Annotated in this window: 102 protein-coding genes and 2 pseudogenes (2 of these 104 running past the window's edge); 56 read left to right on the top strand and 48 right to left on the bottom strand. The window is 61.3% G+C overall.

The window, feature by feature from the left end; all coding sequences use genetic code 11:
• The 4 genes from arsN2 to HX807_RS31720 form a co-directional block, all read left to right on the top strand.
• On the top strand, nucleotides 1-396 hold the 3' portion of the coding sequence (gene arsN2, locus HX807_RS19595; protein ID WP_226298246.1) for an arsenic resistance N-acetyltransferase ArsN2. 57 nt of this gene lie to the left of the window's left edge; only the last 396 of its 453 coding nucleotides appear in the window; the start codon falls outside the window, past its left edge; it ends in the stop codon at nucleotides 394-396.
• A 72-nt stretch (nucleotides 397-468) separates the two neighbouring features.
• Nucleotides 469-837 (top strand): hypothetical protein, encoded by a 369-nt coding sequence (locus HX807_RS19590; protein ID WP_177015388.1) that lies wholly within the window; start codon nucleotides 469-471, stop codon nucleotides 835-837.
• A gap of 61 nt (nucleotides 838-898) precedes the next feature.
• Nucleotides 899-2,068 carry a DUF3800 domain-containing protein gene (locus tag HX807_RS19585; protein ID WP_177015387.1) on the top strand — a complete coding sequence of 390 codons (1,170 nt, stop codon included), beginning with the start codon at nucleotides 899-901 and terminating at the stop codon, nucleotides 2,066-2,068.
• A gap of 75 nt (nucleotides 2,069-2,143) precedes the next feature.
• Nucleotides 2,144-2,500, top strand: a complete 357-nt coding sequence (locus HX807_RS31720; protein ID WP_226298247.1) for a hypothetical protein — start codon at nucleotides 2,144-2,146, stop codon at nucleotides 2,498-2,500.
• Between the two features lie 43 nt (nucleotides 2,501-2,543).
• Here the strand turns inward: HX807_RS31720 and HX807_RS19575 are convergent, their stop codons facing one another.
• Complete coding sequence (locus tag HX807_RS19575; protein ID WP_317451555.1) at nucleotides 2,544-3,785, bottom strand: UvrD-helicase domain-containing protein; 1,242 nt, start codon at nucleotides 3,783-3,785, stop codon at nucleotides 2,544-2,546.
• Nucleotides 3,724-5,385, bottom strand: coding sequence for an ATP-dependent endonuclease (locus HX807_RS19570; protein WP_177050786.1), 1,662 nt, complete (start codon nucleotides 5,383-5,385; stop codon nucleotides 3,724-3,726). The genes HX807_RS19575 and HX807_RS19570 overlap by 62 nt, the downstream gene beginning before the upstream one ends.
• Nucleotides 5,386-5,695: 310 nt before the next feature.
• Here HX807_RS19570 and HX807_RS19565 point away from each other — a divergent pair.
• Nucleotides 5,696-6,295, top strand: a pseudogene (locus HX807_RS19565) (ATP-binding protein); the annotation flags it as partial.
• On the opposite strand, the gene HX807_RS19560 reads toward HX807_RS19565, so the two are convergent.
• Complete coding sequence (locus HX807_RS19560) at nucleotides 6,282-6,866, bottom strand: TetR/AcrR family transcriptional regulator (RefSeq protein WP_177050776.1); 585 nt, start codon at nucleotides 6,864-6,866, stop codon at nucleotides 6,282-6,284. The pseudogene HX807_RS19565 and the gene HX807_RS19560 sit on opposite strands and share 14 nt — an antisense overlap.
• Before the next feature lie 114 nt (nucleotides 6,867-6,980).
• Between HX807_RS19560 and HX807_RS19555 the strand changes: the two genes are divergently transcribed.
• On the top strand, nucleotides 6,981-7,904 hold the full coding sequence (locus HX807_RS19555; RefSeq protein WP_008439408.1) for an ABC transporter six-transmembrane domain-containing protein: 924 nt from the start codon (nucleotides 6,981-6,983) through the stop codon (nucleotides 7,902-7,904).
• A gap of 117 nt (nucleotides 7,905-8,021) precedes the next feature.
• Here HX807_RS19555 and HX807_RS19550 read toward each other — a convergent pair whose 3' ends face one another.
• On the bottom strand, nucleotides 8,022-9,998 hold the full coding sequence (locus tag HX807_RS19550) for a methyl-accepting chemotaxis protein (RefSeq protein WP_177050774.1): 1,977 nt from the start codon (nucleotides 9,996-9,998) through the stop codon (nucleotides 8,022-8,024).
• Between the two features lie 178 nt (nucleotides 9,999-10,176).
• The gene (locus tag HX807_RS19545) at nucleotides 10,177-11,097 is read right to left on the bottom strand and encodes a LysR substrate-binding domain-containing protein (protein ID WP_003208769.1); all 921 of its coding nucleotides are present in this window, start codon (nucleotides 11,095-11,097) and stop codon (nucleotides 10,177-10,179) included.
• A 152-nt stretch (nucleotides 11,098-11,249) separates the two neighbouring features.
• Between HX807_RS19545 and HX807_RS19540 the strand changes: the two genes are divergently transcribed.
• Nucleotides 11,250-12,653: a NorM family multidrug efflux MATE transporter gene (locus tag HX807_RS19540; RefSeq protein ID WP_008439410.1), complete on the top strand. Its 1,404-nt coding sequence runs from the start codon at nucleotides 11,250-11,252 to the stop codon at nucleotides 12,651-12,653.
• Nucleotides 12,654-12,781: 128 nt separating this feature from the next.
• On the opposite strand, the gene HX807_RS19535 is transcribed toward HX807_RS19540, so the two are convergent.
• Entirely contained in the window at nucleotides 12,782-14,452 is a 1,671-nt protein-coding gene (locus HX807_RS19535; protein ID WP_008439412.1) for a bifunctional diguanylate cyclase/phosphodiesterase, read from the bottom strand.
• A gap of 267 nt (nucleotides 14,453-14,719) precedes the next feature.
• Between HX807_RS19535 and rep the strand changes: the two genes are divergently transcribed.
• A complete protein-coding gene (gene rep / locus HX807_RS19530; RefSeq protein ID WP_008439414.1) occupies nucleotides 14,720-16,729 on the top strand; it encodes a DNA helicase Rep in 2,010 nt (669 codons plus the stop codon).
• 57 nt (nucleotides 16,730-16,786) lie between these two features.
• Nucleotides 16,787-17,359: a xanthine phosphoribosyltransferase gene (locus tag HX807_RS19525; RefSeq protein WP_008439415.1), complete on the top strand. Its 573-nt coding sequence runs from the start codon at nucleotides 16,787-16,789 to the stop codon at nucleotides 17,357-17,359.
• A gap of 130 nt (nucleotides 17,360-17,489) precedes the next feature.
• Here HX807_RS19525 and HX807_RS19520 read toward each other — a convergent pair whose 3' ends face one another.
• From HX807_RS19520 to dadA, 6 genes are all read right to left on the bottom strand, one after another.
• Nucleotides 17,490-19,412, bottom strand: coding sequence for an acetyl-CoA hydrolase/transferase C-terminal domain-containing protein (locus HX807_RS19520; RefSeq protein WP_032899902.1), 1,923 nt, complete (start codon nucleotides 19,410-19,412; stop codon nucleotides 17,490-17,492).
• Nucleotides 19,413-19,547: 135 nt separating this feature from the next.
• Nucleotides 19,548-19,964, bottom strand: a complete 417-nt coding sequence (locus HX807_RS19515) for a cytochrome c5 family protein (protein ID WP_003208757.1) — start codon at nucleotides 19,962-19,964, stop codon at nucleotides 19,548-19,550.
• Nucleotides 19,965-20,146: 182 nt separating this feature from the next.
• On the bottom strand, nucleotides 20,147-20,695 hold the full coding sequence (locus tag HX807_RS19510; protein WP_003208755.1) for a cupin domain-containing protein: 549 nt from the start codon (nucleotides 20,693-20,695) through the stop codon (nucleotides 20,147-20,149).
• A gap of 116 nt (nucleotides 20,696-20,811) precedes the next feature.
• Nucleotides 20,812-21,888, bottom strand: a complete 1,077-nt coding sequence (alr, locus tag HX807_RS19505) for an alanine racemase (protein WP_003208753.1) — start codon at nucleotides 21,886-21,888, stop codon at nucleotides 20,812-20,814.
• Between the two features lie 80 nt (nucleotides 21,889-21,968).
• Nucleotides 21,969-22,322, bottom strand: a complete 354-nt coding sequence (locus HX807_RS19500; RefSeq protein ID WP_003208752.1) for a RidA family protein — start codon at nucleotides 22,320-22,322, stop codon at nucleotides 21,969-21,971.
• Nucleotides 22,294-23,595, bottom strand: coding sequence for a D-amino acid dehydrogenase (gene dadA, locus HX807_RS19495; RefSeq protein WP_003208750.1), 1,302 nt, complete (start codon nucleotides 23,593-23,595; stop codon nucleotides 22,294-22,296). The genes HX807_RS19500 and dadA overlap by 29 nt, the downstream gene beginning before the upstream one ends.
• Nucleotides 23,596-23,751: 156 nt before the next feature.
• On the opposite strand from dadA, the gene HX807_RS19490 reads away from it, so the two are divergent.
• Complete coding sequence (locus HX807_RS19490) at nucleotides 23,752-24,240, top strand: Lrp/AsnC ligand binding domain-containing protein (RefSeq protein ID WP_003206849.1); 489 nt, start codon at nucleotides 23,752-23,754, stop codon at nucleotides 24,238-24,240.
• Between the two features lie 129 nt (nucleotides 24,241-24,369).
• Here HX807_RS19490 and HX807_RS19485 read toward each other — a convergent pair whose 3' ends face one another.
• Nucleotides 24,370-24,723 (bottom strand): YkgJ family cysteine cluster protein, encoded by a 354-nt coding sequence (locus HX807_RS19485; RefSeq protein ID WP_003208747.1) that lies wholly within the window; start codon nucleotides 24,721-24,723, stop codon nucleotides 24,370-24,372.
• 115 nt (nucleotides 24,724-24,838) lie between these two features.
• Between HX807_RS19485 and HX807_RS19480 the strand changes: the two genes are divergently transcribed.
• Nucleotides 24,839-26,131, top strand: coding sequence for an FAD-binding oxidoreductase (locus tag HX807_RS19480; RefSeq protein ID WP_177028058.1), 1,293 nt, complete (start codon nucleotides 24,839-24,841; stop codon nucleotides 26,129-26,131).
• A gap of 1 nt (nucleotide 26,132) precedes the next feature.
• On the opposite strand, the gene HX807_RS19475 is transcribed toward HX807_RS19480, so the two are convergent.
• The gene (locus tag HX807_RS19475) at nucleotides 26,133-26,369 is read right to left on the bottom strand and encodes a DUF1127 domain-containing protein (RefSeq protein WP_023659297.1); all 237 of its coding nucleotides are present in this window, start codon (nucleotides 26,367-26,369) and stop codon (nucleotides 26,133-26,135) included.
• Nucleotides 26,370-26,534: 165 nt separating this feature from the next.
• Between HX807_RS19475 and HX807_RS19470 the strand changes: the two genes are divergently transcribed.
• Both HX807_RS19470 and HX807_RS19465 read left to right on the top strand, forming a co-directional pair.
• Complete coding sequence (locus tag HX807_RS19470) at nucleotides 26,535-27,959, top strand: PLP-dependent aminotransferase family protein (protein WP_008439421.1); 1,425 nt, start codon at nucleotides 26,535-26,537, stop codon at nucleotides 27,957-27,959.
• A 62-nt stretch (nucleotides 27,960-28,021) separates the two neighbouring features.
• Nucleotides 28,022-29,584 (top strand): phospholipase D family protein, encoded by a 1,563-nt coding sequence (locus HX807_RS19465; protein ID WP_003208738.1) that lies wholly within the window; start codon nucleotides 28,022-28,024, stop codon nucleotides 29,582-29,584.
• Between the two features lie 124 nt (nucleotides 29,585-29,708).
• Here the strand turns inward: HX807_RS19465 and HX807_RS19460 are convergent, their stop codons facing one another.
• Both HX807_RS19460 and HX807_RS19455 read right to left on the bottom strand, forming a co-directional pair.
• Complete coding sequence (locus tag HX807_RS19460; protein WP_008439423.1) at nucleotides 29,709-30,851, bottom strand: MFS transporter; 1,143 nt, start codon at nucleotides 30,849-30,851, stop codon at nucleotides 29,709-29,711.
• 156 nt (nucleotides 30,852-31,007) lie between these two features.
• Complete coding sequence (locus tag HX807_RS19455) at nucleotides 31,008-32,501, bottom strand: aldehyde dehydrogenase (protein ID WP_003213259.1); 1,494 nt, start codon at nucleotides 32,499-32,501, stop codon at nucleotides 31,008-31,010.
• Nucleotides 32,502-32,731: 230 nt separating this feature from the next.
• On the opposite strand from HX807_RS19455, the gene HX807_RS19450 reads away from it, so the two are divergent.
• A complete protein-coding gene (locus HX807_RS19450) occupies nucleotides 32,732-33,094 on the top strand; it encodes a cupin domain-containing protein (RefSeq protein ID WP_003213261.1) in 363 nt (120 codons plus the stop codon).
• 70 nt (nucleotides 33,095-33,164) lie between these two features.
• Here the strand turns inward: HX807_RS19450 and rpmG are convergent, their stop codons facing one another.
• Together rpmG and rpmB are read right to left on the bottom strand one after the other, a co-directional pair.
• Nucleotides 33,165-33,320 (bottom strand): 50S ribosomal protein L33, encoded by a 156-nt coding sequence (gene rpmG, locus HX807_RS19445; RefSeq protein WP_003176906.1) that lies wholly within the window; start codon nucleotides 33,318-33,320, stop codon nucleotides 33,165-33,167.
• 11 nt (nucleotides 33,321-33,331) lie between these two features.
• A complete protein-coding gene (gene rpmB, locus HX807_RS19440; protein ID WP_003213263.1) occupies nucleotides 33,332-33,565 on the bottom strand; it encodes a 50S ribosomal protein L28 in 234 nt (77 codons plus the stop codon).
• Between the two features lie 458 nt (nucleotides 33,566-34,023).
• Between rpmB and HX807_RS19435 the strand changes: the two genes are divergently transcribed.
• On the top strand, nucleotides 34,024-35,616 hold the full coding sequence (locus HX807_RS19435; RefSeq protein ID WP_008439424.1) for an ABC transporter substrate-binding protein: 1,593 nt from the start codon (nucleotides 34,024-34,026) through the stop codon (nucleotides 35,614-35,616).
• Nucleotides 35,617-35,644: 28 nt separating this feature from the next.
• Here HX807_RS19435 and radC read toward each other — a convergent pair whose 3' ends face one another.
• Entirely contained in the window at nucleotides 35,645-36,319 is a 675-nt protein-coding gene (radC, locus tag HX807_RS19430) for a DNA repair protein RadC (protein ID WP_087693709.1), read from the bottom strand.
• Between the two features lie 130 nt (nucleotides 36,320-36,449).
• Between radC and coaBC the strand changes: the two genes are divergently transcribed.
• The 4 genes and pseudogenes from coaBC (at nucleotide 36,450) to argB (ending at nucleotide 40,718) form a co-directional block, all read left to right on the top strand.
• Nucleotides 36,450-37,658, top strand: coding sequence for a bifunctional phosphopantothenoylcysteine decarboxylase/phosphopantothenate--cysteine ligase CoaBC (gene coaBC / locus HX807_RS19425; protein WP_003213269.1), 1,209 nt, complete (start codon nucleotides 36,450-36,452; stop codon nucleotides 37,656-37,658).
• Between the two features lie 5 nt (nucleotides 37,659-37,663).
• On the top strand, nucleotides 37,664-38,119 hold the full coding sequence (dut, locus tag HX807_RS19420; RefSeq protein WP_003213270.1) for a dUTP diphosphatase: 456 nt from the start codon (nucleotides 37,664-37,666) through the stop codon (nucleotides 38,117-38,119).
• Between the two features lie 252 nt (nucleotides 38,120-38,371).
• Nucleotides 38,372-39,793: pseudogene (locus tag HX807_RS19415) on the top strand (phosphomannomutase/phosphoglucomutase); the annotation flags it as partial.
• A 19-nt stretch (nucleotides 39,794-39,812) separates the two neighbouring features.
• Entirely contained in the window at nucleotides 39,813-40,718 is a 906-nt protein-coding gene (gene argB / locus HX807_RS19410; RefSeq protein WP_003213275.1) for an acetylglutamate kinase, read from the top strand.
• A 168-nt stretch (nucleotides 40,719-40,886) separates the two neighbouring features.
• Here argB and pyrE read toward each other — a convergent pair whose 3' ends face one another.
• Entirely contained in the window at nucleotides 40,887-41,531 is a 645-nt protein-coding gene (pyrE, locus tag HX807_RS19405) for an orotate phosphoribosyltransferase (RefSeq protein WP_003213276.1), read from the bottom strand.
• A gap of 82 nt (nucleotides 41,532-41,613) precedes the next feature.
• Between pyrE and HX807_RS19400 the strand changes: the two genes are divergently transcribed.
• Nucleotides 41,614-42,393 (top strand): exodeoxyribonuclease III, encoded by a 780-nt coding sequence (locus HX807_RS19400; protein WP_003176915.1) that lies wholly within the window; start codon nucleotides 41,614-41,616, stop codon nucleotides 42,391-42,393.
• Between the two features lie 58 nt (nucleotides 42,394-42,451).
• Here the strand turns inward: HX807_RS19400 and HX807_RS19395 are convergent, their stop codons facing one another.
• Nucleotides 42,452-42,820, bottom strand: a complete 369-nt coding sequence (locus HX807_RS19395) for a DUF4870 domain-containing protein (protein WP_003213278.1) — start codon at nucleotides 42,818-42,820, stop codon at nucleotides 42,452-42,454.
• Nucleotides 42,821-42,842: 22 nt separating this feature from the next.
• Nucleotides 42,843-43,565 carry a ribonuclease PH gene (rph, locus tag HX807_RS19390; protein WP_003213280.1) on the bottom strand — a complete coding sequence of 241 codons (723 nt, stop codon included), beginning with the start codon at nucleotides 43,563-43,565 and terminating at the stop codon, nucleotides 42,843-42,845.
• Nucleotides 43,566-43,782: 217 nt separating this feature from the next.
• Between rph and HX807_RS19385 the strand changes: the two genes are divergently transcribed.
• The 6 genes from HX807_RS19385 (at nucleotide 43,783) to HX807_RS19360 (ending at nucleotide 49,087) form a co-directional block, all read left to right on the top strand.
• Entirely contained in the window at nucleotides 43,783-44,646 is an 864-nt protein-coding gene (locus HX807_RS19385; protein WP_177050772.1) for a YicC/YloC family endoribonuclease, read from the top strand.
• 11 nt (nucleotides 44,647-44,657) lie between these two features.
• Complete coding sequence (gene gmk, locus HX807_RS19380; protein WP_003213284.1) at nucleotides 44,658-45,278, top strand: guanylate kinase; 621 nt, start codon at nucleotides 44,658-44,660, stop codon at nucleotides 45,276-45,278.
• A 167-nt stretch (nucleotides 45,279-45,445) separates the two neighbouring features.
• On the top strand, nucleotides 45,446-45,709 hold the full coding sequence (rpoZ, locus tag HX807_RS19375; protein ID WP_003176920.1) for a DNA-directed RNA polymerase subunit omega: 264 nt from the start codon (nucleotides 45,446-45,448) through the stop codon (nucleotides 45,707-45,709).
• A gap of 60 nt (nucleotides 45,710-45,769) precedes the next feature.
• The gene (spoT, locus tag HX807_RS19370) at nucleotides 45,770-47,875 is read left to right on the top strand and encodes a bifunctional GTP diphosphokinase/guanosine-3',5'-bis pyrophosphate 3'-pyrophosphohydrolase (RefSeq protein WP_008439435.1); all 2,106 of its coding nucleotides are present in this window, start codon (nucleotides 45,770-45,772) and stop codon (nucleotides 47,873-47,875) included.
• A gap of 24 nt (nucleotides 47,876-47,899) precedes the next feature.
• Complete coding sequence (locus HX807_RS19365) at nucleotides 47,900-48,280, top strand: RidA family protein (RefSeq protein WP_003213288.1); 381 nt, start codon at nucleotides 47,900-47,902, stop codon at nucleotides 48,278-48,280.
• Between the two features lie 63 nt (nucleotides 48,281-48,343).
• On the top strand, nucleotides 48,344-49,087 hold the full coding sequence (locus tag HX807_RS19360; protein ID WP_003213290.1) for a hypothetical protein: 744 nt from the start codon (nucleotides 48,344-48,346) through the stop codon (nucleotides 49,085-49,087).
• 43 nt (nucleotides 49,088-49,130) lie between these two features.
• On the opposite strand, the gene HX807_RS19355 is transcribed toward HX807_RS19360, so the two are convergent.
• The gene (locus tag HX807_RS19355; RefSeq protein ID WP_087693712.1) at nucleotides 49,131-49,982 is read right to left on the bottom strand and encodes an SDR family oxidoreductase; all 852 of its coding nucleotides are present in this window, start codon (nucleotides 49,980-49,982) and stop codon (nucleotides 49,131-49,133) included.
• A 188-nt stretch (nucleotides 49,983-50,170) separates the two neighbouring features.
• Between HX807_RS19355 and exbB the strand changes: the two genes are divergently transcribed.
• The 9 genes from exbB (at nucleotide 50,171) to HX807_RS19310 (ending at nucleotide 58,797) form a co-directional block, all read left to right on the top strand.
• Nucleotides 50,171-51,145 (top strand): tonB-system energizer ExbB, encoded by a 975-nt coding sequence (gene exbB, locus HX807_RS19350; protein WP_177050770.1) that lies wholly within the window; start codon nucleotides 50,171-50,173, stop codon nucleotides 51,143-51,145.
• Nucleotides 51,146-51,151: 6 nt separating this feature from the next.
• Complete coding sequence (gene exbD / locus HX807_RS19345; RefSeq protein ID WP_003213296.1) at nucleotides 51,152-51,577, top strand: TonB system transport protein ExbD; 426 nt, start codon at nucleotides 51,152-51,154, stop codon at nucleotides 51,575-51,577.
• Nucleotides 51,574-52,323, top strand: coding sequence for an energy transducer TonB (locus HX807_RS19340; RefSeq protein WP_003213297.1), 750 nt, complete (start codon nucleotides 51,574-51,576; stop codon nucleotides 52,321-52,323). Before exbD ends, HX807_RS19340 begins: the two co-directional genes overlap by 4 nt.
• Before the next feature lie 168 nt (nucleotides 52,324-52,491).
• Nucleotides 52,492-52,827: a cupredoxin domain-containing protein gene (locus tag HX807_RS19335; RefSeq protein ID WP_177009054.1), complete on the top strand. Its 336-nt coding sequence runs from the start codon at nucleotides 52,492-52,494 to the stop codon at nucleotides 52,825-52,827.
• A gap of 3 nt (nucleotides 52,828-52,830) precedes the next feature.
• Nucleotides 52,831-53,649: an FTR1 family protein gene (locus HX807_RS19330; protein ID WP_008439439.1), complete on the top strand. Its 819-nt coding sequence runs from the start codon at nucleotides 52,831-52,833 to the stop codon at nucleotides 53,647-53,649.
• Nucleotides 53,650-53,668: 19 nt separating this feature from the next.
• Nucleotides 53,669-54,199, top strand: a complete 531-nt coding sequence (locus tag HX807_RS19325) for an iron transporter (protein WP_177050768.1) — start codon at nucleotides 53,669-53,671, stop codon at nucleotides 54,197-54,199.
• A 114-nt stretch (nucleotides 54,200-54,313) separates the two neighbouring features.
• Entirely contained in the window at nucleotides 54,314-55,234 is a 921-nt protein-coding gene (locus tag HX807_RS19320) for a hydrogen peroxide-inducible genes activator (RefSeq protein WP_003213305.1), read from the top strand.
• Nucleotides 55,235-55,242: 8 nt separating this feature from the next.
• Nucleotides 55,243-57,318 (top strand): ATP-dependent DNA helicase RecG, encoded by a 2,076-nt coding sequence (gene recG, locus HX807_RS19315; RefSeq protein ID WP_003213306.1) that lies wholly within the window; start codon nucleotides 55,243-55,245, stop codon nucleotides 57,316-57,318.
• A gap of 78 nt (nucleotides 57,319-57,396) precedes the next feature.
• On the top strand, nucleotides 57,397-58,797 hold the full coding sequence (locus HX807_RS19310) for an aminoacyl-tRNA deacylase and HDOD domain-containing protein (RefSeq protein WP_177050766.1): 1,401 nt from the start codon (nucleotides 57,397-57,399) through the stop codon (nucleotides 58,795-58,797).
• Between the two features lie 135 nt (nucleotides 58,798-58,932).
• Here the strand turns inward: HX807_RS19310 and HX807_RS19305 are convergent, their stop codons facing one another.
• The 13 genes from HX807_RS19305 to tagH form a co-directional block, all read right to left on the bottom strand.
• Complete coding sequence (locus HX807_RS19305) at nucleotides 58,933-59,313, bottom strand: hypothetical protein (RefSeq protein WP_008439448.1); 381 nt, start codon at nucleotides 59,311-59,313, stop codon at nucleotides 58,933-58,935.
• Between the two features lie 125 nt (nucleotides 59,314-59,438).
• The gene (tagQ, locus tag HX807_RS19300; RefSeq protein WP_177050764.1) at nucleotides 59,439-60,362 is read right to left on the bottom strand and encodes a type VI secretion system-associated lipoprotein TagQ; all 924 of its coding nucleotides are present in this window, start codon (nucleotides 60,360-60,362) and stop codon (nucleotides 59,439-59,441) included.
• An 84-nt stretch (nucleotides 60,363-60,446) separates the two neighbouring features.
• On the bottom strand, nucleotides 60,447-62,159 hold the full coding sequence (locus HX807_RS19295) for an SUMF1/EgtB/PvdO family nonheme iron enzyme (protein ID WP_177050756.1): 1,713 nt from the start codon (nucleotides 62,157-62,159) through the stop codon (nucleotides 60,447-60,449).
• A complete protein-coding gene (locus tag HX807_RS19290; RefSeq protein WP_177050747.1) occupies nucleotides 62,152-63,336 on the bottom strand; it encodes an ABC transporter permease in 1,185 nt (394 codons plus the stop codon). Before HX807_RS19290 ends, HX807_RS19295 begins: the two co-directional genes overlap by 8 nt.
• Entirely contained in the window at nucleotides 63,336-64,040 is a 705-nt protein-coding gene (locus HX807_RS19285) for an ABC transporter ATP-binding protein (protein WP_102604059.1), read from the bottom strand. Before HX807_RS19285 ends, HX807_RS19290 begins: the two co-directional genes overlap by 1 nt.
• Entirely contained in the window at nucleotides 64,040-67,057 is a 3,018-nt protein-coding gene (locus HX807_RS19280) for a serine/threonine-protein kinase (protein ID WP_177050745.1), read from the bottom strand. The genes HX807_RS19285 and HX807_RS19280 overlap by 1 nt, the downstream gene beginning before the upstream one ends.
• Nucleotides 67,054-67,773 (bottom strand): PP2C family serine/threonine-protein phosphatase, encoded by a 720-nt coding sequence (locus HX807_RS19275; RefSeq protein ID WP_003213320.1) that lies wholly within the window; start codon nucleotides 67,771-67,773, stop codon nucleotides 67,054-67,056. Before HX807_RS19275 ends, HX807_RS19280 begins: the two co-directional genes overlap by 4 nt.
• Nucleotides 67,774-68,427, bottom strand: coding sequence for a type VI secretion system-associated protein TagF (gene tagF, locus HX807_RS19270; protein WP_008439457.1), 654 nt, complete (start codon nucleotides 68,425-68,427; stop codon nucleotides 67,774-67,776).
• Complete coding sequence (gene tssM / locus HX807_RS19265; RefSeq protein ID WP_177050739.1) at nucleotides 68,424-71,924, bottom strand: type VI secretion system membrane subunit TssM; 3,501 nt, start codon at nucleotides 71,922-71,924, stop codon at nucleotides 68,424-68,426. The genes tagF and tssM overlap by 4 nt, the downstream gene beginning before the upstream one ends.
• Nucleotides 71,921-73,210 (bottom strand): DotU family type VI secretion system protein, encoded by a 1,290-nt coding sequence (locus tag HX807_RS19260; RefSeq protein WP_102370169.1) that lies wholly within the window; start codon nucleotides 73,208-73,210, stop codon nucleotides 71,921-71,923. The genes tssM and HX807_RS19260 overlap by 4 nt, the downstream gene beginning before the upstream one ends.
• A 6-nt stretch (nucleotides 73,211-73,216) precedes the next feature.
• Nucleotides 73,217-74,551, bottom strand: coding sequence for a type VI secretion system baseplate subunit TssK (gene tssK, locus HX807_RS19255; protein WP_003213330.1), 1,335 nt, complete (start codon nucleotides 74,549-74,551; stop codon nucleotides 73,217-73,219).
• A gap of 14 nt (nucleotides 74,552-74,565) precedes the next feature.
• The gene (gene tssJ, locus HX807_RS19250; RefSeq protein WP_003213332.1) at nucleotides 74,566-75,072 is read right to left on the bottom strand and encodes a type VI secretion system lipoprotein TssJ; all 507 of its coding nucleotides are present in this window, start codon (nucleotides 75,070-75,072) and stop codon (nucleotides 74,566-74,568) included.
• 52 nt (nucleotides 75,073-75,124) lie between these two features.
• The gene (tagH, locus tag HX807_RS19245) at nucleotides 75,125-76,456 is read right to left on the bottom strand and encodes a type VI secretion system-associated FHA domain protein TagH (RefSeq protein WP_177028066.1); all 1,332 of its coding nucleotides are present in this window, start codon (nucleotides 76,454-76,456) and stop codon (nucleotides 75,125-75,127) included.
• Between the two features lie 403 nt (nucleotides 76,457-76,859).
• Between tagH and tssA the strand changes: the two genes are divergently transcribed.
• The 14 genes from tssA to HX807_RS19175 all read left to right on the top strand — a co-directional run bounded on the left by tssA (nucleotide 76,860) and on the right by HX807_RS19175 (nucleotide 95,061).
• Nucleotides 76,860-77,879 (top strand): type VI secretion system protein TssA, encoded by a 1,020-nt coding sequence (gene tssA, locus HX807_RS19240; RefSeq protein ID WP_087693721.1) that lies wholly within the window; start codon nucleotides 76,860-76,862, stop codon nucleotides 77,877-77,879.
• Between the two features lie 54 nt (nucleotides 77,880-77,933).
• The gene (gene tssB, locus HX807_RS19235) at nucleotides 77,934-78,440 is read left to right on the top strand and encodes a type VI secretion system contractile sheath small subunit (RefSeq protein ID WP_003213340.1); all 507 of its coding nucleotides are present in this window, start codon (nucleotides 77,934-77,936) and stop codon (nucleotides 78,438-78,440) included.
• Between the two features lie 2 nt (nucleotides 78,441-78,442).
• On the top strand, nucleotides 78,443-79,939 hold the full coding sequence (gene tssC, locus HX807_RS19230; protein WP_003213343.1) for a type VI secretion system contractile sheath large subunit: 1,497 nt from the start codon (nucleotides 78,443-78,445) through the stop codon (nucleotides 79,937-79,939).
• A 153-nt stretch (nucleotides 79,940-80,092) separates the two neighbouring features.
• Nucleotides 80,093-80,581 carry a type VI secretion system tube protein Hcp gene (locus HX807_RS19225; RefSeq protein ID WP_003213345.1) on the top strand — a complete coding sequence of 163 codons (489 nt, stop codon included), beginning with the start codon at nucleotides 80,093-80,095 and terminating at the stop codon, nucleotides 80,579-80,581.
• A 78-nt stretch (nucleotides 80,582-80,659) separates the two neighbouring features.
• Nucleotides 80,660-81,175, top strand: coding sequence for a type VI secretion system baseplate subunit TssE (gene tssE, locus HX807_RS19220; protein ID WP_003213348.1), 516 nt, complete (start codon nucleotides 80,660-80,662; stop codon nucleotides 81,173-81,175).
• Nucleotides 81,172-83,031 (top strand): type VI secretion system baseplate subunit TssF, encoded by a 1,860-nt coding sequence (gene tssF / locus HX807_RS19215; RefSeq protein ID WP_177050735.1) that lies wholly within the window; start codon nucleotides 81,172-81,174, stop codon nucleotides 83,029-83,031. The genes tssE and tssF overlap by 4 nt, the downstream gene beginning before the upstream one ends.
• Nucleotides 82,995-84,038: a type VI secretion system baseplate subunit TssG gene (gene tssG, locus HX807_RS19210; protein ID WP_177020303.1), complete on the top strand. Its 1,044-nt coding sequence runs from the start codon at nucleotides 82,995-82,997 to the stop codon at nucleotides 84,036-84,038. Before tssF ends, tssG begins: the two co-directional genes overlap by 37 nt.
• Nucleotides 84,031-86,688: a type VI secretion system ATPase TssH gene (tssH, locus tag HX807_RS19205; RefSeq protein WP_177050724.1), complete on the top strand. Its 2,658-nt coding sequence runs from the start codon at nucleotides 84,031-84,033 to the stop codon at nucleotides 86,686-86,688. Before tssG ends, tssH begins: the two co-directional genes overlap by 8 nt.
• A gap of 158 nt (nucleotides 86,689-86,846) precedes the next feature.
• Nucleotides 86,847-88,793, top strand: a complete 1,947-nt coding sequence (locus HX807_RS19200) for a type VI secretion system Vgr family protein (RefSeq protein WP_177050722.1) — start codon at nucleotides 86,847-86,849, stop codon at nucleotides 88,791-88,793.
• 15 nt (nucleotides 88,794-88,808) lie between these two features.
• Nucleotides 88,809-89,243, top strand: a complete 435-nt coding sequence (locus HX807_RS19195; RefSeq protein ID WP_177050720.1) for a DcrB-related protein — start codon at nucleotides 88,809-88,811, stop codon at nucleotides 89,241-89,243.
• 14 nt (nucleotides 89,244-89,257) lie between these two features.
• Nucleotides 89,258-93,616 carry an RHS repeat-associated core domain-containing protein gene (locus HX807_RS19190; RefSeq protein WP_134327539.1) on the top strand — a complete coding sequence of 1,453 codons (4,359 nt, stop codon included), beginning with the start codon at nucleotides 89,258-89,260 and terminating at the stop codon, nucleotides 93,614-93,616.
• A 22-nt stretch (nucleotides 93,617-93,638) separates the two neighbouring features.
• Nucleotides 93,639-94,085 (top strand): hypothetical protein, encoded by a 447-nt coding sequence (locus HX807_RS19185; protein ID WP_134327540.1) that lies wholly within the window; start codon nucleotides 93,639-93,641, stop codon nucleotides 94,083-94,085.
• A 304-nt stretch (nucleotides 94,086-94,389) separates the two neighbouring features.
• Nucleotides 94,390-94,638 carry a hypothetical protein gene (locus tag HX807_RS31970; RefSeq protein ID WP_177050718.1) on the top strand — a complete coding sequence of 83 codons (249 nt, stop codon included), beginning with the start codon at nucleotides 94,390-94,392 and terminating at the stop codon, nucleotides 94,636-94,638.
• 15 nt (nucleotides 94,639-94,653) lie between these two features.
• Nucleotides 94,654-95,061, top strand: coding sequence for a hypothetical protein (locus HX807_RS19175; protein ID WP_003213360.1), 408 nt, complete (start codon nucleotides 94,654-94,656; stop codon nucleotides 95,059-95,061).
• 117 nt (nucleotides 95,062-95,178) lie between these two features.
• Here the strand turns inward: HX807_RS19175 and HX807_RS19170 are convergent, their stop codons facing one another.
• The 3 genes from HX807_RS19170 to HX807_RS19160 form a co-directional block, all read right to left on the bottom strand.
• On the bottom strand, nucleotides 95,179-95,454 hold the full coding sequence (locus HX807_RS19170) for an HU family DNA-binding protein (RefSeq protein ID WP_003213368.1): 276 nt from the start codon (nucleotides 95,452-95,454) through the stop codon (nucleotides 95,179-95,181).
• Between the two features lie 191 nt (nucleotides 95,455-95,645).
• Complete coding sequence (locus tag HX807_RS19165; protein WP_177050716.1) at nucleotides 95,646-96,794, bottom strand: NAD(P)/FAD-dependent oxidoreductase; 1,149 nt, start codon at nucleotides 96,792-96,794, stop codon at nucleotides 95,646-95,648.
• Nucleotides 96,795-96,842: 48 nt separating this feature from the next.
• Nucleotides 96,843-97,010: a rubredoxin gene (locus HX807_RS19160; protein ID WP_003213373.1), complete on the bottom strand. Its 168-nt coding sequence runs from the start codon at nucleotides 97,008-97,010 to the stop codon at nucleotides 96,843-96,845.
• Nucleotides 97,011-97,205: 195 nt separating this feature from the next.
• Here HX807_RS19160 and HX807_RS19155 point away from each other — a divergent pair, with 195 nt between their 5' ends.
• Both HX807_RS19155 and ubiA read left to right on the top strand, forming a co-directional pair.
• On the top strand, nucleotides 97,206-97,769 hold the full coding sequence (locus HX807_RS19155) for a chorismate lyase (RefSeq protein WP_177050714.1): 564 nt from the start codon (nucleotides 97,206-97,208) through the stop codon (nucleotides 97,767-97,769).
• Nucleotides 97,769-98,659, top strand: coding sequence for a 4-hydroxybenzoate octaprenyltransferase (gene ubiA, locus HX807_RS19150; RefSeq protein ID WP_177009045.1), 891 nt, complete (start codon nucleotides 97,769-97,771; stop codon nucleotides 98,657-98,659). Before HX807_RS19155 ends, ubiA begins: the two co-directional genes overlap by 1 nt.
• A gap of 33 nt (nucleotides 98,660-98,692) precedes the next feature.
• Here ubiA and HX807_RS19145 read toward each other — a convergent pair whose 3' ends face one another.
• Nucleotides 98,693-99,073: a hypothetical protein gene (locus HX807_RS19145; RefSeq protein WP_003213380.1), complete on the bottom strand. Its 381-nt coding sequence runs from the start codon at nucleotides 99,071-99,073 to the stop codon at nucleotides 98,693-98,695.
• Nucleotides 99,074-99,225: 152 nt separating this feature from the next.
• Between HX807_RS19145 and phoB the strand changes: the two genes are divergently transcribed.
• From phoB to HX807_RS19130, 3 genes are all read left to right on the top strand, one after another.
• Entirely contained in the window at nucleotides 99,226-99,915 is a 690-nt protein-coding gene (gene phoB / locus HX807_RS19140) for a phosphate regulon transcriptional regulator PhoB (protein ID WP_003195617.1), read from the top strand.
• 43 nt (nucleotides 99,916-99,958) lie between these two features.
• Nucleotides 99,959-101,281: a phosphate regulon sensor histidine kinase PhoR gene (phoR, locus tag HX807_RS19135; RefSeq protein ID WP_003213382.1), complete on the top strand. Its 1,323-nt coding sequence runs from the start codon at nucleotides 99,959-99,961 to the stop codon at nucleotides 101,279-101,281.
• A 124-nt stretch (nucleotides 101,282-101,405) separates the two neighbouring features.
• The gene (locus HX807_RS19130) at nucleotides 101,406-102,746 is read left to right on the top strand and encodes a hemolysin family protein (protein ID WP_003213385.1); all 1,341 of its coding nucleotides are present in this window, start codon (nucleotides 101,406-101,408) and stop codon (nucleotides 102,744-102,746) included.
• Nucleotides 102,747-102,863: 117 nt separating this feature from the next.
• Here the strand turns inward: HX807_RS19130 and HX807_RS19125 are convergent, their stop codons facing one another.
• The 8 genes from HX807_RS19125 to HX807_RS19090 form a co-directional block, all read right to left on the bottom strand.
• A complete protein-coding gene (locus tag HX807_RS19125) occupies nucleotides 102,864-103,514 on the bottom strand; it encodes a M23 family metallopeptidase (protein WP_008439474.1) in 651 nt (216 codons plus the stop codon).
• 119 nt (nucleotides 103,515-103,633) lie between these two features.
• Nucleotides 103,634-104,533, bottom strand: a complete 900-nt coding sequence (locus HX807_RS19120) for a response regulator (protein WP_003213389.1) — start codon at nucleotides 104,531-104,533, stop codon at nucleotides 103,634-103,636.
• Nucleotides 104,534-104,657: 124 nt separating this feature from the next.
• Nucleotides 104,658-105,419, bottom strand: a complete 762-nt coding sequence (gene phoU / locus HX807_RS19115) for a phosphate signaling complex protein PhoU (protein WP_003213392.1) — start codon at nucleotides 105,417-105,419, stop codon at nucleotides 104,658-104,660.
• Nucleotides 105,420-105,491: 72 nt separating this feature from the next.
• Nucleotides 105,492-106,325 carry a phosphate ABC transporter ATP-binding protein PstB gene (gene pstB, locus HX807_RS19110; RefSeq protein ID WP_003213395.1) on the bottom strand — a complete coding sequence of 278 codons (834 nt, stop codon included), beginning with the start codon at nucleotides 106,323-106,325 and terminating at the stop codon, nucleotides 105,492-105,494.
• Between the two features lie 139 nt (nucleotides 106,326-106,464).
• Nucleotides 106,465-108,135 (bottom strand): phosphate ABC transporter permease PstA, encoded by a 1,671-nt coding sequence (pstA, locus tag HX807_RS19105; RefSeq protein WP_008439475.1) that lies wholly within the window; start codon nucleotides 108,133-108,135, stop codon nucleotides 106,465-106,467.
• Nucleotides 108,136-108,150: 15 nt separating this feature from the next.
• Nucleotides 108,151-110,184 (bottom strand): ABC transporter permease subunit, encoded by a 2,034-nt coding sequence (locus HX807_RS19100; protein WP_174717804.1) that lies wholly within the window; start codon nucleotides 110,182-110,184, stop codon nucleotides 108,151-108,153.
• A gap of 430 nt (nucleotides 110,185-110,614) precedes the next feature.
• The gene (locus HX807_RS19095; protein ID WP_003213401.1) at nucleotides 110,615-111,604 is read right to left on the bottom strand and encodes a phosphate ABC transporter substrate-binding protein PstS; all 990 of its coding nucleotides are present in this window, start codon (nucleotides 111,602-111,604) and stop codon (nucleotides 110,615-110,617) included.
• Nucleotides 111,605-111,934: 330 nt separating this feature from the next.
• The gene (locus HX807_RS19090; RefSeq protein ID WP_177050712.1) at nucleotides 111,935-113,224 is read right to left on the bottom strand and encodes an MFS transporter; all 1,290 of its coding nucleotides are present in this window, start codon (nucleotides 113,222-113,224) and stop codon (nucleotides 111,935-111,937) included.
• A gap of 457 nt (nucleotides 113,225-113,681) precedes the next feature.
• On the opposite strand from HX807_RS19090, the gene HX807_RS19085 reads away from it, so the two are divergent.
• Together HX807_RS19085 and HX807_RS19080 are read left to right on the top strand one after the other, a co-directional pair.
• Nucleotides 113,682-114,086 (top strand): acyl-CoA thioesterase, encoded by a 405-nt coding sequence (locus HX807_RS19085; RefSeq protein ID WP_003176975.1) that lies wholly within the window; start codon nucleotides 113,682-113,684, stop codon nucleotides 114,084-114,086.
• Nucleotides 114,087-114,144: 58 nt separating this feature from the next.
• Nucleotides 114,145-114,245 carry the beginning of a D-hexose-6-phosphate mutarotase gene (locus HX807_RS19080; protein WP_177050710.1) on the top strand. Its footprint extends 799 nt past the window's final position, so the window shows 101 of its 900 coding nt (coding positions 1-101); the start codon lies at nucleotides 114,145-114,147; the stop codon falls past the right edge of the window.

The following is a 114,245-nucleotide window of genomic DNA, read 5'->3' as shown; positions in this document are numbered from 1 at the left end:
CTGAAATTTGCTGACCTTCCAGCAGACGATATTGATCTTCCAGGCCGAACCTTTTTTGAGTTCACACAGGATAGTGAGACGGTCGCATGGGGAGGTTTCGAAACGCATGGTACGGACGGGTTGCTGCGTTCCCTGGTCGTAGTCTCGACATACAGATCGAAAGGGGTCGGTGTCACGGTGCTTAAGATCATTGAAGCGAAAGCCGCCGAGCAGGGAATCGCTCGATTTCATTTGCTGACAACAACTGCTTCAGGCTTTTTTGAACAACAGGGCTATGCAGTAAATCAACGAGATTCTGCGCCGCCTCTGATTTCTCAGACGGAGCAGTTCAGGGGGCTTTGCCCTGGATCGGCTTGCTACATGTGCAAGGCCTTATCTGCGAATGCACGAAAGTAGCTGATCACCTTGATGATGGCTTTTAGCCTCGATGCCAGCTAGATTTGGAGCTTTCTACGATCAAGGAAGGATATGAAAAAGCTCATCGCAGTAATGGGGATCTGTGTCGCACTAGGCGGTTGCGCTACGTCCCACTACACCGCAGGACGAGACTTTCCGTCAGCCAGTGTAGCGAGCATCACCAAAGGCAAAACCACCACTTCAGAACTGAAGTCGCTATTTGGCGAGCCCTACGCCAAGAGCGCCGTCAGCGAGACTGACGAGAAGTGGATCTACACCTACACCAACGGCTCAGCCCATGCTCAAAGCTACGTGGTCACTATGAAGGTGACGACTACGGGCACTCAGAAAACGCTCGACGTCTTGATCCGAAATGACGTGGTCATCAACTACACGTTCAGCGAAGGCCCCGCTCCAGGCAGTACCACTGCGACGAACTAAGTTCGCCACCTTGCCATTGGGCGCCCCACCGCGCTCAGTACGTTGTTGATGGAGCAAGCTCATGGACAGAACATATGCCTTCGTGGATGAGTCCGGGAATTCCGACCTAGATACGTCGAAAGCTGGAAGCTCGGACTTCTTCATCGTGTGCTCCATTCTAGTGGCAGAGAAAGACCTGGAGGCTGCTTATGCCCAAGCTGAAGCGCTCCGCAAGCGGCATTTTCAAACAGGCGAGATCAAATCTAGCAATCTGAAGCCCAAGGATTCAGATCGCCGCGCCCGGATCCTAAACGAGCTAGCCGAGCTGCCATTCAAGCTCTATTTCACCGTCGTTGATAAGTCCCGAATTCACAAAGACGGCGGCCTCCGTATCAAGACCTCGTTCATAAAATACGTGAACGGGTTGCTCTATGAACGCTTGTTCCGCGCATACCCTGACCTCCAGATGATCGTTGACGAGCATGGTGGCCAGGAATTTCAGGAGAGCCTCAAAAGCTACGTTGCAGAACGATTCGTGGACGACCTATTTGGCGATAAGGATGCCTTCCAGACGATGGCCAGTAAGGACAACGTTTTGGTTCAGGTTGCAGATTTCTTCGCTGGCTCAGTCGCTCAGATCTACGAAGAGAAAGCTTCGGAAGAAGCTGTTCTTGCCTACAAGAAAATCCTCCGCAGCCTGACTCTTGGAATGCTTGAGTGGCCATCCAAGTACCAGTCTCTTCTGCCGCCGCCGACGGATGAATCTGGGTATGCAGACTACCAGGTACACCAAGAAGCTCTCCGCCAGGCCGACCGCTTTAGCGAGCGCGTTGGTAAGCACCCCGATGAAGATGAGCGACTGCAGCTAAGCATCTTGAGGTTCTTGAGATTCCAGAGCGAATTCGTCACCAAGGATTACGTGCTGACTACGGAGATCATGGCCCATCTAAAAGATAGCGGACTGGGAGAGGTCAACGGCCAGAGAGTCCGCTCCAGTGGCATTGCCAAACTCCGCGATGCGGACGTCATCATCACAAGTGCGGCGAAGGGTTACAAAATCCCCCAGACACGTGCGGACATCAACGACTTCCTAGAGCGGGCATCCGGCATCGTCGTCCCTCTTCTCGACCGCGTTAAAAAAGCGCGCGATGTGTATCGGCTGAGCAGTCGAGGAGAATATGACATCGTCACTGCCAACCTTGCTGAGCTAGCCAAGCTGCTCGCTGCGCTCGAGGCTTTTGCAGATGACTGAACTCAGTCATGGCAACGAACCTCAGCAGGCTGCACTGATCCAGGATGAAATCCTAGAGATCTGAAAGAAGCCAAGGTGCTCGCGCGTAGATTCTATCGCCTGACCGGCAAGCCGCTGGGCGTGACAGGCGAGGTCGCAGAGTACGAAGCTGCTACTAGACTCGGCATGTTACTACATCCTGCAAGGCAGGCAGGTTACGACGCTACAGAGACGCTGGAAGATGGCATCGCGAGAATCCAGATCAAGGGCCGCTGTATCCTGAACCCGCTAAAGATTACGGGCCGTATGGGCGCAATTGATCTCACCACGGCAGACGATCTCTTTGCCGATGCTGAAAGGCAGGGAATGGCCCCGACCAGAACCATGAGGTTCGACTTGATTCTGACCCCTGCTCAATTAAGCCAGTCTAGACACGCCGAAGCTTCGACATGATGACTATGGCCCGCGCATCACTATCTGAGATAAGGCTTTATTATCATATGACTGCTCGGGCTACACCCGGCCACACGGGAAACGGCAGCTCATTCACTTTCTTGTCCTCAACCAAAAATGCCAAGCTGTAGCGAGCACGGGTGATTGCAACGTAGAGCTTGTTCCGGGACTCTCCGGTCTTATCCTTATCAAACGCCTTGCCGTCTCCCGCCAAAAACTTAAGATGGTTTTCCGCAGGGATCACAAGCACACGGTCAAACCCTAGTCCTTTGCAAGAACCGAAATTATAACAAACGAGGTTTGGCGGCAGGTAACCGGCACCCGTTCGGGCGTTCCACCGAAGCACGCTCGGGTGAAATGCGGATATGTAGTCATCAACTTGAGATTGCCTGACAACGAAGCTGCCGAGGTGATCAGACATCTCGGCTGGAACGTCTTTCACTGCAGAGATTGTTTTCTCGTAAACCCCAGGATTGATCGTATCGGATAGATCGCAAATTTCTTGGATACATCGCTGATTGGTGGGCATGGTCTTTTCCACGAAACCCAGCTGACCAACGAAATAATCGATCTTTTCTTGAGACGTCAACGGTGCCTTGTGCCCAAATGTCGTGCTGTAGATCGTCTGCCGGAAATCGCCTACACACCAGATCCCATCAGGCATTATCTTATTGAGCGACTTGATAACCTCATAGTCCCAGCCGACCAGATCCTGCACCTCATCGAAATAAACCTTTTGATAAATACTAGATAGCCGAGTGGCGGGTGCATTTTTGGATCGTTTTCCTACGAGAGCGACCAGTTTAGCGAGGTAGCCTGAATAAGCCATAGTCTTACAAGGAGTCAAATAATGCAGGGGGTTGACCGCCCCTCCAGTGAGTTTTTCGGCTCTCCCTTTGATGTATACAGGCCTCCCCTTTACGAAAACACCTGGGAGGTGATGGGGGTTATTTTCAGTGAAGAAATGGGCAGCAATTCGACTTGGGAAAACCACGCTCTGGTAAGGCCGGATCATGTCTTCCAAGTAGAATGAAAACAGCCCTTTTACGACGAAATCCTCACTGTTTTTCCCGTCGTTGAGTTCAACAAAACGCGCTCGTAATTCTGCTTGATTATTGGTGGTGTAGGTGACGACGAGAACCCGCCCACCAGCCTTAACGATGTCCACGGCATCGCTGATAATCTTATGCGTCTTACCCGAACCTGCCCCCGCTATCCATAGCTCATTCGCCAAAATCGAGCACCTCATCCAAAAATACTGGATATTTGAAATCAAGGTCGCCATCAAACAATCGGATAGCTGAGTCTACCTTGCGTGCTCCCTTTCCATTGCCCTTCACACTTCTGAACCACTCGATCAAAAACTCTCTTCGGTCATCCAAGGAAGCCTCGGCCCCATAAAGTTTATATGTCTGAGCCGATAGAATTTCCTTCGCGAAAGCAGCTAGAGACGCCTGATCAACTGAATTTGCATATATCATCGCCGGTTCTAGTGAGAACTCCAGGTCGTTTTTTGACGAGAAGATTTTTACGTTTGCATAGTCCTTGTACTCCGCCTGAGCAGGCACGACGTTCTGGAAGTAGTCCTTGTCGTTGTCTCTAAGTACGTGAATGCGAGTACCAATCTCCTTTCCAACCTCGATAAAGGTTTTGAAGCCCACACCTCTTACAACAATAATGTCGATCCCATCTTTCTCCGGAAGATGGTGATATTTACGCAGGTAGATTTTTTTCAGCACAAGCTCGTCAGAAGGCCCCTCAACCAAGATGACTTTTCTAGACAGTGCTACCCGCAGCGTGTCGTATCCAGGTAGACGCTTCAGCGTCTTTACAACATCAGGATCTAGAGTATGTAGCCTCTTGTAGCCAGACTGCACAAGGCAGATTTTGTCGATACTTAACTTATTCAGCACGTAGGAGCTGTGCGTAGTGAGGAACAGCTGCTTGGAACGACGCTGAGTTTCAATATAGTGCACAAGTTTGTTCAGGTTGGTATGTGACAGATGATTTTCCGGTTCCTCCATCATCACCAAATCAATGTCATGGGCTTTGTTCTGGATAGCGAGTTTGATCTGCACATTGCTCTGCTCACCCTTTCCAATAAAGTGAAAGGGAACATCATTTACCTCAAGCTGCAGGCCGGTTTGGATGGATCCCACGGGTAAGGTACTGGCAGCTATAGACAGCTTGCTATCAGTTATCAGATGGCCTGCATCAAGATTTGCATTAACCGCCATCACCTCGCCTGAGGTGTTGAATACTTGAAGGTTCTCGCGATAATTGAGCGTCAGCTTAACAAGCTCCTCCTTTTCTAGAGCTGTATTGAGGATATTGGAAATGTACTGATTCTTGCCTAACGTGGGGTGAATTCGAGTCGGGTCGATGTAAAGCGCCTTGAATTTTTTAGCAATTGGCTTTATGGGATTCCATCCAAAATCTAGCCATTCGACCTTGTAAAATTCAACGGGAATGCTTGTGAAAGACGGCTTGGCTTGTCGGCGAAGTTCATAGACTTCGGCAAGTGCAGGATCGAAACAAGCCTGCACCAAAACACCCTGAGCATCGGCTTGGTGGCTGTTATTCGAACCTCGGTACTCTGGCACCCCCTCAATGTAGGCCTCAATGATTAGCTTGGGCAGATGCTGGGCGCTTAGATCGGTATCCAAAAACTGCGTGACTGCTTCTTGGTTAAATAGATCAGGAGAAAACTCGCCACTGAAGGGGCGACCACGGTGACTAAAGTTAAGCACGATCTCAAGCGCTTCGAGAATCGTACTTTTGCCGGCATTGTTGTCGCCAACAAAAATATTCACGTCATCGTTGAATTCGAGATGATCGTCCCGGAATTTTTTGAAATTGATGAGTTTGATCGACTTAACATGCACCCTAAATCCCTCAAGATAACTATCCATAATGGCGCTTCGCCCAAGCAAGCAGACGGTACATCGCGAGGTTGATACTGTCCATATCAAGTATTTGAAGGCAAAAGATGGCGAGACGGGAGCTTAGGGGGATCGAATAAAGGGATATGTCAGAGACAGAGGTGGCACAGATGGATTTGTCCAGGCGCACTCCCTATCGGATAGAGCCTTGTCTTTCTAAAGGTGAAAAAAAGCCAGCCGGCAAAGGCTATGTCCACTCGGTGAGATTTGGCGGGGGATCACCGAACACTTCAAATGAACGACCTGGCGGGAATTAAGCAAAATGCCGGAGTTTGATCGCAAGGTCCTGGAGGTGCTACGTGAGCCGCTGGAGTCCGGGCATATCGTGATTTCCCGCGCTCGCGACCGGGTGCGTTTCCCGGCGCGCTTTCAGTTGGTGGCGGCAATGAACCCCTGCCCTTGCGGCTATGTGGGCGAGCCCAGTGGGCGCTGTCGCTGCACGCCGGAGCAGATTCAGCGCTATCGCAACAAACTCTCGGGGCCGCTGCTGGACCGGATTGACCTGCACGTGACCGTCGCCCGGGAAAGCACCGCGCTGAACCCGGGCATACAGTCCGGTGATGACACCGCCAGCGCCTCCGTCCTCGTCGCCGATGCCCGGGACCGCCAACAACGGCGCCAGGGCTGCGCCAATGCGTTTCTCGACCTGCCGGGGCTACGCCAGCACTGCAAACTGAAAAAGGCTGATGAAGGCTGGCTGGAAAGCGCCTGCGAACGGCTGACGCTGTCGTTGCGGGCGGCCCATCGCCTGCTCAAGGTCGCCCGCACCCTGGCCGACCTGGAACAGGTGGAAGCCATCGCCCGCCATCATCTGGCGGAGGCCTTGCAGTACCGCCCTGCTAGCGCGTCCTAGGCAACGCCAGGAGCAGCCCCGCCACTTCCATCACCTCATCCATCACCGCTTCAGCTGACTCAACGGAGGGTTTGAGCAACAAGTCATCGGCATAGCCCATCGCTACGGCAAAGAGTTGTCGCGCAGAGCGCTTGGGCGACTCACAGCGGAACACTTTGGCCGCCACACCTTGCTCGATGATCTCGGCGAGCATGGCTTGCCATTGGGCGTTGATCACCAGGTAGGCCTGGGCCAATGGCTCGTCATGCATGGCTTCGTCCCAGGCATCCAGCCATAGCGCCCAACCGGCGTCTGCCGTGGAGGGCAGGCAGTCACGCAGGAACCCTTCGAGGGCTTCCAATGGCGGCAGATCCACCAGCGGCGCCCTCACCTCGTCCAGTTGCTCGTTGGCGAACCGCACGAACGCTTCGCGGCGCAGCTCTTTCCAGTCGCTGAAGTAGTGATAGACGTGGCTGCGGGACAGCCCGGCATGCTCCGCCAGGTCGCGGGTGGAAACATCGGCAAACCCTTTGCTGCGAAACAGCTCCAGGGCGGCGGCGATGATCTGGTCTTTACGGTCGATACGCGACATGAGGCTTTTCCTTCAGGCACCGGCAGATCGACGGCGCTTGCTTTTTGAGCGTTCGCTCAAGGATACTTGAGCAGTCGCTCAATAATAGCGTTTATCTCACTCTCGGTGCACCCCATGTCATCCGTAACACCCCAGATCCTGATCGAAGAAAGCAAAAAGATCGGGCAACAATCCGCCAGCCAAACCCTCAAGGCGATCGCCAAGGCCTATCCCGGCAAGTTGTTCTGCACCTTGTCGCTGGTGGCCCTGGAGAACGCATTGCTGCTGGCCTACCCACTGTTTGCGGGGTTCGCGGTGGACTCGATCATCCGCGGCGATGCCGGCAGCGCGCTGTTCTACGCCGCCGTGGTGCTGGCGTTCTGGGTGGTCGGGGCGGCGCGACGGGCGCTGGATACGCGCACCTTCACCCGTATCTACGCGGACCTTGCGGTGCCGGTGATTCTCAACCAGCGCCTGCAAAACCACAGCACCTCACGGGCGGCTGCGCGGGTGGTGTTGGCGCGGGACTTTGTGGATTTCTTCGAAAAACACGTGCCGATCATCGCGACGGCGCTGGTTTCCATCGTCGGTGCGGCAGTGATGCTGTTGGTGATCGAGCCGTGGATCGGCCTGGCGTGCCTGACCGCGCTGGTGCTGTGCACTACCTTGTTGCCACGTTTCGCCCGGCGCAATCAGGAACTGCATGAGCGCTTGAATGACCGCCTGGAAAAGGAAATCGGCCTGGTGGAAAAGGTCGGCGCACAGACCTTGCAGCGCCACTACCAGGTGCTGTCACGCCTGCGCATCTGGCTGTCGGACCGCGAGGCCGCAGCGTTCCTGTTTATCGGCACGCTGGCGGCGCTGTTGTTTGTGGTCGCCATCAGCCAGTTGGCGCTGTCGCCGGCGGTCAAGGCCGGCCATGTGTATGCGGTGATGACTTACCTGTGGACCTTTGTCAGCAGCCTGGATGAAGCGCCAGGGATGGTCGACCAACTGGCGCGACTCAAGGACATTGGCAAGCGTGTGGACCCGGGGCTGGGCGACCGATCCGACGTTTGACGCGTCGGGTCGGCCGTCATCGCGGGCAAGCCCGGCTCCCACAGTGGACCGCGTACTCCAGAACAACACGGTCAACTGTGGGAGCGGGCTTGCCCGCGATGAGGCCCGAACAGTCAATCAACGAAACCGGTCAACCTCATGCCGCAAGCCCGCCGCCAGGGTCTCCAGTTCCTTGGCGGTGATCGCAAGGTTGGACACCACTTCACGCTGCTCGCTGTTGGCCAGGGCGATGCTCTGCAAGTTGCTGCTCAGCAGGGTCGCCGTGCTGCTCTGCTCCTGGGTCGCCGTGGTAATGGCCGCAAACTGCTGGCCCGCCGAGCGGCTTTGCTCGTCGATCCGCGCCAGCGCAGAGGCGACGTCAGCGTTGCGAGCCAGGCCTTCCTGCATCAGCACGTTGCCTTGTTCCATGGTGCTGATGGCGTTGCCGGTTTCCTGCTGGATACTCTGGATCATCCCGGAAATCTCATCCGTGGCCTGACGAGTGCGCGATGCGAGGTTGCGCACTTCATCGGCCACCACCGCAAACCCGCGCCCCTGCTCACCGGCCCGCGCCGCTTCGATGGCTGCGTTGAGCGCCAGCAGGTTGGTCTGTTCGGCAATCGCGGTGATCACCCCGACGATCCCGCCGATTTCCTGGGAGCGCTGGCCCAAAGTGTTGATCACCTTGGCCGTGCTGTTCAGCGCGGTGGCGATGTGTTCCAGGGACGACGACGCTTCTTGCATCGAGGTGCGGCCGATCCTGGTTTGCTGGGCATTGTCCTGGGCCAGGCGTTCGGTGTTGCCCATGTTGTCGGCAATATTCAGCGAGGTGGCGCTGAACTCCTCCACCGCGCCGGCCATGCTGGTGATCTCGCCGGACTGTTGCTCCATGCCTTCATACGCACCGCCGGACAACCCCGACAGTGCCTGGGCGCGGCTGTTCACGTCTTCAGCCGCCTTGCGGATATGCGACACCATGGTCGACAGCGCTTCGCCCATCTGGTTGAAACTGCGGGCTAGTTGGCCGATTTCATCATGGCTGGAAACGTTCAGCCGTGCGCTCAAATCACCGGCCCCCAAGGCTTCTGCCTGACGCACCAGGTCGCCCAACGGCTGCAACTTGCTGCGCAGCAGCCAGACCGCCGCGCCCACCGCCAGCAGCATCGCGAGCAAGCTGCCGATCGCCAGGCGAATCCCCACCGACCAGGTCACCGCGCGAATTTCGGCTTTCGGCATGCTCGCCACCACCGACCACGGGCCGCCTTCAAACGGCACGGCAACGCTGTAGAAATCTTCGTTCTTGTCGCTCCAGAAACGGCCTTTTCCAGGTTTGGCGGCCAGGTCGAGCATCACCGGAATCGACTGATCCAGCGCCTGCACGCCAGCGGGCGGTACCAGCCAGTGCTTCTGTTCGTCCAGCAGCGCCAGGGAACCGGTCTGGCCGATGCGGAAACGCTTGAGGTTGTCGAACTGGGCGTTCTGCGCATCGGTGTAGTCGAAGCCGACAAACAGCACCGCAATCACTTTGCCGCTGGCGTCCCGCACCGGGCTGTACTGGGTCATGTAGGAGCGATCGAACAATACCGCACGGCCAACGTAGCCCTGCCCGCCCAGCAAGCGTTGATAGGCCGGATGCTGGTGATCCAGCGCCGTACCGATGGCGCGGCTGCCATCCTGCTTGGTCAGGGAGGTGCTGACGCGGATAAAGTCCTCGCCGCTGCGTACGAACAAGGTCGCCACGCCGCCGGACATCTGCTTGAACTCATCGACTTCAGCGAAGTTGTTGTTGAGCACTTCCTCGCCCAGGTACAGGCCCGGCGTCTGCACGCCCGCCACCGTCACCGGTTGCTCAGGGCGCGTACTCAAGCCGGCGCTGAAGCGCTTTTCAAACAGCCCGCTCAAACGCTGGGTACTTTCGCGCAAGGTGCTGTGGAAGGTATTGAGCTGGTCGGCCAGCAAGCGGGCCTCGCTGGCCAGGTGCTCCTCGCGGGTGTCGAGGTTGGCGGAATCCAGCGAACGCAACGCGAATACCGTGCTGCCGCTGATGACGACAGCCAGTATCACGGCGAGGGCAAGCCCCAGTTGAGAGGCAATCCGGGCGCGAGGTTGAGACATGAAGGCTCCTGGCCGAGGCCAGGATCATCCTGATCTCATAGCGCTGCTCGGCAAAATTCTAATAGGGGAAACGTTGCAGAACGGTAGTTCCAACAACCCTACTTCGGCGGGCAGGCTCAATACTTGAGCGAATCACAGGGGTATCGCGCAAACGATTGCTGGCCGGTGCGCAATCCACTCAGTCGAGGCGTTCGACCTGGGGCAATTCCATGGCCTGCACTTCGCCCTGGAGAAAGTCACCCAGCCGTCGCAAACGCTCGCCACCCGGCCGGGTCTTCGGCCACACCAGATAGTAATTTTCCCCACTGGCCACAGCGGTGGGCCATGGCAGACTCAGGCGGCCCTGGGCCACGTCTTCGGCCACCATCAGCAAGTCGCCCATGGACACGCCGTACCCTCGGGCAGCGGCGATCATGCCCAACTCCAAGGTGTCGAACACCTGCCCGCCCTTGAGCGAAACCTGGGATGACAGCCCCATGCGCTCCAGCCAGTTGCGCCAGTCACGCCGGTCCGGCGTCGGGTGCAGCAGTTCGGCAGAGGCCAGGCGTGCAACGTCCCAGGGTCCGTCGCTCAACAGGTTCGGCGCGCCCACCGGAATCAGCAACTCCGGAAACAGGTAGCTGGCTTCCCAGTCCGGCGGGAAATGCCCGTTGCTCAACAACACCGCGCAATCGAATGGTTCCTGGTTGAAATCCACCTCATCGACGCTCATCCAGGCGCTGGTCAGTTGCACTTCATTGCCCGGCTGCAGGTGCCGGAAGCGACTGAGGCGCGCCAGCAGCCAGCGCATGGTCAGGGTGGACGGCGCCTTCATGCGCAAGATGTCGTCCTCGGCATTCAAGGTATGGCAGGCGCGCTCCAGGGCCGCAAAGCCTTCACGCACGCCCGGCAGCAACAGGCGCGCTGCCTCGGTGAGTTGCAAGGTGCGGCCGCTGCGCTGGAACAGGCGGCAGGCGAAATGCTCTTCCAGGGTACGAATGTGCCGGCTCACCGCACTTTGGGTGATCGACAACTCTTCCGCCGCCCGGGTGAACGAGTTGTAGCGGGACGCAGCTTCAAACGCGCGCAAGGCGTAAAGAGGAGGAAGACGACGAGACATGGCGAAAACTCCGACGGCGCAATATCGAAACCCTACCAGAATCATTCAGGCATGAGTTTTAATCATGCGAACCATCGGATTTATCCCTTTGTGCAATGCGCTGTGAGCGCCGAGAATCAACCCTTCCACCCTTCCCTGACTTTTTGAGCGTGATGATCATGCAGCATCCGGCACGTACCGAACTCTGGGCCATTCTGCGGCTGTCAGGGCCGCTGATTGCCTCACAGTTGGCCCACATGCTGATGGTGCTGACCGACACCCTGATGATGGCCCGCCTGAGCCCCGAGGCCCTGGCCGGCGGAGGCCTGGGGGCGGCGAGCTATTCGTTCGTGTCGATTTTCTGCATCGGCGTGATCGCTGCCGTGGGCACGCTGGTCGCGATCCGCCAGGGCGCCGGCGACATCGAAGGCGCCACCCGCCTGACCCAGGCCGGGCTATGGCTGGCCTGGTTGATGGCGCTGGTGGCTGGTTTGCTGCTATGGAACCTCAAGCCAGTGCTGCTGATGTTCGGCCAGACCGAAACCAACGTCGCGTCCGCCGGCCAGTTCCTGACCATCCTGCCGTTCGCCCTGCCCGGCTACCTGACGTTCATGGCCCTGCGCGGCTTCACCAGTGCTATCGGCAAGGCCACGCCGGTGATGGTGATCAGCCTGGGCGGCACGGTGATCAACTACCTGCTCAACCACGCGTTGATCGAAGGCATGTTCGGCCTGCCGAAACTCGGGCTGGTGGGCATTGGCCTGGTCACCGCCATCGTTGCCAACTGCATGGCCCTGGCGCTGATCTGGTACATCAAATACAACCGTGCCTACGACGCGTATCCGCTGCGCAAGGGTTTGCTGCGGCCCAACCTGCACTACCTGCGGGAACTGTGGCGCCTGGGCCTGCCGATTGGTGGCACCTATGCGGTGGAAGTCGGGCTCTTTGCGTTCGCCGCGCTGTGCATGGGCACTATGGGCAGCACGCAGCTGGCTGCGCACCAGATCGCCCTGCAGATCGTGTCGGTGGCGTTCATGGTGCCGGCGGGCATGTCGTACGCGATCACCATGCGTATCGGCCAGCATTATGGTGCCGGGCAGTTGCTGGAAGCGCGGCTGGCCGGGCGAGTTGGCATAGGCTTTGGCGCAGTGGTGATGCTGGGCTTTGCAGCGGTGCTGTGGTTGTTCTCGCACCAACTGATCAGCCTGTTCCTCGACCAGCATGACCCGGCGTTTCGCGACGTGATCAACCTCGCCGTCAGCCTGCTGGCGGTGGCCGCATGGTTTGAGCTGTTCGACGGCGTGCAGACCATCGCCATGGGCTGTATTCGCGGACTCAAGGATGCCAAGACCACCTTCCTGGTCGGGCTGGGTTGCTACTGGCTGATCGGCGCACCGGCCGCATGGTTGATGGCGTTCAATCTCGGCTGGGGGCCGACGGGCGTTTGGTGGGGCCTGGCCCTGGGCCTGGCGTGCGCGGCAGTCAGCCTGACCTGGGCGTTTGAACGGAAGATGAAGCGGATGATTCGCCAGGAGCCTGAAACCCACCAAGGATTTCAAGCCGCGCAGCCGGAGTAACGGCTGTACTCGGTCAAATGTGGGAGCGGGCTTGCTCGCGAATGCGGTGGGTCAGCCATGAATTGGTTGGCTGAAATACCGCATTCGCGAGCAAGCCCGCTCCCACATTTTTGATCGGGTTCACAACATCAGATCACGCCGCCCACCAGTTCCTGGCTGTCACCAAACGTCAGGTAGTCCACCAATTCCGCCAACGGCAACGGCTTGCTGATCAGGTAGCCCTGGGCCTGATCGCAGCCGAACAACCGCAGCAACGCCAGTTGCTCGGCGGTTTCCACGCCCTCGGCGACCACTTCCAGGTTCAGGTTATGAGCCAGGTTGATCATGGCGTGCACCAGCTTGCGATTCTCTTCGCGCTCTTCCATGCCGCCGACAAAGCTCTTGTCGATCTTCAGCAAGGCAATCGGCAGGCTGTTGAGGTGCACGAACGACGAAAAGCCGGTGCCAAAGTCATCCAGGGAAAAGCGCACACCCAGGCGGCCCAGCGCATCCATGGTCTGCTTGACCAGGTCGCTGCGGCGCATCACGGCGGTTTCCGTCAGCTCAAATTCCAGCCACTGGGCTTCCACGCCGCGCTCGGCAATCAGCCGGCTGAGGGTGCTGAGCAGTTGGCTGTCCTGAAACTGGCGGAACGACAGGTTGACTGCCATGTGCAACGGCGCAATCCCGCGTTCGCGCAGGTCCTGCATGTCGCGCAGGGCCCGGGAAATCACCCAGTAGCCCAGCGGCACGATCAAGCCGCTCTGCTCGGCCAGCGGCACGAACTCGCTCGGCGGCAACAGGCCGCGCTCACCGTGGCGCCAGCGCACCAGTGCTTCCAGGCCGACGATATGCCCATCGTCGAGGTCCAGGCGGGGCTGGTAATGCAGCTCCAGTTCGTCACGACGCAACGCCCGGCGCAGCTCGCTTTCAAGGTCGGCGAGGCTGCGGGCATTGCGGTTGATGCGTTCGTTGAAGATATGAAAGGTGCAGCCCTGGGTGCTTTTGGCTTGCTGCATGGCGATGTGGGCGTGCCACATCAACGGGTCGGCGCCAGCCTTGGCGCGGGCATGGGCCACGCCGAGGCTGCAACCGATCAGCAGGCTTTCGCCATCGACCCAATAGGGTTCGGCCATGGCTTCGACGATGCGCTCGGCCATCCATTCGGCGCGCTGGGGCGCACGGCGGGTATCGATCAGCAGGGCGAATTCGTCGCTGCCCAGGCGCGCCAGTTGATCGCCGGCCTCCAACTGGCTCTTGAGCCGCGAGACCACTTGCAGGATCAGCCGGTCGCCGGCCTGGTGGCCGAGGGCGTCGTTGGCGTGACGGAAGTTGTCCAGGTCGAGGTGGCCGAGGGCAACGCCACGGCCTTCGTTTTCCGCCAGGCGGGCGGTCAGCAGGGTCTGGAAGCCCTGGCGGTTGGCGATACCGGTCAGCGGGTCCTGTTCGGCCAGGCGTTGCAGGGTGTTTTCCAGTACACCGCGCTCGCGCACATGCCGCAGGCAACGGCGCAATGTATCGACATCCAATGCATTCAGGATCAGCCAGTCGCTGACGCCGAGGGGTGAAACCAGGGGTTCCTCTTCCAACAGCAATACCGTTGGCAAGCTGCAGCGACCGGGGCCGGGCTGAAGGTTGGCCGTGGTCAACAGCACCGCGCTGTGATCGTCGTCGAACAGGTTGCTCACAGACTCCCAGTTTGGCGCGCTGATCAGCACAGCTCCGTCGCCCATCGGCGCCAGGCACTCGCGCAATAACGCTGCCCACGCTGGCTCATCGGCCAGTAGCAGCAAACGCAAGGGTTCGACAGGCGTAGACAAGCTAGCTCCCTAGACTCTGCAAAATTTCGTTGGCGGCGGGCATTATGACGTGCGCCCCGATAATGACCAATGATATGGGTTATCAAATGCGCACTGTGCAGCTCTAGACCGAACAATAGTCCTAAATACCCTGCACATCCTGCGGCAAAGTAACAAAACCGGCAAATTTAGATCGAGTGGTACGTCACACTGTCGTTCAGAGGCAGCAGAATCTTGCCAGCCTGTTAAAATGCCCGCCCTTTTGATCAATGACCTCCTGAATTTCGTATGTCCCGACTCAATCCCCGGCAGCAAGAAGCCGTGAACTACGTCGGCGGCCCTCTATTGGTGCTCGCCGGTGCCGGTTCCGGCAAGACCAGCGTGATCACCCGCAAGATCGCGCACCTGATCCAGAGCTGTGGCATCCGTGCCCAGTACATCGTCGCCATGACCTTTACCAACAAGGCGGCGCGGGAAATGAAAGAGCGCGTCGGCACCCTGCTCAAGGGTGGCGAAGGCCGTGGCCTCACCGTGTGTACCTTCCACAACCTGGGGCTGAACATCATCCGCAAGGAGCACGTGCGGTTGGGCTACAAGCCGGGCTTCTCGATCTTTGACGAGACAGACGTCAAGGCGCTGATGACCGACATCATGCAGAAGGAATACGCGGGCGACGACGGCGTCGACGAGATCAAGAACATGATCGGCTCGTGGAAAAACGACCTGATCCTGCCCGCCGAAGCCCTGGAAGCTGCGCGCAACCCCAAGGAGCAGACTGCCGCCATTGTCTACACCCACTACCAGCGCACGCTCAAGGCGTTCAACGCAGTGGACTTCGACGACCTGATCCTGCTGCCGGTGAAGCTGTTCCAGGAACACGCCGACATCCTCGAAAAGTGGCAGAACAAAGTCCGCTACCTGCTGGTGGACGAATACCAGGACACCAACGCCAGCCAATACCTGCTGGTGAAGCTGCTGATCGGCAAGCGCAACCAGTTCACCGTGGTGGGCGATGACGACCAGTCGATCTACGCCTGGCGCGGCGCCCGCCCGGAAAACCTGATGCTGCTCAAGGACGACTACCCGTCCCTGAAAGTGGTGATGCTGGAGCAGAACTACCGCTCCACCAGCCGCATCCTGCGTTGCGCCAACGTGCTGATCTCCAACAACCCCCACGAGTTTGAAAAGCAACTGTGGAGCGAGATGGGCCACGGCGACGAGATCCGCGTGATCCGCTGCCGCAACGAAGACGCCGAAGCCGAGCGCGTGGCCGTCGAACTGCTCACGCTGCACCTGCGTACCGACCGGCCCTACAGCGATTTCGCGATCCTGTACCGCGGCAACTACCAGGCCAAGCTGATCGAGCTGAAGCTGCAGCACCACCAGATTCCTTATCGCCTGTCGGGCGGCAACAGCTTTTTCGGACGCCAGGAAGTGAAAGACCTGATGGCCTACTTCCGGCTGATCGTGAACCCGGACGACGACAACGCCTTCCTGCGGGTGATCAACGTCCCACGCCGGGAAATCGGTTCGACTACCCTGGAAAAGCTCGGCAACTACGCCACCGAACGCAAGATCTCGATGTACGCCGCCACCGACGAAATCGGCCTGGGCGAGCACCTCGACACTCGTTTCACCGACCGCCTGGCGCGCTTCAAGCGCTTCATGGACAAGGTGCGCGAGCAGTGCGCCGGCGAAGACCCGATCAGCGCCCTGCGCAGCATGGTCATGGACATCGACTACGAGAACTGGCTGCGCACCAACAGCTCCAGCGACAAGGCTGCCGATTACCGCATGGGCAACGTGTGGTTCCTGATCGAGGCGTTGAAAAATACCCTGGAGAAGGACGAAGAAGGCGAGATGACCGTCGAGGACGCCATCGGCAAGCTGGTGCTGCGGGACATGCTTGAACGCCAGCAGGAAGAGGAAGACGGCGCCGAAGGCGTGCAGATGATGACCTTGCATGCGTCCAAGGGCCTGGAATTCCCCTACGTGTTCATCATGGGCATGGAAGAGGAAATCCTCCCGCACCGCTCCAGCATCGAAGCCGACACCATCGAGGAAGAACGGCGCCTGGCCTACGTGGGCATTACCCGCGCGCGTCAGACATTGGCCTTCACCTTTGCCGCCAAGCGCAAGCAGTACGGCGAGATCATCGATTGTGCCCCCAGCCGGTTCCTCGACGAACTGCCGCCGGACGACCTGGCCTGGGAAGGCAACGACGACACACCGACCGAAGTCAAAGCCGTTCGCGGCAACACCGCACTGGCGGATATACGCGCGATGTTAAAGCGCTAGAATCGACTACTTTTTAATCTACTTTCGGCGCGTGTTGCGCCAACAGAGGAAGCTTTCGTGGAAGCACTGCACAAGAAAATTCGCGAAGAAGGCATCGTGCTTTCCGATCAGGTACTCAAGGTCGACGCCTTTCTGAACCACCAGATCGACCCGGCGCTGATGAAACTGATCGGTGACGAGTTTGCTGCGTTGTTCAAGGATTCGGGGATCACCAAGATCGTCACCATCGAAGCCTCGGGCATTGCACCGGCGATCATGACCGGCCTGAACCTCGGCGTGCCGGTGATTTTCGCCCGCAAGCAACAGTCCCTGACCCTGACCGAAAACCTGCTGTCGGCGACGGTGTATTCCTTCACCAAGAAAACCGAAAGCACCGTGGCGATTTCCCCGCGCCACCTGACCAGCAGCGACCGCGTGCTGATCATCGATGACTTCCTGGCCAACGGTAAGGCGTCCCAGGCGCTGATCTCGATCATCAAACAGGCCGGCGCGACCGTTGCAGGTTTGGGGATCGTGATCGAGAAGTCGTTCCAGGGTGGCCGTGCGGAGCTGGATGCCCAGGGTTACCGGGTTGAGTCGCTGGCGCGGGTGCAGTCGTTGGCGGGTGGGGTTGTGACCTTTATCGAGTAATCGGTGCGGGCACGGTTAAACATGTGGGAGCGGGCTTGCTCGCGAAAGCGGTGGATCAGTCGACCTATCCGGTGACTGACACACCGCTTTCGCGAGCAAGCCCGCTCCCACATTTGATCTCCTGTGTTTGTTAGTGCGCGGTAGCTTGTAGGCCCGCTAGCAACAGGCGCTGATACAAGTCCTCCTTCAACCCCTCCGGCTTATCCAGTCGCATCCGTACCAAATGCTCGGGAAACGCTTCCGGCTCCGGTGCATCCAGCGCCGCCTTGCCCAGCTCCAGAATCTCCGTCAGCTTGAATTTGCTCTTGAGCCAGTTCAACGCCCGCAACAAATCCCGCTCTTCATCGGTGAAGTCACTGCCCAGCGGATACTCCGGGAACAGCCGTGGATGCCGCGCCTGAATCCCCTGCAGACGCTCCGGCGTGTTGTCGGCAAACCGCGGATTCAGCTGGAAATCCTTCGGCAACTTCCCGGCCTTCTGCGCCTGTTCGATCAAATCTTCCTGGAACCGTGAGTCGGTGATATTCAGCAGCGCCTCGATCACCCTGGCATCAGTCTGCCCGCGTAAATCCGCGATGCCGTATTCGGTGATGACGATATCTCGCAGGTGCCGGGGAATCGTACAGTGCCCGTATTCCCAGACGATATTGGAACTGACCTCGCCGCCCGATTCGCGCCAGCTGCGCAGGATCAGGATCGAGCGCGCGCCTTCCAGCGCATGGCCCTGGGCGACAAAGTTGTATTGCCCGCCAACACCGCTGAGCACGCGGCCATCTTCCAACTGGTCGGCCACGCCCGCGCCCAACAGGGTCACGGTAAACGCGCTGTTGATGAAGCGCGCATCCAGGCGCTGCAAACGCTTGAGTTCTTCCTGGCCGTACAGCTCGTTGATGTAGCTGATGCGGGTCATGTTGAATTCCAGGCGCTTGCTCTGTGGCAAGTCCCGCAAACGCTCGTAAAAGCTACGAGGCCCGAGGAAGAAGCCGCCATGCACAGAGATGCCGTCGGTCTGTGCCGCTTCGTCCAGGGTGCCGGCGTTGGCCCGCTCCTGGGTCGCGACGTCCGGGTATACCTTGCGCCGCACAATCCCGGCATCGGCCAGCACCAGCAGGCCATTGACGAACATTTCGCTGCAACCGTACAGCCCACGGGCAAACGGCGCGACTCCGCCTTCGTGGCTGATCAGCGGTGCCCATTGGTACACATCCAGGTCGGTGAGCAACAGGCGATACGCCTCGTTATCGGCCTGGCGCGCCAGCAAGGCCGCAGTCAGTGCATCGCCCATGGAGCCGATGCCGATCTGCAAGGTACCGCCGTCGCGCACCAGGGTGCTGGCGTGCAAACCGATAAAGTGATCCTGGAAACCCACCGGCATGTTCGGGGTGGAGAACAGCGTGGTGCTGTCCTTCTCGTCGATCAGGAAGTCGAACTCATCCATGCCCAGCTCGGCGTCGCCGGGCATGTAGGGCAAATCACTGTGAACCTGGCCCACCACCAGGATGGTTTCACCGGCCTCGCGGCGCTTGGCGATCATCGGCAACAGGTCGAGGGTGATGTCGGGGTTGCAGCTCAGGCTCAGGCGATCCGGATGTTCAGCGCTGCTGGCCACCAATTGCGCGACGAGGTTCAGGCCGGCGGCATTGATATCACGGGCAGCGTGGCTGTAGTTGCTGCTGACGTAATTCTGCTGCGCCGAAAGGCTGTGAAGCAAACTGCCGGGCTGCATGAAGAACTGCTGCACGTGAATGTTCGACGGCAGGCTGTCCTTGCGCAGTGCGGCGAGGAAGTCCAGCTCGGGATAGTCACCGAAGACCCGTTCGATAAAGGGCTCGAGAAAGCGCTTCTGCAAACCATCGCCCAAGGTAGGGCGACCCAGGGCCAGGGCTGTGTAGATGGTCAGCGCCCGGTCCGGCAGCTTGGCGATACGCCGGTACAGCGCGTTGACGAACCGGTTGGGTTTGCCCAGGCCCAGGGGCATGCCCATGTGAATATGCGCCGGCAGCCGTGCCAGTACGTCGTCGACTGCTTGCTCGATTGAACACAACTGCACCATCCGACTTCTCCCGAACATTCCATGAATTGGGGTTGGACCGAGCTTGCCGGGTCTTTGCTGCAAAGAACAGCCTCAAAAGGCAAATCGCGGGCACAAAAAAGCCGCTGGTCAGCGGCTCTTTTGGCGAAGATCGGTTTATTTCAGCCCCGACATCTTCTCGATCGCGCCTTTAAGCTCGGCATCCGAGCAATCGGCGCAGGTGCCTTTTGGCGGCATGGCGTTCAAGCCGGTAATGGCCTTGGCCAGCAGGCCATCGAGGCCACCCTGATGGTCCGCGCGGTCTTTCCAGGCGGCGGTGTCACCGATTTTCGGTGCGCCCAACAGGCCGGTACCGTGGCAAGCGTTGCAGTGCTTGGCGATTACGTCATCCGGCGATTTCGCACCGCCGCCGCCGCCCGCAGCCACTGCCACTTCCATCCCCTTGCACTCTTGCCCCTGGACGCACACCTGGCCTACAGGCTCCAGGCGCTTGGCAATTTCATCATTGGTCGCAGCTTGAGCGCTGACAGCCCATAGGGCCAGTACGGTTGCTGGTGCAGCCAGCATTTTCATAATTAGGTTCACGCGTTCACCCTCAATGGTGGCTATTCACGCCTGCGGCCACGGTTTCGCAGGCGGCGAAAGTATAACGGTTAGCCCGCCCCGCCGAAACAACCCTATTAACCAAGGGGAGATTCAGCAAGGCAGAATGCTGCTACGGGCGTCTCTGCGACATAGGCAGGACGCCTCTTTTCTTAAAAGTTCGCGGGTGTGGCTGCGCTGATTAGTCGCGCCGGCACTTCGAACGGATTGCGAAAACGGTGCGGCTTGGTGCTTTCAAAGTAGTAGCTATCGCCGGCTTCGAGCACAAAAGTTTCAAGGCCGACCACCAGCTCCAGGCGACCTTCCACCAGGATCCCGGTTTCCTCGCCCTCGTGGGTGAGCATCTCTTCGCCGGTATCAGCACCTGGCGGGTAGATCTCGTTGAGGAACGCAATCGCCCGGCTCGGATGCGCGCGGCCCACCAGTTTCATGGTGACGGCGCCGTCGGAGATATCGATCAGCTCATTGGCTTTATAGACGATCTGGGTCGGTTTTTCCTGGAGGATCTCCTCGGAAAAGAACTCCACCATCGACATGGGAATGCCGCCCAGCACCTTGCGCAAGGAGCTGATGGAGGGGCTGACACTGTTTTTTTCGATCATCGAAATGGTGCTGTTGGTGACGCCCGCGCGCTTGGCTAGCTCACGCTGGGAAAGACCTTTCAGTTTACGGATGGATTGCAGTCGTTCGCCGACGTCCAATGCAGGAGCCTCCTAGGATTCAGGCGTTGTTGTAATTGAGCGTTATCATGGCGACAGCGTTCAGTATTTACAACACTTTGGCCTAAATCCCGGGATCTGCCATTCGTGGGTGCCGCTCAAGCGCCGGAATAGAGCCGTGGCACTCGGCGCAGGTTGCAGAAGATCTGGTACGGAATGGTGTCGGCGGCGGTGGCAACGTCACTGGCGAGGATGTTTTTGCCCCACAATTCGACGGTGGAACCGAGCCCGGCCTGGGGCACGTCGGTCAGGTCGACACACAGCATGTCCATCGACACACGGCCCAGCAACTGGCTGCGCTGGCCGGCCACCAGCACCGGGGTGCCGGTGGGTGCGTGGCGCGGGTAGCCGTCGGCGTAGCCCATGGCAACTACCCCGATGCGCATCGGTTTCGGGGTAATGAACCTGGCGCCGTAGCCCACAGGTTCGCCGGCCGGCAGTTCACGTACGCAGATGACTTTCGATTCGAGGGTCATCACCGGCTGCAAACGCGCGGCGATGGCCTGGCCTTCGCCAAACGGCGTGGCGCCGTAGAGCATGATGCCCGGGCGTACCCAGTCACTGGAAACGTTCGGCCAGCCCAGCACCGACGGCGAGTTGCGCAGGCTGACCTGGGCCGACAAGCCCTGGCGCGCCGCTTCAAACACCGCTACTTGCTCTTCGCTGCTGGTGCTGTCCAGCTCATCGGCGCGGGCGAAGTGGCTCATCAGCACGATCTTCGCGACTTTGCCGCTGGCCAGCAGGCGCTGGTAAGCGTCGTGATAATCCTTGGGGTGCAAGCCAACGCGGTGCATGCCCGAATCAAGCTTGAGCCAGACGGTCAGCGGCTTGCTGAGTTGCGCCTGTTCAATCGCGTCCAGCTGCCACAGCGAATGCACCACGCACCAGAAATCATGCTCGATGATCAGCGGCAGCTCGTCGGCTTCGAAAAAACCTTCGAGCAACAGCACCGGCCCGCGAATCCCGGCGGCCCGCAGCTCCAGCGCTTCCTCGATGCAGGCCACGGCAAACCCGTCCGCCTCGGCTTCCAGCGCCTGGGCAACACGCACGGCACCGTGGCCGTAGGCATCGGCCTTGATCACGGCGAGGGCCTTGGCCCCACCCGTGACTTCACGGGCCAGTTGGTAGTTATGGCGCAGGGCTTGGAGGTCGATCAGGGCACGGGCAGGACGCATGGCGGCAGGCTTCTAGGCGGCGGTGGGAAGAAAAAACCGGTACCCGCTGACAACGCAGGCACCGGGAGAGGATTTTTTGCTTACGGCAGAGCGGCCACAACCGACAGCTCCACCAGGATTTCCGGTTCGCAGAGTTTCGCTTCAACCGTGGCACGGGCCGGCGCGACGCCTTTTGGCAGCCACTTGTCCCATACCGCGTTCATCCCGGCGAAATCGGCGTCAATGTCTTTCAGGTAGATGGTCACCGACAGCAACTTGGTCTTGTCGGTACCGGCCAGGTCCAGCAAACGCTCGATGTTGACGAGGGTTTCGCGGGTCTGCTGTTCAATCCCGGCACTCATGTCGTCGCCGACCTGCCCTGCCAGATACACGGTACCGCTGTGAACAACGATCTGGCTCATGCGCTCATTGGTGAGCTGGCGCTGGATTGACATGTTTTGCGGACTCCTGGTGGTTGCCATAACGGGAAATATCGAGGCCTTCGGCACTGATCTGCGGGGTTTTCTTCGCCATCAAATCGGCCAGCAAACGACCAGAGCCACAGGCCATGGTCCAACCGAGGGTGCCGTGGCCGGTGTTCAGGAACAGGTTTTTGAACGGGGTAGCACCGACAATCGGCGTGCCGTCTGGCGTGGTCGGCCGCAGGCCGGTCCAGAAACTGGCCTGGCTCAAATCACCGCCCTGAGGATAAAGGTCGTTGACGATCATCTCCAGGGTTTCCCGCCGACGCGGGTTCAGCGACAGGTCAAAACCGGCTATCTCAGCCATGCCACCGACGCGAATACGGTTGTCGAAACGGGTGATCGCGACCTTGTAGGTCTCATCGAGAATGGTCGAGGTCGGGGCCATCGCCGGGTTGGTGATCGGCACGGTCATCGAGTAACCCTTGAGCGGGTACACCGGCGCCTTGATTCCCAGCGGCTTGAGCAATTTCGGCGAGTAGCTGCCGAGGGCCAGCACGTAGCGGTCGGCAGTTTCCAGCTTGCCGTCGATCCACACGCCGTTGATCCGGTCACCGGCGTAGTCCAGGCGCTGGATATCTTGCTCGAAGCGGAATTCGACACCCAGTTGCTTGCACATGTCGGCAAGGCGGGTGGTAAACATCTGACAGTCGCCGGTTTGGTCGTTCGGCAGGCGCAGGGCACCGGCAAGAATATCGGTGACGCTCGCCAGGGCCGGCTCGACGCGGGCAATCCCGGCGCGGTCCAGCAGCTCGTAAGGCACACCGGACTCTTTCAATACCGCGATGTCCTTGGCAGCACCGTCCAGCTGAGCCTGCGTACGGAACAGTTGGGTAGTCCCCAAAGTGCGCCCTTCGTAGGCGATGCCGGTCTCGGCACGCAGCTCGTCGATGCAATCGCGGCTGTATTCGGACAGGCGCACCATACGCTCCTTGTTCACCGCATAACGGCTGGCGGTGCAGTTGCGCAGCATCTGCGCCATCCACAGGTACTGGTCGATATCGGCGGTGGCCTTGATCGCCAGGGGCGCGTGGCGCTCCAGCAGCCACTTGATGGCCTTGAGCGGCACACCCGGCGCAGCCCATGGCGAGGCGTAGCCTGGCGAGATCTGCCCGGCGTTGGCGAAACTGGTCTCCATGGCCACAGCCGGCTGACGGTCGACCACGACCACTTCAAAACCAGCTCGTGCCAAATAGTAGGCACTGGCCACGCCAATGACACCGCTACCCAAGACCAGAACGCGCATTTTTATTCCCTCATCACGGCTTGACCGCTGACGTTTGTTGTTCAGCACAAAGATGTGGGCAGTATAAAAAGCAATCACCAGTGCATTTCACTATATAACTGCCTATATTTGGCGACAATTCTCGGCAAAAACCCTTTTCACGGAGGAGCATCCCCTATGCGGACCAACACTCAGACCAAGCGGGAGCTGGACAAGATCGACCGCAACATCCTGCGCATCCTGCAGGCCGACGGGCGAATTTCGTTTACTGAACTGGGGGAAAAGGTCGGGCTGTCGACCACGCCGTGCACCGAGCGGGTCCGGCGCCTGGAGCGCGAAGGGATCATCATGGGCTACAACGCCCGGCTCAACCCGCAGCATCTGAAGGGCAGCCTGCTGGTGTTTGTCGAGATCAGCCTCGACTACAAGTCCGGCGACACCTTTGAAGAATTCCGACGCGCCGTGCTGAAACTGCCTCACGTGCTGGAGTGCCACCTGGTGTCAGGGGACTTCGACTACCTGGTGAAGGCGCGCATCTCGGAGATGGCGTCGTACCGCAAATTGCTCGGCGATATCCTGCTCAAGCTGCCCCACGTAAGGGAATCCAAGAGCTATATCGTGATGGAAGAGGTGAAAGAGAGCCTGAACCTGCCGATCCCGGATTAACACAGCACCACAGGCCAATGTGAGAGCGGGCTTGCTCGCGAATGCGGAGTGTCAGTCACCTGTTGTATTGACTGATCCACCGCATTCGCGAGCAAGCCCGCTCCCACACTAGTTGATCGGGGACATCCGCTAGACCAATACCTGACGCGTCGACGCCATGTACGCGTGAATCTGCTTTTCCACCCGTGGGTGGATCAGCTCCACCGGGCGGCGGTCGTTGGGGCATGGCAAGGTCGGCGTGGTGCCGAACAAGCGGCAAATCAGCGGGCGCTCGTCGTACACGGTGCAGCCATTGGGGCCAAGGTGCACGCAGTTGAGTTCGTCCATCGCCGCTTCCTGCTCGGCAGCGGTCTTGCGCGGCAGGCGCGACATTTCCTCGGGGGACGTGGTCACCGGCCCACAGCAGTCGTGGCAACCCGGGACACACTCGAACGAGGGAATCTGCCGGCGCAGCGCGTTGACTTTCTGACTGTTGCAACTCATCGACACAGGGACCGAACGGCGAATAGGCGTGGATTCTGCCCTAAAAGCCCCCGGTGAGACAGCTTCGCCCGACCGCTGTATCCTGCGTCAAATTTTCCAAACAGGGATGCTCCCCATGACCGCCAGCGCCCGGCACGCCAATTCCTACTACGCCGCCAGCAGTTTCCCGCAGCCTGATTATCCGGTGCTGACAGGTGAAATCGTGGCCGATGTGTGCGTGGTCGGCGGCGGCTTTTCGGGGCTCAACACCGCTCTGGAACTGGCTGAACGGGGTTTCAGCGTGGTCCTGCTGGAAGCCCGCAAGATTGCCTGGGGCGCCAGCGGGCGTAATGGCGGGCAACTGATTCGTGGCGTCGGTCATGGCCTGGATCAGTTCACCAACGTCATCGGCACCGAGGGCGTGCGCCAGATGAAATTGATGGGCCTGGAAGCCGTGGAAATCGTACGGCAGCGGGTCGAACGTTCGCAGATCGCCTGCGACCTGACCTGGGGCTACTGCGACCTGGCCAACAAACCCCGCGACCTGGAACACCTGGCCGCCGACGCCGAAGAGCTGCGAAGCCTCGGTTATCGCCACGAAGTGCGCCTGCTGCAAGCGGGTGAAATGCGCAGCGTGATCGGTTCCAACCGCTATGTTGGCGGCATGATCGACATGGGCTCCGGCCACCTGCACCCGCTGAACCTCGCTCTCGGCGAGGCAGCCGCTGCACAGCAGTTGGGCGTCCAGTTGTTCGAGCATTCCGAGGCGGTGCGGATCGATTACGGCCCGGAGGTCAACGTACACACCGCCCAGGGCAATGTGCGCGCCAAGACCCTGGTGCTGGGCTGCAATGCTTATTTGAACGGCCTCAACCCGCATCTGAGCGGCAAGGTGCTGCCCGCCGGCAGCTACATCATCGCCACCGAGCCCTTGAGCGAAGCCCAGGCAGCCGAGTTGCTGCCGCAAAACATGGCGGTGTGTGACCAGCGGGTGACGGTGGATTACTTCCGGCTGTCAGCCGACCGACGCTTGCTGTTCGGCGGTGCCTGCCATTACTCCGGACGGGATCCGAAGGACATCGGTGCCTATATGCGTCCGAAAATGCTGCAGGTGTTCCCACAACTGGCCAACGTGAAAATCGACTACCAGTGGGGCGGGATGATCGGCATTGGCGCCAACCGCCTGCCGCAGATTGGCCGACTGGCCGACCAGCCCAATGTGTATTTCGCCCAGGCCTATGCCGGCCATGGCCTCAACGCCACCCACCTGGCAGGCAAACTGTTGGGCGAAGCCATCAGCGGCCAGCAAAGCGGGCGCTTTGATCTGTTTGCCAAGGTGCCGCACATCACTTTCCCGGGCGGCAAGCATTTGCGCTCGCCGCTGCTGGCGCTGGGAATGCTCTGGCACCGATTGAAAGAACTGGTCTGAATCAGCCGCGCCAGAAGGGCTTCAAGCCTTCCCGGCGCGCCTGCTCGGCACTCAGGCCCACGTCTCGCAGTTGCTCGGGGGTCAGCTCCAGCAAGGTTTTGCGCGTATGCATGCGGTGCCAGAACAACGCCCATGAACTGAGTGTGGGGGCCTTGGTACGCGCCGCCATGCGCCGCTCCTGCCCGGCTTCCAGTTCCTGACTGTGTAACGCCAACCGCACATCGCTCATACCGCTCATTTTCCTGCCCCTCATTAACGTGTTGCCATGAGTACGTAGGATGAGCCGGCGCGTAAAACCATGACAGATTCAACCACCCTGTATTAAATCCATACAGATACTGCCTATCGGCCGCTGAATCCTGTATTTTCAGCCTATCTGTACTGGTAACCGGGAAGCACCGCCATGACCCTATACGTCAACCTCGCCGAACTGTTGGGCACGCGCATCGAGCAGGGCTTCTATCGCCCGGGCGACAGATTGCCGTCAGTTCGGGCCTTGAGTGTGGAGCATGGGGTCAGCCTGAGCACCGTGCAGCAGGCCTACCGCGTACTGGAAGACAACGGCCTGGCGATGCCCAAACCCAAATCCGGCTACTTCGTACCGGTGGGCCGCGACTTGCCGGCATTGCCCGCCGTAGGCCGCCCGGCCCAGCGCCCGGTGGAAATTTCCCAGTGGGACCAAGTGCTGGAGCTGATCCGCGCGGTGCCACGCAAAGACGCCATACAGTTGGGCCGGGGCATGCCGGATGTATTGTCGCCGACCATGAAACCCCTGCTACGCAGCCTCGCTCGGATCAGTCGGCGCCAGGACATGCCGGGGCTGTATTACGACACTATCCACGGCAACCTGGACCTGCGTGAACAGATTGCCCGCCTGATGCTCGACTCAGGCTGCCAACTGACGCCCCAGGACCTGGTGATCACCACCGGCTGCCACGAGGCCCTGTCTGCCAGCATCCACGCCATTTGCGAGCCCGGCGACATCGTTGCCGTCGACTCGCCAAGCTTCCACGGCGCCATGCAAACACTGAAGGGCCTGGGCATGAAAGCCCTGGAAATCCCCACCGACCCACTCACCGGTATCAGCCTGGAAGCGCTGGAACTGGCACTGGAACAATGGCCGATCAAAGTCATACAGTTGACCCCCAACTGCAACAACCCACTGGGCTACATCATGCCGGAGTCGCGCAAACGCGCACTGCTGACCCTGGCCCAGCGCTTTGACGTGGCGATCATCGAAGACGACGTGTATGGCGAACTGGCCTACAGCTACCCGCGCCCACGCACCATCAAGTCCTTCGACGAAGATGGCCGCGTCGTACTGTGCAGCTCTTTCTCGAAGACCCTCGCACCCGGCCTGCGGATTGGCTGGGTCGCACCCGGTCGCTATCTGGAGCGTGTGCTGCACATGAAATACATCAGCACCGGCTCCACCGCGACCCAGCCGCAGATCGCAATTGCCGAGTTTCTGAAAGGTGGACATTTCGAGCCACATTTGCGGCGGATGCGCACGCAATACCAGCGCAATCGCGACCTGATGCTCGATTGGGTCAGCCGCTATTTCCCGGCGGGCACCCGCGCCAGCCGCCCCCAGGGCAGTTTCATGCTGTGGGTGGAACTGCCGGAAGGCTTCGATACCCTGAAACTCAACCGGCTGCTGGTGGATGAAGGTGTACAGATTGCAGTGGGAAGTATCTTTTCCGCCTCCGGCAAGTACAGGAACTGCCTGCGCATGAACTACGCTGCCAAACCAACGCCGCAGATTGAAGAGGCTGTACGCAAGGTCGGCGCGACCGCCATCCGGTTGCTGGCCGAAGCGATGGACTGACCTTTTACGGGAAATAGCCGTCATATGCCGACAATCGCCCTGATTCGGAACCCATGTCATTGATGACCCACCGGCTATTACCGTTTTTCCTGCTGGGCATCCTGGCCCTGGGCGGCTGCGCCACCATCGACGCGCCACGCACACCCAGCGAGGCGCTGCCGGCCAGCGAATCTTCCTTCGGCCGCTCGATCCAGGCCCAGGCCGCTCCCTACAAAGGCCGCTCCGGGTTCCGCCTGCTGCCCAACAGCAGCGAAGCCTTCATGGCCCGCGCCGAACTGATCCGCAACGCCCAGACCAGCCTCGACTTGCAGTACTACATCGTCCACGACGGCATCAGCACCCGCATGCTCGTGGATGAACTGCTCAAGGCCGCCGACCGTGGCGTGCGCGTGCGCATCCTGCTGGACGACACCACCAGCGACGGCCTGGACCAGATCATCGCCACCCTCGCCGCCCACCCGCAGATCCAGATTCGCCTGTTCAACCCGCTGCACCTGGGCCGCAGCACCGGCGTGACGCGGGCCATGGCGCGGCTGTTCGACCTGTCGCTGCAACACCGGCGCATGCACAACAAGCTGTGGCTGGCAGACAACAGCGTGGCCATCGTCGGCGGGCGCAACCTGGGGGATGAGTATTTCGACGCCGAGCCCAACCTCAACTTCACCGATATCGACATGCTCAGCGTGGGCCCGGTGGCCGAGCAACTGGGCCACAGTTTCGATCAGTACTGGAACAGTGCCCTGAGCAAACCCATTGGTGACTTCGTCAGCAGCGCTTCCAAAGGCGACCTGGCCAGCGCCCGCGTACGCCTGGAAGATTCCCTTGCCGAGTCTCGCCAACAAAACCATGCCCTGTACAACCGCCTGCGCACCTACAAGACCCAGCCGCGCATGGACATCTGGCGCCGTGAGCTGATCTGGGCCTGGAACCAGGCACTGTGGGATGCGCCGAGCAAGGTGCTGGCCAAGGCCGATCCGGATCCACGGCTGCTGCTGACGACCCAACTGGCGCCGGAGTTGGAAGGTGTCAGCCATGAGCTGATGATGATTTCGGCTTACTTCGTGCCCGGGCAGCCCGGGCTGGTGTACCTGACCGGTCGCGCGGACGCCGGCGTATCGGTAAGCCTGCTGACCAATTCCCTGGAAGCCACCGACGTACCGGCCGTGCACGGCGGTTATGCGCCCTATCGCAAGGCGCTGCTGGAACACGGGGTGAAGCTATACGAGTTGCGTCGCCAGCCGGGAGACGGTGGCGGCAGCGGACCTCATCTGTTCCGCAAAGGTACATTCCACGGTTCGGATTCCAGCCTGCACAGCAAGGCGATCATCTTTGATCGGGAGAAATCCTTCATCGGCTCATTCAACTTCGACCCGCGCTCGGTGCTGTGGAACACCGAAGTCGGGGTGCTGGTGGACAGTCCCGAACTGGCGGAACACGTGCGCAACCTGGCACTGGAGGGCATGGCGCCCCCGTTGAGCTATCAGGCGAAGCTGCAGGATGGCCAGGTGGTATGGGTGACCGAAGACAACGGCCAACTGCACACCCTGACCCGCGAACCCGGCAGTTGGTGGCGCCGGTTCAATGCCTGGTTTGCTACATCCGTCGGGCTGGAACGCATGCTTTAAGAACAGCGACGGGACCTGTGGGAGCTGGCTTGCCTGCGATGGCGGAGTGTCAGTTTACGTATCCGGTGCTGACACTCCGCCATCGCGGGCAAGCCCGGCTCCCACAGGTGATCGCATTTCAAGTTCAGGCGGGTTGTGTGGCGCCGAATGCACCTTGGCGCAGCAACAGGATCACCAACCCCAACGCCCCCGCCGCCATCAACAACGGCAACGCATGCCCGCTGATCCACTGGCTGCCGGCACCGGCCACCAGCGGGCCGATCAGGCAGCCAATGCCCCACAGCTGCGCGATATGCGCATTGGCGCGCACCAGCGCGTCGTCGCGGTAGCGCTCGCCAATCAGGATCAGCGACAGGGTGAACAACCCGCCGGCGCTGGCCCCGAACAGCACCCACACCGGCCAGATCAGCAGCGTATCGAGCAATAGCGGAATCGCCAGGCTCGTCACCAGCAGCATCAGCGCGCAGCCGAGAAACAGCGTGCGCCGAGGCAGGTAGTCCGCCAGCGCGCCAATCGGCAGTTGCAGCAACGCATCACCGACCACCACCGTGCTGACCATCGCCAGAGCAATCTCGGCGGTGAAACCCTGTTGCAGGCAATACACCGGCAACAGCGTCAGAATCATCGCCTCGAACGCGGCGAACAACGCCACCGCCCAGGCAATCGCCGGCAAACCCTGGCAGAAGCGCAGCAGGTCGCCAAAGGTCACGCTGAAAGACTCGGCAGTCGGCGCACCGGAACGGCCCAGCAGCAGGATCGGCGAGCACGTCAGCAGGCCGACACCCACCCAGAAGCCAATATCGTTGTCCGTACCCAGCGCGCCCAGCAGCAACGGGCCCGACAGCTGGCTCAAGGCATAGCTGCAGCCATACAGCGCCACCAGACGGCCGCGCCAGCGTTCGATCACCAGTTGGTTGATCCAGCTTTCGCCGAGGATAAACACGATGGTCAGGATCACCCCGATCATCAGCCGCAACACCAGCCATACCGGGTAGCTGGGCAATACCGCCAGCAAGCCGATGGAAATCGCCCCCGCCCACAGGCACAGGCGCATCAGGTTCGCCGTGCCCAGGCGCGAGGCCAGGCCGCTGGAGACCTTGGCACCCAGCAGCACACCGAAGGCCGGCATCGCCGCCATGACTCCGATGGCGAAGCTGCCATAGCCCCAGCTTTCCAGGCGCAGGGACACCAGCGGCATGCTCACGCCCAAGGCCAGGCCCACGCTCAAGACCGACGCCAACACGGCGAAATAGGTCGCCCAACGCATTTCCACGCTCCTGTGGATGATTTGGAGATCACACAAAACAGTGTGGGAGCGGGCTTGCTCGCGAATGCGGTGTACCAGTCAATACATCAGCGACTGTGATACCTCATTCGCGAGCAAGCCCGCTCCCACATTTTTTACAGCGGTGTTCCTGGAGGCTTACAACTTGATCCAGGTCGCCTTCAGCTCGGTGTACTTGTCGAACGCGTGCAGCGACTTGTCGCGGCCGTTACCCGACTGCTTGAAACCACCGAACGGTGCGGTCATGTCGCCGCCATCGTACTGGTTAACCCACACGCTGCCGGCACGCAGTGCCTTGGCGGTCAGGTGTGCCTTGGAGATGTTCGACGTCCACACCGCAGCGGCCAGGCCGTATTGGGTGTCGTTGGCGATCGCAATGGCTTCTTCCACGCTGTCGAAGGCAATTACCGACAGCACCGGGCCGAAGATTTCTTCCTGGGCGATCTTCATGGCGTTGGTCACGCCGTCGAAAATCGTCGGCTCGACATAGGTGCCACCGCTTTCCTGCAGCGTGCGCTTGCCGCCGGCCACCAGCTTGGCGCCATCGGCATGCCCGGCTTCGATGTACGACAGCACGGTGTTCATCTGCTGGGTATCCACCAGCGCACCGACCGTGGTGGCCGGGTCGAGCGGGTTGCCCGGCTTCCAGGCCTTGAGGGCCTCGATCACCAGCGGCAGGAATTTATCCTTGATCGAACGCTCCACCAGCAGGCGCGAACCGGCGGTGCACACTTCGCCCTGGTTGAAGGCGATGGCGCCGGCCGCGGACTCGGCGGCGGCTTGCAGGTCCGGGGCATCGGCAAACACGATGTTCGGGCTCTTGCCGCCAGCTTCCAGCCAGACGCGCTTCATGTTCGACTCGCCGGAGCGAATCAGCAGTTGCTTGGCGATCTTGGTGGAACCGGTGAACACCAGGGTGTCGACGTCCATGTGCAGCGCCAGGGCGTTACCCACGGTGTGGCCATAACCCGGCAGCACGTTGAACACGCCTTTCGGGATGCCGGCTTCAACCGCGAGGGCAGCGATGCGGATGGCAGTCAGCGGTGATTTTTCAGATGGCTTGAGGATCACCGAGTTACCGGTGGACAACGCCGGCCCGAGTTTCCAGCAGGCCATCATCAGCGGGAAGTTCCACGGCACGATGGCCGCGACAACGCCGACGGGCTCACGGGTCACAAGGCCCAGCTGGTCGTGAGGGGTGGCTGCGACTTCATCGTAGATCTTGTCGATGGCCTCGCCGCTCCAGCTCAGCGCTTGCGCCGCGCCTGGGACGTCGATGTTCAGGGAGTCGCTGATCGGCTTGCCCATGTCCAGAGTTTCAAGCAGTGCCAGCTCTTCGGCGTTGGCCTTGAGCAGGCCGGCGAAACGGATCATGGTGGCTTTGCGCTTGGCTGGCGCCAGGCGCGACCAGGCACCGGAATTGAACGTGGCACGGGCGTTTTCTACGGCACGCTGGGCGTCGGCGACGTCACAGCTGGCAACGGTTGCCAGCAGGCGGCCATCGACTGGGCTCAGGCATTCGAACGTGTCGCCGGAAACGGCGGCGGTGTATTCGCCATTGATGTAGGCGCGGCCTTCGATCTTCAGATCCTTGGCGCGTTGTTCCCAGTCGGCACGGGTCAGGGTGGTCATGCGAGTGTCCTCCTCTTATTGAATACAAGGGCCGGGCGATGTACCCAGGCACCTTCGAAGAATTCTTGCCCGGCCAGCCAGCTGTTCGGCTCAAGGCAGCTGCCACCCTAAACCAGCGGCGATGGATGTTTCAATATATTTGACATAACGGCAGCAAACGCCCTTGCGATGTTCATTTTAATAAACATAGACTTTGAGCTCTCCAACCGCAGGCCAGACGGGACACGCCCATGAACATCCAGAATATCGTCGACTTCAGCCAGGCCAGGACCGAGCCTGATCGCTACCGTCCGGCTGCGGAGAAAATCCTCAAGGGCGACCCGGAGCAAACCGTCTACAACCACTACAACAGTCCGTGCGGCCAGATGAGCGCCGGGGTCTGGGAAGGTGAAGTCGGACAGTGGAAGGTCAACTACACCGAGCATGAGTATTGCGAGATCGTGCAGGGTGTTTCGGTGTTGCGCGATGCCGACGGCAACGCCAAGACCTTGCGGGCCGGTGATCGCTTCGTCATTCCGGCCGGCTTCAGCGGCACCTGGGAAGTGCTGGAACCCTGCCGCAAGATCTACGTGGTGTTCGAAGAAAAGGCCTGATCATTTAACAGGCACAAAAAAAAGCCCGCATCGTGAGATACGGGCTTTTTTTCACAAGAAAGAAAACCAATTACTTGATTTTGCCTTCTTTGTAGATCACGTGCTTGCGAACGCGCGGGTCGAACATTTTCTTTTCGAGCTTGTCCGGGGTAGTACGCTTGTTCTTGTCGGTAGTGTAGAAGTGACCAGTACCGGCGCTAGAGATCATTCGAATCAATTCACGCATGATTTAGCTCCTTAGATTTTGCCGTCGCGGCGCAGTTCGGCCAGCACGACAGTGATGCCGCGCTTGTCGATAACACGCATGCCTTTGGCAGATACGCGCAGACGAACAAAACGTTTCTCTTCTTCAACCCAAAAGCGGTGATGCTGCAGGTTTGGCAGGAAACGACGACGGGTTTTGTTGTTTGCGTGGGAAATGTTATTCCCAGTCACCGGACCCTTACCGGTAACTTGACAGACTCTCGACATGCCTCAGCCCTCTAAAACCACATGCCCAACCCGGCATGGGTTGGCCGCTTAATCTCTCAGTCATTTGGCGCCAGGCGCCGCGTTTCTTTAGGGTCTTACCGGCTACACCTACTAGCGAAGGAACCGGGCCCCTAGAAAAGAGCGCTGCTTTATACCAGAAAGACCCCAGTGCAACAACAGGCCGTGTACTTTTATACGCGTAAATCCAGGCCATGGACGCCTGAACCGTTGCCAGGGTGGGCCGCTATAGAAGCTAACCGCTCGTCGCACAGAATGATTTACAGCGCCCGCGCGCACTGCAAAGTGCTCGGCAAAACGACCTGAGGCGCCATCAAAACAGTATTTGCGGCAAAAGCACAGGCAAAAATGGGCTAGTCATTTGTCAATCAGCCCACTACGGTAGGACTTTTCCAGACTGCACTCGCAGATGGGCCTTCGATCTGCAAAGGAAACCGAATATGCGCCTCGCTGCCCTACCGCTATTGCTAGCCCCTCTTTTTATTGCTGCACACGCCCAGGCGGCCACTACCCTGAGCGTCTGCACCGAAGCCAGCCCCGAAGGCTTCGACGTGGTGCAATACAACTCGCTGACCACCACCAACGCCTCGGCAGACGTATTGATGAACCGCCTGGTGGACTTCGACGCCACCAGCGGCAAGCTGGTCCCGAGCCTCGCGGACAGCTGGGAAGTGTCGCCGGACGGCCTCACCTACACCTTCAAGCTGCACCCGGACGTTAAATTCCACCGTACCGACTACTTCACGCCAAGCCGCAGCCTGACCGCCGAAGACGTGCGCTTCAGCTTCGAGCGCATGCTCGACCCGGCCAACCCCTGGCACAAGATCGCCCAGAGCGGCTTCCCCCACGCCCAGTCGCTGCAGTTGCCCACGCTGATCAAGAAGATCGACGCCCTCGACCCGCTGACCGTGCGCTTCACCCTGGACCACGCCGATTCGACCTTCCTCGCCGCCTTGAGCATGGGCTTTGCCTCGATCTACCCGGCGGAATATGCCGACAAACTGCTCAAGGCCGGCACCCCGGAGAAGCTCAACAGCCAGCCTATCGGCACCGGGCCGTTCATTTTCGGGCGCTTCCAGAAGGACGCGACGATTCGCTACAAGGCCAACCCGGATTACTTCGCCGGCAAGCCTGCGGTAGATAACCTGATCTTTGCGATCACCCCGGACGCCAACGTGCGCCTGCAGAGACTGCGTCGCGACGAGTGCCAGATCGCCTTGTCGCCCAAGCCCCTGGATATTGATGCCGCCCAGAAAGACGCCGACCTGAAGATCGAGAAAACCGCGGCCTTCATGACCGCGTTTGTCGCCATCAACAGCCAGCATCCGCCACTGGACAAGCCGGAAGTTCGCCAGGCGATCAACCTGGCCTTCGACAAGGCCAGCTATCTGAAGGCCGTATTCGAAGGCACCGCCGAAGCCGCCAACGGCCCTTACCCACCCAATACCTGGAGCTATGCCAAGGACCTGCCGGGCTATCCGCAGGACATTGCCAAGGCCAAGCAACTGCTGGATCGCGCCGGGCTCAAGGATGGCTTCAAGACCACGATCTGGACCCGGCCGTCGGGCAGCCTGCTGAACCCCAACCCCAGCCTGGGCGCACAACTGCTGCAGGCGGACCTGGCCAAGGTCGGCATCCAGGCTGAAATCCGTGTGATCGAGTGGGGCGAACTGATCCGCCGCGCCAAGGCCGGCGAGCACGACTTGCTGTTCATGGGCTGGGCCGGTGACAACGGCGACCCGGATAACTTCCTGACGCCGCAGTTCTCCTGCGCGGCCGTGAAGTCCGGCACCAACTTCGCCCGCTACTGCGACCCGGCGCTGGACAAGCTGATCAGCGCCGGCAAGACCACCAGCGAACAAGGCGTGCGCAGCAAGCTGTACCAGCAGGCACAGGCGCAGATCCAGCAGCAGGCGCTCTGGCTGCCACTGGCGCACCCGACCGCGTTTGCGCTGACCCGCAAGAATGTCGAGGGGTATCAGGTGAGCCCGTTCGGGCGCCAGGATTACTCCAAGGTCAGCGTCAAGCCCTGACCCCTGCCAGGGGCTGGCATGCCAGCCCCTACATCCACCCAAATTCCGCCATCGACAGCGGGTCACCCTCCCCCACAATGATGTGGTCCAGCACACGCACGTCCACCATCTCCAGCGCCTTTTGCAGCACCTTGGTCAATTTTCGATCAGCGATGCTGGGCTCGGGGCTGCCGGAAGGATGGTTGTGGCACAGGATCAGCGCCGCGGCGTTGTAGTCCAGCGCGCGCTTCACCACTTGTCGCGGGTAGACGATGGCGTTGTCGATGGTGCCTTGAAACAGCTTTTCGAAACCCAGCACTCGATGCTTGGCGTCGAGAAACAGGCAGCCGAATATCTCGTGAGGCTCGTGGCGCAGCAGTGCCTTGAGGTAGTCGCGCACGGCCTCCGGGCTTTCCAGCACCGAATCGTTGCGCAGGCGTTCAGCCAAATGACGGCGCGCCATCTCCAGTACGGCTTGAAGCTGGGCGAACTTCGCCGGCCCCAACCCCAAATGCTGGCTGAACACCGGCTGCCTCGCCTCCATCAGCGCCCGAAGGCTGCCAAATTGCGCCAGCAGATGGCGCGCCAGGTCCACGGCACTTTTGCCTGACACCCCGGTGCGCAGGAAAATCGCCAGCAATTCCGCGTCGGAAAGGTTCTCCGCTCCCAGCTCCAACAGCTTCTCCCGCGGACGCTCTGCCGCAGGCCAATCGCGAATACTCATGGCACCTCCGTGTGCATGTGCGCCGCTGTTGCATGGCGGACGCTGTGGTATCTTAGGCCATCTTTTTGCGTGCGATTTCACCTGGGGAGGGGGCATCGCAACGCCATCACTGAACTGGAAAGGCAAGCCAATGCAGCGTCTGTATCGGAAACGCATCGTTCTCGGCGTCGGCGGCGGCATTGCCGCCTACAAGAGCGCAGAGCTGGTTCGCAGGCTTCTCGACCAAGGCGCCGAAGTGCGCGTGGTCATGACCCGTGGCGGCAGTGAATTCATCACCCCGTTGACCATGCAGGCCTTGTCCGGCCACCCGGTTCACCTCGACCTGCTGGACCCTGCGGCCGAAGCCGCCATGGGCCACATCGAGCTGGCCAAGTGGGCCGACCTGGTGCTGATCGCCCCGGCCACCGCCGACCTGATCGCCCGCCTGGCCCAAGGCATTGCCGACGACCTGCTGACCACCCTGGTACTGGCCACCGACGCCACCGTCGCGATCGCCCCGGCCATGAACCAGGCCATGTGGCGCGACCCGGCCACCCAGGCCAACACCCAACTCCTGCAAAGCCGCGGCCTCAAGGTTTTCGGCCCGGCCTCCGGCAGCCAGGCCTGCGGCGACGTGGGCATGGGCCGCATGCTCGAAGCCACCGACCTGGCCCAATGCGCCGCCGACTGCTTCCAGCACCTGGCCCTGACCGGCAAGCACGTGCTGATCACCGCCGGCCCGACCCAGGAAAACATCGACCCGGTGCGCTACATCACCAACCATAGCTCAGGAAAAATGGGCTTTGCCCTGGCGGAAGCGGCGGTCGAGGCAGGCGCCCGTGTGACGTTGATCACCGGCCCGGTGCATCTGCCGACCCCGGATCGCGTCACCCGAATCGACGTAGTCAGCGCCCGCGACATGCTGGCGGCCTGTGAAGCGGCGATTCCCTGCGACCTGTTCATCGCTTCGGCTGCGGTAGCGGACTACCGCCCCGAGGTGGTTGCACCGCAGAAACTCAAGAAAGACCCTACAAGCGGCGACGGCCTGCTCCTGCAAATGGTCCGTAACCCGGACATCCTGGCGACCATCGCCACCCGTGAGGACCGCCCGTTCAGCGTCGGTTTTGCCGCCGAAACCGAGCATTTGCTGGACTATGCCGCACGCAAATTGAAAGACAAAAACCTCGACCTGATTGTCGCCAACGATGTCGCCAACCCGAGCATCGGCTTCAACAGTGAGGAAAATGCCATCAGCGTGATCGACCGCGAGTTGCACGCTACCGTTTTCGCCCAGACCAGCAAGGGCAAGATTGCCCGCCAACTGATCTCTTTTATCGCCCAACGGCTGAACCAGGTTTAATTTCCATGCACGCTTTGCAAGCCAAGATCCTCGACCCCCGCATCGGCAACGAATTCCCGCTGCCGGCCTACGCCACACCAGGCTCCGCCGGCCTCGACCTGCGCGCCATGCTCAAGCAGGACACCGTGCTTGAGCCAGGCCAGACCATTCTGATTCCGACCGGCCTGTCGATCTACGTGGGCGACCCGGGCCTGGCGGCGCTGATCCTGCCGCGCTCCGGCCTGGGCCACAAACACGGCATCGTCCTCGGCAACCTGGTGGGGCTGATCGACTCGGACTACCAGGGCGAGTTGATGGTGTCCTGCTGGAACCGTGGCCAGACCGCGTTCAATATCGCCGTCGGCGAGCGCATTGCCCAACTCGTGCTGGTACCGGTGGTGCAGGCGCACTTCGAGCTGGTCGAAGAGTTCGACGAAACACAACGCGGCGCAGGTGGCTTCGGGCATTCCGGCAGCCACTGACTAAGCTGAATTGACTTAGCCGAACAAGCCGGGTGCCTCACCCGGCCTGATGCCAACGCATGGCCTTTCAGGATGAAGAATGCGCGGAACTTACCAGCAAGGTTTCCCCAGTGAAATCAGGGCATTAAGGGGGCAAAAGGGCGGAGCTTCGGCGCCGATGGCACTTTTGCACCACGAACTCTATGCCAAAAACGCCGTCTTACCCTTCAGTTTGAGCCTGCCGGTCAGCACCCTTGAGGCCAGCCCAGCCCCTTATCGATGGAGTTCCCCCCCGCAATGAGCAACCCAGCCCGAGTCGCCCCGACATTTCCCGACAGCATTTTCCGCGCCTATGACATTCGTGGCGTGGTCCCCAAGACCCTGACCGCCGAGACCGCCTACTGGATCGGCCGCGCCATTGGCTCCCAGAGCCTGGCACAGGGCGAGCCCAACGTTTCCGTAGGCCGTGATGGCCGCCTGTCCGGCCCCGAGCTGGTCGAGCAACTGATCCAGGGCCTGGCCGACAGCGGTTGCCACGTCAGCGACGTGGGCCTGGTGCCGACGCCTGCGCTGTACTACGCAGCCAACGTACTGGCCGGCAAGTCGGGCGTGATGCTCACCGGCAGCCATAACCCGTCGGACTACAACGGCTTCAAGATCGTCATCGCTGGCGATACCCTCGCCAACGAACAGATCCAGGCCCTGCACACCCGCCTGAAGACCAACGACCTGACCAGCGGCGAAGGCAGCGTCACCAAAGTCGACATCCTGCAGCGCTACTCTGACCAAATCACCGGCGACGTCAAACTCGCGCGCCGCCTCAAAGTGGTGGTGGACTGCGGCAATGGCGCGGCCGGCGTGATCGCCCCGCAACTGCTCGAAGCCCTGAACTGCGAAGTGATCCCACTGTTCTGTGACGTCGACGGCAACTTCCCGAACCATCACCCGGATCCAGGCAAGCCCGAGAACCTGGTGGACCTGATCGCCAAGGTCAAGGAGACCGGGGCTGACGTCGGCCTGGCCTTCGACGGTGACGGCGACCGCGTTGGCGTGGTGACGGACACCGGCGAAAACGTGTTTGCGGACCGCCTGCTGATGCTGTTTGCCCGCGACGTGGTTGCGCGCAACCCAGGTGCCGAAATTATCTTCGACGTGAAGTGCACCCGCCGCCTCACACCGCTGATCAAGGAATACGGCGGTCGCCCGCTAATGTGGAAGACTGGCCACTCGTTGATCAAAAAGAAAATGAAAGAAACCGGCGCGCTGTTGGCCGGCGAAATGAGCGGCCATGTGTTCTTCAAGGAGCGCTGGTTCGGCTTTGACGACGGCATTTACAGCGCCGCTCGTCTGCTGGAGATCCTCAGCAAGGAAAAATCGACCGCGCAGGAGCTGTTCCAGACCTTCCCGAATGATATTTCTACGCCAGAGATCAATATCCATGTGACCGAGGAGAGCAAATTCAGCATCATTGACGCACTGCACGATGCGCAATGGGGCGAAGGCGCCGACCTGACCAGCATTGATGGTGTGCGAGTCGATTACGCCAAAGGCTGGGGCCTGGTTCGCGCATCCAACACCACACCGGTGCTGGTGCTGCGTTTCGAGGCGGATACCGAGGCTGAGTTGCAGCGCATCAAGGACGTGTTCCACGCCCAGTTGAAACGTGTTGCCCCTGATCTCCAATTACCGTTCTGATTTTTTACCGGAGCCCTGAATGACCCTCGAACGCGAAGCCGCCGCCAATACCGCCAAGGTCCTTTCCGAAGCGTTGCCTTACATTCGACGCTACGTCGGCAAGACGCTGGTGATCAAGTACGGCGGCAATGCCATGGAAAGCGACGAGCTGAAAACCGGCTTTGCCCGCGACATCGTGTTGATGAAAGCCGTCGGGATCAACCCGGTGGTGGTGCACGGTGGCGGCCCGCAAATCGGTGACCTGCTCAAGCGCCTGTCCATCGAGAGTCACTTCATCGACGGCATGCGTGTGACCGACGCCCAGACCATGGACGTGGTAGAGATGGTCCTGGGCGGCCAGGTGAACAAAGACATCGTCAACCTGATCAACCGCCATGGCGGCAGCGCCATCGGCCTGACCGGCAAGGACGCCGAACTGATCCGGGCGAAGAAGCTCACCGTGACCCGCAAGACCCCGGAGATGACCCAGCCGGAAATCATCGACATCGGCCAGGTGGGCGAAGTGATCGGCATCAACACCGACCTGCTGAACCTGCTGGTGAAAGGCGATTTCATTCCGGTGATCGCGCCGATCGGTGTCGGTGCCAACGGTGAGTCCTACAACATCAACGCCGACCTCGTGGCCGGCAAGGTGGCCGAGGCGCTGAAGGCCGAGAAGCTGATGCTGCTCACCAACATCGCCGGCTTGATGGACAAGGAGGGCAAGGTCTTGACCGGCCTGACGACCCAGCAAGTGGACGACCTGATCGCCGACGGCACCATCTACGGCGGCATGCTGCCGAAGATCCGCTGCGCGCTGGAAGCGGTGCAAGGCGGCGTTGGCAGCTCGTTGATCCTGGATGGCCGGGTGCCGAATGCGATCCTGCTGGAAATCTTCACCGATACCGGTGTGGGTACCCTGATCAGCAACCGCAAGCGCCCCTAAGCGCTGGTAAACAAAAAGGCCCCGTTCAATTCGATTGAACGGGGCCTTTTCTATGTACTCGGTCTAAAAATGTGGGAGCGGGCTTGCTCGCGAAAGCGGCGGGTCAGTCGACACATATATCAACTGACAAGCCGTATTCGCGAGCAAGCCCGCTCCCACATGGATCTTCTAAACGCCGAACTGCTCGCGATAAGCCTTGACCGCCGGCAAATGCTGCTTGAGCTGCGGGTCATCTTCCAGGAACTGCAACACCTGGTTCAGGGACACGATGCTCACCACCGGAATCGCGAAATCACGTTCCACTTCCTGGATCGCCGACAATTCACCGTTGCCGCGCTCCTGGCGGTTCAGCGCGATCAACACGCCGGCCGCCTTGGCGCCGTCCTGGGAAGCGATGATCTGCATCACTTCGCGAATCGCCGTACCGGCAGTGATCACGTCGTCGATGATCAGCACGTCGCCCTTGAGCGGCGCCCCCACGAGGCTACCGCCTTCGCCGTGGGCCTTGGCTTCCTTGCGGTTGAAGCACCAAGGCAGATCCAGCTCGTGATGTTCAGCCAACGCCACGGCGGTCGCGGCCGCCAGGGGGATGCCTTTGTAGGCAGGGCCGAACAGCACGTCGAAGGAAATGCCGCTTTCAACGATGGCGGCCGCATAGAAACGACCCAGCTGCGCCAGGGCAGAACCCGAGTTGAAAAGGCCGGCATTGAAGAAGTAAGGGCTGGTGCGCCCGGACTTCAAAGTGAACTCACCGAAGCGCAATACGCCGCGATCGATGGCAAAACGAATAAAATCGCGTTGATACGCCTGCATGAAAAAAGCCTCAGATACCACGGATTTAGCTAATTAGGTAGACGGCGTGTATCATACACGCACGCGATTTTTGGGGCCATTTATGCGGATCATCAGTGTGAACGTCAATGGTATTCAGGCTGCAGTCGAGCGTGGTTTGCTCAGTTGGCTGCAAGCCCAGAATGCCGACGTCATCTGCCTGCAGGACACCCGCGCCTCCGCCTTTGAACTGGACGACCCAGCCTTCCAACTGGATGGCTACTTCCTTTATGCCTGTGATGCCGAAGTTCCCGCCCAAGGCGGCGTGGCTTTGTATTCGCGGTTGCAACCCAAGGCGGTCATCAGCGGCCTCGGCTTCGAGACAGCCGACCGCTACGGGCGCTACCTGCAAGCCGATTTCGACAAGGTCAGCATTGCGACCTTGCTGCTTCCATCAGGGCAGAATGGCGATGAAGACTTGAACCAGAAGTTCAAGCTAATGGACGACTTCGCCCGTTATCTGGATAAACAGCGGCGCAAACGTCGCGAGTACATTTACTGTGGCTCGCTGTACGTGGCGCAACAGAAGCTGGATATCAAGAACTGGCGCGACAGCCAGCAATCCCCGGGCTTCCTGGCGCCGGAACGGGCCTGGATGGACGAGATTGTCGGCAACATGGGCTATGTGGATGCCCTGCGGGAAGTCAGCCGCGAAGGCGACCAGTACAGCTGGTGGCCGGATAACGAACAGGCCGAGATGCTCAACCTCGGCTGGCGTTTTGACTACCAGCTGCTGACGCCAGGCTTGCGTCGCTTCGTGCGCAGCGCACGTCTGCCACGCCAGCCGCGCTTCTCGCAGCACGCGCCGCTGATCGTGGACTACGACTGGACCTTGACCATCTAAGGTCTTTTTCCAGGCACAAAAAAACCGACATCACTGTCGGTTTTTTTGTGGGCGGTGGTTATTTGATCAACCGCAATGTCCACGGATAACGATAAGCCACGCCCTTGTTGGCCTTGATGCCCGCAATGATCGTCATCACCACCGCGCCGATCACCAGCACGGTCATCAACACGAAGCCGATCACGATAAAACCCAGCAGGAAGCAGACCGCCCAGGCAATGCCCACGGTGATCTGGAAATTCAGCGCTTCCTTGCCCTGGTCATCAATGAACGGGTCTGCATCCTTCTTCACCTGCCAAAGAATCAAGGGCCCCAGCAGGCTGCCGAACGGGAACATCAGCCCGAAGAACGCCGCAAAATGACAGAGCATCGCCCACTGGCGAACTTCCTTGGACGGTGTCGGCAGTGGAAGTTGGCTGTCACTCATGGCGTCGCTCCTTGGGATTGAATCAGTCGGCCAATGCGGCGTTCTGCAGTTCGAAGATTTCGGTCATGCCCTTCTGGGCCAGGGCCAGCATGGCATTCAGGTCCGCCGGCTGGAATGGCGCGCCTTCGGCGGTGCCCTGCACTTCGATGAAACCACCGGTACTGGTCATCACCACGTTCAGGTCGGTCTCGGCAGCCGAATCTTCAAGATAGTCCAGATCCAGCACCGGCTCGCCCTGATACATGCCGACCGATACAGCCGCGATCATCTGCTTGAGCGGATCGCCGCCTTTCAGGCCGCCACGTTTCTTGATGACCTTGAGCGCGTCGACCAGGGCAACCATGGCGCCGGTGATGGAGGCAGTACGGGTGCCACCGTCGGCCTGGATCACGTCGCAGTCGACGTACAGGGTCACGTCGCCCAGCTTGGACATGTCCAGGGCTGCACGCAGGGAGCGACCGATCAGGCGCTGGATTTCCAGGGTGCGGCCGCCTTGCTTGCCACGGCTGGCTTCACGCTGGTTACGCTCGCCGGTGGCGCGCGGCAGCATGCCGTATTCGGCGGTCAACCAACCCTGGCCCTGGCCCTTGAGGAAACGCGGCACGCCGTTTTCGACGCTGACGGTGCAGATAACCTTGGTATCGCCAAACTCGACCAGTACAGATCCCTCGGCGTGTTTGGTGTAGTTGCGGGTGATGCGGATCGAGCGGAGCTGATCGGCAGCGCGACCACTTGGACGTTTCATAGGGGATACCTGTACGGAGGACGAAAAACTGCCGAGCATTATAGAGCCGCCAGCCCTGATCGGCACGGCTAAAAAATCCTGTTACAAACCCGGGCACCGAAGCCACTGTTTGGGGCCACCCGTCCCCTTGAGCTACAATCCTGCGCCTTCGCAGCCTGTCGGCTTCAATCTACCCATCAGCCCGCCTGTTTGCGGGACTGCATCGCGAGGTACCTCCATGGTGCACAGCATGACCGCCTTCGCCCGCGTCGAAAAAGCCGGCGTCCAAGGCACCCTGAGCTGGGAATTGCGCTCGGTCAACAGCCGCTACCTGGAGCCGCACCTGCGCCTGCCGGAATCGTTTCGCGACCTCGAAGGCGCGGTTCGTGAGGCACTGCGCCAGGGCATCTCCCGCGGCAAGCTGGAATGTACCCTGCGCTTTACCGAGGAAACCACCGGCAAGCCGTTGCAGGTGGATCGCGAGCGCGCCGCGCAATTGATCGCCGCCGCCGAAACCATCGCCGGCCTGATCAAGCAGCCTGCCGCCATCAACCCGCTGGAAGTCCTGGCCTGGCCCGGCGTGCTGGTGGCCGATGCCACTGACCCACAGGCGTTGAACGCCGAGGCGCTGACCCTGTTCAACCAGGGCTTGAAAGAACTCAAGGCCGGCCGCGAGCGTGAAGGGGCCGAACTGGCCCGCCTGATCAGCGACCGCCTGACCTCCATTGAAGAAGACGTGGTGACCCTGCGCGAACTGGTGCCGCAGATGCTTGCCACCCAGCGCCAGAAGGTCCTGGACCGCTTCGCCGACATGCAGGCCGAACTGGATCCGGTGCGCCTGGAGCAAGAGATGGTCCTGCTGGCGCAAAAAAGCGACGTGGCCGAAGAACTCGACCGCCTGAGCACCCACATCCTGGAAGTGCGCCGCGTGCTCAAGTCTGCCGGTGCCGCCGGTCGGCGCCTGGACTTCCTGATGCAGGAACTCAACCGCGAAGCCAATACACTGGGCTCCAAAGCCTTTGATCCGCGCAGCACCCAGGCTGCGGTCAACCTCAAAGTGTTGATCGAGCAAATGCGCGAACAAGTACAGAATATCGAGTAAGGCACCCTGACATGACCCACAGCACCGGCACCCTGTACATCATTTCCGCCCCATCGGGCGCGGGCAAAAGCAGCCTGGTCAAGGCCCTGACCGACGCTGACGAGCAGATCCGCATCTCGGTATCCCACACCACCCGCGCCATGCGCCCGGGTGAAGTGAACGGCGTGCACTACCACTTCGTCGAGCGCACCGAGTTCGTCAAGATGATCGAGCACGGTGATTTCCTGGAGCGCGCCGAGGTCTTCGGCAACCTCTACGGCACCTCGCAAAGCCACCTGCAGCAGACCCTGGACGAAGGCCACGACCTGATCCTGGAAATCGACTGGCAGGGCGCCGAGCAAGTGCGCCAGCTGATGCCCAAAGCCCGCTCGATCTTCATCCTGCCGCCTTCGCTGGAAGCGTTGCACCAGCGCCTGACCAATCGCGGCCAGGACAGCGACGAGATCATCGAAGGTCGCATGCGTGAAGCCGTCAGTGAAATGAGCCACTACGTCGACTACGACTACCTGATCATCAACGACGATTTCGCCCACGCACTGGACGATCTGAAGGCGATTTTCCGCGCCAATCAGCTCCAGCAAAAGCGTCAGCAGCAGCGTTTCGGCAAATTATTGGCCGAACTGCTCGGCTGATTGGCTCTTCCCAAAACCGCTGCAGGGGCTTTACATTGGCACTTGTAGCGCGTTTGCGATGGCCTGCGAAAAATCAGCGCTTCCCTAAACGCTGGTGATTTTTTAAACTGTTCAGTCCGCTCGCCCAACCGGGCAGCGCGCATATTGCATTCGCTCCGAGGAATACCATGGCCCGCGTAACCGTTGAAGACTGCCTAGAACACGTGGATAACCGCTTTGAGCTGGTCATGCTCTCTACCAAGCGTGCCCGTCAACTGGCCACTGGCGGCAAAGAGCCCCTGGTCCAGTGGGAAAACGACAAGCCTACCGTTGTAGCCCTGCGTGAAATCGCTGAAGGCCTGATGAGCTACGAGTTCATCGCCAACGCCGAAATCGTTGAAGACGAACCGCTGTTTGCAGCGTTCGAGGACGAGTCCAACGAGGCCGTCTAAGCCTATGCCTGGTCGACGTAGCACGGCGCGGGGTCACAGCCAACGGCAGGAGTTAATACTTTGCCGAGCATAGACGCCCTCGCCGATCGCTTATCGACCTACCTCGGTCCAGACCAGGTCAACCTGGTCCGCCGAGCGTATTTCTACGCCGAACAAGCCCACGACGGCCAACGCCGCCGCAGTGGCGAGGCGTATGTCACGCATCCTCTTGCCGTGGCCAATATTCTTGCCGACATGCACATGGACCATCAGAGCCTGATGGCCGCGATGCTGCATGACGTGATCGAAGACACCGGCATTGCCAAGGAAGCGCTCAGTGCGCAATTTGGCGAAACCGTGGCCGAACTGGTCGACGGGGTCAGCAAACTGACCCAGATGAACTTCGAGACCAAGGCCGAAGCCCAGGCGGAAAACTTCCAGAAGATGGCCATGGCCATGGCCCGGGACATCCGGGTGATCCTGGTCAAGCTGGCCGACCGGCTGCACAACATGCGCACGCTGGAAGTGCTGTCCGGTGAAAAACGCCGGCGCATCGCCAAGGAAACCCTGGAAATCTACGCGCCCATCGCCAACCGGCTGGGCATGCACGCCATTCGTATCGAGTTCGAAGACCTCGGCTTCAAGGCCATGCACCCGATGCGTTCCGCGCGCATCTACCAGGCAGTGAAACGCGCCCGGGGCAATCGCAAGGAAATCGTCAACAAGATCGAAGAATCCCTGAGCCATTGCCTGGCGATCGATGAGATCGAGGGCGAAGTCAGCGGCCGGCAGAAACACATCTACGGCATCTACAAGAAGATGCGCGGCAAGCGCCGGGCCTTCAACGAGATCATGGACGTGTACGCGTTCCGGATCATCGTCGACAAGGTCGATACCTGCTACCGCGTGCTGGGTGCTGTACATAATTTGTACAAGCCCCTGCCGGGACGCTTCAAGGATTACATCGCGATTCCCAAGGCCAACGGCTATCAGTCGCTGCATACCACGCTGTTCGGTATGCACGGGGTGCCGATCGAGATCCAGATCCGCACCCGCGAAATGGAAGAGATGGCCAACAACGGCATCGCCGCCCATTGGCTGTACAAATCCACCGGCGACGAGCAGCCAAAAGGCACCCATGCCCGCGCCCGCCAGTGGGTCAAGGGCGTGCTGGAAATGCAGCAACGTGCCGGCAACTCCCTGGAATTTATCGAAAGCGTGAAGATCGACCTGTTCCCGGACGAGGTCTACGTGTTCACGCCCAAAGGCCGGATCATGGAGCTGCCCAAAGGCTCCACGGCGGTCGACTTTGCCTACGCGGTGCACACCGACGTGGGTAACAGCTGCATAGCCTGTCGGATCAATCGTCGACTGGCCCCGCTGTCGGAACCGCTGCAAAGCGGCTCCACGGTGGAGATCGTCAGCGCACCGGGTGCGCGCCCGAACCCGGCCTGGCTCAACTTTGTGGTCACCGGCAAGGCTCGCACCCACATCCGTCATGCCCTGAAACTGCAACGCCGTTCCGAGTCCATCAGCCTGGGCGAACGCCTGCTGAACAAGGTGCTCAACGGCTTCGACAGCTCACTGGACAAGATCCCGGCCGAACGCGTGCAGGCGATGTTGCACGAGTACCGCCAGGAACTGATCGAAGACTTGCTGGAAGACATCGGCCTGGGCAACCGCATGGCCTATGTGGTCGCGCGCCGCCTGCTGGGCGAAGGCGAACAGTTGCCAAGCCCCGAAGGCCCGCTGGCGATTCGCGGCACCGAAGGCCTGGTGCTCAGCTACGCCAAGTGCTGCACGCCGATCCCTGGCGACCCGATTGTCGGCCATTTGTCTGCGGGCAAAGGCATGGTGGTGCACCTGGACAACTGCCGCAACATCAGTGAAATCCGCCACAACCCCGAGAAATGCATCCAGCTTTCGTGGGCAAAGGATGTCACTGGCGAATTCAACGTCGAGCTGCGGGTCGAGCTGGAACACCAGCGCGGCCTGATTGCCCTGCTGGCCAGCAGCGTGAACGCGGCCGACGGCAATATCGAGAAAATCAGCATGGACGAACGCGATGGCCGCATCAGCGTGGTCCAACTGGTGGTCAGCGTGCACGACCGCGTGCACCTGGCCCGCGTGATCAAGAAACTGCGCGCCCTGACCGGGGTCATCCGCATCACCCGCATGCGCGCCTAGCCCATCCATTACAAGGAGTCATTCATGACCAAGACTGTTATCACCAGCGACAAGGCACCAGCAGCAATCGGTACTTATTCCCAGGCGATCAAGGCGGGCAATACCGTCTACATGTCCGGCCAGATTCCACTGGACCCAAAAACCATGGAGCTGGTTGAAGGCTTTGAAGCCCAGACCATCCAGGTCTTCGAAAACCTGAAGTCGGTTGCCGAAGCTGCGGGCGGTTCGTTCAAGGACATCGTCAAACTGAACATCTTCCTCACCGACCTGAGCCACTTCGCCAAGGTCAACGAGATCATGGGCAAATACTTCGAACAGCCGTACCCTGCCCGCGCCGCCATCGGCGTTGCCGCCCTGCCAAAGGGCGCGCAGGTTGAGATGGACGCCATTCTGGTCATCGAGTAAAACATCCGGCGCAGCGCTTCCACGGGAAGGCTGCGCCGAATTGGTTCTTGGAAGGATTTCGTAATGCGCAAAGCGCTCGTTGCCTCTTCGTTGCTCGCCCTGTTGCTCGGCGGCTGCGCCAGCAATCCCGCCGACCTGGATGTGAGCGGCACCTGGATCAACCAGGCCGCCATCGACGCGGCAGCCAAGGGCGGCCCTTTGCGTGAAGCCCTGCAGAGCTATGGTCCGAACCTCGAATGGGAGGTGAACACCAAAGCGTCCCAGGCCCGCTACTACAACGGTTTTGAAGTAGCTGAAGGCAAATTGCTGGGTGAAAAATCCGGCGCCTGGAGTGTCGATTTCTACGGCAGCTCCGCCACTGAACTCAAGCGTAAAGGCAAGCTGCTGCTGCAAGGGGCCAATGATAACGAGCCCGAGCAACTGTTCGCCCGTGCCAAGGATCCAGCTCCCGAAGGCGCGCCACTGGGTGCCAACTTCGAACGCACCCTGTACGCCGCCTACATGGGCGGCACCTGGAAAATCAGCAGCGGCACTGGCGAAGGCGCCACCGTACAGTTCCAGGCCAATGGCCAGGTGACCGGCTTGCCCGGCGCCGATCAGTACTCGCTGTGCCTGGCGGGCGATTGCGCCTCCATGAGCGGCGGCTACGACAGTATCTGGCTACAGTTGAACGGCCAGGGCAACCCGTGGATCTTTGCGCGCAAGGGCAAGCAACTGGAGATCTTCCAGGCGATCAACACCGCCCAGGCCGACGAGGTACCCTCGTTTACCCCCGGGCCACGACAGTGGTTGCTGGAAAAACAGTGACGCAAAAAAGGAGCCCTCAGGCTCCTTTTTCTTCACGCCGCGATCAACCCTCCAGGATCGCCGCATACCCTTCGCGATAACTCGGATAACGCGGCACCCAGCCCAACGCCTTGGCCCGGGCGTTGCTGCACTGCTTGCTACCGGCGCGTCGCACGCTGGCGTTCTCGGCCCATTCGGTCACGCCAAGGTACTCGCGCAACCAGGCAACCACCTCGGCCAGCGGGGCCGGAGCATCGTCAACGCCGATGTAGCACTTATCCAGCACACCGCCCTGCTCCACGTGCTGCAGCAAAAACGCCAGCAAGCCCGCCGCGTCATCGGCGTGAATCCGGTTGCCATATAAAGGCGGATCAATCGCCACGCGATAACCCTGGCGCACCTGGCTCAGCAGCCATTCCCGGCCCGGGCCATAGATACCGGTGAGGCGCACCACGCTCGCGGGAATGCCGCTATTCAACGCCACTTGCTCGGCTTCCAGCATCACTTGTCCGGAATAACCGCCTGCCTTGGTCTCGGAGCTTTCGTCGACCCACTCACCGTTCTGCTGCCCATACACACTGCTGCTGGACACAAACAGCAGGTGCTTGGGCTCCTGGCCGTAGTCGTTCAGCCACTCCAGCACATGCCGCAACCCTTGCACGTATGCCGCACGATAACCCGCCTCGTCGTGATCAGTGGCGGCCGCGCAATACACCAGGTAATCCACCCCGCCCACCGGCCAGGTATCGGGACAGTCTTCATTGAACAGGTCGCCGGCAATCCCGATAACGCCCTTGGGAAGGCGCGAAATATCCCGCCGCAGGCCATGAACCTCCCAGCCCTGGGCCAGCAATTGGGTGGCCAGACGGCTACCGACATCGCCGCAACCGGCAATCACCACAGAAGGCGCAGACATCACAAAACTCCGTTCTTAAAGGTCAAGGTTAGCCCCCGCAGATGACCGGCGGCCAGCAAAACGACAAATAAAGTAACTGTATTACTTCTGTTAACAAGAATTACTTGCAATAATAACCGCCCATTTGTCCTCGACCCGTTACGGTCTGGAAGGACGCTCACTCATTTTTTCTCTCAGGTCCGGCCAGCATGACACGCAATACATCCCCCGCTTCGCCAACCAAGCCTCACAGCCCATCCCGCGCCTGGCGTGCGATTGCTGCAGTGCTGTTCAGCGTCCTGCTGGCACCGACCGCCGCGTTCGCCGACAACACCGCGCCTGCAGCGAGCGCGCCAGCTACAGAGCAAAACGCTCCTGCGCCAGCCGCCGCACCGGCCGCGACCGACCCGGCCCTGGCCGCCGAAGGCGCACCGGCTGACGAATCCGGCGTCGTGCTGGAAGAAGACAACAGCCTGGGCATGGCCCACGACCTGTCGCCGTGGGGCATGTACCAGAACGCTGATATCATCGTGAAGATCGTGATGATCGGCCTGGCCATCGCTTCGATCATCACCTGGACCATCTGGATCGCCAAGGGCTTCGAACTGCTGGGCGCCAAGCGTCGCCTGCGCACTGAAATCGTCCACCTGAAAAAAGCCACCACCCTGAAAGAAGCCAGCGAAAGCGCGGCGAAGAAGGGCACCCTGGCGCACCTGCTGGTTCACGACGCACTCGAAGAGATGCGCCTGTCTGCCAACACCCGTGAAAAAGAAGGCATCAAGGAACGCGTCAGTTTCCGTCTTGAGCGCCTGGTTGCCGCCTGCGGTCGCAACATGAGCAACGGCACCGGCGTGCTGGCCACCATCGGTTCCACCGCGCCCTTCGTCGGCCTGTTCGGTACCGTATGGGGCATCATGAACAGCTTCATCGGCATCGCCAAAACCCAGACCACCAACCTCGCCGTCGTGGCGCCCGGCATCGCCGAAGCCCTGCTGGCAACCGCACTGGGCCTGGTTGCCGCGATTCCTGCGGTGGTGATCTACAACGTCTTCGCCCGTTCGATCGCCGGCTACAAGGCGCAGGTGTCGGACGCTTCGGCAGAAGTCCTGTTGCTGGTCAGCCGTGACCTCGATCATCTGCCTACCGAGCGCAGCTCGCAACCGCACATGGTGAAAGTGGGGTAATCGGCCATGGGCCTGCATTTGAATCAAGGCGACGACGAGCTCGTCGAGAACCACGAAATCAACGTCACGCCGTTTATCGACGTGATGCTGGTGCTGCTGATCATCTTCATGGTGGCTGCACCGTTGGCCACCGTGGATATCAAGGTCGACCTGCCCGCTTCCAGCGCGAAACCTGCGCCGCGGCCGGAGAAACCGATATTCCTCAGCGTGAAGGCGGACCAGCGTCTGTTCCTGGGCGAAGAAGAAGTCAAATCCGACACCCTGGGCGCGGTGCTCGACGCCAAGACCCAGGGCAAGAAAGACACGACCATCTTCTTCCAGGCCGACAAGGGCGTGGACTACGGCGACCTGATGAGCGTGATGGATGCCCTGCGGGCAGCCGGCTACCTCAAGGTAGGCCTGGTCGGACTTGAGACGGCAGCCAAGAAATGATCACGACGCGCCACAAACTGACGCGTTATGGCACCAGCCTTGCCGTCGTGCTGGGCGTCCACGCCGTCGCGATCATCATCGCGCTCCAGTGGTCGGCGCCACATATGGTCCAGCTGCCTCCGGCCGCCATGGTCATCGACCTGGCACCGATGCCGGCGCCACCACCTCCGGCCCCGCCGAAGGTGATCACGCCGCCACAGCCGCCTGCGCCAGTCGAAGAGCTGCCATTGCCGAAACTGGCCGAGGCACCTAAGCCCACGATCCAGGTGCCAAAGCCGGTCAAGCCCAAGCCAAAACCACAGCCGCCCAAGCCTGTGGAGAAGAAGCCCGATCCGCCCAAGGAAAAACCTTCCGAAGAGCCGCCGAGCGAAACTCCGCAGAACAACGCGCCTACGGAAAAATCCGCCCAGCCACAACCGGGCCCTTCACCGCAGCAGATCGCGGCCAAGGCCACTTGGGAAAGTACCCTGCTGGGCCACCTGCAGAAGTACAAGAAGTACCCGCCGGGCGCCCAGGCGCGTGGCAAGGAAGGCCTGAACCGCCTGCGTTTCGTGGTGGATGCCGATGGCAACGTGCTGTCCTACGAACTGGTGGGCCGCTCCGGCAACGCCGACCTGGACCGCGCCACCCTCGACATGATCCGTCGTGCCCAGCCGCTGCCCAAGCCGCCGGCCGACATGTTGAAAGGCGGGAGCATCGAGATCGTTGCACCATTCGTTTACAACATCGAAAAACGTCGCCGCTAAACCCTACCGTGGGCACTTTCGGGTGCCCACGGCTGCTGTTCCCTCCCCCGCGCATCACCGCAACCTGAACCAGGCTTGAACGAATCGACACCTAACTCGATCTTCACTTGTAACAATTAAAGACAGCGCTAATTATCCGCGAATCGTTCTCATTAGCGGACATTCGGCATGCCCAACCTTGCCCGGCTGGCTCTCCTCCTACTGGCTTTACCCGCCGCTGCACAGGCGGATCAGCTGGTCACCCTGGTCATTCAGAACCACACCTTCAGCCCCTCGACGTTCGAGGTGCCGGCCGGTGAACGCTTTCGCATTCAACTCACCAGCCATGATGAAAGCGTCGACGAGTTCGAAAGCTACGACATGAAATTCGAAAAAATCATCGTCCCCGGCAACACCATCACGGTGTTTGCCGGCCCGCTGCATCCCGGCACCTACACCTTCTTCGATGACTACCACCCCGACCAGGCCAAAGGCACGGTCACCGCCGTCGCAGCCAAGGAGTAAGCCATGCTGGCCTGTCTGTTGATCGTGTTTCGTGAAGTGCTGGAAGCCGGGATTGTGGTGGGCATCGTGATGGCCGCCACCCAGGGCCTGGCAAGACGTGGGCTGTTCATTGGCGGCGGAATCGCAGCCGGCGTACTCGGTGCCGGCATCCTCGCACTATTTACCGGCGCAATTACCCAGGCGCTGCAGGGCTTTGGCCAGGAGATTTTCAACGCAGCCATCCTGGTGGTCGCCGTGGTCATGCTGGGCTGGCACAACTTGTGGATGGCCAGTCATGGTCGCGAGCTGGCGACCCAACTGCGCAGCGCAGGCAATTCAGTACTCAAGGGTGAAAAATCACTCTGGGCCCTGGCCGTGGTCATCACCGTGGCCGTGCTGCGCGAAGGCTCGGAAATCGTGCTGTTCCTCTATGGCATCGCCGCCTCCAGCCAGACAGACCCACTGTCGATGCTGGCCGGCGGCGTGCTCGGCATCGTCGCCGGCGCCGCGCTGTCCTGGCTGATGTACCGCGGCCTGGTCGCCATCAGCCTCAAGCGCCTGTTCTCGATTACCGGCTGGATGATCGCCTTGCTTGCCGCCGGCATGGCTGGCCGGGCCGCCGCGATCCTCGCCGGTATCGACCTGATTCCCGCCTGGGGCTACCAGCTCTGGGACACCTCCTGGCTGGTCTCCGATGGCAGCCTCACCGGCCGCGCATTGACCGCGCTGGTGGGCTACACCGACCGACCTCTGGGCGTTCAATTGGTGGCGTGGCTTGTCACCCTCTCGCTCCTGGTGCTGGGTAACCGTTTACTGCATTCACGCCCGACACAATCACATTAACCGCCCCAGGAGCCCCACCATGAAACACCCGCGCAACCCCTTCGCCGCCGCACTGCTGCTCGTCAGCGCCGTGGCCGCTTCCTCCCTCGCCCAAGCCCGCGAATACCCGATTGGCGGACCGGTGCAGATCAATGACATGGAGATCGCCTCCTCGTACCTGGTGGGCATCGAAATGGCGCCCATGCCGCCAGGCATGGTGATGAGCAAGGACTCGGTACACCTTGAGACCGATGTGCACGCCACGGCCGACAACAAATACGGCCTGTCCAACGGTGAGTGGGTGCCCTACCTGACCATCAGCTACTCACTGGTCAAGGAGGGCTCGCCCGACTACAAGGAAATCGGCACGCTGTTGCCGATGGTGGCCAAAGACGGCGCCCACTACGCCAACAACGTGAAAATGGACGGCCCCGGCACCTACACCGTGGTGCTGCGCTATGAAAGCCCACAGATCAAGGGCTTCTTCCACCATGTAGACAAGGAAACCGGCGTGCCTGAATGGTGGGCTCCCTTCACCGAAACCTTCACCTTCAAGTACCCGCAAAAGTGAAATACGGGGCGGCGATACCCGATTAACCGGTGTCGCGGCCCCTACGCTGTCTGATAACGTGCGTCTATCGATTGCAGCCGGTATGCTTGGCCCGCAACCTCATGGACGCCCGCTATGACTCTTACAGAATTACGCTACATCGTTACCCTCGCCCAAGAGCAGCACTTCGGCCACGCGGCCGAGCGTTGCCACGTCAGCCAGCCGACGCTGTCGGTGGGTGTGAAGAAGCTTGAAGACGAACTCGGTGTGCTGATTTTCGAGCGCAGCAAAAGCGCCGTGCGCCTGACGCCCGTCGGCGAAGGCATCGTCGCCCAGGCCCAGAAGGTTCTGGAACAGGCCCAAAGCATTCGCGAGCTGGCCCAGGCCGGCAAGAACCAGCTGACCGCCCCGCTGAAAGTCGGCGCCATCTACACCGTCGGCCCGTACCTGTTCCCGCACTTGATTCCGCAACTGCACCGCGTCGCGCCGCAGATGCCGCTGTATATCGAAGAAAACTTCACCCACGTGCTGCGCGACAAACTGCGCAACGGCGAGCTGGACGCGATCATCATCGCCCTACCGTTCAACGAGGCGGATGTGCTGACGCTGCCGCTCTACGATGAGCCGTTCTACGTGCTGATGCCGGCGTCCCACCCATGGACGCAGAAAGACACCATCGACGCGGGCCTGCTCAACGACAAGAGCCTGCTGTTGCTGGGCGAAGGCCATTGCTTCCGCGACCAGGTGCTGGAAGCCTGCCCGACCCTGACCAAGGGCAACGACGGCGCCAAGCACACCACCGTGGAGTCCAGCTCCCTGGAAACCATTCGCCATATGGTCGCCTCCGGACTGGGTATCTCGATCCTGCCGCTGTCGGCGGTCGACAGCCATCACTACGCCCCCGGCGTAATCGCCGTGCGCCCACTGACGCCGCCGGTACCGTTCCGCACCGTGGCGATTGCCTGGCGTGCGAGCTTCCCGCGTCCGAAAGCGATTGAAATCCTCGCCGACTCGATCCGCCTGTGTTCGGTGGCCAAGCCGCCTGCTGCGAGCTAAGTAACGGTATGACTGAGCTGTCGCAGGTATCGGTGACGGCACTCAAGGGTGTCGGGGAGGCCATGGCCGAGAAGTTGGCCAAGGTCGGGCTGGAAAATCTCCAGGACGTGCTGTTCCACCTGCCCCTGCGTTACCAGGACCGCACCCGCGTGGTGCCCATCGGCCACTTGCGCCCTGGGCAGGACGCCGTGGTTGAAGGCACCGTCAGCGGCGCCGATGTGGTGATGGGCAAGCGCCGCAGCTTGGTGGTGCGCCTGCAAGACGGCACCGGTGGCCTGAGCCTGCGCTTCTACCACTTCAGCAACGCCCAGAAGGAAGGCCTCAAGCGTGGTACCCGCGTGCGCTGCTACGGCGAAGCCCGGCCCGGTGCTTCGGGGCTGGAAATCTATCACCCGGAATACCGCGCGATTACCGGCGACGAACCGCCGCCGGTAGACACCACCCTCACGCCAATTTACCCGCTCACCGAAGGCCTGACCCAGCAGCGCTTGCGCCAACTGTGCATGCAGACTCTGACGATGCTCGGGCCAAAAAGCCTGCCCGACTGGCTGCCCCAGGAACTGGCGCGCGACTATCAACTGGCGCCGCTGGATGATGCGATCCGCTACCTGCATCACCCACCCGCCGATGCCGACGTCGACGAGTTGGCTCTCGGGCATCACTGGGCCCAGCATCGCCTGGCGTTCGAAGAACTGCTGACCCATCAACTGTCCCAGCAGCGCCTGCGCGAGAGCATGCGTTCGCTGCGCGCGCCGGCCATGCCCAAGGCCAAGCGCCTGCCTGCGCAATACCTGGCCAACCTGGGGTTTGCACCGACGGGCGCCCAGCAACGGGTCGGCAATGAAATCGCCTACGACCTGAGCCAGAAAGAACCGATGCTGCGGCTGATCCAGGGTGACGTGGGCGCGGGTAAAACCGTGGTCGCCGCCCTCGCCGCGTTGCAGGCCCTCGAAGCCGGCTATCAGGTGGCGCTGATGGCGCCCACCGAGATTCTCGCCGAGCAGCACTTCATCACTTTCAAGCGCTGGCTCGAACCGCTGGGCCTGGAAGTCGCATGGCTGGCCGGCAAGCTCAAGGGCAAGAACCGCGTAGCCGCCCTGGAGCAGATCGCCGCCGGCGCCCCGATGGTGGTGGGCACCCACGCGTTGTTCCAGGACGAAGTGAAGTTCAAGAATCTGGCGCTGGTGATCATCGACGAACAGCACCGCTTCGGTGTGCAGCAGCGCCTGGCCCTGCGCCAGAAAGGCGTGGGCGGCCGCATGAGCCCGCACCAGTTGATCATGACCGCCACACCGATCCCACGCACCCTGGCCATGAGCGCCTACGCCGACCTCGACACTTCGATCCTCGACGAACTGCCGCCGGGCCGAACGCCGGTCAACACCGTGCTGGTCACCGACACCCGCCGCGTCGAAGTCATCGAACGGGTACGCGGCGCCTGCGCCGAAGGCCGTCAGGCGTATTGGGTGTGCACGCTGATCGAAGAATCCGAAGAGCTGACCTGCCAGGCCGCCGAAACAACCTATGAAGACCTCACCAGCGCCTTGGGTGAACTCAAGGTCGGGCTGATTCACGGTCGCATGAAGCCGGTGGAAAAGGCCGCGGTAATGGCCGAGTTCAAGGCCGGCAACCTGCAATTGCTGGTGGCGACCACGGTGATTGAAGTCGGCGTCGACGTCCCCAACGCCAGCCTGATGATCATCGAGAACCCCGAGCGCCTGGGCCTGGCGCAACTGCATCAATTGCGCGGCCGCGTCGGCCGGGGCAGCGCCGCCAGCCACTGTGTGCTGCTGTACCACCCGCCGCTGTCGCAGATCGGTCGCCAGCGCCTGGGGATCATGCGCGAAACCAACGACGGCTTCGTGATCGCCGAAAAAGACCTCGAACTGCGCGGCCCCGGCGAGATGCTCGGCACCCGCCAGACCGGCCTGCTGCAATTCAAGGTCGCCGACCTGATGCGCGATGCCGACTTGCTGCCCGCCGTGCGCGACGCGGCCCAGGCGTTACTGGAGCGTTGGCCGGAACACGTCAGCCCGCTGCTGGATCGCTGGCTGAGACATGGGCAGCAATACGGCCAAGTGTGACGGCTGACTCACTTAGACAACCCTCACTTGTATCAAGCTGGTTATACTCCAATGACTGTAGGAAATTGGATTCAGGCCATGTCAGAAGTTGCCCTCGCCACAGCCCCACCGACTGCACCCTCGGTGATTCGGACGCTGCTTGCAAAGCTCGCCATCAGCTACACGGAAGTTGCCGAACGCCCCGGCCTGAACCCGGCGCAGAAGGTTCAAGCCGTACTGCTCGATGATGCCGTGGGTGCACTCATGGTGCTGTTTCCACAGAACCAGTTGCTGGACCTTAATCGCCTCGCCGAGCTCACCGGTCGGCGCCTCACGGCCGTGTCGCCGGAGCGCCTGGAGCGCATGCTCGGCAAGCACAGCCTGAGCCTGCTGCCCGGCCTGCCGCCGCTGACCAGTTCTCCCTGCCTGTACGAAGAAAGCCTGTTGCGTGAGCCGACCGTGCTGGTGCACTCGGGCGAAGCCGGGCTGCTGCTGGAGATTTCCAGCGACGCGTTCAAGAGCATGCTGACCAAGGCCAGCGCCGCGCATTTCGGCGAGCCGCTGAGCAACATCCGGCCAAACCTGGATCGCCCCAATGACGACCGCGAGGAAATCACCCAGGCGATGCAGGCGTTCACCGCCCGCCGTATCCAGCAGCGCCTGGAAGCCACCATCGAAATTCCACCGCTGGCCGATACCGCGCAAAAGATCATCAAGCTGCGGGTCGACCCCAACGCCACCATCGACGACATCACCGGCGTGGTCGAAACCGACCCGGCCCTGGCCGCCCAGGTGGTGAGTTGGGCCGCGTCGCCCTACTACGCCTCGCCGGGCAAGATCCGCTCGGTGGAAGACGCCATCGTGCGCGTGCTGGGCTTTGACCTGGTGATCAACCTCGCACTCGGCCTGGCCCTGGGCAAGACCTTGAGCCTGCCCAAGGACCACCCGCAACAGGCCACGCCGTACTGGCACCAGTCGATCTACACCGCTGCCGTCATCGAAGGCCTGACCCGCGCCATGCCCCGCGCCCAGCGCCCGGAAGCCGGGCTGACGTACCTCGCCGGCCTGCTGCACAATTTCGGCTACCTGTTGCTGGCCCACGTCTTCCCGCCGCATTTCTCACTGATCTGCCGGCACCTGGAGGTCAACCCGCACCTGTGCCACAGCTACATCGAGCAGCATCTGCTGGGCATCAGCCGCGAGCAGATTGGTGCGTGGTTGATGCGCTATTGGGACATGCCGGACGAACTGTCCACCGCCCTGCGCTTCCAGCACGACCCGACCTACGACGGCCAATATGCGGAATACCCGAACCTGGTGTGCCTGGCCGTGCGCTTGCTGCGCAGTTGCGGCATCGGCTCCGGGCCGGATGAATCCATCCCGGACGAACTGCTTGAGCGCCTGGGGCTGACCCGGGACAAGGCAGAGGATGTGGTGAGCAAGGTGCTGGACGCGGAAACGTTGTTGCGCGAGTTGGCTTCGCAGTTCAGTCAGGGATAAATCGGGCGCCTGTTACACCGTATTCGCGAGCAAGCCCGCTCCCACATTCGACCGAGTTCCAACTTTGGAATGGGATTGAATGTGGGAGCGGGCTTGCTCGCGAATGCAGGCGACTCGGTATTGCTGAAGAAGCCCCTAGCCTTTGGGCTTTTTCTTCGGCTTCAAATACTTGGTCAACCCCTGGAACCAGATCACCAGCGCCGGGTTGCCCTTGATCTGGATCGACTTGTCCTGAATCCCCGTCATGAACGCCAGTTGCTTGTTCTTCGCCTGCATCGTGGCGAAGCCGTAGGCGGCATCCTTGAAGGCAATGGCAAACGCAGGCGCGGGATGAACACCCGAACGGCTGGTGATGCGCTGGTCTTTGACGATGAAGTGACGGGCAACCTTGCCGTCGAGGGTCTGCAGCTGGAACGCCAGGTCCTTGTCACCCAACTGCTGCTGGAACGCAGGGTTGGTGCGGCTGGCTTTGCCCATCAACAGGCCAAGCATCCAGAGAAGAAAACGAAATTTCATGCACACGGCCTCAGTGTAATTATTGGGTGGCCGCAGCAGTTTAACGATTTGTGCAAATAACGCTACCGATCTCCCGTTTTAGCAGGAGATCGGCTGGCGTTTAACGCTTATAGCAACAACTTTCCTCAGACGTTAGGGCAAGGAACCGGTGCCCAATCCGCCAGGTTCGGATCACGGCAAGTGCCTTCGATCTGCGCTTTACCGGCGCTGGCAACCTGCTTGCTTTCAGCTTGCTTGGTCTGGGCGGTCTGGATGGTTTTCTCGGTGGCTACGGCTTCTTTCGGCACGGTTGGCAGTACCGGCTTTTTCGCGACTTTTACCGGCTTCTTGCCTTTGGCTGGCGTCACCACCGGCGTGGTATCGGCAGTCGCAACAGTGACCACGTCAGCACGTTGTACGCCCACTTGTTGCAGATCCTGCTCGTACGCCTGGGTGTAGTTGTTCAGGTCTTCGCTGGCCTTGCCGTTCACCGCGACGATCAGGTCGTTGGACTCTTTCAGGCCCGAGACGATTTCTGCCAGGCGCTTGCGGCCTTCAACGTCGTTGACGGTCTTGGCCTTGCGGTCGGCCACCAGCTTGGTGAACGCGCTCTGGTAGCACTGCTGGGACGCCTTGGCGTACGCGGTGCTGCGGTCGATGTCGGAGGCACGCTTGTTGACGTCGGTGGCGTAGGAGGCGATGCGCTGGTTGTCATCGGTGATCTGCTTCTGGCGCTCGGTGTAGTAACCCGCAGCACCACCGGCCAGGGCGCCGCCCGCTGCACCGATGGCAGCGTTGCGGCCGCGCTTGTCGGAGTCGCCGGTCAGGGCGCCCAGCAATGCACCACCGGCCGCACCCAGGGCGGCACCGGTGACCACCGACTTGGTCAGGTCCGAATCGGTAGCACGCAGGTGCTGCACCGGCTCGTAGCAGTTCGGGTAGTACTCGACCTTGGTGGTCGAGGCGACCTTGTTGGTCGGCGACGTTGCGCAACCGGTCAGCACCGAGCTGAAGCCTGCGGCAATCAGCAGCAGATGACGCTTGGAAACCGCCTTACGGGAAAAAATCATCGTTGTGTTCTCTTTTAAGTTTGACTTGCCCAGCGCGGCCCACCGCCGCCTGAGTCCCTTCCAAGCTCGCTGTACAACCAGCGGTCAAGACCGCTGACCGCTCGCTGCGAGCAATTCCTTCAAAATCGTCGCCGGGTCGGCCCGCTGTTGCTTGCGGTAGTTGCCCACATGGCGAACGAATAACGTCGCACGCGTCACCAGGCTCTTGCCCAGTACCGGCTTGCGATCCAACTCTTCCTTGATTCGTTGAAACTGCGCCTGGATCACCGCATCGGTGTAGCGCGTGCCGGTGGCCAGGTTGTCGATGTAGATCGCCACCGCGCCGTCCAGCGCACTGCGCCCATTGGTGATCGCCGTGGCGAACAGCTGCGCGCTGGCCTCGTCCTTGGCGTCGATGGCCTGCTGGCGGCTCTTCTGCAAATTGATCAGGCGGATGTTGTAGTTGTTGATGGTCTCGGCCACCAGGGCCGCGGACTGAATCAGGTTGCCGGCCGCTTCTTCGCGCTGCTGGGCGATCAGCGAGACGTTGCGCTTGAGCTCTTCGTTGACCAGGCCGAGCTCGGCTTGCAGGCGCGGGTCGACGCTGGCGGCAATGATGCTGTCCAGGCGCTTGGTCGGGTCCTGGGCGTCGTCGATGGCATCGGTCAGCGAGGCCAGGCGACCTTCCTTCTGCCACTGGGCGAACAGTTCCTTGTAGCGCGAACGCGGTGCCGACAAGGCGCCAATCGCCACGCGAAAGCCGGTGGTCTCGTTGCTTTGTTCGGTACCGTCGGCGGCGAACAACGGGTACTCGCGGCGCATGCCGGTGAACAGCGTGCCCTCGCCTTCCAGGTAGTTGCCGCCCTTGACCACGAACCCACCATAGGTGCCCTGGCGACGCCCGGCGTGCACCAGCTGGAAGGATTCCTGGACCATTTCCGCTGCGTTGCCGATCACATCGAACATGCCGATCGGGTTGGGCAGCTTGGTGCCAATGGGCATCAGCCGTGCGGCCTGGCCGGTGCCACCGGCGACCTGATTGAACACCGCGTAATCGGCAAGGGGACCATCGCTTTCGCTGCCCTCGGTACGCCGTGGAAACAGCCGGCCTTCCAGGTCCTGACGGCTCACCGCCTGGCCACCGCGAGCGGCGAACTCCCACTCCACTTCGGTAGGCAGGCGCACAAAGCCCAGGCCGCCGTCGTCCGCCGAAGCACCGCGACCACTCACCGGCAGCAGCTCGCGGTGATATTTCATCAACCAGGCGCTGTACACCGCCGAGAAACGTTCGGCTTCAAAGCGCGACAGCTTGACCTTCGGCAAGCGCGCCGCCATCCCGGTAGGTACATCGCACGCCGGGGCGGGTTCGCCACTGGCCAGGGATTGCGCCTGGGACATGACCTGCGCATATTGCCGCGCAGTGACTTCGTACTTGCCGATGAAGTACAGCATCGGCTTGAGCGGGGTCTTGGCGTCGGTCTTCGGCACCAGCGGCGCAATGACCTTGTTCCAGTCCTTGGGCAGGTCCTTGAGGGTGAACTGGCCGTTGATAAAGTCCCGGCGATAACCGGAAATGAACGACTGCTGGTAGCCCGCCTCGCCCTCGCTGAACGGGTAGCCGAGGCTGATCTCGCGGTCATCCAGGGTGCCCTGGGCCAGCACATAGGCGTAGCGGAACACCATGTTGCCTTCGCAGGGCAGCGGCAGGCTGACGTCATCCGGCAACGGCTTGGGGTTGTCCAGCTTGTCGCTCGCCTCATCGGCCCAGGCCACGCAGGACAGGGTCAGCGCCACGGCGGCGCCCAGTAACTTATACATCTCTGATTCCTTCAGAAGCCTGGATACGCGCCACACGCCAACCACCACACGCCGCCGCCACGGCGCTGACGCCGAGGACAGCTGCCAGGGCCAGGCCGTAGTGACGCGCCAGCAGGTGACTGGCGTATTCGCCCGGCACCTGCACGAATAATTGGTTCAGGCCGGACTCTGCCAAGCCATATAAAAGCCCACTCAATACAGCGGCAAACCCCGCGCTGTAGAGCGCCTGCAACACCACAAACAGCAACAACCCGGCGGTGGAAAACCCCAACAACCGCAATACCGACAGCTCCCGGCGCTTGCGTGCAACCGACGCCAGCGCCGCGGCAAAGATCGCGGCAAACGCGCCCGCCAACGCCAGCCCGGCGATGATCCAGAACACGATCGACAGGTTGCGGCTCAACGACTGCACCTGGGCGATGGTCTGGGCCTGGGTCGACACCAACAGATTCTGCCCGGCGAAATACACCCGCAGCGGCTCCACATCCACCAAGCGCCGCGCATACAAACGGAACGCCGGGTATACCCGTTGCTCGCTGACGCCCACCGCATCGCCGTCCCAGCCAAACGCCGGCACCGCGCGGCCATCGCGATAATCTTCCGCTGCTTCCAGCAAGCCCAAGGGCGCAAACAGTCCATCCCGGGCGAAGGCTTCCAGCGGCGCTACCTGCAGCACTTGAACCCGCAGGCGTTGCGACTCGATGCGCCCCGCCACCTGGCGCCCAAAACTCGCCTCCAGCCAATCCCCGGCCTTTGCCCCGAGCTTTTCGGCAGCGGTGTGGCTCAGCACGATCTGATCCAGGCCCTTGGGCATCGGCAGGCCGGCCAGCAATGGGTCGTTGGCGGCGGTCGGCAGCATCTCCACCGTCACCGCCCCCAACTGCGCCGTCGCCGCAATCTGCCGGGTGCGCGGCAAGGCGAACGCCACGTCGCTGCGCTGGCGGAGCTGCTCGACAAATTCACTGCTGAATCGACCACCGCCCAACGGAATAATTTCCCGGGTGGCCGGGTCGTTCTCCAAACGTTCGGTCAAACTGCTAACCAGTCCAAATTTCAGGCCGAACAACACCAGCAACGGCGCGATCACCGCCACCAACGCCAGCACCGAACACACCGACAGCCACGCATCGTTGCGGTAATCCTGCCAGGCCAGGGAAGCCACCAGGGCGATACGCATCAGCACGCCTCCCCAAGGGTGGCGGTGACGCCGCCGTCGGCGTCGCGACGGCAACTGATGCGCCGCACCTGCAAGCCGCTGGCCCGGGCCAGGGGTTCATCATGGGTGGCGATCACGCAGCACGTGCCGTTATGCCGGGCCTGGGCCAACAGCGCCTGCATCACCCGCTCGGCGTTCAACGGGTCGAGCGCAGCGGTGGGCTCATCCGCCAGCAACAGCTGCGGACCGTGGGCCAGGGCTCTTGCGCAACTGACCCGCTGACGCTGGCCGACGGACAACGCCGCCGGCTTCTTGTCCAACTGATCAGTGATTTCCAACTGCTCGGCCAACCGCGCCACGCTGCCGTCGTCTTTCAAACCCAGGAGTTGCCGCGACAACGCAATGTTGCCGCGCACATCGAGAAAACCCAGCAGGCCGCCGGTTTGCAGCACGTAACCCAGGTGCCGACTACGCAGGTCCGCCAGCGAGCTTTGCTGATCACTACGCCAAAGCCCGGCAATGTCGACGCGGTTGAAATCGAACTGCCCGACCTGGTCCGGCGCCAATACCAGCGCGAGCAAATCCAGCAAGGTGCTCTTGCCACAGCCACTCGGCCCGACCACCGCCAACTGTTCACCCGCACGCAGTTGCAGGCCCGGTATCACCAGGCTGTAGCGCTGGGCACCAACGCCCCGGCTCTTGTGCACTGCGCTCAAGTTCAGCATTACGGCAGCGTCGACAGCGGCACGCGGTACAACGCATCACCCGGCTCGGCATCGCCGAAACGGACCCAATTCGCCACGTCATTGTGGAAGGTTTCGTAGAGGCGGATCTTCGAATCCAGCTCGTCGATAAAGTCTTCCTGCTCGGCCACGCTCAACGACAGCCACAAGTCCTGGGTCATGTTCAGCGACTTGCTGCGGTACGGCAGGCCTTCCAGGTATTCGCCAAGAATGCCGCCGTCCGCCAGGTTGCCGCCTTTTTTCAAGGCCTGTGGATCGCGGCTCATATAGGCCGAGGCGCTGGCGATTTCCTGGAAGAAATCCTTCGGTGAGGTCTGGGTTTTGCGCGCCGCGTCGACGATCAGTTTCAAGGATTGCTGCAAATCGTTGAGCTGCAATTTGGTCAACATCACGCACACCTGGAAGGCCGGCAGCGCGGTGTTGGTCAGGTCGCGGTCGGCGGTCCAGGCACTCACCAGTTGCGGCGCCTGGCTCGCGGTTTTGCGGCCGAGGAAATCCATGTGCATCGCGTAACCGACGGCGGCGGATTTGTCCGCCAGGGTCGGCGCGGCACTGAGCAGCGGCACCGGCTGCGGCGTGTTGCTGCGCACCTGATGCACCAGGTTGGCGAACACCGTGCCGATCTCGTCGACCCGCTCGCCGAACTTGCGCACATCGCCACCGGGCACCGGCGTGTACAGGTCGCCGATCTGCGGGTTGGCATCGGCGGTCAGGGTCCGGTACTGGGTTTCGGCGCCGCTGTGGGTTTTCTTCCCGGCGTCGGTGCGCAGGTGCAAGGCGTAGATCTTGATCTGCTTGCCCAATGCAGCCTGGCGTACTTCGGCTTCGTTCATCTGGGTGGTGGCGAACGGGTCGTTCTTGCGCAGCGCACCGGCGTCGGTCACCAGCAGGATCAAGCGCCCGCCGTAGCCGGACCAGTCCATGCCTTCCACCGCCTGCATGACACCGGCGAACGCGTCTTCGTTGAACGAGTGGCTGGACACCGTCGACGCTTTGACCTGCCGCGCCATGTCGAGGAAGCGCTGCGGGTCGCGCCCTTGGTCGAGGGTGATCAGGGTCTTGGCCACATACTCCAGGCCCGGGGTTTTCTTGATGCTGTTGCGAAAACCCACCAGCCCAAAGCTCACGCTGTCCAGCTCGCCACGCTCGGCGATACGGGTTTGCAGTTCGTGGACCACATCGCGAACCTGGTCGATGTAGGGCTGCATCGACACCGTGGTGTCGACCACCAGCACCACCGCAGTGCGGAAGGCATCGGCGCTGGCATCGATCACCGGCGTTCGAGCGACAGCCTTGGCGATGACATCAGGTGTGCTGCCAGGGTCGATGGAGGCGACGTTGAGCAGCTGCACCGGCTGGCCGTTTTCGTCGAAGCTCTCCTTGGAGTCGAAGATCGGCAGCAAATAGAACTGGTTCTGCGGGACGGCGCTTGCGGTCGGCTCCAGGGCCAGCACCTGCTGGTTGTCCTCGGTGTTTTTCTGCACCTTGAGCAGCAGGTTTTTCGCCGCCGCGGGATCGGCTAAAAGCTTCTCCACTTCAGCGGACTGACGCAGGAACATCACCGGCGCCCGGCCCGAACGCTCGGTGAACTTGAGCACCAGGCTCTGCTTCCAGTCGCTGGCTTGCGCCGCCGGCAGCCAGCCGTCGCTGCGCCCGTCGGTGGCGGCGCCAACCCGTAGCCAGGGGCTGCCGTCGACGTCCTTGCGTTGGTAGACATAGAGCACGGAAAACGCCGGCAAACCTTCGCCAGGCGCCCCGCCCGCTTCGTGGGAAAGCTTGGCGCCAGGCTTGCTCAGTACCCGCTGGAACAGGGTTTTCTTGCCGGCCATCAGCAACGGGCGTTGGCCGCCGTCGGCCTGCGCCGCGACCGGTTGCGCGGCAGTCGGCGTGGCAGTCGGCGCGGCGGTCTTGGCCGCCTCGACAACCGACGGCGCGGCGGGCGCGTCATCTTTCAACCACCAGTAACTCGCGCCCCCAATCGCCAGCGCCACTGCCACGGCAACCGCTGCCAACGCCAGTACCGGCCCACGGTTTTGTTCGGACACGGCGGAGTGTTGCGTCGGCGTCACCACCGGTTGACGCACCGGTTGCGGCTGCGGCTTATCGGTCGGGATTTCGATGGAGACCGGCGTGAGTCCGGCCAGGTCATTCGAGACCGCCACCGGAATCGGCAGAGGCCGAATCAACGTCGCCTCGACCTGCTCCTCCTTCGGCAACTGATCCAACGCCCGCAACAACGCCGCCGCATCCGGGAAGCGTTCCGCCGGGTCTTTGGCCAGCAGCTTGCGCAGCACCTCCTGATAGCGCCCGTGGTGCACCGGCAATTCCGGCAGCGGTTCAGTCAGGTGTGCCAGTGCTGTGGAAAGCGCATCGGTGCCGTTGTAAGGCAACTTGCCCACGAGGATTTCATAGAGCACCACGCCCAGCGCATACAGGTCGGCGCGCCCGTCAATTTCCTGGCCCCGGGCCTGCTCCGGGCTCATGTAGCTCGGCGTGCCGACGGCAAATCCGGCCTGGGTGAACTGCGTGCGGTCATCCAGGGACTTGGCGATGCCAAAGTCCGACAACACCGCCGTGCCATCCGCGCGGAACAGAATGTTCGCCGGCTTCACATCGCGGTGTACCAGGCCCTGGGCGTGGGCATAACCCAGCGCCGAGGCGATCTGGCGGATATACGTCAGCCCCTGCTCCGGCGTCAGGCCCGCGGCGATGCGCTCCTTGAGCGTGCCATTGGGCAGGTATTCCATGGCCATGTAGTACAGCTCACCGACATTGCCGATGTCATGGATGGTCACGGTGTGCGGGTGGGACAGGCGCGCCAGGGTCTTGCCTTCGCGCAGGAAGCGCTCGCAGAAGCTCGGGTCGGCCGCCAGCGCCGCCGCCATGATCTTCAGCGCCACCTTGCGCTCCAGGGAACGCTGGGTCGCCAGGTACACGCTGGCCATGGCGCCAACGCCGATTTCGCCTTCGATGTCGTAGCCGGGAATGATGATGTTCATGTCGACACCTTCACAACGATGGCGGTGATGTTGTCCGGCGCGCCGCGATTGAGCCCCAGGTGCACCAGGCTGCGGACGATTTCGTCCGGCTCGGCATGGCTCAGTACTTCGCGGATCTCGTGGTCTTCGACGGTCTTGTTCAGGCCGTCGCTGCACAGCAGGTAACTGTCGCCGGGGGCGATCAACAGGTCGACCGACGACAACGCCAACTGTGCTTCCACGCCAATCGCGCGGGTGACGATATTCGCCCGTGGATGCACCCGCGCATCGGCTTCGCTGAGCAGGCCGCTGTCCTGCAAGTCCTGCACGTAGCTGTGGTCGCGGGAAATGCTTTCCAGCAGGCCGTCGCGCAGGCGATACAGGCGGCTGTCGCCGGCCCACAGGCACACGCCGCGCAAGCCTCGGGTGGCGAGCAACACCACGGTGCTGCCCATCATGGTCACGCCACGGTGGGCGGTTTCTTCGCGCACCGCGCCGTTGACTCGCAACAGGTCGCTGCGCAACGCCGCCGTGTATTCCTCAAGGGAACGGCCCACGGGAATGCTGCGCAGGCTGTCGACAATCAGGCTGCTGACGTAATCTCCCGCCGCGTGCCCGCCCATGCCGTCGGCCACCACCCATAGGCCGTTTTCCGGCAGGTCGAGGCAAGCGTCTTCATTGACTTGGCGAACCATGCCGACGTGGCTTTTGCTGGCGGATTTGAACGTGGACCGCATCTACACAACACCTTCTTGGCCGAGCAAAAATTGCGCAAAATCGTCGGCAGCAGGCAAGCCCTGACACCGCATTAAACCGGGAGAAATCTGTTGCGAACCACGGCCCCACCACAGGCTCGCGCCTTCGCAGGCCTGTTCGGCAAGCGCAGTCATCCGCGCCTGCGGGTCTGTGGCGTTGACACGCTGCAGGCCGGCAAAGCGGCTACCCAAGGTGCGGGGTTGGCAGGCTGGAGCGCCGAGGGATTCGATCCCGCCGCTGAAACCTTCGAAGCTGGCGCCGGCATCCAGCGTGCTCAGCAGCAGCTCTTCCACCTGTTCAAACCAGGTGTCCGGGCCGCCAACGACGGAGGCCGGGTCGGTGTCGTGATCCAACAGCGCAGCCACCGTCAGCGGGAAATAGCGCCCCACCCGGTCGATGCTCGGCATCACCACGCCCACCGCCGCGTCCGGCCCGCACACACCCGGCGCCAACACGAAGCGCCACAATGGGCTGACCAGGTAAGCATTCAGCCAGTCAGCCCCGAGGCGGGTCTGGCTGGCGAGCAATCCGGACGCCAGCCAACTGTCCCAAGGGCCGATAAAACTCTGGGGCAGCGCGCGGCTGACAAAGTCGCCGCGGCACGCCAACTTGCCGTAGAAACCCAGCGTGGTCATAGCCGCTCCGGCAGGCTGAAGCCGTTAAGCACGCGGCTCTTGAACGGGTTGAAGGCACTGTTGGCCCGCAACTCGTAGGAGATGCTCGCGCCGTCGACCCGCAGACGCAGGTTGAAGCGGTCCGGCGAATTGCCGGCGGTCAGGTCCGATTGCTCCAGCAGGCGAAACCAGGCCCACGGGCCATCCAGCGTTACACCGGAGCGCCCGCTGGCTGACGGCGGCATGATGGAAATGCGCACCACGCCAATGCTGCCGGGATTCGGCCACTGCATCGCGACCGGGCGGCTCGGGCCGTGGTCGTAGCTCAGTTGCTGGCCGTCCAGGTCCAGCAGGAACTGGGTGATGGTCGCATCCATCGCCACCGGTTTGAGTTCAAAGCGCACGATCGGCTGGGTGCCACCGGCACGGAAAAACGCGTCACGAATGGTCGCCGCCCGCTGGAAGGTTTGCAGCACGCCCGGCGCGATGCCGAGCTTCTGCGCCGCGCCCGGCTGCCAGCGCCAGGTTTGCGTGGAGGTGTCGACGTAAGGTTGCAGGTACTTGCGGAAGTAGTTGTCCATCACCCCGCCCACCCCGAAGAACTGGCCGAAGTCATCCAGGGTCGCGTCCCGCGCACTGCCGGGCGACATCGGATAACGCCCGGCCAGGGACTGGCGATACACGTTCACCACTTCGCTGACCCACGCCGCATTCAGCTGGTTACGCACCCCGCCCATCATGCTGTTGGTGGTGGAGTTGACCACTGACTTGACCATGCCCTGCACCAGCGGCGGCTGGCGTTCGGCATTCAGGCTGACCCGCGTGGCCGCAGCCGCCGCCTGGTTTTTCGCTTCGCCGAGCAACGCATCGCCACTGGCGCCGACCATGGCGCTGACCTGCACATACAGCGCATTCATGTCCGCCAGCAGGCCATCAATGGCTGCCGGTTCGCCTTCGTTCTTGCTGACGATGCTGTTGAGTTCGGCGAAGTGCGCCGTCACCGGATCTTCACTGGCCGCTGGTGCATTCGCAGTTGGCTGGTCCTGGCCAAGCAGGCTGCCGAGGCGTTCCTTGAGCTTGTCCACGCCACCTTCCACCGGCGCGCCCTTGGCGGCCAGCAAGCGTTCTTCCGCTTGCAAGTCGGTCTCTTTGGAGACCGCCACCAGCAGCTTCTTCAGCGGCGAGGTCGGCCCGGAAATCACCCGCAAGACGTCGGCCGCCTGGGCCACGCTGGTGATCGGCACAAAGTCGATATCCGCCAGCAACGCATCCCACTGGCGTTGATAGTCCTGGAAGTACAGGCGGCGCACATCGGCGGCGAGGCTGACGACGTTTTGTTGGTCGGCCTGCTCGCGGCCCAGTACCCACTGCTCTTCAGCAAGGGTGCCGGTCTGGTTCAGGCTGGTCAGCAGGAAGCCCTGGCGATAACCCTTGGCGGTGAAGAAGCCGCTCAACGGCTCACCCAACGGCTTGCCACTTTTGCGACTGAACACCAGCGCGGCATCGCGGCCCGCCGCTTCGTTGATGCGAAAGTCCGGCACGCCTTCCGGCAGTTTCTGGCGCTTGATGCGGTCGTAGACGCGCTGGGCCACCGGCAGTTGCTGCAGTTGCCGGCGCAGGTCGTCGATCAAGCGCGGGTCAAGCCGGGCGCTGGGCGGATGCCGCTCGAACAAGGCCTGCAAGTGCCCGATCAATGCCTGGCGTTGATCCGCCGGCAGGTCGCGCGGCAGGTTGCGGTCCCAGTCGAGGGCGATCCAGGCCTTGATGAAGTCCGGGTCGTAATGCTCGCTGTCGGCGAGCATCAGGTAGGCCTTCAAACCTTCGTAGAGGAAGTCGGAATTGCCGCCGCCGTGCAGTTGCTCTTCGATGCGCGTCACCAAACGGGGCGCGAACACGGCGATCAACAGCTTGCGGTAGACGCTGGAGGATTCGGCTTCGAGCATGTCGCCCTGATACAGGCCCAAGCCTTCGGACCAGCTCGGCGAGTCGCCCGCGAGGTTCTTCACGGCGTTAAGCAGGGGCAGCACCGCGAGTACTTCGCGCTGTGCCGGGCTGAGGTTCTGCACGGTCTGGCCCAACGGCGCGACCTTCTGGTCAACCTGGGCGATGTAGGCCTGGTTGGCGCGATAACTCACCCACCACAACGTGCTGACGACCAGTACCAGCGTCACGGTTGCGGCCAGCACACCCCGGGCAATCCACTTGCGACGGCGCTCGACCTTCGGGTTGACGCCCACCAGGCCACGCTCGGCAAACGCCACGGCGGTGAACAGTTTTTCGATGAAGTAACTGCGCCCGGTGCCGGTCTGGCGCGCCAGGTGCTGGCGGTCCAGGTTCATGCTCTGGGCCATGGCGCCGATCAAGCGGTCAATCGGGCTGCCTTCCTGGGTGCCGCTGGTGAAGTACACACCGCGCAGCAAGACGCGCTCTTCAAAGGCGTTGGGTTTGAACACGCCTTCGAGGAAGCCTTGCAGGCAATCCTTCAACGCGCCGAACTGCTGCGGGAAACCGTAGATCAGGTCGCGCCGCGCCGGGTCGCGTTCCTGTTGCAGGCGCTCCACCAGGCGCTCGTTGAGGCGCTGTTCCAGGCCGGCGAACTCGCTTTGCAGATGGGCCAGCGGGCTGTCGCTGTTCTTGCCGTCGTCCAGGGCGAAGGTCATGCCCCACACTTGGGCGCGCTCTTCCTTGCTCAGGTTGTCGAAGAACTCCATGAAGCCCGGCACCAGGTCGAGCTTGGTGAGCATCAGGTAGATCGGGAAGCGCACGCCCAGTTGGGTGTACAGCTCCTGGATGCGCAGGCGGATCGCGGCGGCATGGGCGGCACGCTCGGCATCGCTGCCCAGCAGCAGGTCCGAGAGGCTGATGGCGATAAACGCACCGTCAATCGGGCGCCGGGATCGCTGCTTTTTCAGCAGGTCGAGAAAGCCCAGCCAGGCGGCTTTATCCACCGTGGAGTTGCTGTCCTGGGTGGTGTAGCGGCCAGCGGTGTCGAGCAATACGGCCTGGTCGGTAAACCACCAATCGCAATTGCGCGTACCGCCCACGCCCCGTACCGCACCGGCACCCAACTGCGCCGCCAAGGGAAAGTGCAGCCCGGAATTGACCAGCGCGGTGGTCTTGCCCGAGCCCGGTGGGCCGATGATCACATACCACGGCAGCTCATACAGGTTGCGGCGCTCGTCACCGCCCAGCTTGGCCTTTTTCAACAGGGCCAGGGCTTCATCCATGCGCTGGCGCAGGGTCGCCAGCTCTTCGGCGGTGGCGACGCTGGCAGGGTCTGGCGGGGTTTCCGCCGCGAGGCTGCGCATCACTTCGGCAGCCTGGCGCCGGGCCTGGATAATCCGGACAACGCGGTAGGCAATCCACACCGCGAACACCAGGATGATCAGCGCCCAGCGGCGCCCTTCCGGCACCAGCACATCGAGCAACGGGCCCACAAACCAGATGATCAGGCTCAAGGCGATCAGGCCCAGCAGCGGGATCACCCAGCGAATCACAAAACTGAAAAACGCCTTCACTCGACGCCCTCCGCCAATACGGTGATTTCTACCCGGCGATTGCGCGCACGGCCTTCGGCTGTGGCGTTGGTCGCCACCGGCTCGGTGTCGCTGCGGCCTTCGGCGCTGAAGCGTTCCGGCTGGCCGGTCTTGGCCGCGAGAATCTCCAGCACCGACTTGGCCCGCGCTTCGGACAGCGCCCAGTTGGACGGAAAGCGCAGGGTCGCAATCGGACGGTTATCGCTGTGGCCGGTCACCCGCACCTGGCCCTTGACCTTGCGGATGGCGTCGGCAATACGCAGCATCAGCGGCTGGAAGTCATCGACGATGCTGGAGCTGGCCGAGGCGAACAGTTCATCGCCACGGATGGTCACCACGGAGCGGTCGACGGCATCTTCCACGGCTACGCGACCGGCCTTGATGTCTTCCACCAGGAAGCCTGCCAGGCGTGGCCGCTCGATGATTTTCGGCTGGGCCACCGGACGGTCGATGGCCTGCACCGGGATCTCGCCCAGGGCATGAATATTCTTGAACACCGGCTCGGCATCCGACGCCAGTTTCATCCGCAACCCGAACAGCAATGCCAACAGCAGTGCCAGGCCGATGGCCACGGCGATCCATGGCGGCATGAACTGCGCCAGGCGATCACGGGCCACGGTCACGCCGCGCCAATGGGGTGACAGCTCGCGCTCATGCTCGCCACGGGCACTGCGAATCGCCGCAGCGGTACGCTCGCGCAAGGCTTCCAGCTGGCTGCGGCCATCGTTCATCACGCGGTAGCGACCTTCGAAACCCAGGCACAGGCACAGGTACAGCAGTTCCAGCAGGTACAGGCGTTCCCGCGGGCTTTGCAGGCAGTGATCCAGCAATTGGAAGACCTTTTCGCCGCCCCAGGCTTCGTTGTGCACGGTGATCAGCAGGCTCTGCTTGCCCCAGTCACTGGCACTGCCCCACGGCGTACTCAGCACGGCTTCATCGAGGGCGGTGCACAGCGCGTAACGCGCCAGCAGCACATCGTTGCGGGCCACGCCGGCCGCCTCGGCACGTTCTTCGAACTGACGCAGGTAAGCCAGCAGCTGCGCACGCAGGCTCGCTGGCGCAGGGTGCGAGATCGTGTTGCGCAGGCGCGTCAGCAGCGCCAACAACGGGCCGGCGGCGCTTTCCAGCGGGTTCAGGCCCTGGGCCTTGCCGGTCAGGATCGGCGCAGCGGGCATCGACAGCGGCGCCGGCTCTGCGCGAACAGGCTCCGGCGCGCGGCCACCGGGACGCGGCATGAACTGGGTGCGGTCATCGTCATTCGGATGCATCGCGGATTACCCTCGGATGGCCCAGAAAGCCAGGTTCAACCCCGGGAACTGGCCGGCGATGTGGAACGCAAAGCCACCGGAATTACCCAGTTGCTGCCAGTGCTCGCTGCCCCGGTCCAGCTCGTAGTAGGTGGAGCCTGCGTGGTACGGAATCTGCCGTGGCGCCACCGGCAGCGGCAGCAGGCCGATGCCCGGCAGTTGCAGGTTGACCAGGTCGCGGATGTGTTCCACCGAGCCGACTTTGCTTTGCTGGCCGAAGCGTGCGCGCAGGGTTTCGCCCGGCACATCGGCGCGCACCACCAGGATGAAACTGGCGCTGTCGATCAGGGTTTTGTCGGCCAGCATCGCCACGTGCACGCCGTAGGCTTTCTCGACAATCGGGATCGGCGTGGCCTTGCTGTCGATCAGCATCGACAGCGCCTCGCGCAGGGCCTGCATCACCGGGGTGAAGCTCAAGGCCAGGTCGTCATGCTGGTATTGCGGGTATTCGTGGGGGCGGCGACCCGTGGTGGAGAAGGTCGAGAACTCGCCGGCCAGGCTCACCAGCTCACTGAAGAAACGCTCCGGGTGCAGCGGGCTCAACTGACTCAGGTGCTGGATCAGCGGCTGGGCGCGGTTGACCAGTTGCAGCAGCATGAAGTCGGCAATCTCCGAAGCACCACCGGCGCCCGAAGCCACCACGCGCCCGGCCAACGCTTCGCCGCGCTGGTGCAGCAGGCCCAGCAGTTCGCTGCGAAACGCGGTCAGCGGTTTGCTGGCCGTCACGTCGAGGACCGGCGGGATGTAGCTCTCGTCCAGCACCAGGGCGCGGTCGGCGCGTTTTTCCTTGATGCGCACCAGGCCGATAGCCGCGTAATCGCTGATGCCATCCTGGGCGGTCAACAGGCGCAAGGCGCGGGAGCCGACCGCCACCGGCGCACGGTTTTCGAAGGGCGCGTTGTCGTCGCGCACTTCACGCACCTGGCTGACATAGCGCGCGGCTTCCAGGGCCTCGCCTTCGTCGACGGTGTCGCGGGCGCCGGCACGCTTGAGGGGCAACGCCAGGTACACCAGGCCATCGCGCAAGTTGTCGTCGATATTCAGCGGGCTCGGCGCCAGGTCGTCCTGGGGGATATTGAACGGCGTGCCATCCGGTAACAGGCCACGTGCCGAGACGATCGCCAGCTTGCCCTGGGCCAGCAGGCCCTGGTCGATCAACAGTTCGGAAAAGCCCCAGGCCCCCGCCGACAACGGGCGGCTGCGCGCATCGATCAGGTTTTCCAGGTAACGGTCATGCTGCTGGAAGTGCTGCGTTCCGATGAACATGCCTTCCGACCAGACCACGCGATTGTTCCAGGACATGGGGGCTCCGATTCTTATTGGGCAGGGCTGGATGGGGGGACCACGACGTCGGCACGCACGGCATGCACATCGAGGCTGATCTGGTATTCGGTGTATTGGCGTGCCGGCACGTTGAGCACCGTGCGCCACTCGGCGCGGTCCAGTTCGCGATAGCCCACCAGCAGGCCGATCTGGCGGGTGGACGGGTCGAGGTCGCGCTGGATGCTCAATTGCTGGCCGGGCAGGATCACCACTTCGTCCTGGTCGAGCAGGTCGAGGCCGAGGGTCGACTGTGCGCGATCGGCCAGGGCGAAGTAGTCGGAACGGCTGAAGGTGGCGGCGTTTTTCAGTTCGAAAATCCGCACCCGTACCGGGGCTGCCTGGCCATTGGCGCCGGGGTTGAGCCCGGCGATGGCATGGAAATGCAGCTCGACGGCGGCGGTGTCTGCCTCAGCTTCGGCGGCCTCGGGCTTGGCCGCATCCTTGGCACACGCCGTCAGCAGAAGCGCGGTGGCGACTGCGAGTAAAAACCTGGGAATCATCCTGCGTCCTCAATGACGTACTTAGCTATCCGTTGTTCCATGTACTGCGTTGTTAGTGACGCTGTCGGCTGCTGTGCGCTTCGTAGGCACGGCTGAATTCACGCCCGAACAGGTCCTGGAAATCTTCCTGGGCCTCGCGGGAAATATTGCTGTAGAGCTCGGTGAACTGCTGCCAGTACTGGGCCTGGCGCGAGCCGTTGAAAATGCTCGATAGCCCGCCGGGCTTGCCCATGCGCTCTTCGAGCTGCGCCGGTTCAAAGCGCGTCAGCAGGTGCTTGATGGCGGCTTCGACCCCGGCCATGACGGCCAGTTGGTGGGCGCGCAGATCGTCGAAACTGTCGCGCACGGCCAAGTCCGGTGCCATAAACGCCTGATTGCTGTGGCGTAGGAGCAGCAGTAGCGCTTCATCGGCATTCGGGGCGAATTTCAACGGATTGTTTTCCACCGGTTGAATCACCGTCTGCTGCATGCGGAACTCGCCCTTGAGGCTGCTGCGGGCACGCAACACGTCGATCAGGCCTTCGACCATCAGCCGGTAACTGCGGCCGATGCTTTCCATCTGGGCTTCGGCCTGGGCCTTGTCCAGGCGCAACTGATCGAGGCCCGCACCACGCAGGAAGGCTTGCAACAGGTCGGGCTGGCTGGCATCAGCCACCGGGAGCGGGCGCTCGACCTTGGGCGGGTCGATGACCGGCGGCTGTGGCGGTGTTGGCGCCGGCGGTGCAACAGGCCTGGGTGCCGGGGCATCGCCGAACAGATCCCAGTCTTCGGGGATTACTGAGCCCGAGACCACCGGCGCAGGCGGCTCAGCCACGGGCAGCGGTGTCGGCGGGCGGAAGTCGTGCTGCTCGGCCGGCACGTGATCGTGCACGGTGGCCGGCGGTACGCTGGTGGGCGCGAGGAAGTCGAACAGGTCCGGCAGGGTGTCCATCGACGAGGCGCCCTGGAACTGCGGCGCGATCACCGGAGGTGGCGTCGGGGCCTTCACGGCGGCGCCCATCAGGGCTTCGAAACTGTTGGAAGCGTCACCGGTGAAAGACGGGGTATCTGTCACTTTCAGGTTGAAATCGATACGCGCCTGGATCTCGTAATCGCCGATGCGGATCAGTTCGCCGTCCTGCAATGGCTCGCTGCTTCCCCGCCGCAAACGAATACCGGCATGCACTAACTCAACTCCATTAGTGCTGTTATCAGTTAAGTAGTAACGACCATCTTTGTACTGAATAACGCAATGTTGCGTGGAAACAAGACGTTCTGGATCAGGCAGTACCCAGTCATTTTCGGAACCGCGGCCAATAGCCATCACTCCCTGATCCAGGGACTTTTCAGAACACTGGCCAGGGGTAATCTTGTGATAACTAGTGATAGTCAAGCACAGCGACATCTTGCCTCCTTGCTGATACTTCGCGCGCGGCCGTTCCCTGGGAGAAATGCTCCGAGAGATCCACGACAGATCCTTCCAAAACCTTGAAAGCCTGCTTCAACCCGCGTAATTGCTGATCTTAACCGGCCTGTATGACAAAAATCCTGCCTCGGCACCTGCTTCGACTGATCAGTCGCACAAGATGTTAAGCACCGCACATCTGTCATAGAGGGCGAATAGCTTACCTTGACAAGGCATAAGTACTACACCAAAAATGCACAACTTCTTGAACACCAATGATGGCGCTTTGAAATCAGCATGATGTCAAAGCGCTAAATAAGACCAAGAAAACATGCAAAGTTCCTCGCGCAACTAATGCATGAGTTGCCCGTCATCTAACGGGCTGATAGGGAGATCGAATTTAGTGGATGTGCCTCTGCTGCTCGCCGCCGTTTCCGCGACTTCGCCCTGTGGCGAAGACTTGGAATATGACGCCGATTACTTGCATCTTGAGCGTGCCGCACAGGGTCAACCCGAGCGCAGCATGGGCGACTCGATCCTGCCTGCCGAACCTCCGGAATGGCGCAGCATCCAGCAGCAAAGTCTCGACCTCCTGCAACGCAGCAAAGACCTGCGCATCACCCATTTCCTGTTGCAAGCCGCCCTCGCCCTCCAGGGCATTGCAGGGCTTGCCGACGCACTCGCACTGATCAACGCGCTGCTGCGCGAATACTGGGCCGACCTGCATCCGCGCCTGGACGCCGATGACGACAACGACCCCACCGTGCGCATCAACGCCCTCAGCGGCGTGGCCAGCGACGCGAACATCCGCCTGCTGCGTGAGGCCATTCTCACCCGTTCGCGCACCTTCGGGCCCGTCAGCCTGCGCGCCGCGCTGAATGCCAGCGGGCTGCAGAGTTTCCCCGGCGAAAACCTCGGTGCCGAACAGCTTAACGGCGCATTCCTCGACAGCGATGCCGAGCAACTGCAAGCCACCCGCGACGCGCTGAACGCCGCCCGCGACGCCTGTGAGGCCATCGAACAATACGTCAGCGACCAGGTAGGTTCCGCCCAGGGCGTGGACCTCGGCCCCTTGAAGCAACTGCTCAAGCAGGCCGTGCAGATACTTAACCAATACGCCCCGCACAGCGGCGCCGCTAGCGAGCCCGAGGTTGTCAGTGACGACAATGCCCCCTCGGTTGAATACGCCGCCGCGCCCGTTGCAGCACGCCCGACCGGCGACATCGCAAGCCGCGATGAAGTGCTGCGCAGCCTCGACAAGATCCTTGCGTACTACACCCGGCACGAGCCTTCGAGCCCGCTGCCGGTGCTGTTGAACCGAGCAAAGAATCTGGTGCACGCCGACTTTGCGGCCATCGTGCGCAACCTGATTCCCGACGGCATGTCCCAATTTGAAAATCTGCGCGGGCCGGACAGCGAATAAGCGTACGGATCGCGCAGTTACAACACCGTCGCTCAAGCGACCAGGAGCAGCAACGTGGCGAAGCAAAGTTCTCAGAAATTCATCGCGCGCAACCGTGCGCCTCGGGTGCAGATCGAGTACGACGTCGAGCTCTACGGCGCCGAGAAAAAGGTCCAGCTGCCCTTCGTCATGGGCGTGATGGCCGATCTCGCCGGCAAGCCCGCCGAGCCTCTGGCGCCTGTGGCCGACCGCAAGTTCCTTGAAGTGGACGTCGACAACTTCGACTCGCGCCTCAAGGCCATGCAGCCACGCGTCGCGTTCCACGTGCCCAACGAGCTGACCGGCGAAGGCAACCTGAGCCTGGACATCACCTTCGAAAGCATGGACGACTTCAGCCCCGCCGCTGTGGCGCGCAAGGTCGATTCGCTCAAGCAACTGCTCGAAGCCCGCACCCAGCTGGCCAACCTGCTGACCTACATGGACGGCAAGACCGGCGCTGAAGAAATCATCATGAAGGCGATCAAGGACCCGGCACTGCTTCAGGCACTTGCCAGCGCGCCCAAGCCTGCAGGGGAGCAGTAATCATGACTGACAATACCGCCCGCGAAGGCACCCAGATCCTGGGTACCACCGAAGAAGCCAGCGAGTTCGCGAACCTGCTGCTGCAAGAATTCAAACCCAAGACCGAGCGTGCCCGCGAAGCCGTGGAAACCGCTGTGCGCACCCTGGCCGAGCAGGCTCTGGCCCAGACCGACCTGGTGTCCAACGACGCGATCAAGTCGATCGAATCGATCATCGCCGCCATCGACGCCAAGCTCACCGCCCAGGTCAACCAGATCATCCATCACCAGGATTTCCAGCAGCTGGAAAGCGCCTGGCGTGGCCTGCACTACCTGGTGAACAACACCGAGAGCGATGAGCAACTGAAGATTCGCGTGCTCAACATCTCCAAGCCGGACCTGCACAAGACCCTGAAGAAATTCAAGGGCACCGCGTGGGACCAGAGCCCGATCTTCAAGAAGATGTACGAAGAAGAATACGGCCAGTTCGGCGGCGAACCTTACGGTTGCCTGGTGGGCGACTACTACTTCGACCAGTCGCCTCCCGACGTGGAGCTGCTGGGGGAGCTGTCGAAAGTCTGCGCCGCCATGCACGCACCGTTCATTGCCGCCGCTTCGCCAACCGTGATGGGCATGGGCTCGTGGCAGGAACTGTCGAACCCGCGCGACCTGACCAAGATCTTCACCACCCCGGAATACGCCGGCTGGCGCTCGCTGCGTGAATCGGAAGACTCGCGCTACATCGGCCTGACCATGCCGCGCTTCCTGGCGCGCCTGCCGTACGGTGCCAAGACCGATCCGGTGGAAGCCTTCGCCTTCGAAGAAAACACCGACGGTGCCGACAGCTCCAAGTACACCTGGGCCAACGCCGCTTACGCGATGGCGGTGAACATCAACCGTTCGTTCAAACACTTCGGCTGGTGCTCGCGCATCCGTGGCGTGGAGTCGGGCGGTGAAGTCGAGAACCTGCCGGCCCACACCTTCCCGACGGATGACGGTGGCGTGGACATGAAGTGCCCGACCGAAATCGCTATCAGCGACCGCCGCGAAGCGGAACTGGCGAAGAACGGTTTCATGCCGCTGCTGCACAAGAAAAACACCGACTTTGCCGCCTTCATCGGCGCCCAGTCGCTGCAGAAACCGGCCGAATACGATGACCCGGATGCCACCGCCAACGCCAACCTGGCCGCGCGCCTGCCGTACCTGTTCGCCACCTGCCGTTTCGCCCACTACTTGAAATGCATCGTGCGCGACAAGATCGGTTCCTTCAAAGAGAAGGACGAGATGCAACGCTGGTTGCAGGACTGGATCCTCAACTACGTCGACGGTGACCCGGCGCACTCCACCGAAACCACCAAGGCCCAGCATCCATTGGCTGCCGCCGAAGTGATCGTGGAAGACGTCGAAGGCAACCCGGGGTACTACAACTCCCGGTTCTACCTGCGCCCGCACTACCAACTCGAAGGGCTGACCGTGTCGCTGCGCCTGGTATCGAAACTGCCTTCGGCGAAAGGCGCGTAACACCGTCGCTCGTTCCCACGCTCCGCGTGGGAATGCCGCCCGGGACGCTCCGCGTCCCAGTGACGCAGAGCGTCACAAGATGCGTTACCACGCAGAGCGTGGGAACGATCAGCGTTAACAAATTCTGTGGCTGAGACCACACAGGGAGAAAACATGGCTGTTGATATTTTCATCAAGATCGGCGACATCAAGGGCGAGTCCATGGACAAGGCCCACAAGGACGAAATCGACGTATTGAACTGGAGCTGGGGCATGGCCCAGTCCGGCAACATGCACGTTGGCGGTGGTGGCGGCGCAGGCAAGGTGAACATCCAGGACCTGTCGCTGACCAAGTACGTCGACAAGGCCTCGCCCAACCTGATGATGCACTGCGCGAGCGGCAAGCACATCGACAAGGTCACGCTGACCGTGCGCAAGGCCGGCGGTGAAAGCCAGGTCGAGTACATGATCATCAACCTGGAAGAAGTGCTGGTCACCTCCCTGAGCACCGGTGGTTCGGGCAGCGATGATCGCCTGACCGAAAACGTGACCCTGAACTTTGCCCAGGTGATGGTGGACTACCAGCCACAGAAAGCCGACGGCACCAAAGACGGCGGCGCGATCAAGTTTGGCTGGAACATTCGCTCCAACACCAAACGCTGATTGCCCCTGTAGCCGCCACCCCAAGTGGCGGCTGCAAGCCCCCTGTTCCTCTCGCAACCCGTCCGTGGAGCTGCTTTGGTGGTAACTGAAATTGCTTCCCGCGATCGCCTGCAACCGTCCCTGCTGGACCGGTTGACCGACGATGACCCGACCAATCCCAAGGAAAGCGCCGACAAACGCGTGCTGTCCCTGAGCCAATTGAAAGCCTCGGTGCTGCGTGACCTGACGTGGCTGCTCAACACCACTTCACTGCTCAACGCCGATGCCACGCTGCACACGCCTGCCGGTACATCGGTGGTCAATTACGGGCTGCCGGCGCTGGCGGGCAACAGTGTCTCCAGTGTCGACATCAGCGCCCTGGAAGCCTTGATCCGACAAGCCATCGCCACCTTCGAGCCGCGCATCCTGCGCCACACCTTGCGGGTCAAGGCACGCGTCGGCCACGGTGAGATGAACCACAACGCCCTGAGTTTCGAGATCGAAGGCGACCTGTGGGCGCAGCCGGTGCCGTTGCGCCTGTTGCTGCAAACCGACCTGGACCTGGAGTCCGGCCATGTACGTGTGGTCAACGCCGACCAGCGGAGACGCCCATGAACCCGCGCTTGCTGGAGCTGTATAACCAGGAACTGCACCACGTGCGCGAAAGCGCCGCCGAGTTCGCCAAGGAATACCCGAAGATCGCCAGTCGGCTGACCCTGTCCGGCATGGACTGCGCCGACCCGTACGTCGAACGCTTGCTCGAAGGCTTTGCGTATCTCACGGCCCGGGTCCAGCTCAAGCTCGACGCCGAGTACCCGACCTTCACCAACAACCTGCTGGAGATCGCCTACCCGCACTACCTGGCGCCGACCCCGTCGATGACCGTGGTGCAGTTGCAGGCCGATCCCGATGAAGGCTCCCTGGCCAGTGGTTTTCCACTGCCCCGCGACACCGTCCTGCGCGCCGCCTTGGGCCGCGAAACCCAGACCTGCTGCGAGTACCGCACCGCGCACCCGGTGACGCTGTGGCCGTTGCAGGTCGCCCAGGCCGAGTACTTCGGCAACCCGTCCGCCGTGCTCGGGCGTTTGGCTGCCAGCGAACCCAAGGCCAAGGCCGGCCTGCGCCTGACCTTGCGTACCGGCGCCGAGCTGCCGTTCAACAGCCTGGCGCTGGATAATTTGCCGCTGTACCTCAGCGGTGCCGACGAACAACCGTTCCGCCTCTACGAACAACTGCTGGGCAATGCCTGCGCGGTGTTCGCGCGCAAGCCCGGTGGTGACTGGGTTGAGCGCCTGCCGCCGGAGGCCTTGCGCTCCCGGGGTTTCGATGACGCCGATGCGGCGATGCCGGTGGTGCCGCGGGCGTTCCAGGGCTATCGCTTGCTCCAGGAATACTTCGCCCTGCCCCACCGTTTTCTGTTCGTCGAATTCGCTGAACTGAGCCGTGCAGTCAAACGCTGTGACGGCCAGGAACTGGAACTGATCGTGCTGTTCGACCGTCACGATCCAAGCCTGGAAGGCAGCGTCGGCAAGGCGCAGTTCGTGCCGTTCTGCACCCCGGCAATCAACCTGTTTCCCAAGCGCGTGGACCGGATTCACTTGTCCGAGCGGGTCAACGAACACCATGTGATCGCCGACCGCACGCGGCCGATGGATTTCGAGATTCACTCCTTGAGCGGCATCACGGGCCACGGCACCGGGCCCGAGCAACCGTTCCTGCCGTTCTACGCAGTACGCGATCCGTCGCGCTATGGCCGTGACCAGGCTTACTACACGCTGCGCCGCGAACCCCGCGTGTTGTCCAGCGACCAGCGCCGCAACGGGCCGCGCTCCACCTATGTGGGCAGCGAAACCTTCGTCAGCCTGGTGGACACCCAGCAAGCCCCGTACCGCCATGACCTGCGCCAACTGGGCGTGACCGCACTGTGCACTAACCGCGACTTGCCGCTGTTCATGAGCGTGGGCAACGGCAAGACCGACTTCACCCTGGCCGACAGTGCGCCGGTCTTGGCCGTGCGCTGCGTCGCCGGGCCAAGCCGCCCGCGCGCCAGCCATGCCCATGACGCCAAGGCCTGGCGCCTGATCAGCCAGTTGTCGTTGAACTACCTGTCGCTGAGCGAGCAAGGCCAGGGCGCCGCCGCGCTGCGTGAACTGCTGCGCCTGTATGGCGACAGCAACGACGCCGCCCTGCAATTGCAGATCGAAGGCCTGCGGGAAGTCAGCAGCAAGGCGGTGACCCGGCGCCTGCCGATGCCCGGCCCGATCGTGTTTGGCCGCGGCCTTGAGATCACTCTGGAATTTGATGAAAACGCGTTCCGCGGCACCGGCGTGTTCCTGCTCGGTGCGGTGTTTGAACGGTTCCTGGCACGCTATGTGTCGATCAACAGTTTTACCGAGACGGTGATCCGTACCACCGAACGCGGCGAGATCATGCGATGGAAAGCCAAGCCCGGACGCCGTCCGACCCTGTGAGTACCCTGGATGCAATGCATCAGGAGCCCTGGGAATATGACTTCTTCCAGGCGCTGCGGCGTATCGAGTGCGAATCGCCGGACCTGCCACGCCTGGGGCACTCCCTGCGCCTGGCGGATGACCCGCTGCGTCTCGGGCAGCAGGCCGATTGCACCTTTGCGCCGGCCACATTGGCCTCGGTCGAACCTGGGGCTGAAGGCCAGCCGGCACGGCTGGAGCAGTTCTTCTTCGGCCTCGGCGGCCCCAACGGCCCGCTGCCGCTGCACATCACCGAGTACGTGCGTGAGCGCCAGCGCAACAACGCCGACAGCACCAGCAAGCGCTTCCTGGATGTGTTCCACCACCGCCTGCTGACCCTGTTTTATCGCGCCTGGGCCGAGGCACGGCCGACCGTCAGCCATGACCGCCCGGACGATGACTACTGGTCGGCGCGCCTCGCCGCATTGAGCGGTCGCGGCACCCCGAGCCTGCTCAACCAGGGCCTGATCCCCGACACGGCGAAGCTGCATTACAGCGGCCACCTGTCGGCGCAAACCCGCTACCCGGATGGCCTGAAAGCGATTCTCGGCGAGTACTTCGGCCTGCCGGTGGAGATCGAAGAGTACGTCGGCCAATGGCTGGAGCTGCCCGAACGCAGCCGCGTGAGTGTCAGCGCCAACCAGCTGGGCGTGGACTTTTGCCTGGGCAGCCACGTGTGGGACCGCCAGCATAAATTCCGCATTCGCCTGGGCCCGCTGAAGCTCGATGACTACATGGGCATGCTGCCCGGCAGCCAGCCGTTCAACGAGCTGGTGGCGTGGGTCGCCGAGTACCTGGGCCACGAACTGGACTGGGACCTGAACCTGGTTCTGCAACAACCGGAAGTGCCGGCCCTGCAACTCAACGGCCAGTTCCGCCTGGGCTTCAACACCTGGCTCGGCCAACCCGAGCATGACGCCAACGACCTAATCCTGGCCCGGCATTACGCCGAACACGCCAACACCTCAAGGAATCCAGAGCATGGGTGAAATCAGTCGCGCCGCACTGTTCGGCAAACTCAACAGCGTGGCCTACAAGGCCATCGAAGCCGCCACCGTGTTCTGCAAGCTGCGGGGCAACCCGTATGTGGAACTGGCCCACTGGTTTCACCAGTTGCTGCAACTGCAGGACTCTGACCTGCATCGCATTATCCGTCAGTTCAACGTCGAACCGGCACGCCTGGCCCGCGACCTGACCGAAGCCCTGGACCGCCTGCCCCGTGGCTCGACGTCGATCACTGACTTGTCGTCCCATGTGGAAGAAGCGGTCGAGCGCGGCTGGGTCTACGGCAGCCTGATGTTTGGTGAAAGCCAGGTGCGCACCGGTTACCTGGTGCTGGGGATTCTCAAGACGCCGAGCCTGCGCCATGCGCTGCTGGGCTTGTCCGGTGAGTTCGACAAGATCAAGGCCGAAGCCCTGAGCGAACGCTTTGATGAATACGTCGGCGACTCGCCCGAAAATGCACTGAGTGCCAGCGACGGTTTCAACGCCGGTGCTGTACCGGGCGAGGCCAGCGGCGCCATGGCCCCGAGCGCGATGGGCAAGCAGGAAGCCCTCAAGCGCTTCACCGTCGACCTGACCGAACAGGCCCGCAGCGGCAAGCTCGACCCGATCGTCGGGCGTGACGAAGAGATCCGCCAACTGGTGGACATCCTCATGCGTCGCCGCCAGAACAACCCGATCCTTACCGGTGAAGCCGGCGTCGGCAAGACCGCCGTGGTCGAAGGCTTCGCCCTGCGCATCGTCGCCGGCGACGTACCACCCGCGCTGAAAGATGTGGAACTGCGCAGCCTGGATGTGGGCCTGCTGCAAGCCGGCGCGAGCATGAAAGGCGAGTTCGAACAGCGCCTGCGCCAGGTCATCGAAGACGTCCAGGCCTCGCCGAAACCAATCATCCTGTTTATCGACGAAGCCCACACCCTGGTAGGTGCCGGTGGCGCCGCCGGGACCGGTGACGCGGCCAACCTGCTTAAACCCGCCCTGGCCCGCGGCACCTTGCGTACCGTGGCCGCCACCACCTGGGCCGAGTACAAGAAGCACATCGAAAAAGACCCGGCCCTGACCCGCCGTTTCCAGGTGGTGCAAGTGGCCGAGCCGTCGGAAGACAAGGCGTTGCTGATGATGCGCGGCGTGGCCTCGACCATGGAAAAACACCATCAGGTGCAGATTCTCGATGAAGCCTTGGAAGCTTCGGTGAAGCTGTCCCACCGCTACATTCCGGCGCGTCAATTGCCGGACAAATCCGTGAGCCTGCTGGACACCGCCTGCGCCCGCGTCGCCATCAGCCTGCACGCGGTGCCGGCAGAAGTCGACGACAGCCGCCGCCGTATCGAGGCACTGGAAACCGAGCTGCAAATCATCGCCCGCGAGCACGCGATCGGCATCGCCATCGGTGCGCGCCAGACCAACAGCGAAGCGCTGCTGAGCACCGAACGCGAGCGCCTGGCCACCCTGGAAAGCCGTTGGGCCGAAGAGAAAACCCTGGTGGATGAGTTGCTCGCCACCCGTGCGACGTTGCGCGAAAAATCCGGTGTCGTGGACAGCGGCGATGATCAATTGCGTGCCCAATTGGTAGACCTGCAACAACGCCTTAGCACCCTGCAAGGTGAAACTCCGCTGATCCTGCCGACCGTGGACTACCAAGCGGTGGCCTCGGTGGTCGCCGACTGGACCGGCATCCCGGTGGGCCGCATGGCCCGCAACGAACTGGAGACGGTGCTCAACCTCGACCAGCACCTGAAGAAACGCATCATCGGCCAGGACCATGCCTTGCAGATGATCGCCAAGCGCATCCAGACCTCCCGCGCCGGCCTCGACAACCCGAGCAAGCCGATTGGCGTGTTCATGCTCGCCGGCACCTCCGGCGTGGGCAAGACCGAAACCGCCCTGGCCCTGGCCGAAGCCATGTACGGCGGTGAGCAGAACGTGATCACCATCAACATGAGCGAGTTCCAGGAAGCCCACACCGTGTCCACCCTCAAGGGTGCGCCACCGGGCTACATCGGCTATGGCGAAGGTGGCGTGCTGACCGAAGCCGTGCGGCGCAAACCCTACAGCGTGGTGCTGCTGGACGAGGTGGAAAAAGCCCACCCGGACGTGCATGAAATCTTCTTCCAGGTGTTCGACAAAGGCGTGATGGAAGACGGCGAAGGCCGGGTGATCGACTTCAAGAACACCTTGATCCTGCTGACCACCAACGCCGGTACCGAGTTGATTTCCCAGGTCTGCAAAGACCCGGCGAACATCCCCGAGCCCGAGGAAATCGCCAAGGCCCTGCGCCAGCCGCTGCTGGAGATTTTCCCGCCGGCGCTGCTCGGCCGCCTGGTGACCATTCCGTACTACCCGCTGAGCGACGAGATGCTGAAGGCGATCACCCGCCTGCAACTCAACCGCATCAAGAAGCGCGTGGAGAACACCCACAAAGTCGCCTTCGATTACGACGACGACGTGGTCGACCTGATCGTGTCCCGCTGCACCGAAACCGAAAGCGGTGGGCGGATGATCGACACCATCCTGACCAACAGCCTGCTGCCGGACATGAGTCGCGAATTCCTCACCCGCATGCTCGAAGGCAAGGCGCTGGCGGGGGTGCGGATCAGCACGCGGGATAACGAATTGCACTACGACTTCAACGATTGACCTGACGGAATGCGATCAAAACTGTGGGAGCGGGCTTGCTCGCGAAGACGGCGTATCAGTTGATGCATCCGGTGACTGATTCACCGCGTTCGCGAGCAAGCCCGCTCCCATAGTTGGAGCCGGTTCCTACAGTTATTACGCTATTTACAGGTTAACCGATGTTATTCAACCAAGCCTCACGCCTGGCCAAGATCACCAGCCCCCTGGGGCCGGATGTGCTGCTGCTCAATGAAATGGGTGGCGGCGAAGAGCTGGGTCGGCTGTTCAATTTCGAACTGCAGCTGACCTCGCTGGACGCCAACATCGACCTCAACCAGTTGCTGGGCAAGCCCATGAGCCTGAACCTGCAAATGGCGGACGGTGGCGAGCGGCACTTCCACGGCATCGTCGCCCGCTGCAGCCAGAACATCGACCAGGGCCAGTTCGCCAGCTATCAGGTGACTTTGCGCCCGTGGTTGTGGCTGCTGAGCCGCACCTCCGACTGCCGGATTTTCCAGAACCTGAGCATCCCGCAGATCATCAAGCAGGTGTTTCGCGACCTGGGTTTTTCCGACTTCGAAGACGCCTTGAGCCGCCCGTACCGCGAGTGGGAATACTGCGTGCAGTACCGCGAGACCAGCTTCGATTTCGTCAGCCGCCTGATGGAACAGGAAGGCATCTACTACTTCTTCCGCCACGAGCAGGACCGCCACGTGCTGGTGCTGGCCGATGCCTACGGTGCCCACGCCAACGTGCCCGGCTACGCCTCGGTGCCTTACTACCCCAAGGACGAGCAGCAGCGCGAACGCGACCATATGCACAACTGGCACCTGGCACAGGAAGTACAACCCGGCTCCCTGGAGCTCAACGACTACGACTTCCAGCGCCCCAGCGCGAGCATCGACGTACGCTCGGCCATGCCGCGCCCGCACACCGCCGGCGACTACCCGCTGTACGACTACCCCGGCACCTACGTCAAAAGCGAAGACGGCGAACACTACGCCCGCACCCGCATCGAAGCCCTGCAAACCCTGCACGAACAAGTGGAGTTCAGCGGCAACGCCCGGGGCCTGGGTTCCGGCCACCTGTTCAGCCTCACCGGCTTCAGTCGCCGCGACCAGAACCGCGAATACCTGATCGTCGGCGCCCGCTACTACATCTCCCAGGAAAGCCTCGAAAGCGGCGGTGGCGCGCCTTCGGCCCAGTTCGAAAGCACCCTTACCTGCATCGACGCGCAACAGAGTTTCCGCCCACTGGCCAACACCTACCGGCCCATCGTCAAAGGCCCGCAGACCGCGCTAGTGGTGGGCCCCAAGGGCGAAGAAATCTGGACCGACCAATATGGCCGGGTGAAGGTGCATTTCTATTGGGACCGCCACGACCAGTCCAACGAAAACAGCTCGTGCTGGATTCGCGTATCGCAGTCCTGGGCCGGAAAAAACTGGGGCTCGATGCAGATCCCACGGATCGGCCAGGAAGTGATTGTGAGCTTCCTGGAAGGCGATCCCGACCGGCCGATCATCACCGGCCGCGTGTACAACGCCGAGCAGACCGTGCCTTACGATCTGCCGGAAAACGCCACCCAAAGCGGGATGAAAAGCCGCTCCAGCAAAGGCGGCACGCCGGCCAACTTCAATGAAATCCGCATGGAGGACAAGAAGGGGTTGGAGCAGTTGTACATCCATGCCGAGCGCAATCAGGACATCGTGGTAGAGGTGGATGAAAGTCATTCGGTGGGGCATGACCGGAACAAGAGTATTGGGCATAACGAGACGGTGACGATTGGCTCAAACCGCCTGCGGGTCGTGCGCAACAACGACACCGTGATTGTGGGCGGGGCCAAGTCCGACAGCGCCGCCACGACCTACACCATCGAGGCTGGCGACAGTATTCGCCTGGTGTGCGGCGACAGTGTGATTGAGCTCAAGGCTGGCGGAGACATCAACCTGACCTGTGGCTCGTTCAACCTGTTTTCTACCGGCAGCAGCAAAATCCAGACGAAGGGCAAACTGGATATCAACCTTGGCAGCGACAAGGGCACGGTGCCCGGCGCCCAAGGCGTGCAAAGCACGATCAAGTCCGCCGTCGAATCAAAATTCCCTGGCAAGCCCGGCGCTGGTCAATAACGAGATTTCTCCACCATGAATTACCTGATCAACGAAGCCCAATTCACCCTGCCCGATGCAGAGGTACTGGACACCTCAATCAATATCCTCAAGTTCGCCAAGCTGGGCACCACCCTGGTGGTGAGTCGCAGCCCGTTGGCAGATGGCGAGACCTTGCAAAACAACTTCGAGGGCCAGCTGAAAAAGCTCGAACAGCAGGTCAAGGACCTTCGTTATTCGCCGGCGCAAGCCATCAAGGTGGGGCCGGCGCAGGACATCGACGCCTTTGAAGTGCAGAACCGTTTCAACAAAGGCAGCGACAATATTTACCAATATCAGTTGGCAATGCAGATACCCGGCACACGCAACCTGATCGCCTTGAGCTACGTCAAGACCCAGCCCCTGGGACCTGCCGAGGCGGCACATTGGGCAACGCTCAAGAACACGCTCAACTTTGCCGTCACCCCCTGAGCAGAGTCTGAACAATGAGTGAAGACCTCTGGGCTGCCCGCGAAGGCGACGCACTGCTGCACACCTCGGTGATGGCCGATATTCTCGGCGGCGTGCTGGAAGTGGCCGCCTATGCCGCACTCACTACCGTGGGCTGCCTGGCCGTTGCAGGGGCGGTTTTCCTCGCGACCGGTGCGACCATCGCCACAGGCGGCGTTGCATTGGTCTTGGTAGTGGGGGCAGTCGTTGGGATCACCGCAGGGCTCACAGGGGCTGACCTGAAAATATCCAGTTGGTGCGAGTCCGCCGCCAACTGGGTGTTCCCGCCGGTGATTGATGCCTTCATCACCAGCGGTTCGGACAACGTCTTCATCAATGGCAAAAAAGCTGCCCGCGCCGCAGGCAAGATGACTGCGGTTCCGGTCGCACCCAGCGAACCGCCAGCCCCCAGCTTCCTGGACATGGCCGGGGAGTTTTTCTCACAGATGTGGCGCCCGACCGTCGCCTCCCCCGCCCCCGGCACCGAGCCTTGCCCGCTGGACACCGTGGCGTGCAACAAGCACCCGCCCATGCCCCTGCAATTCATTGCCGAGGGTTCCAGCTCGGTGTTCATCAATGGCCAGCCTGCGGCGCGCAGTGGCGATCGCAGCACGTGCGACGCCAAGATCGGCACAGCCCCGGGCCTGATCTCGCCGGATGTGCGCATCGGTGGCGGAACCATCGTGGTGCAGGAGATTCGCAGCGGCAAGACGCCGGGCGTGGGTTTGGCGATTGCGGTGGTGATGGCGTTGCGGGGCAACCTGAAATGTTTCTGGACCAAGCTGCCGTGCCTGGTCGGTGGCTTGGTGGTGGGCGGTGCCATTTCTTATGCAACCAGCAAGGTTACCTCTGCGCTCAAGAGCGCCATGAATGGCTCGCCCAATCCGGTTCACAGCGCGACCGGGGCCAAGGTCCTGGGTGGGGACGAGGAGCTGGATTTCGTGCTGCCGGGTTTGCTCCCGATAGATTGGCAGCGTTTCTACAGCAGCCTCGACACACGCCAGGATGGCCTCTTTGGCGCGGGCTGGAGCGTTGCGTATGAAGTGTCGATCGAGATAGATGCAGACGAAAACCTGCTCTACATCGATGAGCAAGGGCGCCGCCTGGAGATCGGCTACATCCCCTTGTCCGGCGGAGCATTCGACCCGGGCGAAGGCCTTGCGGTCAGGCGCAGCGCCGACGGCGCGGTATTGATCGAGAGCATCGACGGCCTGTATCGCCTGTTCGAGCCCGACCCGCTGAACAGCGCGCGGATGCGTCTGCAGCTGCTGGGTGATCGCAATGAAGGGCGGATCTTTCTCGACTACGACGCTCAGGGGCGGCTGTATCGCCTGCGCGACACCCATGACTTGATGCACGTCGAACTGAGCTACTCGGCTGAACACCCACGGCGCGTGAGCCACATCGAACGGCGTTATCTGCGCCAGGAACATTTCGATGCGCGCAGCGATGTGCTCGTCAGCTACCGCTATGACAGCAACGGCGACCTGGCTGAAGTGTTGGATGTGCAAGGCACAACCCTTCGACGCTTTGCTTATGACAATGGCCGGCGAATGGTCGAACACCAGTTGCCGAGTGGCCTGCGCTGCTTCTATCAATGGAGTGCAGTGACCGGCCCGGACGGTGAAGAGTGGCGCGTGAGCCGCCACTGGACAGACGCAGGCGATGAATACACCTTCGACTACGATCTCGACGCCGGCATTACCCGCGTGACCGATGGCCTGATGCGCGTCAGTACACGGCATTGGAACCCGCAGTACCAGATCACTCGCTACGTCGACAACCTGGGCCATACGTGGCTGTTCGAGTGGAGCGAAGACCGCCAGTTGCTCGGCGCGACTGACCCGCAAAACGGTCAGTGGCGCTTCAATTATGACGCGTCCGGCAACCTGAGCGCGGTGATCGATCCACTGTCCAGAACCAGCGGCACGCAGTGGCTCGCGCACTGGGCGTTGCCCCAAGTAGAGACCGACCTTGCGGGCAACAGTTGGCACTATCGCTATGACCAGCGAGGCAACTGCATCGAGGAAATCGACCCGCTGGGCAATAGCACGCGCTACGTCTACGACGGGTTCGGTCAACCAGTGCGCATCATCGACGCCACGGAAAAAACCAAAACGCTGCATTGGAACGAATGGAGCCAACTGGTCGAAGCGGTGGATTGCTCGGGTTATCCCACCCGTTATCAATACGATGCCTTTGGCAATCTGGTGGTGCAGACCAATGCGGAAGGTGAGTCGGTTCGCTACCGGTACGGTCCCCAGGGGCTATTGCTGGAATGCCAGCTCCCGGATGGCCGCGTGGAACAGTTCCAACGCAGCGCCAGCGGTTACCTGACGGCCCATGTCGACCCGGCCGGCAGCACCACGCGCTATGCCTATGACCTGCGTGGCCTGGTCAAACAGCGCTGGGATGCGCACAACCGCACGGTCATGTTCGACCATGACGCCTATGGCCGATTGCGCAGGCTGTCCAATGAGAACGGCGAAAGCTATCGCTTTGAGTGGGATGCATGCGACCGCATGGTGCGGCAGCAAGACCTCGATCAGAGTCAGCGCTGCTACACCTATGATCCGCTGGATGATGTCGTCGCCGTGGACTTCCTGCCGGGGACAGAAGGCGAACCGGTAGCGCCATTGTCACACCAGTTTCAGCGAGATCCGGTTGGACGCCTGGTCAGCAAAGTCACCGCCGACGGCACCACCGTTTACGAACATGACCTGAACGACCAACTGGTCGGCGTCACATTCACCGCGCTTGACGGTCAGCAGCAGCGACTGGGTTTCAGCTACGACGCGCTGGGGCAACTGCTGCAGGAGCAAGGCACAGCGGGCTCCTTGCAGCATCACTACGACGAATTGGGGAACCTGATTCAGACCCAGTTGCCCGACGGTCGATGGCTGAACCGCCTCTACTACGGCAGCGGTCACCTGCATCAGTTGAATCTCGATGGGAAGGTCATCAGCGACTTCGAGCGTGATCGTTTGCATCGCGAAGTGCAGCGCACTCAAGGCCAACTCAGGACGAACACCGCGTATGACCGCAGTGGAAGGGTTCGCTCGCGCCAGCGCCGCAGTATTGACCAACCGTGGCAGTTGCCGCCATTGGTTGAGACTGACTACAGCTACGATCCCAGCGATAACCTGATCGGGCGTCGGCGTGTTGACCGTGTTCATGATCGTCAAGAGCAGTTGGGTTACGACAGTACCGAACGTATTCTCGTCAGCCACCAAGTAGGCCAGACCGAAACCTTTGCTTATGACGCGGCAGCCAACCTGCTTGACGGCCCACAACAGGGTGGCTTGGTAAGGCATAACAGGCTGCTCACCTACCAAGACAAACGCTATAAATACGATGCTTTTGGTCGAATGATCGAAAAGCGCAGCTCTGTTCGTGGCGTGCAGCGTTTCGCCTACGATGCTGAAAGCCGATTAGTTGAAGTACGCAATGAAAATGGCAACGTGGTCAAAATGGCCTACGACCCTCTGGGCCGTCGCATCGAGAAGACTGAACACGACAGCGTCGGGTACGCATTGGGCATAACGCGCTTCATTTGGGATGGATTGCGGCTGCTGCAAGAATACAAACACAGTCAGACCAGCCTCTATGTCTATGAAGACGAAGGTTACATGCCGCTTGCTCGCATAGATGGCTCCGGCCCACAGCAAAAAGTCCGTCACTATCACAATGACCTCAACGGCATGCCGGAGCAGCTAACCGAAACCGATGGGCACCCCCTCTGGCGGGCAAGCTTTCGAGTGTGGGGCACTGCCATGGAGGAAGTACGCGAGGCCTCGTACATCGAAGATCAGAATCTTCGGTTTCAGGGACAGTACCTGGACCGGGAAACTGGGCTTCATTTCAATACCTACAGGTTTTATGACCCGGACGTGGGACGGTTTACCACGCCAGATCCTATTGGATTGGCGGGGGGCGTCAATCTATATCAATATGCCCCGAACCCATTGGCCTGGGTCGACCCCTGGGGCTGGAAATGTTGGAGCACCGCAAGGAAAGGCGTCTGGAAAAGTGCTGCAGCCAAGGCGCCACCCGGCAAATATTCCTCTAGAAACCTAGCGCGGATGTCGGAAGGTAAAGCGCCCAGGATGAGAGTTGAAGTTCGTTATCGTGACAGTGCGAGGAACAGGCGACTCGGGCGTGTTGGCAAAACCAAAGTCATCGATGTGCCGATGGAGCTGAATCATCAGTACATTCCTCAGCGATCTCGATCAAACGTTGCTCACGGGGAGTGGAACCTGACTAAAGCTACCCCTTGGGGGCACGAATCAATGGATAAATTTCGCCATACCGGCTGGGACTTGGTGAGAGTTGTGAAAACCACAGGGCAATGGTAAGTCACGCCTTGAAGGAGCAGACATGAGTGAGTTGACTGATTTTCACGTTTTCTGGGGCGCGGCGATGGCTGTTGCTGAGAAGAAATCCGCCTCGATGGAGGCTGACGGAGCGGAGGATTTCGCCCGGCTGCTTTACGATGAATATGTTGAGCAAGGCGCGCCGAAGAATAAAAAGAAATGGCTGGCAGAACGACTTGAAAATGAATTCCTGTGTTTGAAGGAGCGCCCGGCATGGGTAGGAGAGCCGGCTTGGTTGTACCATCAGGGCCAACCTATGGTGTTTTTACACCAGTTTTCAGTTTCACCTTCAGCACAGCACATTAAAGAAAAAATCTCTCTTGGTGACACCGTTTACGTGTTTGGCGCAAAACATCGCCTCAAAAGGCCGGCAGGGGATACGTGGACTGATATATATCGCACGGCCGTTCAAACCCTTGAAGGTGAAACCACAGTGGAAGTACTGGTCTAGACCGTACAAAAAAGCGAGGTCAGGTATCTCACGTACGCCTTCGCACAGACACCTGAAACAGATAACGTTCTGACAAGCAATCAAAGTGGAACAAAGAACAATAAAGGGGGCAGATTTATTTAGATAAAAGGCCGTCAGATAAATTAAATAAATCCGTCCCTATTACCCCGGAGAACATATGAAAGAGACAGATTTATTTAAATTAACGGCAATAAGACAAATTAAATAAATCTGTCCCCTTTACCGGGGACTGGCCCCCGAGCTTTATTACCTGATTGCGAAAAAGGACGGCTTTTATGACGAGATGGCATGGGGCCATAAAAAGCCAATAGGCCAAGTCTATTTGAAAAAAGGTGAAGTTTGGAAAGTCGGTGAAACCGTCAATCCGAATTGGCGATATACCCAAAAGTGGCTGAAATCCAAAAATCTTGCCTACAAAAGGGTTATGGCAGCACCGACGAAGGGCAATATGCAGGTATGGGAAAGATTAAAAATCGGAAAATATTTTAAACGCCGAGGAAAACTACCCCCGGGCAACAAATGCAGGCACTGACATAAGGAATACTTTATGCGAGTCGATACGACATCGGACTCACCGAGTTGGACAAAGGTCTTTGAAATCACCGACGAGCTAAATGGCCTGAGTGAGATTCTTGAAAAAAAGTATCCCACCCTCGACTGGGAACTGGCGGTCTGCATGCGATGCCTGCCGAAGAACCTGGAACGAAAAACATTTTGCCGTTATTACGCAAAAGACAAAATGTTCGGTCTGGATATCGCCATGGACGAGGAAGATTTTGTTCCACTGAAAAAAGACATAGCTGCTCAGCGCAAATTAATAGGTGCGGCATTCATTACATTTTTTGTTGAAAGTATTAAGAAATACGAGAAAAAACTCCCCAATCTGCAACCGGTATCGGCGCAACTAATTGCGGATGTACAGCAATGGTGTATTGAGAACGAGTGGACAGCTTGAAGCTCAACGATTGAGCAAGGATTGCCCACCCACAAAAAATGGGCACCCGACCCAGTCGGCGTGCCCATTTTTCATCCCGCGCTCACACTCGCATGTGCGTAGCGCGTTCTACATGACTTACGGATTGACGCTGTCTTTAAGCGACTTGCCTGGCTTGAACGCAACGGTGTTGCTCGCCTTGATTTTCACCGGCTCGCCGGTTTGCGGGTTTTTGCCGGTGCGGGCGCCGCGGTGGCGCTGCAGGAAGGTGCCGAAGCCGACCAGGGTGACACTGTCCTTGCGATGCAGCGCGCCGGTGATTTCTTCGAGTACGGCGTTGAGTACGCGGTTGGCCTGTTCTTTGGTCAGGTCTGCTTTTTCTGCAATAGCGGCTGCGAGTTCTGGTTTACGCATAAGTGAAGCCTCTTTGACGGTTTTTTGTTGTTATGTCCGTGCTGCTCTCTTTCGGAGCAGCGCCCAAGGCGCCGCAGGCTCTACTCTGCGGCAGACGGGAGTGAGGATGGCATGCCATCGGGGCCTGCGCCAGTCTCACGGCGACCTTTCTACGGTCAAAATGATGCTTATTCCGACAGAACGACCAGCATTTACGCCAGCAGCGGCGGAAGTTCTTTGTTGAGGGCCAGTTTTTCCATCACGGCCGTGCCGGTCAGGGCGTAGCCCAGCAGTCGGCCGCTGGCGTCGCGGCACAGGGCCTTGATGTCGCCACCCTGCCCTTCGACGCTCCACACGCCTTCGCTGCCCCGTGGCGGTGGCGAGACGACCAGCGGGCAGACCGGGGTTTTTACCGTGACGGGCATCGGGCCGTAGCTGACGGCCGTCGCGTTACCCGCCAGGGTCTGGGCCAGGGCGCGGGCGCAGCTCATCAGGGGCATCACGTACAGCAGGTTCAGGCCATCGACCTCGGCGCAGTCGCCCAGGGCGTAGATGTTGGCGTGGGAGGTCTTGAGGTGGCGGTCCACCATAATCCCGCGGTTTATCTGCAACCCGGCTGCGGCGGCCAGGTCGACACGCGGGCGCAGGCCGATGGCAGACACCACCAGGTCACACTGGATCACTTCGCCATCAGACAAGTGGGCTTCCAGGCCGTCAGCGGTGCGCTGCAGGCGATTGAGCACCGGGCCCAGGTGGAAACGCGCCCCCAGGCCTTCCAGACCGGCCTGCACCGCTGCGGCGGCTGCCGGGTGCAGCAGGGTCGGCATGACTTGCTCGCACGGCGCCACCAGGTCGATCTCGTAGCCGCCGAGGATCAGGTCGTTGGCGAACTCGCAGCCGATCAGCCCGGCACCCAGCAACAGCACCCGGCGTTTTCCGGCCGCAGCGGCACGAAAGCGTGCGTAGTCTTCGAGGTCGTTGATCGGGAAAATCAGCTCGGCGGCGTCGCCCTGTACCGGCACCCGCACGGTTTCTGCGCCCCAGGCCAGGATCAGGTCGCGATAGGCCACCGCTTCCTCACCGATCCACAAGCGCTTGTGGCCCGGGTCGATGCCACTGATGCGGGTGTGGGTACGCACTTCGGCCTTCAGTTGCTCGGCCATGGCGCCCGGTTCAGCCATGCTCAGGCCATCGGCTTCCTTGTTCTTGCCAAAGCCTGTGGAGAGCATGGGCTTGGAGTAGGAGCGCCCGTCATCTGCGGTGATCAGCAACAGCGGGGTTTCGCTATCGAGCTTGCGAAACTCCCGAGCCAGGTTGTAACCGGCCAACCCCGTGCCGACGATCACGACAGGTGCGTTCATTCCTTTCTCCTTGTAGTACGTTTCTTGAATTGCGATTTAAATCAGCAATCAGCCGATTTCGATCATTTCGAAATCCATTTTGCCCACGCCGCAGTCCGGGCACAGCCAGTCTTCGGGGACGTCCTGCCACAGGGTGCCCGGCGCGATGCCGTCATCCGGCCATCCGTCTTTCTCGTCGTAGATCAGGCCACAGACGACACATTGCCACTTCTTCATTACTTGTTTCCTCAGGTCCAGGCGCGTTGGCCGACGGTCGATAGATGCAACCTTGCCGTGCGGCTCAGGGCGTTTTGTACTGATCAGCAGGCGCAGATGCAAGCATGATCGACGCATGGGCCTGGCGCACTCCGGCAAAAGTCCAGGGCACCATGGTAAGCTCGCCGCCTCATTAACTGCCAATAATGACCCTCCGTGCCGCATTCAAACGCCCTTCCCGATGCTTGCCGATGGCTGACCCAGAGCCTTCTGAGCCCACTGCCCACGCCGCTGACACTCAACTGGCTGTTCGATGAAGGCTCGCTGACCCGGCGCCTGACGCGCCTGTCCAACGATGGCTTCAGCGTGACGCCGTTGTTCGAAGGCTGGCAACCGCTGCGAGACGACGAATGCGCCACCCTGGACTTGCCCGCCGCCAGCATCGGCTGGGTGCGCGAGGTGTATTTGCGTGGCCATGGCCAGCCGTGGGTGTTTGCCCGCAGCGTGGCGGCCCGCAGCGCCTTGCAGGGCGACGGCTTGCACATGGATGAGTTGGGCAGCCGGTCTCTCGGGGAATTGCTGTTTTGTGACCACGCCTTCACGCGCCAGGCCATCGAGGTGTGCCGCTACCCACGGGAATGGCTGCCCCCGGCGGACCAGGCCGATCACCTGTGGGCACGCCGCTCGCGCTTCGACCGCGGGCCGCTGAGCGTGCTGGTGGCTGAAATCTTCCTGCCGCCCCTGTGGCAAGCCGTGCACGACCATCCGGAGCGTTTCTGATGTACCAGCGCCTGCTCAAATCCCTGAATCACCTGAACCCAAGGGCCTGGGACTTCATCCAGTTGACCCGCATGGACAAGCCCATCGGCATTTACCTGCTGCTGTGGCCCACGCTGTGGGCGCTGTGGATTGCCGGCAAGGGTTCGCCATCGCTGCTCAATATCCTGATCTTCGTGCTCGGCGTGATACTCACTCGGGCCGGCGGTTGCGTCATCAATGACTGGGCCGACCGCAAGGTCGACGGCCATGTGAAACGCACCGAACAGCGCCCGCTGGTCAGCGGCAGGATCAGCTCGAAAGAGGCCCTGGTGTTCTTCGCGGTGCTGATGGTCATCAGTTTCCTGCTGGTGCTGCTGACCAACTCCATGACGATCTGGCTGTCTCTGGGCGGCCTCGCGCTGGCGGCCAGCTACCCGTTCATGAAGCGCTACACCTATTACCCGCAGGTGGTATTGGGCGCGGCGTTCTCGTGGGGCATGCCGATGGCGTTCACCGCCGAGACGGGCAGCCTGCCCGCCGCGGCATGGCTGTTGTACATCGCCAACCTGTTGTGGACGGTGGGATACGACACGTACTACGCCATGACCGATCGCGACGATGACCTGAAAATCGGGGTCAAATCCACCGCGATTCTGTTCGGCGATGCCGACCGGGTGATCATCCTGACCCTGCAGGGCCTGGCACTGGTGTGCCTGTGGCTGGCGGGGATGCGTTTTGAGCTGGGCGGCTGGTTCCACCTGGGCTTGCTGGCGGCGGCCGGGTGCTTTGCCTGGGAGTTCTGGTACACCCGGGACAAGGACCGGCTCAAATGCTTCAAGGCGTTTTTGCACAACCACTGGGCCGGGTTGGCGATTTTTGTCGGGATTGTCGCGGACTACGGATTTCGGTGAGAGGCCAAGCCCCTCACCCTTATCCGGCTCACATCAAGGCTTGGCGACCTTCCACGCCCCGTCCATTTTGCCTTCGCCGGTCATGTCACCGGCCTTCTTGTCCATGATGAAGGTGTAGAGCGGCTTGCCGCTGTAGGCCCACTGGCTTTTCTGGTCGTCACGGGTGATCACGGTCCACTTGCCCATGGGCTTGTCGGTGGATTCGGCCATCAACGGCGGCCAGTTGGTGGCGCACTTGTCGTTGCACATGGATTTGCCATCAGCGTCCTTGGCAAAGGTGTAGAGGGTCATGCCGTTGTGGTCCACCAGCATCCCGTCCTTGGTCATCGCCGGGTCTGCCGCAAACGCCAGTGTCGGCAGCGTTAACGCGGCCGTTACCAGCAGGGCTTTCCAGGAAAAAGTACTGTGAGTCATGGGAACCTTCCTTTTGTGGTTGTCAGGATTCGGACCCAAAGCGTAGTCCAGAGAGGCAAGGATTGCCCAAGCGACTAAATTACTGTCACACGACTGCAATAATTCCGTTATCTAATGCGGCGCAAGACAGTTAAATGACAAGAGGATTTAGCATGGTTGGCAGGAGCATTCTGATCGTTGACGACGAAGCGCCCATTCGCGAGATGATCGCCGTTGCGTTGGAAATGGCCGGCTATGACTGCCTGGAGGCGGAGAACTCCCAGCAGGCCCATGCCATTATCGTCGACCGCAAGCCGGACCTGATCCTGCTGGACTGGATGCTGCCCGGCACCTCCGGCATCGAACTGGCCCGCCGCCTCAAGCGTGACGAGCTGACCGGGGATATCCCGATCATCATGCTCACCGCCAAGGGCGAAGAGGACAACAAGATCCAGGGCCTGGAAGTCGGCGCCGATGACTACATCACCAAGCCCTTTTCCCCACGGGAACTGGTCGCCCGTCTGAAAGCCGTTCTGCGCCGTGCCGGCCCCACCGATGGTGAAGCGCCTATCGAAGTCGACGGCCTGATCCTTGACCCGATCAGCCACCGCGTAACCATCGACGGCAAACCCGCCGAGATGGGCCCCACCGAATACCGCCTGCTGCAATTCTTCATGACCCACCAGGAGCGCGCCTACACCCGCGGCCAACTGCTGGACCAGGTCTGGGGCGGCAACGTGTATGTGGAGGAGCGCACCGTCGACGTGCATATCCGCCGCCTGCGCAAAGCCTTGGGCGACGCTTACGAGAATCTGGTACAAACCGTGCGCGGCACCGGCTACCGGTTTTCCACCAAAGGCTGAGCCAGCCCGAACTGCCCAGACAGCTGAAAGGACGCGTGTTTAAGTGAACCAAAACTGGCATGGCACCCTGATCCGCCACATGCTCCTGTTGATCACCGGCTGCCTGCTGGTGGGCCTGGTCAGCGGCTATTACGGCTGGAGCCTGGCCGTCGGCCTGGGCCTTTACCTGGGCTGGACCCTTAAGCAACTGCTGCGCCTGCACGAATGGCTGCGCCAGCACAAACCCGACGAAGCACCACCCGACGGCTACGGCCTGTGGGGCGAGGTGTTCGACAGCATCTACCACTTGCAACGCCGCGACCAGCGTGTACGCGGGCGCCTGCAAGCGGTGATCGACCGGGTGCAGGAGTCCACCGCCGCACTGAAAGACGCGGTGATCATGCTCGACAGCGACGGCAACCTGGAATGGTGGAACCGCGCCGCAGAGACCTTGCTGGGCCTCAAGACGCCTCAGGACAGCGGCCAGCCGGTGACCAACCTGGTGCGCCACCCGCGTTTCAAGGAGTATTTCGAGCAGGACAACTACGAAGAAGCCCTGGAAATCCCGTCACCGACCAACGACCGCGTGCGTATCCAGCTGTACCTGACGCGCTACGGCAATAACGAACACTTGATGCTGGTGCGTGATGTCACACGCATCCATCAGCTGGAACAGATGCGCAAGGACTTCGTCGCCAACGTCTCCCACGAACTGCGCACACCGCTGACGGTGATCTGCGGTTATCTGGAGACGCTGCTCGATAACGTCGAAGACGTGAACCCGCGCTGGACCCGTGCCCTGCAACAGATGCAGCAGCAAGGCTCGCGCATGCAAACCCTGCTTAACGACCTGCTGTTGCTGGCCAAGCTGGAAGCCACCGATTACCCCTCGGACAACCATCCGGTGCCGGTGCAAAGCCTGTTGCAGACGATCAAGAGCGACGCCCAGGCATTGTCCGGGCAGCGTGAACAGCAGATCACCCTTGAAGCCGACCCATCGATACTGCTCAAGGGCAGCGAGGGCGAGTTGCGCAGCGCGTTTTCCAACCTGGTGTTCAACGCCGTCAAATACACCCAGGACAAAGGCAACATCCGCATCCGCTGGTGGGCCGACGACCAGGGCGCACACCTCAGCGTGCAGGACTCCGGGATGGGCATCGACGCCAAGCATTTGCCGCGCCTTACCGAGCGTTTCTACCGCGTCGACTCCAGCCGCAACTCCAACACCGGCGGCACCGGGCTCGGCCTGGCCATCGTCAAACATGTGCTGCTGCGCCATCGCGCGCGGCTGGAAATCAGTAGCGTGCTCGGCCACGGCAGTACCTTTACCTGCCATTTCCCGCCGGCCCAGGTGACACATTCCCGGGTCCTTCATCAGGACGAGTGACCCTCCGCCCGGCAGCCGCCACTAGGCAAGCGCCCCGTCAGCCGCTACATTGGCGGACTTGCGCCTGCCTTTCAGGCCCACCTGCTCACCCTTTTCGATTAGACGGAACCCGCAAAACCCCATCATGGACCCTTCCCCTGGCATCACCCTCGCGACACTCTTCGCCGACTTCGGCATGATTCTTTTTGCACTGATCCTGGTACTGCTCAACGGCTTTTTCGTTGCGGCGGAATTTGCCATGGTCAAACTGCGCTCGACCCGGGTCGAGGCCATCGCCCACAAGAACGGCTGGCGCGGGCAGATCCTGCGCACCGTACACAGCCAGCTCGACGCCTATCTGTCGGCCTGCCAGTTGGGTATCACCCTCGCCTCCCTGGGCCTGGGCTGGGTCGGTGAGCCGGCCTTCGCGCACATCCTCGAGCCGTTGCTGGGGGCGATCGGTGTGCAGTCGCCGGAAGTGATCAAGGGCGTGTCGTTCTTTGCCGCCTTCTTCGTGATCTCGTACCTGCACATCGTGGTTGGTGAACTGGCGCCCAAGTCCTGGGCCATTCGCAAGCCCGAGTTGCTGTCGCTGTGGACCGCCGTGCCGCTGTACCTGTTCTACTGGGCCATGTACCCGGCGATCTACCTGCTCAACGCCAGTGCCAACGCCATCCTGCGCATCGCCGGCCAAGGCGAGCCTGGCCCGCACCACGAGCACCATTACAGCCGTGAAGAACTGAAACTGATCCTGCACTCCAGCCGTGGCCAGGACCCGAGCGACCAAGGCATGCGCGTGTTGGCCTCCGCCGTGGAAATGGGCGAGCTGGAAGTGGTGGACTGGGCCAACTCCCGGGAAGACCTGGTGACCCTGGACTTCAACGCACCGCTCAAGGAAATCCTGGCGCTGTTCCGTCGCCACAAGTTCAGCCGCTACCCGGTGTACGACGCCGTGCGCAACGAGTTCGTCGGTCTGCTGCACATCAAGGACCTGCTGCTGGAACTGGCGGCCCTGGACCACATTCCCGAGTCGTTCAACCTGGCCGAGCTGACCCGCCCGCTGGAACGCGTATCGCGCCATATGCCGCTGTCGCAACTGCTCGAGCAGTTCCGTAAAGGCGGCGCGCACTTCGCCCTGGTGGAAGAGGCCGACGGCAAGGTCATCGGCTACCTGACCATGGAAGACGTTCTGGAAGTACTGGTAGGCGACATCCAGGACGAACACCGCAAGGCCGAGCGCGGCATCCTCGCTTACCAGCCGGGCAAATTGCTGGTGCGTGGCGACACGCCGCTGTTCAAGGTGGAGCGCCTGCTGGGCGTCGACCTGGACCACATCGAAGCCGAAACCCTCGCCGGGCTGATCTACGACACCCTGAAGCGGGTGCCGGAAGAGGAAGAAGTGCTGGAAGTCGAAGGCCTGCGCATCATCATCAAGAAGATGAAAGGGCCGAAGATCGTGTTGGCCAAGGTGCTGTTGCTCGACTAGGGCACACCCCCTGTAGGAGCGAGCTTGCTCGCGAAGGACGTTAACGATAACGCTGGGATCCTGACACCCGGCAGCGCCCTCAGGTTTTTCGCGAGCAAGCTCGCTCCTACAAAAGCCTTACCGCGTGCCCAGCGCAAAGTTGGGCAACGCCTGCACCGGCTGGTTGAATTCATAGGGAATCGACACCAGCCCCGACGCCGTCGTGCGCTGCACCACAAAATGCAGATGCGGCCCGCTGCTGTTGCCGGTATTGCCCGACAGCGCCAGCGGGCTGCCCACCGCCACGCGCTGCCCTTCCCTGACGCTGACCGACCCTTGCTTGAGGTGCAGGTACACGCCTTGCGTGCCGTCATCGTGCTGCACCCGCACGAAATTGCCCGATGGATCGCTGCCGCGCCCGCTCTGCTCGTTCTCGGTTTTCAGTACGACACCGCCACGTGCCGCGATGATTGGCGTGCCTTCAGGCATGGCAATGTCCATCGCATAACGGCTTTTGAGCTCGGAGTGGCTGAAGGTACCGTTGGGGCCTTGGGTGAGACGGAACGGACCGCCACGCCAGGGCAAGGGATAACGATAGGAAGCGGGTTGCGACGGATATACAGGCTTGGGAATCACCCGCTCCTGATACACAAACGCCTGCGCCCCGGGCGTGTACCGGTCGCTGAAGACCACAGCGCCGTCAGCATCGATAGACTTGTAGAGGGTCATGGACATCGCCGGCATGACAACGGCGAACAGTCCACACAACAGCAGTGAGCGCACGAGCATCGGGTTGGCCTGCCAGGGACGACTGAATGGCAGGCTAACAAGGGATCATGACAGTGCTATGTGAACCTTCCACTGCCCCTGTGGCGAGGGAGCTTGCCACAGGTAAAGCGTTAACGCTGTCACGCACCCGGCACAAAATGCTTCTGTGCGGTCCCGCGGGCGATCAGCCGCGAAATGTAGTCAAGCTTCTGCGCATCCTGGTCGATAAACCGGAAGGTCAGTTGCAGCCAGTCACTGTCGGGCTTGGGCTCGTAGGCCACCACGGCATGCAGGTAGCCATTGAGACGCGCCACTTCAGCGTTCTCACCCTGCTCCAGGTCGAGCACGGCGCTTTCCAGTACCTGAGGCAGGATTTCACCACGACGCACCACCAGCAGCGCCTCCTTGATGCTCAGGGCCTTGATCACACACTGCTGGGTGCCACTGGACAGGCGCAACTGGCCCTGGCCACGACCGCTGGCAGGCGACGCTGCCGCAGCCACCTGCACCGGCGGGCTGTTGAGCAGGCCTTTGCTGGGCGCCGCCACCGGGGCCGGCTTGACTGCGTCAGGCTTGCCACCAGTGAGGGCGCTGAGGGAATCGTTACCGAACGCCGAGTTCATCTTCGTCGGTGCGCTGGCGATCAGCGCGTCGAGGCGGCCAATCTTGTTCAGTGCCTGCTTGACCTTGTTCAGCAACTGCTCGTTGGTGAATGGCTTGCTGACGTAGCCGGAAACCCCGGCCTGGATCGCCTGCACCACGTTTTCCTTGTCGCCACGGCTGGTCACCATGACGAAAGGCATGGCTTTGAGATGAGGCTGTTCACGGCACCAGGTCAACAGTTCCAGGCCGGACATTTCCGGCATTTCCCAGTCGCACAGCACCATGTCGAAGGTTTCGCGCATCAGGATGGCCTGGGCCTTTTTGCCGTTCACCGCATCTTCGATCTTGATCCCCGGGAAGTAGTTACGCAGGCACTTCTTCACCAGGTCGCGAATAAACGAGGCGTCATCCACCACCAATACACTGACTTTGCTCATCGACCCTTCATCCTATAAAAACCCCGGCAAGCATAACGCTTCGCTGATGGCGTTTTGCCAAAAATTCCAACACCACAAACGAAAACGCCCGACCAAAGGCCGGGCGTTTATTTCTCGGGCAATCTTACTTATCGTCAGGAACGCCCGGAACATTAGGGATTTGATCGGTCGTACCTTCAACTTCTGCTTTCATCCGCTTGAGACCCATGTGCCGCACGTCGGTACCCCGCACCAGGTAAATCACCAGTTCCGAGATGTTGCGTGCGTGGTCGCCGATGCGTTCCAGCGAACGCAATACCCAGATGATGCTCAGTACCCGCGAGATAGAGCGCGGGTCTTCCATCATGTAGGTCGCCAGTTCGCGCAGCGCCGTCTTGTATTCGCGGTCGATGGTCTTGTCGTATTGGGCCACCGACAACGCCAGCTCGGCGTCGAAACGGGCAAACGCGTCGAGGGCGTCGCGAACCATGTTGCGCACCTGGTCACCGATGTGGCGCACTTCGACATAACCACGCGGCGCTTCGCCTTCCTCACACAACTGGATGGCGCGGCGGGCGATCTTGGTGGCTTCGTCACCGATGCGCTCCAGGTCGATCACCGACTTGGAGATGCTGATGATCAAACGCAGGTCGGACGCCGCCGGCTGACGACGGGCCAGGATGCGCAGGCATTCTTCGTCGATGTTGCGTTCCATCTGGTTGATCTGGTCATCGATCTCGCGCACTTGCTGGGCCAGGCCCGAGTCGGCCTCAATCAGCGCGGTGACGGCGTCGTTGACTTGCTTCTCCACCAGCCCGCCCATGGCCAGGAGGTGGCTGCGCACCTCCTCAAGCTCGGCGTTGAACTGCGCGGAGATGTGATGGGTAAGGCCTTCTTTGCTAATCATGTTGGCGTCCTTGGAACGTCCAGTAAGGTGCGGTCGACCGCAGCATCAGTTCAGTGAGCAACCAGCCACCTGCTAGCCGTAGCGACCGGTGATGTAGTCTTCGGTCTGCTTCTTCGCCGGGTTGGTGAACAGGGTATCGGTGTCGCCAAATTCCACCAGCTTGCCCATGTACATGAACGCGGTGTAGTCGGAAACCCGCGCCGCCTGTTGCATGTTGTGGGTCACGATGACGATGGTGAACTTGGATTTGAGTTCGTAGATCAGCTCTTCGACTTTCAACGTGGAGATGGGGTCGAGTGCCGAGCACGGTTCGTCGAGCAGCAGCACTTCCGGCTCCACGGCGATGGTGCGGGCGATCACCAGACGTTGCTGCTGGCCGCCGGACAAACCGAGGGCCGACTCGTGCAGGCGGTCCTTGACCTCGTCCCACAGCGCCGCGCCTTTCAGTGCCCACTCAACGGCTTCGTCGAGGACGCGCTTTTTGTTGATGCCCTGGATGCGCAGGCCGTAGACCACGTTTTCGTAGATGGTCTTGGGAAACGGGTTGGGCTTCTGGAACACCATGCCCACCCGGCGCCGCAGCTCGGCCACGTCTTCGCCCTTGCGGTAGATGTTGGTGCCGTACAGGTTGATCGCGCCCTCGACGCGGCAGCCGTCCACCAGATCGTTCATCCGGTTGAAGGTGCGCAGCAGGGTCGACTTGCCGCAACCGGACGGGCCGATGAAGGCGGTCACGCGCTGCTTCGGAATGTTCATGCTGACGTCGTACAGCGCCTGCTTGTCGCCGTAGTACAGGCTCAGGCCCGGGACTTCGATGGCCACGGTTTCCTGGGCCAGGCTCAGGCTCTGCTTGTCGCGACCCAGGGCTGACATGTTGATGCCGTGGGAATGGGTTTCATGTTGCATGGGATGCTCCCTGTGCTACCAATTCGTTTTGTGGGAGCGGGCTTGCTCGCGAAGGCGTCAGGTCAGTTGACCCATGTATGACTGATACACCGCATTCGCGAGCAAGCCCGCTCCCACATTTAGTCCGCGTTCACTTCAATTAACTGTCCAACGCCTTGTACTTCTCGCGCAGGTGGTTACGAATCCACACCGCCGACAAGTTGAGCGTGGCGATCACCAGCACCAGCAGCAAGGCGGTGGCGTACACCAGCGGCCGCGCGGCTTCGACGTTGGGGCTCTGGAAGCCGACGTCATAGATATGGAAGCCCAGGTGCATGATCTTCTGGTCCAGGTGCAGGTACGGGTAGTTGCCGTCCACCGGCAGCGACGGCGCCAGTTTCACCACACCCACCAGCATCAGCGGCGCCACTTCACCGGCGGCGCGGGCCACGGCGAGGATCATGCCGGTCATCATCGCCGGGCTGGCCATCGGCAGCACGATCTTCCACAGCGTTTCCGCCTTGGTCGCGCCCAGTGCCAGAGAACCTTCACGTACGGTGCGAGGAATCCGCGCCAGGCCTTCTTCAGTGGCCACGATCACCACCGGTACCGCCAGCAGCGCCAGGGTCAGGGATGCCCAGAGCAGGCCAGGCGTACCAAAGGTCGGTGCCGGCAAGGCCTCGGCGAAGAACAGCCGGTCAACCGAGCCGCCCAGTACGTACACAAAGAAGCCAAGGCCGAACACGCCGTAAACGATGGCGGGTACACCGGCCAGGTTGTTCACCGCGATGCGGATGATCCGCGTCAGGGTGTTCTGCTTGGCGTATTCACGCAGGTACACCGCCGCCAGCACGCCGAACGGGGTCACGATCATCGCCATGATCAGGGTCATCATCACGGTGCCGAAGATCGCCGGGAAAATCCCGCCTTCGGTGTTGGCTTCCCGTGGATCGTCGCTGAGGAATTCCCAGACCTTGCTGAAGTAGAAACCAACCTTGGTCATGTAGCCCATGGCGTTCGGCTGGTAAGCGTGCACCACCTTGCCAATGCCGATTTCGATTTCTTTGCCGTTGGCATCGCGGGCGGTCAGGCTGTCGCGGTTGAACTGAGTGTGCAGGTCGGCCAGGCGGGCTTCGATGTCCTTGTAGCGGTTGTTCAGTTCGGCGCGGCCGCTGTCCATGTCGGCCTGGGCGGTGGCGTCCAGCTTGCCTTCCAGCTCCAGCTTGCGACCGTGCAGGCGGATGCGTTCGAGGCCGGCGTTGATGGCGCCGATGTCGGACTTCTCGAGTGTCTTGAGCTGGGCCGCGAGCTTGTTGACGCGGTCCACGCGGGCTTGCAGTTCCGGCCAGGCCGCCTCGCCTTCGGCGATCACCTTGCCGTCCTGCTTGACGTTGACCAGGGTGCCGTAGAAGTTGCCCCACTCACGACGCTCGATGGCCATCAACTCGACCGGCTTGGTCTGGTTGGTCAGCCACTCGCCGACGATCCAGGTGAAGTCATTGCCGTTCAAGTCACGGTTGCCGACCTTGATCAGCTCGCGGGTCATGAACTCCGGGCCTTGGTCCGGCACCGGCAAGCCAGCGCTTTTCAGGCGCTCGCGGGGCACTTCTTCTTTCTGCACCACTTCGCCGACGACGATGTGATTTTCCTGGCCCGGTACGTTGTAGTTGGCCTGGATCAGGTCGGCCGGCCAGAAGTGGCCCAGGCCACGCACGGCAATCACGGCCAGCAAACCAATGGTCATGATGACCGCGATGGACACCGCGCCACCGCTGATCCAGACGCCCGGGGCGCCGCTCTTGAACCATCCATTCAGGGAGTTCTGTTTCACAGACTTCTACCTTTCTTAAAGCGACGAGTATTTCTTGCGCAGACGCTGACGAATCAGCTCGGCGAGGGTGTTCATGATGAAGGTGAACAGCAGCAGCACCAGCGCCGAGAGGAACAGCACGCGGTAGTGGCTGCCGCCGACTTCCGATTCGGGCATTTCCACCGCGACGTTGGCTGCCAGCGTTCGCAGGCCTTCAAACAGGTTCATCTCCATCACCGGCGTGTTGCCGGTGGCCATCAGCACGATCATGGTTTCACCGACCGCGCGGCCCATGCCGATCATCAGCGCCGAGAAGATGCCTGGGCTGGCGGTCAGGATCACGACGCGGGTCATGGTCTGCCATGGCGTGGCGCCCAGGGCCAGGGAGCCCAGGGTCAGGCCGCGCGGCACGCTGAACACGGCGTCTTCGGCGATGGAGTAGATGTTCGGGATCACCGCGAAACCCATGGCCAGGCCGACTACCAGGGCGTTGCGCTGGTCGTAGGTGATGCCCAGGTCGTGGGAGATCCACATGCGCATGTCGCCGCCGAAGAACCAGGTTTCCAGGTACGGGCTCATGTACAACGAGAGCCAGCCCACAAACAGGATGACCGGGATCAGGATCGCGCTTTCCCAGCCATCCGGGACCCGCAGGCGGATCGACTCAGGCAGGCGGCTGAAGACGAAGCCGGCCACCAGGATGCCAATCGGCAGCAGCATCAGCAGGCTGAAGATCCCCGGCAAATGCCCTTCGACATACGGCGCCAGGAACAGGCCGGCGAAGAAACCGAGGATCACCGTCGGCATCGCTTCCATCAACTCGATCACCGGCTTGACCTTGCGGCGCAGGCTCGGGGCCATGAAGTAAGCGGTGTAGATCGCAGCGGCAACGGCCAGTGGCGCGGCCAGCAGCATGGCGTAGAACGCGGCCTTCAGGGTACCGAAGGTCAGGGGCGCCAGGCTCATCTTGGGTTCGAAGTCGGTGTTGGCGGCGGTCGATTGCCAGACGTATTTAGGTTCGTCGTAGTTTTCGTACCAGACCTTGCTCCACAGCGCGCTCCAGGAAACTTCAGGGTGCGGGTTGTCCAGCAGCAGCGGTTGCAGCTTGCCGCCGGCCTCGACGATCACACGGTTGGCCCGTGGCGACATGCCGAAGATACCGTTGCCGTCGACCACCTGGTCCACCAGCAACGTACGGTGGGCAGTGCTGTGGAACACACCGAACTTGCCGGAAGCGTCGAGGGCGGTGAAGCCTTTACGACGTTCTTCAGCAGTGATTTCAACGATAGGCGCGGTGCCCATCTGGAAGGTACGGATCTGCTTCAGGCGTTGTTCGCCGTCCGGGTCGCGGGCCATGAACCACTGCGCCAGGCCACCGCTGGAGTTACCGATGATCAGCGAGATGCCGCCCACCAGCTGGGTGCTGGCCGTGACTTGCGCCACGCCGTCTTCCAATAATTTGTAGCGACCGTTGAGGCTGTTGTCCCGCAGGCTGAAAACGTCGGCCTGGGCGCGACCGTTGATCACGTACAGCCACTGCTGGCGCGGATCAACGAAGATGGCTTTGACCGGCTCGGTCATTTGCGGCAGCTCGATGCGTTTCTGCTCGGTGGTGACTTCCTCGGTCATCATGTTTTCTTCACGGCTGATGGACAGCACGTTCAGATGGGCACCACTGGAACCAGCCACCACCAGCGTCGAGTCGGTCGCATTCAAGGCGACATGCTCAAGGGAGCGGCCCTGTTCGTCGAGGACGATCGGTGTTTCGCCGTAAGGGTATTCAACGGCGGGCGAGATGGTCTTCTTGCCGTCCGGGTACGACACTTTATAGGTGTGGCGGAACACCAGGGACTGGCCGTTGGACAGGCCGAGGATCACCAGCGGGCTGCCGGGCTGGTCTTCACCAATGGAGGCGACTGTCACGCCCGCCGGCAACGGCAGGTCAACGCGCTTGAGTTCGGCACCCGTGTCAACGTTGAAGAACAGCGCCTGGCCCTTGTCGGAAACCCGCATGGCGACCTGGTTCTGTTCTTCCATGGAGATCATCAGCGGCTTGCCGGCATCCTGCAGCCAGGCAGGCGCGAGGGCCTCTTCCTTGGTCAGGTTGGCGCCGTGGAACAGCGGCGCGACCACGTAGGCGAGGAAGAAGAAGATCAAGGTGATCGCGCCCAGGACGGCAAGGCCGCCAATCAGCACGTACCAGCGGGTCAGGCGATCCTTGAGCGCGCGGATGCGGCGCTTGCGTTGCAGCTCAGGCGTATTGAAATCAATGCGCTTGGGGGGAGAAGTCGTCGTCATGGTGGAATTGGCCAGATCATTCATGCGCACACCCTAGCGATCCTGTATGACAGAAAGATGACAATGCAGTGACGCAAGAAATCCGCCGCGTAGCAGGGCTGGCAGCGGATTAAAAAATGGGAGGCGAGGTCCAGGTCTTACAGACCCCGCCCGGGCCTTGAACCGTGGGTAAACCGCGGTTCAAGGCAGGTTTACCGGCGGCTTATTTGCCACCTTCTTTCAGGCCCAGGTCAGCCAGTGCCTTGGCGGCAACTTTGGCTGGCAGCGGGATGTAGCCGTCTTTCACTACCACTTCCTGGCCCTGTTTGGACAGAACCAGCTTCACGAACTCGGCTTCCAGCGGGGCCAGAGGCTTGTTCGGGGCTTTGTTGACGTAGACGTAGAGGAAGCGCGACAGCGGGTATTTGCCGTTCAGGGCGTTTTCTTCGCTGTCTTCGATGAAGTCAGTGCTGCCTTTCTTGGCCAGGGCCACGGTTTTCACGCTGGCGGTTTTGTAACCGATGCCCGAGTAACCGATGCCGTTCAGCGAGGAGCTGATGGACTGCACAACCGACGCCGAACCAGGTTGTTCGTTCACGTTAGGCTTGTAGTCGCCTTTGCACAGGGCTTCTTCCTTGAAGTAGCCGTAGGTGCCGGATACCGAGTTGCGACCGAACAGTTGCACTGGCTTGTTGGCCAGGTCGCCGGTCACGCCCAGGTCGCCCCAGGTCTTGACGTCAGCCTTGGCGCCGCACAGACGAGTCGAGGAGAAGATCGCGTCGACTTGTTCCATGGTCAGGTGCTGGATCGGGTTGTCCTTGTGCACGAACACGGCCAGGGCATCCACGGCAACCGGGATCGCGGTTGGCTTGTAGCCGTACTTCTGCTCGAAGGCAGCCAGTTCGGTGTCCTTCATCTTGCGGCTCATCGGGCCCAGGTTGGAGGTGCCTTCAGTCAGTGCAGGAGGTGCAGTGGCGGAGCCGGCGGCCTGAATCTGGATGTTGACGTTCGGGTATTCCTTTTTGTAACCCTCAGCCCACAGGGTCATCAGGTTTGCCAGGGTATCGGAACCAACGCTGGACAGGTTGCCCGACACACCAGTGGTCTTCACGTAAGCCGGAATCGCCGGGTCAACACCAGCGGCTACCGCGTTAGCGGTCGCAACGCCAGCAGCGACAAAAGTCATTGCCGCCATCAAACGTTTCAGTTTCATGCCTTGCTCCTAGCAGATAGGGATAGTTGGATCGGGGCCAAGTATCGGTAGGCCGTGTGAACACTCTATGTCTGGAATATGACAATTAGATGAAAGGCCAGCATTTATGAAAAAGCTGACAGGAAGGAGAAACGCCAATAAATCCGGGGCTTGCGAGGAGGTTGGAGCGATTTCGTAGAAACAATCTGTAATCGTTGTAAGGCAAAATCTGTGGCGAGGGAGCTTGCTCCCGTTGGGTCGCGTAGCGGCCCTCAAAATGGAACTGCTGCGCAGTTCAACGGGAGCAAGCTCCCTCGCCACAAGGTTATCCGTCAGTTTTCAAAAAACGTGTCAGCGCCCACGCGTCCACAGATACGCACCCACGGCCATCCCCATCACGCACAGGACAGCCACGTAGTAAGCAGGGCCCATCGGGCTTTCCTTCATCAGCAACGACACCGCCAAGGGTGTCAGGCCACCGAATACGGCGTAGGCGACGTTGTAGGAGAACGACAAACCGCTGAAACGCACCACCGGCGGGAACGCTTTCACCATGACATAGGGCACCACGCCAATGGTGCCTACAAACAGGCCGGTCAAGGCGTACAGCGGGAACAGCCAGTCCGGGTGAGCCATCAGGCTGTGATAGAGCGTCCAGGACGTTGCCAGCAACAAGGCACAACCGATGATCAGCACGCGCCCGGCACCAAAACGGTCGGCCAGGGCGCCGGAAGCGATACACCCCAGGCTCAGGGTGACGATGGCCAGGCTATTGGCCTGCAGCGCCACCGTTGGGCTGAAGTGGTAGATCGTTTGCAGCACGGTCGGCGTCATCAGGATAACCACGACCACACCGGCCGACAGCAGCCAGGTCAACAGCATCGACAGTACAATGGCGCCACGATGGTCACGCAACACCGCGCGCAACGGCAGCTCGGCCGCCAGGGTCTTGCGCTGCTGCATCTCGGCGAAGATCGGGGTTTCGTGCAGCCAGCGACGCAGGTACACCGACAACAGGCCGAACACACCACCCAGCAGGAACGGAATGCGCCAGGCGTAATCCGACACCTGTTCCGGGCTGTAGAGCGTGTTGATGGCGGTGGCCACCAGCGAACCCAACAGAATGCCGGCCGTCAGGCCGCTGGTCAGGGTGCCGCAGGCATAACCGATGTGACGGGGCGGCACGTGCTCGGACACGAACACCCACGCGCCCGGCACTTCACCGCCAATCGCCGCGCCCTGGATCACGCGCATCAGCAGCAACAGGATCGGCGCCCACAGGCCGATCTGCGCGTAGGTCGGCAGCAGGCCCATGATCAGGGTCGGCACGGCCATCATGAAGATGCTCAGGGTGAACATCTTCTTGCGCCCCAGCAGGTCGCCGAAGTGCGCCATGATGATCCCGCCCAGCGGCCGCGCCAGGTAGCCGGCGGCGAAGATGCCGAAGGTCTGCATCATGCGCAGCCATTCGGGCATGTCCGCCGGGAAGAACAGCTTCCCGACTACCGTCGCAAAAAATACGAAGATGATGAAGTCGTAGAACTCCAGCGCCCCGCCCAAGGCAGACAGCGACAGGGTTTTGTAGTCGTTGCGGGTCAGCGGGCGCGAAGGTTGCGCACTGCTTGCGGGCACGGAGGACATGGCAAGGCTTCTCTTATAGTAGTCAGGACGGCAAGCCCGGGACTTGCGGCAGGCTTGGCAAGATAGCAAATCGCTTGAAAAAGCACAGCGTTGAGCCGTTAACAGTTCAGATCCGCGAAATATTTCCGTAGCAGACGTGCAATTAATATGAGCAGGAGCACAGTTGCCGGAAAAAGCCGCGATACAGCGTCTATTTACCGACCAAATGAGCGTCGGGAGGTCGTCGTGGCGCCGACGGCTCGATATACTCGGCCCTTGCAAGCGCCAGACCCGCATCCTTGAGGGGCTGCTGTGCCAAAACGCCGTTGGTTATACACCAGCCGATTTGGCAGAGTTTCCCTTTAGTACGCCTTACGAGAAACGCATCGAGCGGTGTATGTTGGTGCTGAAACGTTTTTCCAGAAGACGGCTATCCACTTGAAATACCCATAAAGCGTCACGGGTCAGAGGCACCGGCATGATCGAACTCGAACAAGAAGATCCTATCCCGCAAGGCGATCTCGCCCTGCAAATCACCGCACTCCCGCGTGAGACCAACGGTTTCGGCGACATCTTCGGCGGCTGGCTGGTCGCGCAGATGGACCTGGCCGGCACCGCCATGGCGAGCAAGGTTGCCGGTGGCCGCGTAGCCACCGTGGCGATTGATCGCATGGCATTCCTGGTGCCCGTGGCCGTCGGCGCGCAGTTGTCCTTCTACACCCAGGCTCTGGAAATCGGCCGCAGCTCGATCCAGATGATGGTCGAAGTGTGGAGCGACGACCCGCTGTCCAGCGAATGGCGCAAAGTCACCGAGGCGGTGTTTGTGTTCGTTGCCATCGATGGCAGCGGCCGCACCCGCTCGGTTCCGTCGCGGGCGCGTTAAACATCGCGACGTTTTGACGGTCCATTGCCCCATTGTCTGCCATTGAGAGCGCGCGCCTATGTCTACGCCCAACATTGAAACCGTAAAACTGGATGAGCTGAACGCTTGGCGCATCCGCCACAACGGCGCCGAATTGGTGGTGGCCCAGCAAGGTGCGCA

The sequence above is a fragment of the Pseudomonas sp. D8002 genome (assembly GCF_013385695.1).
GTDB lineage: Bacteria > Pseudomonadota > Gammaproteobacteria > Pseudomonadales > Pseudomonadaceae > Aquipseudomonas.
The sequence above is the reverse complement of the archived record's forward strand: the minus strand, read 5'-3'. Positions and strand labels throughout refer to the sequence as shown.

What these genes read in the sequence shown, in the direction of transcription:
- HX807_RS19310 (WP_177050766.1), top strand. Translation starts at nt 57,397, where the DNA reads ATGTCAGAAGTTGCCCTCGCCACAGCCCCACCGACTGCACCCTCGGTG.
- recG (WP_003213306.1), top strand. Translation starts at nt 55,243, where the DNA reads ATGACTGAGCTGTCGCAGGTATCGGTGACGGCACTCAAGGGTGTCGGG.
- HX807_RS19275 (WP_003213320.1), bottom strand. Translation starts at nt 67,773, where the DNA reads ATGCGGTCCACGTTCAAATCCGCCAGCAAAAGCCACGTCGGCATGGTT.
- alr (WP_003208753.1), bottom strand. Translation starts at nt 21,888, where the DNA reads ATGCGTCCTGCCCGTGCCCTGATCGACCTCCAAGCCCTGCGCCATAAC.
- HX807_RS19585 (WP_177015387.1), top strand. Translation starts at nt 899, where the DNA reads ATGGACAGAACATATGCCTTCGTGGATGAGTCCGGGAATTCCGACCTA.
- tssC (WP_003213343.1), top strand. Translation starts at nt 78,443, where the DNA reads ATGACTGACAATACCGCCCGCGAAGGCACCCAGATCCTGGGTACCACC.
- dut (WP_003213270.1), top strand. Translation starts at nt 37,664, where the DNA reads ATGCACGCTTTGCAAGCCAAGATCCTCGACCCCCGCATCGGCAACGAA.
- HX807_RS19435 (WP_008439424.1), top strand. Translation starts at nt 34,024, where the DNA reads ATGCGCCTCGCTGCCCTACCGCTATTGCTAGCCCCTCTTTTTATTGCT.
- HX807_RS19120 (WP_003213389.1), bottom strand. Translation starts at nt 104,533, where the DNA reads ATGAGCAAAGTCAGTGTATTGGTGGTGGATGACGCCTCGTTTATTCGC.
- HX807_RS19170 (WP_003213368.1), bottom strand. Translation starts at nt 95,454, where the DNA reads ATGCGTAAACCAGAACTCGCAGCCGCTATTGCAGAAAAAGCAGACCTG.
- HX807_RS19130 (WP_003213385.1), top strand. Translation starts at nt 101,406, where the DNA reads ATGGACCCTTCCCCTGGCATCACCCTCGCGACACTCTTCGCCGACTTC.
- rpmG (WP_003176906.1), bottom strand. Translation starts at nt 33,320, where the DNA reads ATGCGTGAATTGATTCGAATGATCTCTAGCGCCGGTACTGGTCACTTC.
- tagH (WP_177028066.1), bottom strand. Translation starts at nt 76,456, where the DNA reads ATGTCGCTGTGCTTGACTATCACTAGTTATCACAAGATTACCCCTGGC.
- HX807_RS19295 (WP_177050756.1), bottom strand. Translation starts at nt 62,159, where the DNA reads ATGTATAAGTTACTGGGCGCCGCCGTGGCGCTGACCCTGTCCTGCGTG.
- HX807_RS19320 (WP_003213305.1), top strand. Translation starts at nt 54,314, where the DNA reads ATGACTCTTACAGAATTACGCTACATCGTTACCCTCGCCCAAGAGCAG.
- HX807_RS19145 (WP_003213380.1), bottom strand. Translation starts at nt 99,073, where the DNA reads ATGACTCACAGTACTTTTTCCTGGAAAGCCCTGCTGGTAACGGCCGCG.
- rpoZ (WP_003176920.1), top strand. Translation starts at nt 45,446, where the DNA reads ATGGCCCGCGTAACCGTTGAAGACTGCCTAGAACACGTGGATAACCGC.
- tagF (WP_008439457.1), bottom strand. Translation starts at nt 68,427, where the DNA reads ATGACCACGCTGGGTTTCTACGGCAAGTTGGCGTGCCGCGGCGACTTT.
- HX807_RS19200 (WP_177050722.1), top strand. Translation starts at nt 86,847, where the DNA reads ATGTTATTCAACCAAGCCTCACGCCTGGCCAAGATCACCAGCCCCCTG.
- HX807_RS19325 (WP_177050768.1), top strand. Translation starts at nt 53,669, where the DNA reads ATGAAACACCCGCGCAACCCCTTCGCCGCCGCACTGCTGCTCGTCAGC.
- HX807_RS19280 (WP_177050745.1), bottom strand. Translation starts at nt 67,057, where the DNA reads ATGAACATCATCATTCCCGGCTACGACATCGAAGGCGAAATCGGCGTT.
- HX807_RS19225 (WP_003213345.1), top strand. Translation starts at nt 80,093, where the DNA reads ATGGCTGTTGATATTTTCATCAAGATCGGCGACATCAAGGGCGAGTCC.
- HX807_RS19545 (WP_003208769.1), bottom strand. Translation starts at nt 11,097, where the DNA reads ATGTCTCGTCGTCTTCCTCCTCTTTACGCCTTGCGCGCGTTTGAAGCT.
- HX807_RS19515 (WP_003208757.1), bottom strand. Translation starts at nt 19,964, where the DNA reads ATGAAAATGCTGGCTGCACCAGCAACCGTACTGGCCCTATGGGCTGTC.
- pyrE (WP_003213276.1), bottom strand. Translation starts at nt 41,531, where the DNA reads ATGCAGGCGTATCAACGCGATTTTATTCGTTTTGCCATCGATCGCGGC.
- gmk (WP_003213284.1), top strand. Translation starts at nt 44,658, where the DNA reads ATGACCCACAGCACCGGCACCCTGTACATCATTTCCGCCCCATCGGGC.
- HX807_RS19400 (WP_003176915.1), top strand. Translation starts at nt 41,614, where the DNA reads ATGCGGATCATCAGTGTGAACGTCAATGGTATTCAGGCTGCAGTCGAG.
- HX807_RS19290 (WP_177050747.1), bottom strand. Translation starts at nt 63,336, where the DNA reads ATGCGTATCGCCCTGGTGGCTTCCCTGGCCTGGCAGGATTACCGCAAC.
- HX807_RS19480 (WP_177028058.1), top strand. Translation starts at nt 24,839, where the DNA reads ATGACCGCCAGCGCCCGGCACGCCAATTCCTACTACGCCGCCAGCAGT.
- HX807_RS19165 (WP_177050716.1), bottom strand. Translation starts at nt 96,794, where the DNA reads ATGAACGCACCTGTCGTGATCGTCGGCACGGGGTTGGCCGGTTACAAC.
- HX807_RS19575 (WP_317451555.1), bottom strand. Translation starts at nt 3,785, where the DNA reads ATGGCGACCTTGATTTCAAATATCCAGTATTTTTGGATGAGGTGCTCG.
- HX807_RS19560 (WP_177050776.1), bottom strand. Translation starts at nt 6,866, where the DNA reads ATGTCGCGTATCGACCGTAAAGACCAGATCATCGCCGCCGCCCTGGAG.
- HX807_RS19160 (WP_003213373.1), bottom strand. Translation starts at nt 97,010, where the DNA reads ATGAAGAAGTGGCAATGTGTCGTCTGTGGCCTGATCTACGACGAGAAA.
- HX807_RS19305 (WP_008439448.1), bottom strand. Translation starts at nt 59,313, where the DNA reads ATGAAATTTCGTTTTCTTCTCTGGATGCTTGGCCTGTTGATGGGCAAA.
- HX807_RS19455 (WP_003213259.1), bottom strand. Translation starts at nt 32,501, where the DNA reads ATGACCACCCTGACCCGTGCCGACTGGGAACAACGCGCCAAGGATCTG.
- tssJ (WP_003213332.1), bottom strand. Translation starts at nt 75,072, where the DNA reads ATGATTCCCAGGTTTTTACTCGCAGTCGCCACCGCGCTTCTGCTGACG.
- dadA (WP_003208750.1), bottom strand. Translation starts at nt 23,595, where the DNA reads ATGCGCGTTCTGGTCTTGGGTAGCGGTGTCATTGGCGTGGCCAGTGCC.
- ubiA (WP_177009045.1), top strand. Translation starts at nt 97,769, where the DNA reads ATGTACCAGCGCCTGCTCAAATCCCTGAATCACCTGAACCCAAGGGCC.
- exbD (WP_003213296.1), top strand. Translation starts at nt 51,152, where the DNA reads ATGGGCCTGCATTTGAATCAAGGCGACGACGAGCTCGTCGAGAACCAC.
- HX807_RS19340 (WP_003213297.1), top strand. Translation starts at nt 51,574, where the DNA reads ATGATCACGACGCGCCACAAACTGACGCGTTATGGCACCAGCCTTGCC.
- pstB (WP_003213395.1), bottom strand. Translation starts at nt 106,325, where the DNA reads ATGCAACATGAAACCCATTCCCACGGCATCAACATGTCAGCCCTGGGT.
- HX807_RS19335 (WP_177009054.1), top strand. Translation starts at nt 52,492, where the DNA reads ATGCCCAACCTTGCCCGGCTGGCTCTCCTCCTACTGGCTTTACCCGCC.
- radC (WP_087693709.1), bottom strand. Translation starts at nt 36,319, where the DNA reads ATGAGTATTCGCGATTGGCCTGCGGCAGAGCGTCCGCGGGAGAAGCTG.
- HX807_RS19470 (WP_008439421.1), top strand. Translation starts at nt 26,535, where the DNA reads ATGACCCTATACGTCAACCTCGCCGAACTGTTGGGCACGCGCATCGAG.
- HX807_RS19365 (WP_003213288.1), top strand. Translation starts at nt 47,900, where the DNA reads ATGACCAAGACTGTTATCACCAGCGACAAGGCACCAGCAGCAATCGGT.
- HX807_RS19085 (WP_003176975.1), top strand. Translation starts at nt 113,682, where the DNA reads ATGATCGAACTCGAACAAGAAGATCCTATCCCGCAAGGCGATCTCGCC.
- HX807_RS19540 (WP_008439410.1), top strand. Translation starts at nt 11,250, where the DNA reads ATGATCATGCAGCATCCGGCACGTACCGAACTCTGGGCCATTCTGCGG.
- HX807_RS19190 (WP_134327539.1), top strand. Translation starts at nt 89,258, where the DNA reads ATGAGTGAAGACCTCTGGGCTGCCCGCGAAGGCGACGCACTGCTGCAC.
- phoU (WP_003213392.1), bottom strand. Translation starts at nt 105,419, where the DNA reads ATGATTAGCAAAGAAGGCCTTACCCATCACATCTCCGCGCAGTTCAAC.
- rph (WP_003213280.1), bottom strand. Translation starts at nt 43,565, where the DNA reads ATGAAACGTCCAAGTGGTCGCGCTGCCGATCAGCTCCGCTCGATCCGC.
- tagQ (WP_177050764.1), bottom strand. Translation starts at nt 60,362, where the DNA reads ATGATTTTTTCCCGTAAGGCGGTTTCCAAGCGTCATCTGCTGCTGATT.
- HX807_RS19355 (WP_087693712.1), bottom strand. Translation starts at nt 49,982, where the DNA reads ATGTCTGCGCCTTCTGTGGTGATTGCCGGTTGCGGCGATGTCGGTAGC.
- phoB (WP_003195617.1), top strand. Translation starts at nt 99,226, where the DNA reads ATGGTTGGCAGGAGCATTCTGATCGTTGACGACGAAGCGCCCATTCGC.
- HX807_RS19520 (WP_032899902.1), bottom strand. Translation starts at nt 19,412, where the DNA reads ATGGTGCAGTTGTGTTCAATCGAGCAAGCAGTCGACGACGTACTGGCA.
- HX807_RS31970 (WP_177050718.1), top strand. Translation starts at nt 94,390, where the DNA reads ATGGCATGGGGCCATAAAAAGCCAATAGGCCAAGTCTATTTGAAAAAA.
- HX807_RS19125 (WP_008439474.1), bottom strand. Translation starts at nt 103,514, where the DNA reads ATGCTCGTGCGCTCACTGCTGTTGTGTGGACTGTTCGCCGTTGTCATG.
- HX807_RS19490 (WP_003206849.1), top strand. Translation starts at nt 23,752, where the DNA reads ATGCGGACCAACACTCAGACCAAGCGGGAGCTGGACAAGATCGACCGC.
- HX807_RS19185 (WP_134327540.1), top strand. Translation starts at nt 93,639, where the DNA reads ATGAGTGAGTTGACTGATTTTCACGTTTTCTGGGGCGCGGCGATGGCT.
- HX807_RS19285 (WP_102604059.1), bottom strand. Translation starts at nt 64,040, where the DNA reads ATGCTGAACTTGAGCGCAGTGCACAAGAGCCGGGGCGTTGGTGCCCAG.
- HX807_RS19395 (WP_003213278.1), bottom strand. Translation starts at nt 42,820, where the DNA reads ATGAGTGACAGCCAACTTCCACTGCCGACACCGTCCAAGGAAGTTCGC.
- HX807_RS19590 (WP_177015388.1), top strand. Translation starts at nt 469, where the DNA reads ATGAAAAAGCTCATCGCAGTAATGGGGATCTGTGTCGCACTAGGCGGT.
- HX807_RS19550 (WP_177050774.1), bottom strand. Translation starts at nt 9,998, where the DNA reads ATGTCTCAACCTCGCGCCCGGATTGCCTCTCAACTGGGGCTTGCCCTC.
- tssH (WP_177050724.1), top strand. Translation starts at nt 84,031, where the DNA reads ATGGGTGAAATCAGTCGCGCCGCACTGTTCGGCAAACTCAACAGCGTG.
- exbB (WP_177050770.1), top strand. Translation starts at nt 50,171, where the DNA reads ATGACACGCAATACATCCCCCGCTTCGCCAACCAAGCCTCACAGCCCA.
- tssG (WP_177020303.1), top strand. Translation starts at nt 82,995, where the DNA reads ATGGAAAGCCAAGCCCGGACGCCGTCCGACCCTGTGAGTACCCTGGAT.
- HX807_RS19385 (WP_177050772.1), top strand. Translation starts at nt 43,783, where the DNA reads ATGGTGCACAGCATGACCGCCTTCGCCCGCGTCGAAAAAGCCGGCGTC.
- HX807_RS19260 (WP_102370169.1), bottom strand. Translation starts at nt 73,210, where the DNA reads ATGCATCCGAATGACGATGACCGCACCCAGTTCATGCCGCGTCCCGGT.
- HX807_RS19330 (WP_008439439.1), top strand. Translation starts at nt 52,831, where the DNA reads ATGCTGGCCTGTCTGTTGATCGTGTTTCGTGAAGTGCTGGAAGCCGGG.
- HX807_RS19195 (WP_177050720.1), top strand. Translation starts at nt 88,809, where the DNA reads ATGAATTACCTGATCAACGAAGCCCAATTCACCCTGCCCGATGCAGAG.
- HX807_RS19460 (WP_008439423.1), bottom strand. Translation starts at nt 30,851, where the DNA reads ATGCGTTGGGCGACCTATTTCGCCGTGTTGGCGTCGGTCTTGAGCGTG.
- HX807_RS19360 (WP_003213290.1), top strand. Translation starts at nt 48,344, where the DNA reads ATGCGCAAAGCGCTCGTTGCCTCTTCGTTGCTCGCCCTGTTGCTCGGC.
- HX807_RS19500 (WP_003208752.1), bottom strand. Translation starts at nt 22,322, where the DNA reads ATGTCAATCCAGCGCCAGCTCACCAATGAGCGCATGAGCCAGATCGTT.
- tssK (WP_003213330.1), bottom strand. Translation starts at nt 74,551, where the DNA reads ATGTCCTGGAACAATCGCGTGGTCTGGTCGGAAGGCATGTTCATCGGA.
- rpmB (WP_003213263.1), bottom strand. Translation starts at nt 33,565, where the DNA reads ATGTCGAGAGTCTGTCAAGTTACCGGTAAGGGTCCGGTGACTGGGAAT.
- coaBC (WP_003213269.1), top strand. Translation starts at nt 36,450, where the DNA reads ATGCAGCGTCTGTATCGGAAACGCATCGTTCTCGGCGTCGGCGGCGGC.
- rep (WP_008439414.1), top strand. Translation starts at nt 14,720, where the DNA reads ATGTCCCGACTCAATCCCCGGCAGCAAGAAGCCGTGAACTACGTCGGC.
- HX807_RS19095 (WP_003213401.1), bottom strand. Translation starts at nt 111,604, where the DNA reads ATGAAACTGAAACGTTTGATGGCGGCAATGACTTTTGTCGCTGCTGGC.
- HX807_RS19555 (WP_008439408.1), top strand. Translation starts at nt 6,981, where the DNA reads ATGTCATCCGTAACACCCCAGATCCTGATCGAAGAAAGCAAAAAGATC.
- HX807_RS19090 (WP_177050712.1), bottom strand. Translation starts at nt 113,224, where the DNA reads ATGTCCTCCGTGCCCGCAAGCAGTGCGCAACCTTCGCGCCCGCTGACC.
- argB (WP_003213275.1), top strand. Translation starts at nt 39,813, where the DNA reads ATGACCCTCGAACGCGAAGCCGCCGCCAATACCGCCAAGGTCCTTTCC.
- HX807_RS19485 (WP_003208747.1), bottom strand. Translation starts at nt 24,723, where the DNA reads ATGAGTTGCAACAGTCAGAAAGTCAACGCGCTGCGCCGGCAGATTCCC.
- tssF (WP_177050735.1), top strand. Translation starts at nt 81,172, where the DNA reads ATGAACCCGCGCTTGCTGGAGCTGTATAACCAGGAACTGCACCACGTG.
- HX807_RS19475 (WP_023659297.1), bottom strand. Translation starts at nt 26,369, where the DNA reads ATGAGCGGTATGAGCGATGTGCGGTTGGCGTTACACAGTCAGGAACTG.
- HX807_RS19465 (WP_003208738.1), top strand. Translation starts at nt 28,022, where the DNA reads ATGACCCACCGGCTATTACCGTTTTTCCTGCTGGGCATCCTGGCCCTG.
- HX807_RS19450 (WP_003213261.1), top strand. Translation starts at nt 32,732, where the DNA reads ATGAACATCCAGAATATCGTCGACTTCAGCCAGGCCAGGACCGAGCCT.
- HX807_RS19175 (WP_003213360.1), top strand. Translation starts at nt 94,654, where the DNA reads ATGCGAGTCGATACGACATCGGACTCACCGAGTTGGACAAAGGTCTTT.